Here is a 115,343-nt window from a genome sequence, read left to right on the forward strand (position 1 = left end):
TCACTCCGGTGGAGCGGGGGCCCCGCACGCCGGCGCCGCACTCGGCGTCCCAGATCGCACGGCAACGCCAACCCGATCGGCCCAGGGCACCGCAAGCCTGCGAGCCGACCATCACACGATCGAGTTAAAGCGGCGGTGAAGGCGGCCGAGCCCTCCACGTACACCCGCCCGGGATACGCCGTGTCACCGGTGAGCAGGAATCCGGTGGCGGGGCGTAGTACGTGACGGCTGCCTTGAGGACGACTGACGCGAAGACGGCTGAGCAGTCCCGGACCTCTCGCGTTCCGGTTCGCGATGGCGATGACTCATGAACAGCGGGCCCGGCCAGCCGCTTGGGGACGTCGGCAGGCGTGCGACGGCTTTGACCAGCTCGTCTTCGGCGGACCGCCGATGTGACGTACACCTCGTCTTCCGAGCGGGTCTCCTGACGTGCCGCTGTAACGATCAAACCGTTCGGACCACTACCCAACGACAGAACACACCGGGAGGGACAGGAGGTGCGGCAGTGCCCGACTCCGACGCGGATCGTTTCACCGCCATCTACGACGGCTGCCGGCAACGCGTGTGGGCCTACGTGGTCAGCCGTGCGGGACGGCAGGTCGCCGACGAGGTGGTGAGCGAGACGTTCACCGTGGCCTGGCGCAGGCTGGACGACGTGCCCGAGTCGCCGCTGCCGTGGCTGCTCGTGGTCGCACGCAACATCCTGCGGGACAGCATCCGGGCGGAGGCCAGGCGCGCGTCGTTCGACGCCGAGTCGATGTCCTGGGCGGAACCCGCCGAGGCGGACATCGCCGAGGAGGTGTCCGAGCGAAGCGCGCTGCTCAAGGCGCTGGCCACGCTGCCGGAGGACGATCGGGAACTGCTGATCCTCTCCGCGTGGCAGGGCCTGACCTCGGCGCAGGCGGCCGCGGTGGTCGGCTGCTCGCCCATCACCCTGCGGGTCCGTCTGCACCGTGCGCGCAAACGCCTCGACCAGGCCGCGTCGGCCTCCTCCCCGCCCGTGGAGGAGGCCGCAGCCGCGCGGCGCGTGTCCACCCGAGCCCGGTTCACCGTAGGAGAGGAAGCCCAGTGAAGAACGACGTTCTGCACCGCCTGACCACCGCCCGGCCCGCCCACCTCGACCCCGGCCTCCCCACGGCGTCACCGGTTCGGGAAGAGGAGCTCGCGACGGCCATGAGCCGGCCGCGCGCGACGTGCGGGGCTCGCGTCACCATCCGGCCGCGCCGGGCGGGCCGTCCTCTCGTCTCGGGTCTCGCCCTGGCCACCGCGGCGGCGGTGGCGGCTCTGGTGATCACCGATACCGCGCCGGAGAAGCCGGGATCCTCTTCCTCCGCGGCGTCGGGATCATCCGGCAGCCGGATCCTTCTCGCCGCCGCCTCCCACGTCGAGCGACAGCCGGCCGGCTCGGGCAGGTACTGGTATGTGGAGGAGCAGATGGGTTCCCTCCACAAGGTCCCCGGCAAGAACTACACCATCGACGTCCGCACCGAGCAGCGGTACTGGACGGCCGCCGCCAAGAACAAGTACTGGTCGCAGTACGTGGACTCAGGGACCCGTCCGGCCACGAAGGTCGACGAGGAGGCGTGGAAGGCGGACGGTTCCCCCACGTCGTGGAAACTGACGGACGAGACCGACGGGTTCGTCACCTACGCCGGCAAGGGCGAGATCTCGCACGACGCCCCCGGCGGCAGGGCGGACAGCATGCCGTACGGCGAAGTCCCCCTCCGCCTGCTGCCCACGCTTCCCACTGACGCCAAGGCCCTCCGCAAGCGCCTGTTCGCCCTGGTCGACAAGGACTACAACGCCCCCGAGAAGGTCCTCGACCGGATCGTCGTCAGTACCGCCATCCAACTCGCCACGTCGCTCCCGTCCACCCCGGCACTCCGCGCCGCCGCCTACCGCCTCCTCGCCGCCGAACCCGGCGTGCGCTCCCTCGGCGAGGTCAAGGACCGCACCGGGCGCACCGGCTACGCCGTCGCCCTGCCGGGCCACGACGGGTCCGCCCCGGAACTCCGCCTGATCTTCGACAAGTCCACGGGCATGCCCCTGGGCACCGAGACGGTGGCCACCCGGAGCGGTGACGGTGTGAGTGAGGGCGAGCTGCTGAGCTACGCGACGATCACGGCGATGAAGTGGACCGACGAGGTACCGCCGTTCGACACCGACACCCCTGACCCGGGCCCGGTCATCGAGTCGGATCGCTGAGGCTGCCGGATTCGCGAGCGGTGGGCCCCCGGGGAGACGCCGTGCCCGGGGGTCCACCGAAGCCGGTTGTGGGCGGCGCCATGAGCAGGGGCGCGGTAGGCCTTTTGGCCTTGGCACCCGACTGTCACGTAACATTCGTTACGCAACCTATGTTACGCAACCTATGTTACGCAAAGAGGAGGGTGGCCCTCGTGCCTCGAGAGGTGGACCATGCCCAGCGCCGTTCCGAGATCTCCGGTGCCGTATGGCAGGTGGTGAGCGAGAGCGGACTCGAGGGGCTGACACTCCGGGCGGTCGCCTCCGCCGCCGGGTGCACGACCGGCATGGTCACCCACTACTTCCGCGACAAGAAGGCGCTCCTCGCACACGCCCGGTCCGTCATGCACCGCCGTATGGCGGACCGCATCGAAGCGATGCCCGTGGGCGCCGAAGACCCACGCGCCCACCTGTCCGCCGTTGCCGAGCAGGCACTGCCGCTGGACGAGGAACGGCATCTGGAGGCCGTCGTGTGGTCGTCCTTCCTGCTCACCACCCGCACCGACCCGGAGCTCCTGCGGGAGCACTCCGTCAGCCACGCCTCCTGGGTGCGCCGGCTGACCGCACTCGTGCGCGCCGCACTCTCCGGTGAGCCGGAGCCGGGGGACCTGGAAGACCGGGTGCGCGCCCTCGTCGTATGCCTGGACGGCCTGGCGTTGAACGCCGTCACCGACCCGGACGCCTACCCGCCGGACCTCCAACGGCGCGTCCTGGACGGACAACTGGACCTGATCCTCGAAGGGAACCGCGAGGGCGCCGTCCGCTCCCTGCACCCGCAGGGCTGATCCCGGACACCTGATCGAGTGGGCGGGCGCGCTCGACGGCTCCCCGCGCCCGCAGGAACCATTCCCAGGGTGCCCTTCTTCACCAGGCGGTCGGCCTTGCCGCTCGCTCCCCTCGCGGTTGGTCCCAAAGCGATGAAGTCCGGCCCGTACGACGTCGCCTTCTCCCTTGCACCTGCGGGGTTGGCCCCAGACCCGTCTTGCGGGGCAGGCCCCGACAGCGCTGAAAGAAACAAACGCACTGGTCAGGGCCTGTCCCTCAACACTCGATGATGTTCACCGCCAGCCCGCCCCGGGCCGTCTCCTTGTACTTGACGCTCATGTCGGCGCCCGTGTCCTTCATCGTCTTGATGACCTTGTCGAGGGACACCTTGTGGGTGCCGTCGCCGCGCATGGCCATGCGGGCGGCGGTGACGGCCTTGACCGCGGCCATGCCGTTGCGTTCGATGCAGGGGATCTGGACGAGGCCGCCGACGGGGTCGCAGGTGAGGCCGAGGTTGTGTTCCATGCCGATCTCGGCGGCGTTCTCTACCTGTTCGGGGCTGCCGCCGAGGACTTCGGCGAGGGCGCCGGCGGCCATGGAGCAGGCGGAGCCGACCTCGCCCTGGCAGCCGACCTCGGCGCCGGAGATGGAGGCGTTCTCCTTGAAGAGCATGCCGATGGCGCCGGCGGCCAGCAGGAAGCGGACCACTCCGTCCTCGTCTGCGCCCGGCACGAAGTTGATGTAGTAGTGCAGGACCGCAGGGATGATGCCGGCCGCGCCGTTCGTGGGGGCGGTCACCACACGGCCGCCCGCCGCGTTCTCCTCGTTCACGGCCATCGCGTAGAGCGTGATCCACTCCATGGAGCGGGCCAACGGGTCGCCCTCCGCCCGGAGTTGACGGGCGGATAGGGCAGCGCGGCGGCGTACGCGCAGGCCGCCCGGCAGGATGCCCTCGCGGGACATGCCGCGTGAGACGCAACGCTGCATCACCCGCCAGATGTCGAGGAGCCCGGAGCGGATCTCCTCCTCCGTGCGCCAGGCGCGCTCGTTCTCCAGCATCAGCGCGGAGATCGACAGGCCCGTCTCCTTGGTCAGGCGGAGCAGCTCGTCGCCCGTGCGGAAGGGGTACTTGAGGGCCGTGTCGTCGAGTTTGATGCGGTCCGCGCCCACCGCGTCCTCGTCCACGACGAAGCCGCCGCCGACGGAGTAGTAGGTCTTCGTCAGCAGTTCCGTCCCCGTCGTGTCGTACGCCCACACGGTCATCCCGTTGGCGTGGTACGGCAGGGTCTTGCGGCGGTGGAGGACCAGATCCTTGTCGAAGTCGAAGGGGATCTCGTGGTCGTTGAGGAGGCGCAGAGATTTGGCCTCCTTGATCTGCTCCACCCGTTCGTCGGCCGACTCCACGTCCACCGTGCGCGGGGAGGCGCCCTCCAGGCCCAGGAGTACGGCCTTGGGGGTGCCGTGGCCGTGGCCGGTCGCGCCCAGGGAGCCGTACAGCTCCACGCGTACCGAGGCGACGTTCCCGAGCAGTTCCTCGTTGCGCAGCCGGCGGGCGAACAGGCGGGCGGCGCGCATGGGGCCGACCGTGTGGGAGCTGGACGGGCCGATGCCGATCGAGAACAGGTCGAAGACCGAGATGGCCACGGTGACTCCTCAGGACGGGGGAGGTTGTGCAGGGAATGGGGCACCGCGCTCACTGCCCAGTGTGCGCGGTGCCCCCGGAAAACGGCACTGCTCGCCGGTGAAGCCCGTGTTACTTCCCGAGACCGGGGTAGAGCGGGTGCTTGCCGGCCAGGGCCTTCACCCGGGTCTTGAGCGCCTCGACGTCGGCCGCCCCGAAGGGAGAGGGTGCCTTGAGTGCCTCGGCGATGACGTCCGCGACCTCGGCGAAGTCCTCGGTGGTGAAGCCGCGGGTGGCGAGGGCCGGGGTGCCGATCCGCAGGCCCGACGTCACCATCGGCGGGCGCGGGTCGTTGGGGACGGCGTTGCGGTTGACGGTGATGCCGACCTCGTGGAGACGGTCCTCGGCCTGCTGCCCGTCCAGGTCGGACTCGCGCAGGTCGACCAGGATCAGGTGCACGTCCGTACCGCCGGAGAGCACGTTCACGCCGGCCGCACGGGCATCGGCGGCCGTGAGCCGCTCGGCGAGGATGCGCGCGCCGTCGACCGTCCGCCGCTGACGCTCCTTGAACTCCTCGCTCGCCGCGACCTTGAAGGAGACCGCCTTCGCGGCGATCACATGCTCCAGCGGGCCGCCCTGGAAGCCGGGGAAGACGGAGGAGTTGAGCTTCTTCGCGAAGTCCTTCTTCGCCAGGATGATGCCGCCGCGCGGCCCGCCCAGGGTCTTGTGCGTCGTGGAGGTGACCACGTCCGCGTACTCGACGGGGTTCGGGTGCAGCCCGGCCGCGACCAGACCGGCGAAGTGGGCCATGTCCACCCACAGATACGCCCCGACCTCGTCCGCGATCCGGCGGAACTCGGCGAAGTCCAGCCGGCGCGGGTACGCCGACCAGCCCGCGATGATCACCTTCGGGCGGTGCTCCTTGGCCAGCAGCTCCAGCTCGGCCATGTCGACCAGGCCGGTGGCGGAGTCCACGTGGTAGGCGACCACGTTGAACTGCTTGCCGGAGAAGTTCAGCCGCATCCCGTGCGTCAGGTGACCGCCGTGCGCCAGGTCCAGGCCGAGGATCGTGTCGCCGGGCTGGGCGAGCGCGAAGAGGGCGGCCTGGTTGGCGGAGGCGCCGGAGTGGGGCTGGACGTTGGCGTACTCGGCGCCGAAGAGGTCCTTGAGCCGGTCGATGGCGATCTGCTCGGCGACGTCGACGTGCTCGCAGCCGCCGTAGTAGCGGCGGCCGGGGTAGCCCTCGGCGTACTTGTTGGTCAGCACCGAGCCCTGCGCCTCCATGACCGCGAGCGGAGCGAAGTTCTCCGAGGCGATCATCTCCAGGGTGGACTGCTGGCGGTGCAGCTCGGCGTCGACCGCGGCGGCGACCTCCGGGTCGAGCTCGTGGAGGGGCGTGTTCAGAACGGACGTCGACGTGTTGGGAACGGACATCAGGGGGACGACTCCTCAGCCGGCGGTGTGGGCGGCGTACTCGTCCGCGGAGAGCAGCTCGGCCGGCTCCTCCGCGACGCGTACCTTGAACAGCCAGCCGCCCTCGAACGGGGCGGTGTTCACCAGCGACGGGTCGTTGACCACGTCCTCGTTGATCTCGGTGACCTCACCGCTGACCGGCGAGTAGAGATCGCTGACCGACTTCGTCGACTCCAGCTCGCCGCAGGTCTCGCCCGCGGTCACCGTGGAGCCCACCTCGGGAAGCTGGGCGTAGACGACATCGCCGAGCGCGTTCGCCGCGAACTCCGTGATGCCGACCGTCGAGACGCCGTCCTCGGCGCCCGACAGCCACTCGTGCTCCTTGCTGTAGCGCAGCTGCTGGGGGTTGCTCATGGCCTGAATTCTCCTGTACGCGAGGGAGTGGTGATGAATGGGGTACTGCGGAAAGCGTGCGTGAGCAGCGGAAAGGGGAAATACGCGCGGCGCCACGGGCTCACGGGCCGCCGCGCCCAGTGTCTACTTCCGGCGCTTGTAGAACGGCAGCGCCACGACCTCGTACGGTTCGTGGCTGCCCCGGATGTCCACCCCGACCCCGGCCGTGCCCGGCGCGGAGTGCGCGGCGTCGACGTATGCCATGGCGATCGGCTTGCCCAGGGTCGGCGAGGGGGCGCCCGAGGTGACCTCGCCGATCACCTCGCCGCCGGCGACGACCGGGTACCCGGCGCGCGGGACCCGGCGGCCCTCGGCGACCAGTCCGACCAGGACGCGCGGAGGGTTGCCCGCGGCCCGCTCGGCGGCGTCCTCCAGCGCCGTACGCCCGACGAAGTCGCCCTCCTTCCCGAACTTCACGACCCGCCCGAGCCCGGCGTCGAACGGCGTCAGATCGGTGGACAGCTCGTGCCCGTACAGCGGCATGCCCGCCTCCAGGCGCAGCGTGTCCCGGCAGGACAGCCCGCACGGCACCAGACCGGCGCCCTCGCCCGCCTTGGTCAGCGCCTGCCACAGCTCCACGGCGTGCTCCGGCTTCACGAACAGTTCGAAGCCGTCCTCGCCGGTGTACCCGGTGCGCGCGATCAGCGCCGGGACACCGGCGACCGTGCCGGGCAGACCCGCGTAGTACTTCAGGCCGTCGAGGTCGGCGTCGGTGAGGGACGCGAGGATCCCGGGAGACTCGGGGCCCTGGACGGCGATCAGCGCGTACGCGTCCCGGTCGTCCCGCACCTCGGCGTCGTAGCCCGAGGAACGCTCGGTGAGCGCGTCCAGCACGACCTGGGCGTTGGAGGCGTTGGCGACGACCATGTATTCCGAGTTCGCCAGCCGGTAGACGATCAGGTCGTCGAGGATGCCGCCGTCCTCGCGGCAGATCATGGTGTAGCGGGCGCGGCCGACGCCGACGGAGGCGATGTCGCCGACCAGGGCGAAGTTCAGCAACTGGGCCGCCTCCGGCCCGGTCACCGTGATCTCGCCCATGTGCGACAGGTCGAAGAGCCCGGCCTTCGTCCGTACGGCGTTGTGCTCGTCGCGCTCGGAGCCGTATCGCAGGGGCATGTCCCAGCCCGCGAAGTCGGTCATCGTCGCGCCGAGTGAGCGATGCAGGGCATCCAGCGCGGTACGGCGCGGTTCAACGGGGGCGTTGCTGCTCATCGGTTCTGCTCCCATGGCATGACAGGCGAGGTCTTTCCTCCCCATCTGTCATCGGAACCTGAGAGGTTCACCACGACCGTACGTACTGGTGACCGTATGTACCGGTGGTCGTGACTTGCACCGTGGGTGGAGCCACTGTGGCAGCGGCTCGCTTTTCAGATGTGCCTCGCCCGCGCGGTATGTGGGCCTGAGAGATTCAAGGGAGGGACTTGCTCCTTCGGCGCCCCAGCGATCGAGCGATCGGCTGCTGGGAGCTCTCCCGCGCGGATTCAAGCGGCCGGTATGCAGTTGGCGCGCACATCATTGCACGCATCGGTCCGGCACGGCAGGGGGGCCTTTCACAGGCAGGCAGGGGAAACTTTCACAGGTGGGGGACAGGTAGGGGACAGTCGTCACAGCGAGACACAGCGGTCCGTAGCACTCTTGTGGCAGTACGAGGACTGAACCAGGAGAGATCGGGCATTACCTTCTCTTTACAGTCTGTGGGGATGGGTCTTCCATCCCCTGGGGAGGACGGCAACGGTGAACAGGACCACGGCGTACGCGACGACCTGGGGCGGCGCGCTGCCCAAGCAGCCCGCTGTCCCGGCCGGTGAGGCGTGCGGCCCGTTCCCGAGGGCGGTCGTCCGCGACCTCAGGGCGCGGGCCGGGCGGAGCCCGCACGAGCTGTCCTTCGGACCGGACGACCTCGTGGTGGTCACCGGGCTCCCCGGCAGCGGAAAGTCGACCCTGATGCGGCGCGCGGTGCCAGGCGTCCGCATCGACTCCCAGGACACCCGCGACCGCTTCGACGCCCGCCTCGCCCGCTTCCTGCCGTACGCGGTCTACCGGCCGTTCGTGCGCCTCGCCCACTACACCGGTCTGCGGCGCGCGCTGCGGTCCGGCGAGGGCGTCGTCGTGCACGACTGCGGGACGCAGGCGTGGGTGCGGGCATGGCTGGCCCGTGAGGCCAAGAAACGGGGCGGCACCCTGCATCTGCTGTTGCTCGACGTCACCCCTGGTCAGGCCCGGGATGGACAACGGGAGCGGGGCCGGGGTGTGTCGCGGTATGCCTTTGCGCGGCATCGGGGGGCGATGACTCGGCTGCTGCGGGCGGTGGAGGAGGGGAGGCTGCCGGAGGGGTGTGGGGCGGCGGTGCTTCTCGATCGGGATGCTGCGGATGTTTTGAAGAGGATCGAGTTCGTGGGTTGAGTCGTTGAGAGCTCGGGGCTTGTTATGCGTTGCGGGTTGCGGGTGCGTCGTGGCTTGTCGCGCCCACGCGGCGGAGCCGCATATCGATACAGCCCCGCGCCCCTTACGGGGCGCTACCCCCGGCCGGAGCATTAAAGTTCGGGGACAACAGCATCACGGAGTAAAGCGGTAGGCGGCAGATGGACTTCCCGGCGGACTTTCCGGCACAGGCGCACCCCCACGGGCATGGCGGGTGGCCCGGCAACGAGCTGGAGGAGGTGCTTTCCGCGGCTCTCGGGGTGCCGTCGGCGGGTGCCCGGATCGTGGAGGTGCTGGCTCGCAGCTTCGTCTGGGTGCCGCTGCCCGAGGGCGGCGGCCCGCACAGCGGTCAGCTCGACCTGCCGACGATGGAGCTCGACGGCCAGGTGTACGTGCCGGTCTTCAGCTCCGAGGAACAGTTCCGCCAGGTCGTCGGCAACCACATGTCGTACACGATCGCGCCGGCCGTCGAGTTCGCCCGCGGCCTGCCCCCGCAGGCCGGCCTCGCCCTCAACCCGGACGGTGTCGTGGGCATCCCGCTGCCGCCGCCCGCCGTGGCGGAACTGTGCCGGGGCGGACGGAGCCCGCTGGACGGGGTGGCCAGCGGGGCCCGGGTCCGTCTGTTCGAGCCCGACTGGCAGGACGACCCGCTGGACTTCCTCGCGGCCGCCTCCGCCGAGTTCGCCGCGACCGGTGTCGTCCGCACCGCCCGCCGCTGCCTCGCCGCCATCGAGACGGCCGCCCCGGTGATGTTCATCGGTATCGAACTGGCCTCCTGGGAAACCGACCGCACCGTCCCCCTGGACGCCTTGGGCCGCGCCCTGGCCAAGGCCCCGGCGGCATGGCCGGTGAACATGGTCTTCCTCGACGTGGCCCAGGACCCGGTAGCCGACTGGCTGAGGGAGAAGGTACGGCCCTTCTACCAACAGGGCTACTGACAGGTCTTTCAGGGGCGCGGGGAACTGCGCGATCAACCACAACGCACCCGCAGTCCGCAATGTGCAGCAAGCCCCGAGCCCTGACCGGCTCAACCCGCACACCACCTAAGCTTTAGCCATAACCAGGGTCCAACACGAAGGGCGGCCAACGTGAGCGCGAGCGCCGGCGGCATCGCGACCGGGCAGGTCGAGCACATGCTGCGCCAGGTGACGCCCGGGCGATACGACGCCTACGAGGCGTTGCTGCGTGCCCTCGTCGCCCCCTCCACCGGCCAGATCTGGATGCTCCTGTGGCACGGCCAGGCCGGCTCCCCGGACGCGCAGTACGGGAACATGGAGGTGGACGGGTTCAACTACGCCCCGTGTGTGACCTCCGCCCAGGAGCTCTCCGCCAGTGGCTGGAACCGCAGTTACGAGGTCGTCGACGGCCTCGACGTGGCCCGCACCCTGTACCCCGACCACTACGGCCTCTGGCTGAACCCGCACGCCCCCGGTGGCGGCGTGGGTATCCCCTGGCTGGATCTGCGCCGTATCGCCACAGGCCTGGAGCGGCAGCCCGCCGGTCCGCTCCGGCTGTCCGAACCGGCCATCGAGATCCCGCAGTTCTACGCGCTGCTGACGCAGAACGCCCACCGCACCCCAGCCGTACGCTCCCTGCGCCGTGCCTGGGTGCAACCCGCGCTCGGCGCCCCGTATCTCGCCATCGGGCTCGACGTGTACGACACCTCGCCGCCCGCCGTGGACTCGGTACGGGCGATGATGCAGCAGTCCATCGGCGCGGTCCCGGACGGCCTGCCCGTCTCCACCGTCGCCATGTCCGACGAGTACGACCCGGTCGCGATGTGGCTGCGCGCCGCCGCCCGCCCCTTCTACGACCGCGAGGCCCACGGCGCCCCGGCCCAGGCCCCGGCGGCGGGCGGGTACGGCTACCCGGGCGGCTACTGAGCCGCCTGCCCCGAATGACCCGCCACTCCGAAACGGCGGGAGCCCCCGGCTCCGGTCCGGCTCGTGCGAGCCCTTCCGGAACCGGGGGCTCCGTCATGCGTCCCGTGCCCCCGTGCACGTGAACGCCGTCCAGCGGCTTCGGGTCACCGTCCCCCGTTTGTTCCGCCGGTTTTACTGGTTCGGCTACGGCTTGGGCGCGCAGCTCGGCCTCTTCGACTGGCACGTCGCGAAAAACTTGGCGGCGATGATGGCGCGCACGGTGTTGGAATTGACCTTCACCACATTGCAGTTCGCCTTTTCCTTCCATTTGGTGAAGGTGAAGTTCTGGTACTGGACCTTCGGCTCGACATAGCCGTAGTGCTTTCCGGCCACCGGCATTGAGAAGGAGACGCTGCTGTCCTTCGTCGTCGACTTGCTGCCGAGTAGGTGATGCCCCCGGGGCAGGCCATCCAAAATCCCGTGCCCGGAGGAAGTGGGTCCTGCTGCCCCGGCGGGAATGAAGTCAGTCGGCTGTCGAGACGGCTCGCAATGGTGCGGGATCTTTGTTACCAAGTAAGGCTCAAGCCAACCGCAAATTCATCGGTAATGGTCGGTGAACAGGTCGACCTCATGTGTTCTTCGCCCGAATTGCCGCGCAATCGAAGGGGGCGATTACGGATGATCTGGACATGGCAAGCTTGTATTGTGGCCTGGGTCACATGTGACACGGTGTCAGTGCCGCTCACGTGAGCGCAGTGTTCGGATACCGGAACCCTGCTGGCCACATCACGGTTGCGCATACTTTCCTCGCCGGGTCTGGTGCCTGATCGCGCGACCGTTGAAGACTCCCCCAGAGCGGTGGGGGACGGGTCGAACATGCTGTTCATGCGGTGGAGTTCGAAGCCGCGGTCCTTCTCTCCCCCGAACGACGAAACAGCAGGCGACAGAAGAACAGCAGTGGCGGCGGACCGCACCGCAGACCCGGGCGGCCGCCAAGCACAGTCGGCAACCACCGGCACGGGCAAGCACGAGGGACGATGACCGCACCGATTGAGACGACCGGATCGCAGGCCGAGGCGCAGCCCGAGGCCGTGCTGGCAGGTGTCGAGGCCAAGAAGATCGAGGGCCGCTCGCTCGGCCAGATCGCCTGGACCCGCTTCAAGCGCGACAAGGTGGCGGTCGCCGGCGGTGTCATCGTCGTCCTGCTGATCCTGATCGCGGCCCTCTCCCGGCCGCTCCAGTCGCTGCTGGGCCTCGACCCCAACGCCTTCAACCAGGACCTGATCGACCCCAACACCTCCCTGCCCAAAGGCGACTTCGGCGGGATGAGCTGGGACCACCCGCTGGGTGTCGAGCCCAAGTTCGGCCGCGACATCCTCGCCCGCATCCTGGAGGGCTCCTGGGTCTCCCTGGTCGTCGCGTTCGGCGCCACCCTCCTGTCCAACGCCATCGGCGTGGTGCTCGGGCTGGTCGCCGGTTACTACGGCGGCCGGGTCGACACGATCGTCAGCCGGCTGATGGACACCTTCCTGGCGTTCCCGCTGCTGCTCTTCGCCATCGCCATCTCCGCGACGCTCCAGGGCGGGGCCTTCGGCCTCGAAGGACTGCCGCTGCACATCTCGGTTCTCATCTTCGTCATCGGTTTCTTCAACTGGCCGTACATGGGGCGCATCGTGCGCGGTCAGACCCTGGCGCTGCGCGAGCGGGAGTTCATCGACGCATCGCGGGGGATGGGGGCCAGTGGCCCGTACGTCCTCTTCAAGGAGCTGCTGCCCAACCTCGTCGCGCCGATCATCGTCTACTCGACGCTGCTCATCCCGACCAACATCATCTTCGAGGCGTCGCTCAGCTTCCTCGGCGTCGGGATCCAGCCGCCGCAGGCCTCCTGGGGCGGCATGCTCAACCAGGCGGTCGACTTCTTCGAGGTCGACCCGCAGTACATGATCGTTCCCGGCCTCGCGATCTTCATCACGGTGCTGGCCTTCAACCTTCTCGGTGACGGCCTCCGGGACGCCCTCGACCCCCGCAGCCGCTGACGTCTGCGGTCGCGGCACCCGTCGCGTCCTACTCAACTGTCCAACTACGAAGGGGAAACCGACCATCATGCGAAGGTCAGCAATGGCCGCAGTCGCGGTAGTGAGCAGCGCCGGCCTGCTTCTGTCCGCCTGCAGCAAAGCGGAAGACGGTTCGGACACCCCCAAGGGCGCCGGCGCCAACGCCGCGACCAAGGGTGTCGTCAACGAGTCCACGGCGGAGGGCGGCACGGTCACCTACGCCAGTACGGACACCCCCGAGTCCCTCGACCCGGGCAACATGTACTACGCCTACGGCTTCAACTTCAGCCGCCTCTACGCGCGTCCGCTGATGACGTTCAAGCCGGGCGCCGGTGAGGCGGGCAACGAGCTCGTCCCGGACCTCGCCGAGAGCGCGGGCACGCCCAGCGACGGCGGCAAGACCTGGACGTACAAGATCCGTCAGGGCGTCAAGTTCGAGGACGGCACCCCGGTCACCACGAAGGACGTCAAGTACGCCATCGAGCGGTCGAACTTCGCCCGTGACGTGCTCTCCCTCGGCCCGAACTACTTCCAGCAGATGCTGGACGACCCGGACAAGTACAAGGGCCCGTACGAGGACAAGAGCGACAAGGGCATCGCGTCCATCGAGACCCCGGACGACCACACCATCGTCTTCAAGCTGAACAAGGCGTTCGCCGAGTTCGACTACCTGGCGAGCATGCCGCAGACGGCTCCGGTGCCGAAGGCCAAGGACGCCGGCATCGACTACACCAAGAAGGTCGTGTCCAGCGGCTCGTACAAGTTCGAGAAGTACGAGGAGGGCAAGCAGATCGTCCTCGTGCGCAACCCGGAGTGGGACGCCAAGACGGACCCGCTGCGCAAGCAGTACCCCGAGAAGATCGTGGTCAACCTCAAGATCAACAAGGCCACCATCGACAAGGACGTCATGGCCGGCGACACCATGATCGACATCCAGGGCACCGGTGTCGACGCCCAGACCCAGGCCCAGGTCCTGAAGGACAAGGACCAGATGGCCAACACCGACAACGCGCCCGGTGGCCGTCTGGTGTACACGGCGATCAACACCAAGCTGGCGCCGTTCGACAACATCGAGTGCCGCAAGGCCGTGCAGTACGCGATCGACAAGGTCGCCGTGCAGACCGCGATGGGCGGTCCGATCCGCGGTGACATCGCCTCCACCGTCCTGCCGACCGACGTCTCGGGCTACGAGAAGGCCGACCTGTACGCCACCGAGGGCAACAAGGGTGACGTCACCAAGGCCAAGGAGCACCTGAAGGCCTGTGGCAAGGAGAACGGCTTCAAGACCTCCATCTCGGCCCGTACCGACCGTCAGGGCGAGGTCGACGCCGCCACCGCGATCGTCGGCGCGCTGAAGGAGATCGGTATCGAGGCGGACATCAAGCAGTACCCGTCCGGTAAGTACTTCTCGGACTACGCGGGCGTGCCCTCGTTCGACAAGAAGAACAACATCGGCCTGATGATGATGCAGTGGGGTGCCGACTGGCCCACCGGCTACGGCTTCCTGCAGCAGATCGCGCACGGCAAGGCCATCAGCCAGTCCGGCAACACGAACCTGTCCCAGCTGGACGACCCCGCGATCAACAAGCTGCTGGACGACGCGATCGGCAACACCGACGAGGCCGCCCGCACCGCGGCGTACACCGAGGTCGACAAGTTGGTCATGGAGCAGGCCGCGATCGTCCCGCTGACCTACTTCAAGGTTCTGCTGTACCGCTCGCCGTACGCCACCAACCTGGTGTCGTCCTCGGCCTTCAGCGGTCAGTACGACTACCTCAACATCGGTACCACGGAAAAGAAGTAGCCCCGGAAGGCAGGTGAAGGCATTGGCGCCCGCGGGTGGGGTCACCCGCGGGCGCCGGCGCCGGTCCTCGTGATCTCGTACATCATCCGCCGGACGATCGCGGCGGTGATCCTGCTGCTCGTCGTCACCGCGGTCACCTTCGGCATCTTCTTCATCCTGCCGAAGCTCGCAGGACAGACTGTCGACCAGCTGGCACAGCAGTACATCGGCAAGAACCCCTCGCCCGAGGACATCGCGGCGGTCAAGCGCAACCTCGGCCTGGACCAGCCGGTCTACGAGCAGTACTGGAACTTCCTCAAGGGGATCGTCTCCGGTGCCACCTACGACCTCGGCCCCACCACGGTCCGCTGCGACGCCCCCTGCTTCGGCTACTCCTTCAAAGACCACCTGGAGGTCTGGCCGCAGCTCACCAGCCGTCTGCCGGTGACCATCTCGCTCGCCGCCGGCGCCGCCGTGCTGTGGCTGCTGGGCGGTATCACGGCCGGTGTCATCTCGGCCCTGAAGCCGGGCTCGTTCTTCGACCGGGCCGCCATGGGTGTGGCCCTCGCGGGCGTCTCCCTGCCCATGTTCTTCACCGGTCAGCTGGCCCTGCTGCTGTTCAGCTACCAGCTGGAGATCTTCGGTAGAACGTACGTCCCCTTCACCGAGAACCCCTCGCAGTGGGCCAACACCCTGTTCCTGCCGTGGTGTTCGCTGGCGCTCCTCTACTCCGCCATTTACGCCCGGCTCACCCGCTCGGGCATGCTGGAGACGATGAACGAGGACTTCATCCGCACCGCGCGGGCCAAGGGCCTGCGTGAGCGCAAGGTGGTCGTCCGGCACGGTCTGCGGGCCGCGCTGACCCCGCTGGTGACCGTCTTCGGCATGGACGTCGGCCTGCTGCTCGGCGGTGCCCTCATCACCGAGACCGTGTTCTCCCTGCACGGCATCGGCGAGTACGCGGTCCAGTCGATCACCACCAACGACCTGCCCCCGATCCTCGGGGTGACCCTGCTCGCGGCGTTCTTCGTCGTCTTCATGAACCTTGTGGTGGACCTGCTGTACGCCACGATCGACCCGCGGGTGAGGCTCTCGTGACCGAACTGTCCAAGACCGGGGCCGCCGTCGGCGAGCCCGCACGCGCCGGGGACGCCCCCGAGGCGTTCCTCGAAGTACGCGACCTCAAGGTGCACTTCCCGACCGACGACGGCCTGGTCAAGTCCGTCGACGGTCTCTCCTTCCAGCTGGAGAAGGGCAAGACCCTCGGCATCGTGGGCGAGTCCGGCTCCGGCAAGTCGGTGACCTCGCTGGCCATCATGGGCCTGCACCGGCTCGGCGCACGCGGCAAGAACGTGCGGATGTCCGGAGAGATCTGGCTCGACGGCAAGGAGTTGGTCGGCGCCGACCTGGACGAGGTGCGCCGGCTGCGCGGCCGCGAGATGGCGATGATCTTCCAGGACCCGCTGTCCGCGATGCACCCGTACTACACGGTCGGCAGCCAGATCGTCGAGGCGTACCGCGTCCACCACGACGTCAGCAAGAAGACCGCCCGCACCCGCGCCGTCGAACTCCTTGACCGCGTCGGCATCCCGGAGCCGAACAAGCGGGTCGACATGTACCCGCACGAGTTCTCCGGCGGTATGCGCCAGCGAGCCATGATCGCCATGGCCCTGGTCAACAACCCCGAACTGCTCATCGCCGACGAGCCCACCACCGCCCTCGACGTCACCGTCCAGGCGCAGATCCTCGACCTCATCCGGGATCTGCAGAAGGAGTTCGGCTCCGCGGTCATCATCATCACGCACGACCTCGGCGTGGTGGCCGAGATCGCCGACGACATCCTCGTGATGTACGGCGGCCGCTGTGTGGAACGCGGGCCGGTCGACGACATCTTCTACCAGCCCGGGCACCCCTACACCTGGGGCCTGCTCGGCTCGATGCCGCGTATCGACCGCGAGCAGACCGACCGGCTCATCCCGGTCAAGGGCCAGCCGCCCAGCCTCATCAACGTCCCCTCGGGTTGCGCCTTCAACCCGCGCTGCCCCTACGCGGACGTCCCCAAGGACGGGATCACCCGCACCGAGCGCCCCGAGCTGCGCGAGGTCGGCGGCCGGCACTTCACCGCCTGCCACCTGTCGCAGGAGGACCGCAGCCGGATCTGGAACGAAGAGATTGCGCCGAAGCTGTGAGCGAGACTGAGACCCGGGACGGGGCGACGCCTGTGGGTAAAGCGTCGGCCGAGGACGAGAAACCGCTGCTCAAGGTCGAGGGCCTGGTCAAGCACTTCCCCATCAAGAAGGGCCTGCTCCAGCGGCAGGTCGGGGCGGTCAAGGCCGTGGACGGCATCGACTTCGAGGTCCGCCGGGGCGAGACCCTCGGCGTCGTCGGCGAGTCCGGCTGCGGCAAGTCGACCATGGGCCGTCTGATCACCCGCCTCCTGGAACCGTCCGGCGGGAAGATCGAGTTCGACGGCACGGACATCACGCACCTCAACACGGCCGGTATGCGCCCGCTGCGCCGCGATGTGCAGATGATCTTCCAGGACCCGTACGGCTCGCTGAACCCCCGGCACACCATCGGCACGATCGTCTCGGCGCCGTTCCGGCTCCAGGGCGTCGAGCCCGAGGGCGGCGTGAAGAAGGAGGTCCAGCGCCTCCTGGAGCTGGTGGGCCTGAGCCCCGAGCACTACAACCGCTACCCGCACGAGTTCTCCGGCGGCCAGCGCCAGCGCATCGGCATCGCCCGCGCGCTCGCCCTCAAGCCCCGGATGGTCGTCGCCGACGAGCCGGTCTCCGCGCTCGACGTGTCCATCCAGGCCCAGGTCGTCAACCTGATGGACGACCTCCAGGACGAGCTCGGCCTGACGTACGTGATCATCGCGCACGACCTGTCGGTGGTCCGCCATGTGTCGGACCGTATCGCGGTGATGTACCTCGGCAAGATCGTCGAACTCGCCGACCGGGACGCGCTGTACGCGGCGCCGATGCACCCGTACACCAAGGCCCTCCTCTCGGCCGTGCCGGTACCGGACCCCCGGCGGCGCGGCGCCAAGAGCGAGCGCATCCTGCTCAAGGGCGATGTGCCCTCGCCGATAGCGCCGCCGAGCGGCTGCCGCTTCCACACGCGGTGCTGGAAGGCCACGGAGATCTGCAAGACCACGGAACCGCCGCTGGCGGCACTGAAGCCGGGCCAGCGGGTGGCCTGCCACCACCCGGAGAACTTTGAAGACCAGCAGCCGCAGGACACGAAGGCCGTGAAGACCGAGGCCACCGCGGAGGCTCCTGCCAAGGAGAAGTGACGTAGAGCATGGGTGCGCCTTGCATTGCAAGGCGCACTCGTGTTTTCAGGTGAGAATGTTCGGGTGCTCCAGCAGATATTCTCCCCTTCCGTCCAGCACGCGCTCGACCTGGTCGGCATCTTCGTCTTCGCCATCTCCGGCGCGCTGATGGCCGTCCGCAAGAACTTCGACGTCTTCGGCATCGCCGTCCTCGCCGAGGTCACCGCGCTCGGTGGCGGGCTGTTCCGGGATCTGATCATCGGCGCCGTTCCGCCGGCCGCCTTCACCGATCTCGGCTACTTCCTGACCCCGCTGCTGGCCGCCCTGCTCGTCTTCTTCCTGCACCCGGAGGTCGAGCGCATCCAGACCGGCGTGAACGTCTTCGACGCCGCCGGCCTCGGCCTCTTCTGCGTCGCGGGCACGACGAAGGCGTACGAGCACGGCCTCGGCCTGACCGCCTCCGCCACCCTCGGCCTCGCCACGGCGGTCGGCGGCGGTGTGCTGCGGGACATCCTCGCCAACGAGGTGCCCTCGCTGCTGCGCTGGGACCGCGACCTGTACGCCGTCCCCGCGATGGTCGGCGCCGGCCTGGTCGTGTTGTGCCTGCGCTACGACGCCCTGACCACGGTCACCTCCGCGCTCGCCGCCGTCACGGCCTTCGTACTGCGGCTGTTGGCGATGCGGTACCACTGGCGGGCGCCGCGGGCGTGGAACCGGCGGTCGGCGGCGGTGGAGGAGGGCTGAGGAAGCTCTGAGTAGCCGGTCGTACACGGCTATAAAGCTACCGCTTAGTAATTACCTGTTGTACGGTTCACCCATGCCCGAAGCAGCTTCCGTACAGGCCACCATCGGAGACAGCGAGTTCGACCGGGACACCGCGGTCACCCTGCGGGAACCCGGCGTCTACGACATCGACCTCTCCGCCGGCTGGACGATCATCAGCGCCGTCAACGGCGGCTACCTGCTGGCCGTCCTCGGCCGCGCCCTCGCCGACGCGCTCCCGCACGACGACCCGTTCACGGTCTCCGCGCACTACCTGACCGCGTCCCGGCCGGGCCCCGCGGTCGTCCGCACGGACGTCGTCCGCACCGGCCGCACCCTGTCGACCGGCCAGGCCTCCCTCTTCCAGTACGACGAGGAGGGCCGCGAGGTCGAGCGGATCCGCGTCCTCGCCTCCTACGGCGACCTGGACTCCCTCCCGGACGACGTCCGTACGACGGCGAAGCCGCCCGTGCTCCCGCCGATCGAGCAGTGCTTCGGCCCCCAGGACGCCCCCGCCCCGGTCCCCGGCAGCTCCGCGATCGCCGACCGGCTGTTCCTCAAGCTGGACCCCTCGACCCTGGGCTGGGCGCTCGGCGCGCCCTCCGGCAAGGGCGAGATGCGGGCCTGGTTCGGACTCGCCGACGGCCGCGAAGCCGACCCCTTCTCCCTCCTCCTCGCGGTGGACGCCCTGCCGCCGACCGCCTTCGAGCTGGGCATCTCCGGCTGGGTCCCGACGGTCGAACTGACCGTCCACGTCCGCTGCCGCCCGGCGCCGGGCCCGCTCCGGGTCTCCATCGCCACCCGCAACCTCGCCGGCGGCTTCCTGGAGGAGGACGCGGAGGTCTGGGACAGCGCCGACCGCCTGGTCGCGCAGTCCCGTCAGCTGGCGCGGGTCAGGCTGTCGGACTGAGCGGCCTGCGGCCCAGCCAGGCCGCCAACCGCCCGTAGGCGTCGGCCCCTCCGGGGGCCGGCAGCGCCGGTTCGAACGGCCGCCCCTCGCGCGGCCCGTCGGGCAGCGCGACCCGGGCCGCGGCCAGGGAGAACCTGGCCAGTTCCGGGTCGAGCGCGATCGGCCGCCCGAGGCCCTCGGAGAGGTCCCAGGTGTGGGCCACGATCTCCATGACGTACGCCGACAGCGCGTCCCGCCCGGGGATGTTGCCCCAAGGGACGCGTACGGGGGTCGTCATGCGCTCGTCGCCCGCCCAGGCCTTGAGGACCCTGGTCCTGACCTTCTCGTACGCGGTCGGCCATGCGGTGTCCCCGACGCCGTCCACGAACATCCGTACGGCCAGCCCGTCGCCGCCCTCGCCGACGACCGCGATGCGCAGCGTGCCGCCGACGATGTGGCTGAGCAGGGTGCGTACGTCGTACTCGGCGCAGGGCGTCGGGCCGGTCAGCTGCTCCGGCCGTACGGTCCCGATGAGCGCGGCGGCCTGTGCGGTGGCGCGGGTGTAGAGGGGGCGGGGGTCGACGGTGTCCGGGGTGTCCAGGGTGTCCGCGGCGGTCATGGGTGGGCCTCTCGGTGAGGGTGGGGTGGCGCGTCGGTGCTGTTCGGAGACTTCCCGCGGAGCCCGGTGCCGGTGGCCGGCGTCCGCCCGGACAACCCGCATGAGGGACCCTGAGACCCTGATCCGGTGAAGGCCGACCGACTGCTCTCGATCCTCCTGCTGCTCCAGACCCGTGGCCGGGTCCCGGCCCATGAGCTGGCGGAGCGGCTGGAGGTGTCGGTGCGGACCATCTACCGGGACGTCGAGGCGCTGTCGGCGTCCGGTGTGCCGGTGTACGCCGAGCGGGGGCGGCACGGGGGGATCGAACTGCTCGCCGGGTTCCGTACGGATGTCACGGGGCTGACCGCCGACGAGTCGCGGGCCCTGTTCGTCCTGGCCGCGCAGGGGGCGCACGCCGCGCTGGGCCTGGATACGGCGCTGGATTCCGCGCTGCGCAAGGTGATGGCCGCGCTGCCCGCACCGCACCGGCCCGCCGCCGAGACCACCGGCCGCCGGATCCTCGTCGACGCCGCCCGCTGGAAGCGCGGCCCGCAGCAACCCGTGGACCCCGTTGATTTCGGCACCCTCCAGGACGCGGTGTTCACCGACCGGCGACTGCGGCTGCGCTACCGGCACAGCGGGGACACGGAGCCGCGCACGTACACCGTCGACCCGTACGGGCTCGTGTCCAAGGCGGGCGTCTGGTATCTCGTCGCCGACCGGCGGGCGAAGCCGCGGCTCTTCCGCGCCGACCGGGTACGGTCCGCGACCGTCCTGGACGACCCCGTCAGGCGCCGCACCGGTGTCGAACTCGCCGACGCCTGGGAGGAGTTGCGGCGTCAGGTCGAGGAGCGGCCGGGCGGCGTCGACGTCACCGTACGCGTGCGGCGGCCCTTTCTGGACATGTTCCTGCGGCTCCAGGCGTCCTGGCTGGCAGCGCCGCCCGAGGACGACGGCGAGAGCGAGTGGGTGACCGCGCGACTGGCGTACGGCCGCCTGGGCGAGGTGCGCCAACTGCTCGTCTTCGCCGACCGGCTGGAGGTGCTCGCACCGCCCGAAGCACGGGCCGAACTGGCCGCCGCGGCCGCTTCTGTCACGGACCTGTACCAGCGGCCGGTTGCGGGGGAGGTGTGAAAGTCCAGTTCAGGAGGGGGTTTTGGTGATCGCTTTGCCGTTCGCACAGAAGCCGCACAGCGCGAACCCAAGAGAGGCCCAAGGAGCGTTGGTTCGATTCCCGAGCTTGAACTCCCTCATCATTCTTGGAGTTGTTTCTCATGAAGCGTGCACGTCTCGTCCCCGCCGTGGCCCTCCTCGCGGTCGCACCCCTCTTCCTGGTGGCGTGCGGCTCGGGCGACTCCTCGTCGTCCACCTCGAACTCGAACAACGGCGATTCCAGTCAGCAGACCTGCCAGGCACCGTCCGGCGCCCCGTCCGGTGCTCCCTCGGGTGCCCCGTCGGCGGGCGGCGCGGCTCCGTCGGGCGCGCCCTCCGGTGCCCCGTCCGGCGCGCCGAGCGGCGCACCCGGTGGTGGTCAGGGCGGTCAGGGCGGCCCCGGCGGCGGTGGCGGCTGCGGTGGCCCCGGCGGCCAGGGCGGACAGGCCCCGAGCGGTGCGCCGAGCGCGGCGGCTACGGGCTCTTCCTCCGCATCCGAGGAGAGCTGACCCTGCTGTACGTATGTGGAGGGCGCGCCCGGTCACCGGGCGCGCCCTCCACGCATGTGAGGCGAGGCGGTCCGTCAGTCCAGCCAGTTGAGGCGGCCGATGCTGATCAGGCGCAGGCGGCGGGTGGCGAGCCGGGTCACCCGGGTCCGTTCCTCCTCGGGTTCGTCCAGTGCCTCCAGGAAGAGGGAGGCCGTCATGAGCATCTGGTCGACGTAGAGACCGGCGAGCATCAGCAGGTCGTCCTCGTTCCACCCCTCGGCCTCGGGGTGCTTGGCCAGTTCGCTGCTCACTTCCTCGGCGAACCGGACCAGTTGCTCCCGGATGGCCTTCCGCACCGGCTGGACGCCGCCGTGCCGCTCGCGGGCGATAAAGCGGACGTGAGCCGGGTACGCGTCCACGTGGCGGGCGATCAGTTCGACGGCACGCTCGATGAGTTCGTCGCTGTCGCCGACCGCCGACATCAGATCCCGTATCACCGGGTGCAGACTGCCCAGCACCTCCTCGACCAGCGCGACACCGAGGTCCGCGGTCGAGCGGAAGTGCCGGTAGAACGCGGTCGGGGCGACGCCGACGGCCCGGGTGACCTCGCGAAGACCCAGGCTGCTGAGGCTCTGCTCCTCCAGCAGGCCGAGCGCGGCGTCCATGAGCGCCTGCCGGGTCTTCTGTTTCTGGGCCTGCCGGACACCGAGCGTGTGACTCATGCCATGCAGTTAACAACTGTTCTCTGTATCTGCAAAGTGGGGGGACCGCTAGACTTGGCAGTCAGTGAACAACTGTAACTACAATCGTTCACCCAACCGTAACGAGAGGCCTTCTCGCGATGCTGTTCCTCGTCGCCGCACTTCTGCTGCTGGGTGTCGTCCTGGGCACCGTGGCCCACGTTCCGCTCCACGTCTCCCTCGTCGCCGCGGCAGCCATCGCCACCTGGCTGGCCGTCTTCGCCTACCGCGAGCGCCACACCCGCACCACCGACTGACCGCCCGCGAAAGCCCGTTGGGAGCAGACCGAACCATGCGACTCACCGCCGCCCCGCACACCGCCACCACCCCCCGCCCCCGAGGCCGGGACGCCGACGGCATGGCCGTCGCCTCCTTCATCCTCGGCCTCCTGGGCCTCCTCGTCCTCAACCTCTTCCTCGGCCCCATCGCCATCACCCTGGCCACCGTCGCCCTCAGGCGCGGCGCGACCAGGCGAGGCCGAGCCTTCCTGGGCATGGGCCTGGGCGTCGCGGATCTCGTGATCCTGGCCGTACTGATGCAGACAACGAACACGGTGTCCTGGAGCTTCTGAGGGGCGAAGAGAAACTGTTCCCCTGTGGGCAGCCGCACCGCTACCGCTGTGGGCCGCCGCACCGCTGTTACCGCTGTGGGCAATCGTTCCGCAGGGCTAGGGGGCACCGCCCGCTCGAGCGAAGCCGAGAGTGGGGGAGGGTGGGCACGGCCGACAGCGCCGGGCACCTCGCACAAGAGCCCAAGTACACCCCGGCAAGGCGCAAAACAACCGCCGGGCGCCAGTCCAGGAGACCCCCACGACAGCCGGGCCCCAGGCCAAGGACAGTCGGCCCGTAGAATCGGGCCTACCATGGCTTACCTCGACCACGCGGCGACCACCCCGATGCTCCCCGAGGCGGCAGAGGCCCTGACCGCCCACCTGAGCGTCACCGGCAACGCCTCCTCCCTCCACGCCTCCGGCCGCCGCGCGAGGCGAACTGTCGAGGAGGCCCGTGAAACCCTCGCAGAAGCGCTCGGCGCCCGCCCCAGCGAGGTCGTCTTCACCTCCGGCGGCACCGAGGCCGACAACCTCGCCGTGAAGGGCCTGTACTGGTCCCGCCGCGACGCCGACCCGGCCCGCACCCGGGTCCTCGCGAGCCCCGTCGAACACCACGCGGTCCTGGACGCCGTCCACTGGCTCGGCGAACACGAGGGCGCCACGATCGAGTACCTCCCAGTCGACACGTACGGCCGCGTCCACCCCGACGCCCTGCGCGAGGCCATAGCCCGCAACCCCGACGACGTCGCCCTGGCCACCGTGATGTGGGCCAACAACGAGATCGGCACGATCATGCCCGTCCGCGAACTCGCGGACGTGGCAGGGGAGTTCGGCGTCCCGCTGCACGCCGACGCGGTGCAGGCCTTCGGTCAGGTTTCGGTCGACTTCGACGCCTCCGGCCTCGCCGCCATGACCGTCTCCGGTCACAAGATCGGCGGCCCGTACGGCATCGGCGCGCTGCTGCTGGGCCGCGAGTACAGCCCCGTACCCGTACTGCACGGCGGTGGCCAGGAGCGCCATGTCCGCTCCGGCACGCTCGACGTCCCGGCCGTCGCCTCCTTCGCGGTCGCGGGCAGGCTCGCCGCCGAGCAGCGCGAGTGGTTCGCACGGGAGATCGGCGCCCTGCGCGACGACCTGGTCACCGCGGTCCGTACGGCCGTACCGGACGCGATCCTGGGCGGGGACCCGTCCCCGGAGGGCCGCCTCCCGGCCAACGCGCACTTCACCTTCCCCGGCTGCGAGGGCGACTCCCTGCTCCTCCTCCTCGACGCCCAGGGCATCGAGTGCTCCACGGGCTCCGCCTGCACCGCCGGCATCGCCCAGCCCAGCCACGTCCTCCTCGCCACCGGCACCGCCCCGGACCTCGCCCGCGGCACCCTCCGCTTCTCTCTCGGCCACACCTCCACGGAAGCCGACATCGAGGCGGTCGCGAAGGCGATCGGCCCGGTGGTGGAGCGGGCCCGCAGCGCGGGTCTGACCTGAGACGTCCTGACCTGAGACGCGTATCCGGAACGGGAGTTGACGACGGGGCCGCGGTCACCGAGTCCGCGGATGCGCGACCCCGCCGTCGTCTTTGTACCCCCTGGCCCGGCTAGCTCTCCATCACCATGAGCCCGGCCATCATGCCCTCGTCCTCGTGCTGGAGGAGGTGGCAGTGGAGCATGTACATGTACGTGTCGTCGGCGAAGTCGGTGAACTCCATGGCGATCTTGATGGAACCACCACCGACGACCTCGTAGGTGTCGAACCAGCCGAGATCGACCCCGGCCGGCTCCGCGCCGTTGATCTCGATCAGCTGGAACGGCACGTCGTGCAGATGGAACGAGTGCTCCAGCATCGTGGTGTTGGTGATCGTCCAGACCTCCTTGGAACCGAGGGCCGTCATGATCGTCGCCATCGAGTCCATGGTCGTGCCGACCGCCCCGTTGATCGCCATCTCCAGCCCGTCCTGGTCGAGGGTGATCTCCCGCGCGGTGAAGCTCGACGTGTCGTAGCGCTCGATCGTGTTGAGCGAGGACGGCAGGTCGTCGGGGGAGTCGGAGGCGTCCGGGGTGACGGTGAGGAAGTCGTACGTACCGCTGCCGCCACGGACCCAGCCGGTCGTGATGACGGCCTGCAGGGTGACCGCGTCGCTGAGGTCCATGACGAACTCGGCGCGCCCGCCCGCGACCAGCCGGATGCTCTCCACCTCGGTGGCCGAGGTGAGATAGCCCTGCTCGGTGGCGATCTGGGTCAGCGTGCCGCCGTCACCGCGCTGGACGGTGATGATGTCGGACGGCGAGGCGTTGAGAACCCGGAACCGGGTGCGGGTCTTGGTGGCGGTGAACGTGAGCGTGGTGTCGTCGACGTTGGTGCCGTTGCACAGCACCGGAAAGCTGAGCGTGTTCTGCAGATAGCCGGTCAGGTCGTACTTGATGTCGCCCGCGGAGTCGGTGGCCAGGCACTGCAGGACGAGCGGGATGTCGTCGACGCCGTACTCGCTGGGCAGCGCGGCGGATGCGTCCGAGTCGTCCTCCACGATGATCAGACCGGCCAGTCCGTGTACGACCTGCTCGGCCGTGGTGCCGAGCGCGTGCGGGTGGTACCAGAGGGTCTTGGCCTCGTCGAGGATCTCGAAGGTGGGGGACCAGCTCTCCCCGGCGGCGAAGGCGTTCTGCGGGCCGCCGTCCATGTCGGCGGGGATGTGGGCGCCGTGGAAGTGGACGCTGGTGTCGGCGTCGAGGTCGTTGGTGATGTTCAGCAGGACCGTGGAACCGGTCGTCCACTTCATGGTGGGGCCGAGGAACGACCCGTTGTAGCCCGCGGTGTCGCTGGTGACACCGCTGAGCACCTCGTGGGTGCCGGTCTGGGCGGTGAGCGGTGAACGTGATGGTGCCGTCGGAGGTGGTGCCCTCCAGGAGGTCCGGGATGTTCAGGGTTGCGGTGTTGGTCGCGGCGCCGGCCTTGTTGCCCTTCGCGTCGGTCAGCAACGAGAAGGTCGTACCGGCCACCGCGACCGCCGCCAGCCCGGCCCCGGCCATCCCGCCGAGGAACTTGCGTCGATGCAGGCCCTTGCCCTTGCCCCCGCGTGCGGCCTTGCGGTGTCCGTTCGCCCCGGCGGTGGGCTCCGTGTTGTTGGTCATGGGCCGGGATGTTTGACCTGAGGACTGTGTAAGGACTGGGGCGAAGTCAGGAGGAAGCCGAGCGGGCTGTGAGGCCGCCGTGCGCCTGTCCGGTTTTCAACTCCCTTGATACGACTAGGAGTTGAAGCCCAGCTTCCGTGACGTGTATCACATTTTCCGCGGGCTGTGCCGGTCCTGTCCCGGCACCTGCGCACCCCTGTGGCCCGACTGTCCGGACAGTCCCGACAGCGGATCGACGAGACCGTCGTCCTCCAACTGCTGCCGCGCCTGACCGTCGCCCGGCCAGATCGCGGGGCAGTGCGTGCCCTTCGCCGGCGTCGCCAGCGTGGTCAGGTACGCGTCGGTCGCCTCGCGCATGCAGGGGCTCCGCCAGTAGGTGATGTGCCCGACACCGTCGTACGTCAGCAGCGTCGCCTCCCGCCCGATCTGGCGCGCCGCGTTCGCGCCCCAGGAGTGCGGGGTCGCCACGTCGTAGCGGCTGTTCGTCACCAGGATCGGCGCCGCCGTGCGCACCCTGAGCCGGTGCTGGGGGTTGGCGACCTCGTCGGTCCAGCTCTGGCAACTGGTCATGTACGACCGGCCAAGCGAGGCCTGCCGGGTGAGCGGGGCGATCCGGGCCAGCTCCGCCTCCATGCGCGCGATCGCCGCGTACGAGGGCACGTCGAGGTCGTAGTCCTGGCACAGGACGAGGTCGTACGCGAACTTCACGGGGTTGGGGGCGGTGCTCGCCACGGCCGAGGCGGTGTTGGTGGCGCCGGTGGTCTCGGCGGTCGTGCCCATGTTGGTGAGGAGCTGGGTGAACTCGGGCCAGTCGGTGTCCGGGTCGTACATGTGCGAGAAGGCGATGCCCTGGAACGTCGAGAGGGCCATGGGGCGGCCGTAGTACGTCAGCCGACCCTCCTCGGCCGCCACGTACAGGGAGGCGTAGAGGGCGCGTACGTCGCGGCCGTGCAGCGCGCAGGTGGACGTACGGGCGCACCAGTCGGCGAACTCGCCGAACGCGCCCTCCAGGGTCTCGGTCCGGGTCTTCTGGATGCCCCACACGCCCAGGCTGTGGTCCATGTTGGAGTCCAGCGCCATCGCGCGGATGCGGCGGGGGAACAGTTCGGCGTACATCTGGCCGATCAGGGTGCCGTAGGAGCCGCCCCAGTAGCTGATCTGCCGCTCGCCCAGCCCGGCGCGTATCGCGTCCATGTCGCGGGCGACGCTCGCGGAGTCCATGTGCTCGGCCAGCGGTCCGGACAGCTCGCGGCAGCTTTCGGCGAAGGCGCGGTTGGCTGCGCGCAGGGCGTCGAGCCCAGCGTCGTCCGCCGGGGCGTTGGAGGCGCGCCGGGGGGCGGTCAGGTTGCCGTCGCAGTACGTCGGGGCGCTGCGGTTGGTGCCGCGCGGGTCGAAGCCGACGAAGTCGAAGCGTTCCACCAGCTCGGGGGAGAAGGAGAACGGCGAGCTGAGCGCGAGATCCACCCCGGACATGCCCGGTCCGCCCGGGTTGAGCAGCAGCGAACCGATCCGCCGGTCGGGGTCGGTGGCCCGGTGCCGGGACAGCGCCAGGTCGATCGTCTCGCCGTCCGGCCGCGCCCAGTCCACGGGGACCGCGAGGGTGGCGCACTCGAAGTCGCCCTCGCCGTAGGGCGAGTCACAGGGCTCCCAGGCGATGGATCCTTGCAGTGGGGCGGAGGTGGCGGGGGTGGCGGCGGTCGAGGTGCCGGTGAGCAGCTGGCCGAAGAGCGCGGCGGCGACCGCGGCGACGGCGAGTCTTCCGCGCTGGGGGGATGGCACGGAGCTTCCTCCTGGCTGGAGTTGAGGTGCACATGGCGATGACGATCACAGCATGTGCCGAACTCACCTTGCAGCCAAGAGAGTTGATGTATTGGATGTTCTTGTCGGCCGAATGTCAGCAGACGAAATCGGCGGATCGGCGGATCGGCCGATCGGTGGATCAGGTGGTCGCCGACGTCCCGGCGGCCGCCGCGGCGCGCACCAGCTTCATGTACCGGTCCCAGTCCCAGCCCTCACCGGGGTCGGTGTGGTCCGTGCCCGGCACTTCGACGTGGCCGATGATGTGCTCCCGGTCGAGGGGAATCTCGTACCGCACGCATATTCGGGCCGTGAGGCGGGCCGAGGCCTCGTACATCTCGTCGGTGAAGTCCTCCGGACGGTCGACGAAGCCCTCGTGCTCGATGCCCACGCTCCGCTCGTTGTAGTCGCGGTTGCCGGCGTGGTACGCCACGTCCAGCTCGCGGATCATCTGGGTGACGTGCCCGTCCTTACGGACGATGTAGTGCGCGGCCGCCCCGTGCTCGGGGTCCTGGAAGACCTGCACGGCGCTGTCGAAGCTGCCCTGGGTGACATGGATGATCACCATGTCCACGCCGTAGTCGTCCGGCCGGTCGGCCATCCGCCAGTTCGCGTCCGACGCGGCCACCCACCGGGCCCCCGTGTAGTCGACCTCGCCGTCCTTGCGCGGCTTCTCGACGCCGGGAACCCGCCACCACGCCCGCTGCAGCTCGCCCCGGGCCACGACGGCCGTGCCGACGGCGGCCACGGCCGTACCGATCAGCAGGGCCCGCCGCCCGACGCGTCGGTCCCCGTCCTTGCCCCTGCCCTGGGAAGCGCTGTCCCCGGATGCCCTTCTGGTGCCCACGAGATCGTCAACGGATATGCGCGGGCTCCGGTTCCCGGAGCCCCGTACCCTGGAAGGGTTATGACTGAGATCTCGCAGCGCCCCCGCCCCCTCCGTGTCCTCGCCGCCATGTCCGGCGGGGTCGACTCCGCCGTGGCCGCAGCCCGCGCGGCGGAAGCCGGGCACGACGTGACGGGCGTCCACCTGGCGCTGTCGGCGAACCCGCAGTCGTTCCGCACGGGCGCGCGTGGCTGCTGCACCATCGAGGACTCCCGCGACGCCCGCCGCGCCGCGGACGTCATCGGCATCCCCTTCTACGTGTGGGACCTCGCCGACCGCTTCCGCGAGGACGTCGTCGAGGACTTCATCGCCGAGTACGAGGCCGGACGCACCCCCAACCCGTGCCTGCGCTGCAACGAGAAGATCAAGTTCGCGGCCCTGCTCGACAAGGCCCTCGCCCTGGGCTTCGACGCCGTCTGCACGGGCCACTACGCCCAGGTGATCGTGAACCCGGACGGCACGCGCGAGCTGCACCGCGCCTCCGACATGGCCAAGGACCAGTCGTACGTCCTCGGCGTGCTCGATGAGAAGCAGCTCGCCCACGCCATGTTCCCGCTCGGCGACACGGTCACGACGAAGGACGAGATCCGCGCCGAGGCCGAGCGCAGGGGCCTCGCGGTCGCCAAGAAGCCCGACTCGCACGACATCTGCTTCATCGCCGACGGCGACACCCAGGGCTTCCTGGCAGGCCGCCTCGGCAGGGCGGAGGGCGACATCGTCGACGAGTCCGGCAACGTCCTGGGCACCCACGAGGGCGCGTACGGCTACACCATCGGCCAGCGCAAGGGCCTCCGCATCGGCACCCCCGCCCCCGACGGCAAGCCGCGCTACGTCCTCGACATCTCCCCGGTGAACAACACGGTCACGGTCGGCCCCGCCGCCGCCCTGGACGTCGACGCCCTGACCGCGATCAACCCCCGCTGGTGCGGCGCGGCCCCCACCGGCCCCGGCACCTACACGGCCCAGCTCCGGGCCCACGGCGGCGAAACCGCGGTCACGGCGGAGCTGGTGGATGGGGAGCTGCGGGTCTCGTTCGGGGAGCCGGTCCGCGGCGTCGCCCCCGGCCAGGCGATCGTCCTCTACGACGACACCCGCGTGGTGGGCTCGGCGACGATCGCGTCGACACGGCGGGCAACGGTTTCGCTCGCCTGAGATTGGCAGATCCGTCCCGCTCCCGGCGCGGAAGGACCTGGTCGCATGCCCCGGGCCTGGGACGAATCTGCCAATCACCGACTGCTGGTCGCACGAGCCGACGGAGCGCCCGCCTTCACGCCACGTATGAGCCCGAGCAACGTTCCCCGGCCGATCGTCAGGATCTCGACCGGGGTGTCGCTTTCCCGGAGGGCCACACCGTCTGGCGTCGCGGCGACCTCGACGCAGTTGTTGCCCCCGTCAGGGGAGAACGACGAACGTTGCCACTGGTCCTCTGCCACTCGTCCGGTCCTCTCATAGCTCGCGTGCTATGGACCGGATGAACTTCCGCGACTCGTCAGGAGGCAATGCCGCCTGTTCCATCCGGTCCAGCAGCGAACGATAGTTCGCCAGCGGAGTCGGGGCATCCACGAACTGCGCACCCAGCGGGGCATCCAAGTGAACCGTGTCCAATTGGGGAACCGGCCCCTCGGCGTACAGGATTGACTGCCCTGCTCCGTAGAAGGCCCCCGCGCGGAAGGGAATCACGAGCAGCGTCACGTTGTCGCGGTCGGCGGCGTCCGCGACGCGCTCGCCGACCGGTGGGGCGGGGAAGCCCTCGGGGAGTACCCGAACGGGCCGGGCGGCAAGACCCTCTGGTTCGAACTCGCCCTCCCGGACCCGCCGCCCGACGGCGGCCCGGCGTCCGCTCTCGCCGCCTGACGGAGATGCGCCCTACCGGAACCGTGCACAGGGTGGCATCCTGCGCTTTCGGTGACGGGAAGGAGCAGGGGTGGCGAAGAAGAACGGTCCTGGGAAGGACTTCGCTCGCTATGTGACCAATGCGGCCACCAAGGCCGGGTATGCCATCAACTCCTCATCAGGAGACGGCAAGGCCAAACTCGCCGAAACGGCGGAGATGCCGGGGCCGACATAGCCAAGATCCTCGCGGGGGAGTACGAGGTACCGGTCCGTCTGCTCCAGTCCTTGGCGACAGCCCTGGGCGTGTCGCAGAAGGAACTGCTCAGGGCGGCCGGGGTGTTGGAGGGAAGGCCAGAACAACAGAACCCCCGGCTGACCGCGAAGATCGCCGCGCAGCGGTTGGGTATCAAGTCCCCACGGAACGTGAGTGCCTTCGAAGTCCTCGTCGCGGCCCTGGTGGACGCTGAGAAGTGAGGCCGTTGACCTGGCGCGTGCACGGAGTGCTGCTGCCGTTGGCCGTCCATGGCCGGCAGGCTCGTGATGCCAGCCGGCCGGACCGTGAACGTTGAGGATGTCCTCCTCGATACCTTCGGCGCGCGGGAGAAGTCGCGCGCCGGGGGGCGTGAAACACGGTGCCAAACTGCAGACGGCCATGAAAACTTTGAGGCAAAGTTTTCATGGCCGTCTGCAGTTCTCTACTCCCCGGCGGCCTCCTCCCGCAGTTCCTGCAGGCGGCGACCGCTGGGTACGTGGGTGTACTGGCCCCAGCCGTTGATCTCGTTCCCGGTCTGCGCCCTGAGTGCGGGGGAGGGCTGGGGAAACGCCTGCCCGTCCGGGAGTTCGAGCCACCCGTCCGCCGTGATGGTGGCCTCGTGGGTGCGCTTGAGTCGGCTCTGGTGATGTCTGACCTTGTCCCCGGCCGCCACCAGGCCGGCCTCGATGAGGGGCAGCAGACTTCCGGTGCGCCGGGTTCCGGACGCTTGGCCGGTAGAGGAGTGACCCGCACCGTTCTTCAGGAGTACGCGCCGCAGGACGTCGTTGGGGGTGTCGACAAGGGGTTCGCTGAGACGCTGCAGACAGGCGAACACCTCGTCGTCGATCTCGATGGTCCGCATGGACTTCGGCATACCGCACCTCCACGTCGAACTTTAACACTTTCAAGACTGGCAGAGTTAAAGTTCAACGTCAAGTGGTGATCGGTTGTCGCGTGAGTGTCAGTCGCCGACGACTTCGGTGTCGTAGAAGCACAGATGCCCCTTGATCTCGGCGACCTCGGCCTTCGGGTCGGGGTATGCCCAGACGAGGTCGGGGGCGTCCGGGAGGGACCAGTAGGACGCGGTGCCCTTGAATGGGCAGTAGGTGTGGTTCTCGGAGAGTGTCAGCAGGTCCATACGGACATCCCCTTCGGGGATGTAGTACCGCGCGGGACAGCCCGTCTCGCGCAGGATCAGGGGGCGGCTGCTCTCCGCGAGCACCTCGTCGTCGTGGATCACGCGGACATGTTCGGTGCTCTGTTCGATGGTGATGCGATGTCCATTGGTCACGATCGCCCCTCCTCGGGTAGCCGTCTCGTCGAGTACAGCGCAGGCTGCTGGTGAGTTCTTCCCTTGAGGTCGCAGGTGGCAGGAGGTCGTCATGGCAGCCGCAGATCCGGCTGGGAGCCCGTCGGGGAACCCGGCCGGAAACCCATCCGGAGGATCGTCCAAGAACCGTCGGAGTATCGCCCACCGGGTCCGTTACGCCGTGCGCTACCCGGAGCGCGTTCCGGCGCACGCGCGGCGGGTGGCGCGGGACGCCTGGCTGCGGCTGAAGCACCGGGACCACATCTCGTACTACCGCGCTGTCATGGCCGCCGACACCGCCCGCAGCCCCGAAGCCGCCGTCGGGCACAACCCCTCCGTCGAGAAGTGGGAGCGCATCGGGCGGATGCAGTTCGACTACCTCGTACGGCACGGTCTGGAGCCCCGGCACCGGATGCTGGAGATCGGCTGCGGGAACCTGCGCGCCGGGCGGCTGTTCATCGACCACCTGGACGCCGGGCACTACTACGGGATCGACATCTCGCCGGCCATCCTCCTGGAGGCCCAGCGCACCCTCGTACGAGAGGGTCTGCAATCCAAAGTGCCCTACCTGGCGCTCGTCGCCGACCTCTCCTTCGAATTCCTGCCCGAGGGGTACTTCGACGTCGTCCACGCGCACAGCGTGTTCTCGCACTCGCCGGCGCACGTCATAGAGCAGTGCTTCGCCCATGTCGGCCGCGTCCTCGCCCCCGGCGGCTTTTTCGACTTCACGTTCGGCCGCACCGAGGGCAAGGAACACCAGGTGCTGCACGAGGACTTCTATTACAGGACCGAGACCCTGGTCGAGCTCGCTCGGAAGTACGGTTTGTCGGCGCGCTTCATGGACGACTGGGAGGAGTTGCCGCACCGGCAGTCGAAGATCCGGGTGAGCGTGTTGAAGGAGGCGGATGGGCGACCGGGCCCCGATGTCAGTGCCGCCCCTTAACGTGGGCGCATGAATATCTGCGTCTTCCTCTCCGCCGCCGACCTCGACGACCGTTACACGCGCCCCGCGCGGGAGTTCGCCAAGCTGATCGGCAAGGGCGGGCACACGCTCGTGTGGGGCGGCTCGGACGTCGGGCTGATGAAGGTGGTCGCCGACGGGGTGCAGGAGGCGGGCGGCAGACTGCTGGGCGTGTCGGTCGCGTTCCTCGCGGCCAAGGCGCGGCCCGGCACCGACGAGATGGTGATCGCGCGGGACCTCGCCGAGCGCAAGAAGCTGCTCCTGGAGAAGGCCGACGCGGTCGTGATCATGGTCGGTGGTACCGGCACGCTCGACGAGGCGACCGAGATCCTGGAGCTGAAGAAGCATGGTCACACCGACAAGCCGGTGGTACTCCTCAACACGGCGGGCTTCTACGACGGTCTGAAGGAGCAGTTCCGGCGCATGGAGGACGAGGGATTCCTGCCGCGCCCGCTCTCCGACCTGGTGTTCTTCGCGGAGGAGCCGGTGGGGGCGATGGCGTATCTGGAGGAGAGCCGGGGAGTGGCGTGACGCGGTCACCACTGATGCGAGCATGGCGGGCATGGCTACTCATGTGATCACCGGGGCCGGGTCAGGCATCGGCGCGGCCGTCGCCCGTCGTCTGCACGCGCGTGGGGACGAGCTCGTACTCCACGTGCGCGACGCGGGCCGGGCGAAGGAGCTGGCGGCCGAGTTCCCCGGGGCGAAGACCCTGGTCGGCGACCTCGCCGACCCCGACAAGCTGTCCTGGGCCTTCTCCCACCAGACCCTGCCCGACCGGGTGGACTCGTTGCTGCACATCGCGGGTGTGGTCGACCTCGGGCCGGTCGGTGAGCTGACGCCCAAGTCCTGGCGCCACCAGCTCAACGTCAACCTCATCGCGCCCGCCGAGCTGACCCGGCACTTCCTGCCCCAACTCCGTGCCGCCCGTGGCCACGTGGTCTTCGTCAACTCCGGCGCCGGTCTCAACGCCCACGCCGGCTGGTCCGCCTACGCCGCCTCCAAGCATGGGCTGAAGGCTCTCGCGGATTCGCTCCGCTGGGAGGAACACGGCAACGGGGTCCGTGTCACGACCGTCTATCCCGGCCGCACGGCCAGCCCCATGCAGGCGAAGGTCCATCAGCAGGAGGGGAAGGAGTACGACCCGTCCCGGTGGATCGATCCGGAGTCCGTCGCCACGACGATCCTGATGGCGCTGGATCTGCCGAGGGACGCGGAGGTCAACGACCTTACGGTGCGGCCGGGTCGGTAACGGCGACTTCTTTCGCCCCCGCCGCCCCTACCCATTCCCATCCCCACAGGGGCTGCGCCCCTTCAACCCCCCTGCGGGAGAGCTCGGGGGGTGCGGTTTGTTCGGCGGGTGCGGGTGGTTCGTGGCTGATCGCGCAGATCCCCGCCCCCCCCTGAAAGACAAGGCCGCACCCCATGCTTTTAGGGGGCGCGGGGAACTGCGCGAACAACCCCCACTCACCCGCACCCGCCCCACAAACCGCACCCCCGAGCTCTGAGGCGCCCAGGCTCCCAAGACCTACGTAGGCTTCGGCACGTGAACGAGAACTTCAGTTTCGGCCCGGCCACTGGCATCGGCTCCATGCCCGGCGGCGATGCCAGGGAGGCCGCCAAGACCGTCACGGGGACGTTCGAGTGGCCGGACGGCGGGATGCCGTATCTGCCCGAGCTGCCCGCCAGGGGCCCCGGCGCCGACATGATCGGCAGAACAGCCGGCATGCTCGTCGAGCTGTACGCGCGCGTGGAGCCCAGTGGCTGGCGGATCGGGGACCGGCCGGGCCGGGACACCAAGCGGGCGAGGTCGTGGCTGGGCGAGGATCTGGACGCGCTGGAGGAGTTCACGCAGGGGTACGAGGGCCCGCTCAAGGTGCAGGCCGTCGGACCGTGGACGCTCGCCGCCGCGCTGGAGCTGAAGAACGGTGAGGTGGCCCTCTCCGACCCCGGCGCCTGCCGGGACCTCGCCGGCTCGCTGGCGGAAGGACTGCGGCTGCACCTCGCCGAGGTACGGCGGCGCGTGCCCGGCGCCACCGTCGTGCTTCAGCTCGACGAGCCCTCCCTCATCGCCGTACTGCGCGGGCAGGTCAAGACCGCCAGCGGCTACCGCACGCACCGCGCCGTGGACCGCCAGGTCATCGAGGCCACGCTTCGGGACATCATCGGAGTCCACAGCCCGGAAGGGGCGGTCGTCGTCCACTCCTGCGCCCCCGACGTCCCCTTCGCGCTGCTCCGCCGAGCCGGTGCCGCCGCGATCTCCTTCGACTTCTCGCTGCTCACCGAGCGTGACGACGACGCGATCGGGGAAGCCGTGGAGGGAGGCACGAAGCTGTTGGCCGGTGTCGTGCCGACCGCGGAGGGCCCGTTGTCAGACCCTGCCGGTAGCGTCATGGGTGTCAGGACGCTGTGGCGCAGGCTGGGGCTGCATCCGGGACTTCTCGCGGACGCGGTGACGGTCACTCCGTCGTGCGGACTCGTGGGGGTCTCCCCGGCGTACGCGCGGCAGGCGCTCGCCCACTGCGTCAAGGCGGCGAGATCTCTCGCGGACAACCCAGAGTAACGGGAGGACAACACGGTGGCCGGCGACAAGGACGCACAGCCCACATCGGTACCCGCCGAGACCTCGGTGCCCGCCGAGGCACGCGAGAAGCACGCGCGGCTCGCTGAGCAGGTCGAGGAGCACCGCTTCCGGTACTACGTGAAGGACGCCCCCGTCATCGACGATGCGGAGTTCGACCGCCTCCTGCGTACGCTCGAAGAGCTGGAGGAGGAGTATCCGGAGCTGCGCACGCCCGACTCGCCGACCCAGAAGGTCGCGGGGGCGTACGAGACGGAGTTCACCGCCGTCCAGCACCGCCAGCGCATGCTCTCCCTCGACAACGCCTTCACGGACGAGGAGTTGGCGGCCTGGGCCGACCGCGTCGCCAAGGACGTCGGCACGCCCGACTACCACCTGCTGTGCGAGCTCAAGGTCGACGGCCTCGCCGTCAACCTCACCTACGAGCACGGCCGCCTCACCCGCGCCGCGACCCGTGGCGACGGCCGCACCGGCGAGGACATCACGCCGAACGTCCGGACGATCGCCGAGATCCCGGACCGACTCAAGGGCGACAAGGTCCCCGACCTCGTGGAGATCCGCGGCGAGGTCTACTTCCCGATGGACAAGTTCGCCGAGCTCAACGAGCGACTGCTCGCGGCCGGCGACAAGCCCTTCGCCAACCCGCGCAACGCGGCGGCCGGTTCACTGCGCCAGAAGGACCCGCGCGTCACCGCCACCCGCCCGCTCCACATGGTGGTGCACGGCATCGGCGCCCTGGAGGGCTTCAAGGACGGTCTCACCCGCCTCTCCCAGGGCTACGACCTGCTCAAAGCCTGGGGCCTGCCCACAGCCCGGCACAACAGGGTGGTCGACGACCTCGACGGCGTACGGGAGTTCATCACCCACTTCGGAGAGAACCGCCACTCCGTGGAGCACGAGATCGACGGCGCGGTCGTCAAGCTCGACGAGATCCCCCTCCAGGGCCGCCTCGGCTCCACCTCACGCGCCCCGCGCTGGGCCATCGCGTACAAGTACGCGCCGGAGGAGGTCAACACCAAGCTCGTCAACATCCGTGTGGGTGTGGGACGTACGGGCCGGGTGACGCCGTACGCCCAGGTCGAGCCCGTGACGGTCGCGGGCTCGGAGGTCGAGTTCGCCACCCTGCACAACCAGGACGTGGTCAAGGCCAAGGGCGTCCTCATCGGCGACACGGTGGTGCTGCGCAAGGCCGGTGACGTCATCCCGGAGATCCTCGGACCCGTGGTCGACCTGCGCGACGGCAGCGAGCGCGAGTTCGTGATGCCCGCCGAGTGCCCGGAGTGCGGTACGCCACTCGCGCCGGCCAAGGAGGGCGACATCGACGTGCGCTGCCCCAACTCCCGCAGCTGCCCGGCCCAGTTGCGCGAACGGCTCTTCTATCTCGCGGGCCGCAAGTGCCTGGACATCGAGCACTTCGGCTACGTCGCCGCCGCCGCGCTCACCAAGCCGCTGGAGCCGTCCGACCCGCCGCTCCTCGACGAGGGCGACCTGTTCGACCTCACCATCGAGCAGTTGCTGCCCATCAAGGCGTACGTCCGCGACCAGGACAGCGGACTGCCCAAGCGCGACCCGAAGACCGGCGAGGAGAAGGTCGCCACGGTCTTCGCCAACCAGGAGGGCGCGCCGAGGAAGAACGCGGTCGCGATGCTGGAGAACATCGAGGCGGCCAAGGAGCGGCCGCTCGCGCGCATCCTGACCGGCCTGTCGATCCGGCACGTGGGACCGGTGGCCGCCGAGGCGCTCGCGCGCGAGTTCCGTTCGATCGAGCGGATCGAGCAGGCGACCCAGGAGGAGTTGGCGACCACCGACGGCGTCGGGCCGATCATCGCGGCCTCGCTCAAGGAGTGGTTCGCGGTGGACTGGCATCAGGAGATCCTCCGCAAGTGGCGGGCCGCCGGGGTCCGTATGGAGGAAGAGGGCTCCGGCGAGGACCAGGGTCCCCGGCCGCTCGAAGGGTTGACAGTCGTCGTGACCGGCACGCTCGAACACCACACGCGCGACGGAGCCAAGGAGGCGCTGCAGAGCCGGGGCGCGAAGGTGACCGGGTCGGTTTCGAAGAAGACCTCATTCGTCGTGGTCGGTGAGAATCCGGGCTCGAAGTTCGACAAGGCGATGCAACTCAAGGTACCGGTTCTGAACGAGGACGGCTTCGCCGTTCTGCTCGAACAAGGACCGGAAGCAGCTGCGGAAGTCGCGCTTCCGACCGAGGAGTAGGGGTTGAACGCCACCCGTTCGGCGCATACCAGATGCATATGGGTGGCCGGTCGCATTCGGGCAACCGTCGTCGACCGCTGCCCGAGAAAGCCTTGTGCGGCCTACTGTTGAGATGTGCGCCTGCCGTGCCCGGACGCGTGGTGGGTTTTCGGACGCGGTGCCGTTGAGGGTTGTCGGGAGCAACGGGCCGCGTGGCGTGGGCACCGCCGGCTGTGAGAGGGACGGGAATGGAACCGACCGAGAGCGTCGCCCCGGACTCGCGGCTGCGCCTGCGCCGGGTGTCCGGGGCCTGGCGATGGGGGCGTTCCCTGCTCATGAGGGGACGCCCGTTCGAGGGAACTCGAGAACCTCGAGAACCTCGAGAACGTCGAGAACGGAGCGGCGCACAGGAGACCGGCGCGGACCCCCGGGTCGGCGCCGGATGGCCACCGGGCCGTGCGGGCGGGAGCGCACCCGGCGCCCTCGTACCGGCCCCCGTACAGCTCACTGCCGGCCCCGCAGTCGGCACCGGCGGGGCCGCACCCGGCACGGCCACGCTCGGTGACGGCCGAGGGCACGGGCTGCCCGGCCACGACACAGAGCGGCACATGGCCTGGCCCGCACTGCCCGCCGCGATCGTCGGCCTCGCCGGCGCCATCCTGGGCGCCGGCTTCTACCGGGCCTTCGCCGGGCAGCACGCGCTCTTCCCGTCCGGCGCGGTCGGCTGGTCCCTCGCCCTGCTCACCGGCATCATCGTCGGCCACCTCGTCGCCATGGGCCGCGCCCGCTGGTGGGGCGGCACCGGCTCCGGCGCCGCCCTCACCCTCTCCGTACTGCTGCTGTACGGCTGGGTGCCGGCAGGGATGGTCAGCCTCACCGTCGTGGTCCTCGTCGGCGTCGCCCGCCGAGGCCGCTGGCGGCAGGGCGTACTGCACGGCGCGGTCGACATCCTCGGCATCGGCGTCGGCGCGCTCGTCCTGAGGGCCTTCGGCCGCATCCCCTCCGTGGAGCGGCCCTGGGACCCCGAGAACTGGACCCTCTACTCGGCGCCCCAGGTGGCGCTCGTCGCCGTCGCCTACCTCGTGGTCACCCGCGCCCTGCTCTGGTACCTGGCCTCACCGCGCGGCGGTGTCCCCACCGTCGCCCGTACGGCCATGGTGAGACAGGGCCTCGTCGCCGTCGCGCTGCTCGGCATCGCGCCGCTGGTCTGCGTCGTCGCCACCGCCCAGCCCCTCTTGCTGCCCCTGTTCGCCATCCCGCTCATCGCGCTCGACTCCACCCTGTGGATCGCGCGTGCCCGGGCGGAGGAACAACTGCGCGACCCGCTCACCGGACTGCCGAACCGCCAGTGGCTGCTCGAACGGACCTGGACCGCCCTGGACGACGCCGAACGTATCGGGGCGAGGGCGGCACTGATGCTGATCGACCTTGATCGTTTCAGGTCCGTCAATGACACGCTCGGGCATCTCGCGGGCGACCGGCTGCTGCTGCAGATAGCTGATCGGCTGCGAGTGGCGCTGCCGCGCGGAGCGGAGGCCGCGCGGCTCGGCGGCGACGAGTTCGCCGTACTGCTGCCCATCGCCGACTCCACGACGTCCGCGTCGCGTGTCGCCCGCAACCTTGTCGCCGCGCTCGGCTCACCGCTCGACCTCGACGGGCTCACCCTTGTCCTGGAGGCCAGCGCCGGGCTCGCCGTCTTCCCCGACCACGCGCTCGACGCGGAGGGGCTGCTGCGGCGGGCGGACGTGGCGATGTACCAGGCGAAGCGGGACCGCACCGGCGTCGAGGTCTACGAGTCCAAGCGGGACTCCAACACCCCCGACCGGCTCGGACTCCTCGGCGACCTCCGGCGCGCGCTGGACGCGCACGAGGTCGAGCTGCACTACCAGCCGAAGGTCCGCTTCGACGGGCAGGTCGCCGGTCTTGAGGCGCTCGTGCGGTGGGTGCATCCCGAGCGGGGGAAGGTGCCGCCGGACGAGTTCATAGCGATCGCCGAGTCGTCCGGGCTGATGCCGCACCTCACCGAGTACGTCCTGGAGACGGCCCTCGGGCAGGTGGCGCGGTGGCGGGCGCAGGGCCTGCATGTGCCGGTCGCCGTGAACGTGTCCCCGCGCGACGTCCACACCCCCGGATTCGCCGGGGCCGTGGCCGCGCGGCTCGCCCGTCACGGGGTCCCTGCCGGGGCGTTGCAGCTGGAGATAACCGAGCACGTGCTTCTGGAGGATCCGCAGCGGGCCGCGGACACCCTGGCCGGGCTGACCGGGCACGGGGTGAAGATGTCGCTCGACGACTTCGGGACCGGGTACTCGTCGTTGGTCCATCTGCGGCGGCTGCCCGTGAGCGAGCTGAAGATCGACCGGTCGTTCGTGGCGCGGCTGGCGGTCGACAACGAGGACGCGGAGATCGTGCGCTGCACCGTGGATCTCGCGCATTCGCTGGGGCTGCTCGTCGTCGCTGAGGGCGTCGAGGACGACGAGACGTGGGAGCGGTTGCGGGATCTGGGGTGCGATGCGGTGCAGGGGTGGCTCGTGGCCGCGGCCATGCCCCCGGACGAGACGACGGCATGGCTGCGGGCCCGTGGCTCGCGGGGCTGGCAGCGGCCGGCGGCGGCGCTGCCAGCGGCGACGGCCGACGAGTAGTTTTCTCGCCCCCGCCGCCCCTACCCATTCCCTCCTCCACTCTCGGCTCCGCTCGAGCGGGGGGACCCCCATCAGGGGCGGCTGCCCCTTCGACCCCGCTGCGCCTGAGAGCTCGGTCCGGTCGGTGGGTTGGCGGGTGCGGGTAGGTGGGGGCTTGTCGCGCAGTTCCCCGCGCCCCTTAAAAGCAGGGGGTGCCCCCGGGTAACCAGGGGCGCGGGGAACTGCGCGAGCAACCACACCAAACCCGCAGACGCCCCACATCCGCAACCTCCCGAGCTCTTCTGCGGGGGTCGAAGGGGCAGTCGCCCCTGATGGGGGTCCCCCCAGCTAGAGCGAAGCCGAGAGTGGGGGAGGGACGGGTAGGGGCGGCGGGGGCGAATAACCCGGGCGCGGGGAGTCGCGCGCGCCCCATAGGATTGGCGCCAAACCACACACACTCACCCCAGAGGATCGCTGCATGCCTGGCATCACGCGCGAGGAGGTCGCCCACCTCGCCCGGCTGGCGCGTCTGGAGCTGAAGCCCGAAGAGCTTGAACACTTCGCGGGCCAGCTGGACGACATCATCGGCGCGGTCGCCCGCGTCAGCGAGGTCGCCGACCAAGACGTCCCGCCGACCTCGCACCCGCTGCCGCTGACGAACGTCATGCGCGCGGACGAGGTCCGTCCGTCGCTCACCCCCGAGCAGGCGCTGTCCGGCGCCCCGGCCCAGGAGCAGCAGCGTTTCAAGGTGCCGCAGATCCTGGGGGAGGACTGATCACGTCATGACCGACAGCATCATCAAGCTCACCGCGGCCGAGATCGCCGCGAAGATCGCGTCCGGCGAGCTCACGGCCGTACAGGTCACCGAGGCCCACCTGGCCCGTATCGAGGCCGTCGACGAGAAGGTGCACGCCTTCCTGCACGTCGACCGCGAGGGCGCCCTCGCCCAGGCTCGCGCCGTCGACGAGAAGCGCGAGCGAGGGGAGAAGCTGGGCCCGCTCGCCGGTGTGCCGCTCGCCCTCAAGGACATCTTCACCACCGTGGGCGTGCCCACCACCGTCGGGTCGAAGATCCTCGAAGGGTGGATCCCGCCCTACGACGCCACCCTCACCAAGAGGCTGAAGGACGCGGACGTCGTCATTCTCGGCAAGACCAACATGGACGAGTTCGCCATGGGGTCCAGCACCGAGAACAGCGCGTACGGGCCCACCGGCAACCCGTGGGACCTCACCCGCATCCCCGGCGGCTCCGGCGGAGGTTCCTCCGCCTCCCTCGCCTCCTTCCAGGCGCCCCTCGCCATCGGCACCGACACCGGCGGATCGATCCGCCAGCCGGCCGCCGTCACCGGCACGGTGGGCGTCAAGCCGACGTACGGGGCGGTCTCCCGCTACGGCATGGTGGCGTTCTCGTCCTCCCTCGACCAGGGCGGGCCCTGCGCCCGTACGGTCCTGGACGCGGCCCTTCTCCACGAGGTCATCGCCGGACACGACCCGCTCGACTCCACCTCCATCGACGCCCCGGTCCCGCCGGTCGTCGAGGCCGCCCGCAACGGCTCGGTCGCGGGGATGCGCGTCGGTGTCGTCAAGCAGTTCCGCGGCGAGGGCTACCAGGCCGGTGTCGTACAGCGCTTCGACGAGGCCGTCGAGGTCCTGAAGGAGCTGGGTGCCGAGGTCGTCGAGCTGGACTGCCCGTCCTTCGACCTGGCGCTGGCCGCGTACTACCTGATCGCGCCGAGCGAGTGTTCGAGCAATCTCGCCCGCTTCGACGGCCTGCGCTACGGCCTGCGTACCGGCGACGACGGCACGAACTCCGCCGAGGCGGTCACCTCCCTCACCCGTGAGGCGGGCTTCGGCCCGGAGGTCAAGCGCCGCATCATGCTCGGCACGTACGCCCTGTCGAGCGGCTACTACGACGCGTACTACGGCTCCGCCCAGAAGGTCCGTACGCTCATCACCCGCGACTTCGAGAAGTCGTTCGAGAAGGTGGATGTGATCGTCTCCCCGACGACGCCGACCACCGCCTTCCCGATCGGTGAGCGTGCCGACGACCCGATGGCGATGTACCTCGCGGACCTGTGCACCATCCCGACCAACCTCGCGGGCAACGCCGCGATGTCTCTGCCCTGCGGTCTCGCGCCGGAGGACGGACTGCCGGTCGGCCTGCAGATCATCGCCCCGGCCATGCAGGACGACCGCCTTTACAAGGTCGGCGCCGCTGTGGAGGCCGCCTTCGTGGAAAAGTGGGGGCACCCGCTCCTCGAGGAGGCTCCGTCGCTGTGAGTGCACTGTCCAAGGCCAAGGGCTTCAAGAAGTCCAAGTCCGGCACGTACCTGTCCATGGCCACGACCGCGCTCGGCGCGATCAGTGTCGTCAAGCAGGCCAAGAAGGCCCGCCTCGAGAGCGACACGCTGCGCCTCGTCGACGCCGCCGTGTCCGCCGCCGCCATCGTCACCGGCCTCGCCATCCTCTACCGCGAGTTGAAGCGGCTGGGCGACGACGACGTCCTGATGGGCTGAGAGGGAAGTTTCACCGTGACCACCACGACCGACCTGGTGTCGTACGAGGACGCGCTGGCGTCGTACGACCCCGTCATGGGCCTTGAGGTCCATGTCGAACTCGGCACCAAGACCAAGATGTTCTGCGGCTGTTCGACCGAACTCGGTCAGGACGCCAACACGCAGACCTGCCCCGTCTGCCTCGGCCTGCCCGGCGCGCTCCCGGTCGTCAACGCGACCGGCGTCGAGTCCGCGATCAAGATCGGTCTCGCGCTGAACTGCGAGATCGCCGAGTGGTGCCGCTTCGCCCGGAAGAACTACTTCTATCCGGACATGCCGAAGAACTTCCAGACCTCCCAGTACGACGAGCCGATCGCCTGCAACGGCTACCTCGACGTCCAGCTGGAGGACGGCGAGACCTTCCGCGTGGAGATCGAGCGCGCCCACATGGAGGAGGACACCGGCAAGTCCACCCACGTGGGCGGCGCGACGGGCCGCATCCACGGCGCCTCGCACTCGCTGCTCGACTACAACCGTGCCGGCATCCCGCTCATCGAGATCGTCACCAAGCCGATCGTCGGGGCCGGGGAGCGCGCGCCGGAGGTCGCCAAGGCGTACGTCCGTGAGCTGCGCGAGCTCATCAAGGCGCTCGGCGTCTCGGAAGCCCGGATGGAGATGGGCCAGATGCGCTGCGACGTGAACCTGTCGCTGCGCCCGAACGGCACAGAGAAGTTCGGCACGCGTTCCGAGACGAAGAACGTGAACTCGCTGCGTTCCGTGGAGCGTGCCGCTCGCTTCGAGATCCAGCGGCACGCGGCCGTGCTCAACGGTGGCGGGACGATCATCCAGGAGACCCGGCACTTCCACGAGGACACGGGGTCGACGACCTCGGGCCGGGTGAAGGAGGAGGCCGAGGACTACCGGTACTTCCCCGAGCCGGACCTGGTGCCGGTGGCCCCCTCGCGCGAGTGGGTCGAGAAGATCCGCGCCGCGCTGCCCGAGCTGCCGCTGGTCCGCCGCAACCGGCTCCGCGAGGAGTGGGGCATCAGCGGCACCGACATGCAGGCGATCCTCAACGCCGGTGCGCTGGAACCGATCGTCGCCACCATCGAGGCCGGGGCCGACGCCGCCTCCGCCCGCAAGTGGTGGATGGGTGAGCTGGCCCGTAGCGCCAACGAGGCGGGCACGTCGCTCGACGAGCTGGCGATCACGCCGGCGCAGGTCGCCCGGGTCACCGAGCTGGTCTCGAAGGGCGACCTGAACGACAAGCTGGCGCGCCAGGTCATCGAAGGCGTCCTCGCGGGCGAAGGCACCCCGGACGAGGTCGTCGAGAAGCGCGGTCTGAAGGTCGTCTCCGACGAGGGCGCCCTGACGACGGCCGTCGAGGAGGCCATCGCCGGCAACCCGGCCATCGCGGACAAGATCCGCGGCGGCAAGGTGGCCGCGGCCGGCGCCCTGGTCGGCGCGGTCATGAAGGCCACGCGCGGTCAGGCGGACGCGGCCCGCGTCAAGGAGCTGATCCTGGAGAAGCTGGGCGTCAGCGAGGGCTGAACGAACAGGTTGAACGAATAGACGTTCCACTCCGTACATCCGGGGGCGGTACATCACTGCGATGTACCGCCCCCGGGTGCGTCCACGGCTGTTGCACAGGGCGACAGAGTGCAGTCATCCGTCCTGTGAGCTGGCTCCCATCTCCTGTGACGAGGCCCTCAAACCCGCCTGACGATCACATTTGGATGCAACAGTGACTAGGCATTGCTCACGTGTTCTTTGCGTGCTGTTCAGTTCCAATTGCGGCTGTACACGGTCAAAGATCAATGAACCCCCCAGGAGCACGATCCGTGGCAGCCCTTGCGCGCTGGTGCGTCCGGCACCGTCTCGTCACCGTCATTCTGTGGCTGGTCGCGTTCGCGGGCACGGCCGCCGGCGCCGCCGCCGCGGGAGCCGCGTACTCGAACGACTACAAGACCCCCGGCACGGAATCCAGCCGCGCCGCGGATCTCCTGAGCGAGGGCTTCCCGCAGATCAGCGGTGACAGCGCCACCGTCGTCTGGCACACGGACGACGGAACCGTACGGGCCGCCGCCGTCGAACAGACGATGACCCGGGCCCTCGACGAGATCGCCGAGCTGCCGGGTGTGGCCGCCGTGACCGACCCGTACGACGGCGCCGACGGCGGCCGGATCAGCGGGGACGACCGTACGGCGTACGCCACCCTCACCTTCGACAAGCCGGCCGAGGACATCGACAAGGCGCAGGCCCAGGCCGTCGTCGACGCGGCGAGGGCCGCCGAGGGCGACGGGCTCCAGGTCGAGCTGGGCGGCAATGCCATCGCGCTCACCGAGACCTCCGGTGGACACCTCGCCGAGATCGTGGGCGTGCTCGTCGCCGCCGTGGTGCTCTTCCTCGCCTTCGGCTCGCTCGCGGCCTCGCTGCTGCCGATCGCGACCGCCCTGGTCAGTGTGGGCACCGCGTACGCGGGGATCACCCTGCTCGGGCACGCCATGACGGTGGCCGACTTCGCGCCCATGCTGGGCACGCTGATCGGGCTCGGCGTCGGCATCGACTACGCGCTGTTCATCGTCACCCGGCACCGGCGCGGGCTGAAGCGGGGCCTGCCGGTCGAGGAGGCCGCGCGGAGCGCGGTCGCCACCACCGGGAGGGCCGTCGTCTTCGCGGGCGCCACCGTCTGCATTGCCCTGCTCGGCATGCTGATCCTGCGGCTCGGCTTCCTCAACGGCGTCGCGATCGCCGCCTCGCTGACCGTGGTCCTCACCGTCGCCGCCTCCGTCACGTTGCTGCCGGCCCTGCTGTCGTTCATTGGCATGCGGGCGCTGAGCCGCCGCGAGCGCCGCCGGCTCACCGAGCACGGCCCCGAACCAGAGCTGCCCACAGGCTTCGCCGCCCGCTGGTCCGCCTTCGTCGAACGGCACCCCAAGAAGCTCGGCGCGATCTCCCTCGTCGTCATGACCCTGCTCGCCCTGCCCACGCTCGGACTGCGCCTCGGCACCTCCGACCAGGGCAACGACCCGCAGACGACGACCACTCGCCAGGCGTACGACCTCCTCGCGGAGGGCTTCGGCCCAGGCGTCAACGGCCCGCTCACCCTGGTCACCGAGGTCGACGGCGCCGCCGACAAGCTCGCGCTCGACAACCTGGACACCACACTCAGGGCCACCGAGGGCGTCTCGGCGGTCACCCCGGTGACGTACAGCAGCAGTGGCGACACCGCGTACCTCACCGTCGTACCGGACTCCTCCCCGCAGTCCGAGAAGACCAGCGATCTGGTCGAACGGCTGCGCGACGAGGTGCTGCCGCGCGCCGAGACCGACACCTCGCTCGATCTGCACGTCGGCGGGATGACCGCCGGTTACGACGACTTCGCGGATGTGATCGTCGGCAAGCTGCCGCTGTTCGTCGGGGTCGTGATCGGACTCGGCTGTCTGCTGCTCCTGCTCGCCTTCCGGTCGATCGGGATACCGCTCAAGGCCGCCGCGATGAACGTGGCCGCCGTCGCCGCCGCGTTCGGCGTGGTCGTCGCGATCTTCCAATGGGGCTGGGGCAGCGAGCTGCTGGGCCTCGGCAGCGCCGGGCCGATCGAACCCTTCCTGCCCGTGATCATGGTGTCGGTCCTCTTCGGGCTCTCCATGGACTACCAGGTCTTCCTGGTCAGCCGGATGTACGAGGAGTGGCTGGAGACCGGCGACAACCGGCGCGCGGTCCGGGTCGGTCTCGCCGAGACCAGCCGGGTGATCAACTCCGCGGCGGTCATCATGATCTCCGTCTTCCTCGCCTTCGTCCTCAGCGGCGACCGCGTGATCGCCATGTTCGGCATCGCCCTCGCCGCCGCGATCGCCCTCGACGCCTTCGTCCTGCGTACGCTCCTCGTTCCCGCCCTCATGCACATGCTCGGCGGCGCCAACTGGTGGCTGCCCCGCTGGCTCGACAAGCGCATGCCCCGCATCAGCATCGAACCGCCCGAGTCCCGTGCCGCCCATGAGAGGCTCACAGACGTCGCAGTCGACGATCTGGAGAAGGAGCGGCCGCAGGATGTACGCGATATCCCTGGGTGACGACGGAGCCGAACTCCGGCCTCTGGAGCCGTGGTACGCCGAGGAGTTCCTCGCCCACCTGGAACGGGGGCGGGAATTCATCAACCAGTACGTGCCCTTCGGCTCGACGGCCACGGACGTCGCGTCCGCCCGGGAAGTCCTCCAGCGGTACGCCGACATGCGCGCCGCCGACACCGGCTCCCTGCACGGCCTGTGGCTCGACGGGAAGCTCGTCGGTGGCGTCCTCTTTCTCAACTTCGACGCGGAGAACGCCAACTGCGAGGTCGGCTGCTGGCTGGAACCCGCCGGTACGGGGCGGGGGCTGGTCACACGCGCGATGCGGATCCTCATCGACTGGGCGGTCGATGTCCGCGGCATCCACCGGGTCGAGTGGATCGCGGCCTCCGGGAACCGGCCGAGCCTGAACGTGGCCCGGCGGCTGGGCATGTCCCGGGACGGTGTGCAGCGGGAGAGGTATCCCCACCGAGGGGTCAGGCACGATCTGGAGATATGGTCCGTCCTGGCGCCCGAATGGCGTGCGGCACGCGCGCGTGGCGCGCACAGCGATCATTAAGAGACCTCTCAGACAACATTCGTACGGTGCGAGGTATGGGAACCAAGACAGTGGACGAGACAGGGGCCGGTACGGGCACCGAGGCGAAGAACGACGAGGACAAGGTGGATGTGACCAAGGCCGAGGCCGACACGGAGTCGTCCGAGGCTGCCGCGGCTGGCGTGACCGACCTGGAGCCGACCGACGCCGAGCAGGCCGAGGACGGCGACGAGCTGCTTGAGGCCCAGGTGAAGGAGCCCTCGGGCGCGGGCCAGGGAGCCGGCGCCATCGTCTCCGCCGCGCTCGCGGTCATCTCGCTGAGCGGCAGCTGGGTCGGCACGGTGGCCGCCGAGCGCGAGCAGATCAGCGGCAACCTGGAGATGCAGGCCGCGACCAACGCGACCGTCGCCACACAGCTCGAGGCGGTCTACGGCGACGCCTGGCAGGCCACCGCGATGTGGGGCGGCGTCTTCGCGCTGATCGCGCTGATCGTCGGTGTCGCGGTCCTCGCCCGGCCGGCGTTCGGCGTCCCGGGCAAGCCGCAGCCGGTCTGGATCAAGTCGGTCTCCTGGGCGGGTGTTTCGCTCGGCGTCATCGGACTGATCCTCGCGGTCCTCAAGTACACGGACGTCTGGCTCGGACTGCCGTCCGTCTGAATCACCCAGAGCTGAATCACCCCGAATCACCGGGGGTCCTGAGGGGCCTTAGGTCGACCGTAGGTATGTCGCGGTCGATCTAAGGCCCCTCAGCCGTTCAAGATGCGGAACTCTCCCGATGCGGCGGACCCGCCTTGGAGACGAAGGTCGAGGCATCGGCATCGCAGGAAGCGAGCCGAAGCCGATCCTTCACGGGGGTACGAGATGTTCGAGTACGAACTCCAGCAGATCCGTTCCGCAGAGCTGATCCGCGAGGCGGAGCACTACCGCCAGGCACGGGAGGCGCGCCGCGCCCAGCGCGCCCATCGCGAGGAGAACGACGCGGAGGGGGTGCAGGTGCGTCGCCGACGCGTCCGCCGCTTCCGGTTCCCTCGCGCCGCATGAGCGGCCCGCGGATAATCGGTGCCGGACTGTCGGACCCGCGTGCGATGCTCGGCGTTGTGGAGACCATGTCCGTCAGTCCGGTGTTCGTCGGCCGCGCCGACGAACTGGAGGTGTTGCACGACGCGCTCGCCCGCGCCGCGGGAGCCCCGGGGGAGCCACAGGCGTTGCTCCTCGGCGGTGAGGCCGGGGTCGGGAAGACGCGCCTCGTCGAGGAGTTCGCCGACGTGGCCGTGCGCGCGGGCGCGGTCGTCGCGCTCGGCGGCTGCGTCGAGATCGGCGCCGACGGGCTGCCGTTCGCGCCCTTCTCAACCGCCCTGCGCGCCCTGTACCGCGGGTTCCCCGTCGAGCTGATCGCCGCGGCCGCCGGCCAGGAGGAGGAACTGGCGCGGCTGCTGCCCGAGTTGGGCGAGACCCCACGGGCCCGGCACGACGAGGAGGGCACGGCCCGCCTGTTCGAACTCACCGCCCGCCTCCTGGAGCGCCTCGCCGCCGAGCGCACGATCGTCCTCGTCCTGGAGGACCTGCACTGGGCCGACGCCTCCACCCGCCATCTCCTCGCCTATCTGCTGCGCACCCTGCGCACCGGCCGCCTCGTCGTCCTCGCCACCTACCGCTCCGACGACATCCACCGCCGCCACCCGCTGCGCCCGCTCCTCGCCGAGCTCGACCGCCTCCGCAGGGTCCGCCGTATCGAACTGCGCCGCTTCAACCGCGCCGAGGTCGGCCATCAGCTGGCGGGCATCCTCGCCGCCGAACCCGATCCGAAACAGGCCGACGACATCTTCGAACGTTCCGACGGCAACGCCTTCTTCGTCGAGGAACTCGCCGTCGCCGCCCACGACGGGGGCTGCGCCGCCCTCACCGACTCCCTGCGGGACCTCCTCCTCGTCCGCGTCGAACGGCTCCCCGAGGACGCCCAGCGGGTCGCCCGCATCGTCGCCGAGGGCGGCTCCACCGTGGAGTACGCCCTGCTCGCTGCCGTGGCCCAGCTCCCCGAGGACGACCTCATCGAGGCGCTACGGGCTGCCGTCGGCGCCAACATCCTCCTGGCCGCACCCGGCGGCGACGGTTACCGCTTCCGGCACTCCCTGGTCCGCGAGGCCGTCAGCGACGACCTGCTGCCCGGCGAACGCTCGCGCCTCAACCGCCGCTATGCCGAAGCCCTGGAGGCCGACCCGACGCTCGTCCCGGCCGACGGCCGCGCCACCCGCCTGGCCAGCTACTGGTACCACGCCCACGACGCCGCCAAGGCCCTGCCCGCCGTCCTCGACGCCTCCGTCGAGGCCCGCTCCCGGCACGCCCACGCCGAGCAACTACGGCTCCTGGAACGGGCGATGGAGCTCTGGGAGGCCGCCCCCGACCCCGTACGCGCCGCCCTGCGCCCCATCGACTACACCGAGGTCTACCCACCCTGCGGCTGCGACCCGGCCACCACGCCGCTGCGCTATCTCGACCTGATGGCGGAGGCGGCCGTCGCGGGCCGACTGAGCGGGGAGCGGGAGCGGGCCCTCAGGATCACCCGGCGGGCGCTGGACCTGCTGACAGAGGAGAAGGACCCCCTCCGGGCCGCCTGGTTCTGGGTCCAGCGAGGCGTGTTGGTCCAAGGACTGGCCCGGGGCAATGGCTGGAAGGAACTCAACACCGCTCAGGAACTCGTATGTGGCCTGCCGCCGTCGGAGGTGCACGCCGAGGTCCTCACGATGGCCGCCGCGTGGTCCATGCTGCACGAGCCCGGTCCCGAGGCCCTGTCCGCCGCCCAGCGTGCCGTTGATTACGCGTGCATGGTCGGTGCCGACGAGATCGAGTTGAGCGCGCGGCTCACGCTGGGCGGGCTGATGGTCGACGCGGGGGACGCCGATGGAGGGCTGGCCGAGATGTACGAGGTCAGGGACCGGGTGGTGCAGAAGCCGAGCGCTTTCGCCACAGTCCTGGGCAACGCCCTGGTCAACCTGCCCTCGATCCTGGAAAGCATCGGCCGCTCCCAGGAGGCGGTGGCACGCCTCAAGGAGGGTCTGGAACTCGTCCGGCGGCTGGGACTGCGCGACACCGAGTCCTGGCTGTGGGCGAACCTCGCCGAATGCATGGAGTCCCTCGGGCGCTGGGACGAAGGAGCCGAGGCCTTGCTGAACGCCCAGAGCATCGGTCACAACGCGAAGCCGCGCGGTGTCGGAGCCACCTACGGCGCCCGCATGGCGCTCGCCCGGGGCGAGGTCGCCGAAGCGCATCGCCAACTGGACACCGCTCGCGCCCACTTCGGCACGCACGACCCCATGCCCCAGTACAACCTCCCCCTGTCCTCCCTCACCATCGGCATCGCCGCCGCAGAAGGCCGCCTCCCAGATGCCCGCGCCGAACTGGCTCGCGTCCTCGACACCGGCTTGCCCGTCGGCACCCAGCGCTACGCCTGGCCCCTGCTGCTCACCGCCGCCATCGCAGAGGCCGACCTGCGAGGGCTGCCGGCCGCCGGGCAGGGCCGTGCCGAGGTCCTCGACCGGATCTTCGCCGTGGTCAAGAAGCTCACCACCGGCGCACCGATCTGGCTCGCCCACGAACTCTGGGTACGCGCCGAACTCCAGCGAGCCGAGGGCGTCGTGTCCCCCGACTCCTGGTCCGAGGTCGTCACCGCCTTCGAGCCCCTGGAACGGCCGTACGACCTCGCCCGCGTCCGGCACCGCCTCGCCGAGGCGCTGCTGGCAGACGGCAGCGACGACGAGGCCCGCGACCGCGCGACGGAGCTGCTACGACTGTCCGCCGCCGTTGCCGACCACCTCGGCGCCCGCCCGCTCGCCGAGGACGTCGCCCTCCTCGCCCGCCGCGCCCGCCTCACCCTCGGCCGTGCCCCCGAGGCCGCCCTCACCCCCGCCGACCCCGTCGCGGCGCTCGGCCTCACCGGCCGTGAACACGACGTCCTCCGCCTGGTCGCCGCCGGCCGCACCAACCGCCAGATAGCCGAGGAACTCTTCATCTCCCCGAAGACGGCCAGCGTCCACGTCTCCAACATCCTGGCCAAGCTCGGCGTCTCCGGGCGGGGAGAGGCGGCGGCGGTCGCACATCGGCTGGGGTTGTTCCCTACGGGGGTCGGGGAGCGACTGGCAGCGGGATGACGCAGCCGGGCACGAATCACACGAGAGACGCGTTGTACCAGATCGAGTTCGGGGCTCCACCGATCGCTGATCGACGACTCACAGCCGCCCGCCCCGACGCGGGCCCAAGGGGGGAGCACTGTGTTCAACGCTTTCGAGGAACTGTTCGCGCCGGGCCGTAAGCACACCCGTGATGAGCAGAACCGGCTGGAGCTGACCAGGGAGGACGTGGGGGACAACGATCCCGGGCGTGGACCGATAGATCTCGCGTCCGGGAAAGTCGTCGTGCGGCCGCCCAATGCGGGGGAGGGGGCAGAGGAGACAGAGGCCGAGGGCTCCGAGGAGTGAGGCGCCGGCCCTTTTACGTCACCTCCAGTTCCAGGATCTTGTCGTCGCCGTTCTCGGGGGAGCCCCGGCCGTCCGTTTCGCTCGTGACCAGCCAGAGCTTGTTGCCACCGGCGGAGACGACCGTGCGGAGGCGGCCGTAATCGCCTTCGAGGAAGGCCTGGGGGTCGGCGGAGGCCTTGGTGCCGTCGAGGGGGATGCGCCAGAGGCGTTCACCCTTGAGGCCCGCCATCCAGACGGAACCCTCCGCCATGGCGATACCGCTGGGGGAGGCTTCGTCCGTCCCCCATACGGCCACCGGGTCGATGAAGCCGGACTCGCCGCCCTTGCCCTCCACCTCCGGCCAGCCGTAGTTGCCGCCGGGCTGGATCTGGTTCAGCTCGTCCCAGGTGTTCTGGCCGAACTCCGAGGCCCACAGGCGCTGCTTGCCGTCCCAGGCCAGGCCCTGGACGTTGCGGTGGCCGTAGGAGTACACGGGGGAGTTGTCGAAGGGGTTGCCCGGGGCGGGCTCGCCGTCCGGGGTTATGCGCAGGATCTTGCCGCCGAGGGACTTCTTGTCCTGGGCCAGCGGGCCCTCGTACCGCTCGCCGGTGCTCGCGTACAACATCTGGTCGGGGCCGAAGGCGATACGGCCGCCGTTGTGATTCGTGCCCTTGGGGATGCCGCGGAGGATCGTGTCCGGGGCGCCCAGTTGCTCGCCCTCGGGCTTCTCGGGGTCGTAGAGCATCCGCACGATGCGGTTGTCGGACTCCGAGGTGAAGTAGGCGTAGAGCATGTGGTCGGAGGCGTAGTCCGGGGAGACGGCGAGGCCCATGAGGCCGCCCTCGCCGGCCGGGGCGACGCCGGGGACCTCGCCGAGCTCCGTCTTCTCGCCGGTCTCCGGGGCGATTCTGCTGATCGTGGCCTCGTCGCGGGAGGAGACGAGGAGGCCGCCCTCGGGGAGGGGGGCGAGGCCCCAGGGGGTGTTCAGGTCCTCGGTGACGGTGCGGACCACCTTCACCGAGCCCTTTGCCGGGGGTACCTCGGCCGCCGCCTGCTCCGAGGGGGACGCCGGTGTGCTGCTGCTCGGCGGTGAGCTTCCGGGTGTGTCCGGTTGCTTTCCGCCGTCGTCGGAACAGCCGGTCGTCACCATGAGCACGGCTGCGGCCAACACGGCCGTCACCACTCGACGTTGCACCATCACGATCCCTTCGACGCGGGGCTTCTACTGTTCATACACCGCGAGTGCCCCACAGGTTCCATTGTTCTCGCCCCCGCCGTTCCTACCCGTCCCTCCCTCACTCTCGGCTCCGCTCGAGCGGGGGGACCCCCATCCAGGGGCGGCTGCCCCTTCGACCCCTTCGACCCCGCTTCGCCTGAGAGCTCGGAGGGTGCGTGTTTTATGGCGGGTGTGGGTGGTGGGGGCTTGTCGCGCAGTTCCCCGCACCCCTTCAGGGGCGCGGGGAACTGCGCGAGCAACCGACGACGACCCGCACGGACAAACGCACCTCAGGCACCCCCTCACCCCCCGGCGGGGGCCTGGGGGCGGCAGCCCCCCCCAGGAGCGCGGTCGAAGGGGCGCAGCCCCTGGGGATGGAAATGAGTAGGGGCGGCGGGGGCGCTTCCCGTCCTCAGTCCCAGGAACCCCGGGCCGGAGGCAGCGCCCCCACCTCCGCCAAGTCCTCGGCGGTCAGGCGCAGCGCGGCGCCACCGGCGTTCTCCGCCGCCCAGCGCTCGTGCTTCGTACCGGGGACCGGGACCACATGGGGACCCTGGGAGAGGAGCCAGGCGAGGGCGATCTGGGCCGGGGTCACAGCCTCCCCGTGCCGGGCCGCGACGCGGCGGAGGCCGGCGACGATGGGCTGGTTGGCGGCCATCATCTCGGCGGTGAAGCGGGGGTGGCGGGCGCGGATGTCGTCCGGTTCGAAGCCCTCGCCGGGGGTGAGGGTGCCGGTGAGGAACCCGTTGCCGAGGGGCATGGCGGCGAGGAAGCCGATGCCGCGGGCCGCGCACCAGGGGAGGAGCGAGGCGAGGGCCTCGCGCGACCAGACCGACAGCTCCGCCTGTACCGCGCTCACGGGGAACACCTGCTGAACCCGCCGGAGACAGCGGAGCGTCGCGTCGTACATGCCCGCCCCCGGCCTGCGGCCCGCCCGCGCCCCCACCGCGCACAGGCCCAACGACCGTACCTTTCCGGCCTGTACGAGCTCCGCCATCGCGCCCCACGTCTCCTCGACGGGGACCTCGGGGTCCACGCGGTGCAGCTGGTAGAGGTCGATGACGTCGGTCTGCAGACGCCGCAGCGAGGCGTCGCACGCGCGCTTCACATAGCCGGGGCGGCCATTGGCCACGATGTGCTGCTCGCCCACCAGGAGGCCCACCTTCGTGGAGACGAAGGCCTCCCGGCGACGCTCCTTCAGCACCCGGCCCACCAGCAGTTCGTTGGTGAAGGGGCCGTACATGTCGGCCGTGTCCAGCAGCGTGGTGCCGAGGTCGAGCGCCCGGTGCACCGCCCGCACCGACTCGTCGCCCCGCTGCCGTGACCCGGTGTACGCCCAGTTCATCGGCATGCATCCGAGTCCGACGGCCCCCACTTCGAGCGTCGCCGCGCCGATCGTCCTGCGCTCCACCTGGTCGTGACCCTCCCTCTCCTGGCCCCCAACCTAACCTCTGCCGTCCCGGCCACCTGACATAGCCTCCGCACATGACTGCTGACGTGACCGCCGATGTGTGGCTCCCCATCCCGCCGGACGAGATCGACGGGCTCCCCGAAGGGCCCAACTACCTGTTCTGGGACGGGGGTGAGGAGGGAGACCAGGCGTATCCGGGCGATCCGGCGGACTGCGTCATGTACGTCGTGCCGTACATGAAGCGCCTGGCGGTGCGGGTCGGACCGCTGGAGCACATGCGGAACCTGAGGGTCGTTCAGACGCTGACGGCGGGCGTCGACGACGTCATGGGCCGGCTGTCGGCGGTCGGCCCCGGCGTCCAGTTGTGCAACGCACGCGGAGTGCACGAAGCGAGCACGGCCGAACTCGCGCTGACCCTCACCCTCGCCTCCCTGCGCGGCATCCCCGGTTTCGTACGGGCGCAGCAACAGGGGCACTGGGAGGGCGAGTTCCGCCCCGCGCTCGCCGACAGGACGGTCCTGATCGTCGGCTACGGCGCGATCGGCGCCGCCATCGAGGACCGGCTCATTCCCTTCGAGGTGGCGCGGGTGGCGCGCGTCGCGCGCTCCGAGCGCACCACGGCGCGCGGCCCGGTGCACCCGCTCACCGACCTGCCCTCCCTGCTGCCGGAGGCAGACGTCGTGATCCTCTCCACTCCCCTCACCAAACAGACGAAAGGCCTGGTCAACGCCGATTTCCTGGCCCGGATGAAGGACGGCGCCCTGCTGGTGAACGTTGCCCGCGGAGCCGTCGTCGACACCAAGGCGCTGCTCGCGGAGCTGGAGAACGGGCGCATCACGGCGGCCCTCGACGTCACCGACCCCGAGCCGTTGCCGCCGGGGCACCCGCTGTGGCACGCCCCCGGGGTGCTGATCAGCCCTCACGTCGGCGGCCCCAGTTCGGCCTTCCTGCCGCGCGCCAAAAGGCTGTTGGCGGACCAGTTGGGTCGTTTCGTGAACCACGAGCCGCTGCGCAACGTGGTCTTTACGACGGAAGCGTCGGCACACCTGTAATCCACTTCGGGCACCCTCCGCATTCCGACGGAAGCGGTACGTGCTCGTATTGCCGCAGATGGTCACGGAGCGTAGAGGGGCTATGTCCCTGAGTGACGAGACTGGTGTATCGTCCCCGACAGGGGCTGCGCCGTGCACCGTTCGGCGGCCGGGGACGGACTTGAGACTGCGAGGGGGGCGACGGGCGATGCACGGCCTATGGACGAACGATCCGACGCGGCGGAGCCGACGGCTGCGGCCCTGGCGAACTGTGACGCGCAGAGACCCGCACGGGAGTCACGGCGTCCACAGTGGTCACGGTGGTCACGGTCATCACCGCAGGCACAGCAGCCGCCGGAAACACATCCATCCGACGCACCGGGACCAGCGGGGCACGGGAACGGCGCTCACCTGGGAGTCCCGGTGAGCCCCCGCCCGTCCGCCCCCACGCTGAGCCCCGCGCCCAGGGTGACCGAGCCGCTGCCGGGCGCGTCGCTGCCCGGCGGGCCGCCGTCCGACCGCGGTGGAGCGGGCCTGCGGATGCAGCTCGTGCTGGCCCTGGTGTGCGCGGCCTACGCCTTCGGTGCCGCGCTCGGCTGGGGCAATGAGCAAGTCGCCCTTGTTATGGGCGACTTCGGGCTCGCCGCCGCCGCGGCCGCAGCCGCCGTCTCCTGCTTCTGCTACGCGCGCAGCCGCCGCAGCCGCTTTCGACCCGCCTGGCTGCTGTTCGCGCTGTCATCCCTGATGGCGGCGCTCGGCAACGGCGTCTGGGGCTGGTACGAGGTCGTCCTGCAGCGCGACGTACCCGATCCGAGCTACGCCGACCTGTTCTTCCTCTGCTTCGCGCCCCCCGCCATCGTCGGGCTGCTGGTGCTGGCCAAGAGGCCCGTCACCAAGGCCGGCTGGGTCTGCCTGGCGCTGGACTCGTGGCTCATCGGTGGCTCCCTGGTCACCCTCTCCTGGAGCCTCGCGCTGGCCCAGACCGCCCGGCTCGACGGCTCGAACACCGCGCACACCGCGCTCTCACTGGCCTACCCGCTGCTTGACATCGCTCTGGTCAGCATGGTGTTGGCGCTGCACTTCCGCCGTACGTCGATGCACCGCTCCGCGGTGAACACCGTGATCGGCGCCCTCGCGCTCACCGTGATGTGCGACGCCCTGTTCACCTCGCCCCTGCTGCACAACAGCTACCGATCCGGCCAGCTCCTCGACGCAGGCTGGTTCGCGGGCTCCCTGCTCCTCGCCTACGCCCCCTGGGCCGGCCGGCGGCACGGCAGCCGGCCCGAGGACGACACCCACGCGCGCGTGGTGCACGAGCACAACCCGGGGCAGCGCCCCGACGGCTCACAGGGAGGGCACGTCCATGTGCTCCTCCAGGGAGGAGGTCACAGTCGGTATCCGGCCACCCGCCCCATCGCCGGTTCCCTGGCCGCACTCACTCCGTACCTGGCCGCCGCCGTCTGCACCCTGGGCATCCTCTACAACGTCCTCAGCGGCCGCAGCATCGACCGCGTGGTGCTCATCACCGCCTGCACGGTCGTGCTCGCCCTCGTCGCGCGCCAGGGCATCATCCTCCTCGACAACATCACCCTCACCCAGGAACTGGCCCAGAAGGAGAACCACTTCCGCTCCCTGGTGCAGGGCTCCAGCGACGTCATCATGATCGCCGCGCCCAACGGCATCCTCCGCTACGTCAGCCCGGCCGCCGCCGGGGTCTACGGACGCCCGGCGGAGGAGCTCATGGGCAAGGAGCTGGCCTCGATCATCCACCCCGAGGACCTCGGCTGCGTGGTGCACGAGGTGCGCCGCTTCCTCGCCGCCAGCCCCGCCGAGGAGCCCACCACCCGCATCGAGTGCCGCTTCAAGTCCGGCGACGGCGGCTGGCTGAACGTGGAGTCCACGGTCAACAGGCACCACGGCGGCCTCATCTTCAACAGCCGGGACGTGACCGAAAGGGTGCGCCTGCAGGCCCAGCTCCAGCACAACGCCGAGCACGACCCGCTCACCGACCTGCCCAACCGCGCCCTGTTCACCAAGCGCGTCCAACAGGCGCTCTCCGGCCGCCGCGCCTCCGACCGCGGCATCGCCCTGCGCAACACGGCGGTCCTCTTCATCGACCTCGACGGCTTCAAGGCCGTCAACGACACCATCGGGCACCAGGCCGGGGACGAACTGCTCGTCCAGGCCGCCCGCAGACTCCACGAAGCCGTCCGGCAGGGGGACACCGCCGCCCGCCTCGGCGGCGACGAGTTCGCGGCCCTCATCGTCGGCGACGGCTCCCGCGACCGGGCAGCCCGCGAACAGCACATCTTCGAGCTCGCCGACCGCCTCCGGATCACCCTCTCGCAGCCCTACAACATCGACGGAAACGACGTCCGGGTGGCCGCCTCCATCGGCGTCGCCTTCGCCGAGCCGGGCCTCGGCGCGGGCGAGCTGCTGCGCAACGCCGATCTCGCCATGTACCGCGCCAAGGCGTCCGGCAAGGGCCGCGTCGAGCTGTACAAGCCACAGATGCAGCAGGATGTCGTACGCAAGGCCGAGCTGGCCACCCGGCTGCGGGCCGCGCTGCACGACGGTGAGTTCCTGCTGCTGAACCAGCCCGTGGTCGAGCTGGAGACCGGCCGGATCTCGTCGGTCGCGACCGCGGCCCGCTGGCGCTCCTCCCAGGGGGTGCTGTTCACGCCCGCCGAGTTCCTGCGGGTCTCCGAGGACAGCGACAAGACCGCCGAGCTGGGCCGCTGGATGCTGGAGCAGGCCGTCGAGCAGGCCGCAGACCGCCTCACGGTCGGCCTGGGCGTACCGGTGTCCGTCCGGATGAGCGCCCGGCGCCTGCTGGACCGCTCACTGCCCCCGGGTTCCCTGGAGGCCCTCCTGACGCGCCACGGGCTGCCCTCCGGCTCCCTCGTCATCGAACTGTCCGACACCGAGCTGAAGGGCTCCCTGGACGATCTGGAGCGCCGGCTGAACCACCTCCGGCGCCTCGGCGTCCGGGTTGCCCTGGACGGCTTCGGCAGCGGCCACGCGGCGATCACGGCGCTGCGCCGCCTCCCCGTCGACGTACTCAAACTGGACCGGGGTCTCGTCGAAGGGGTCGTGGAGTCCACGCGGCTGCACAAGATCACCAGTGGGCTGCTGCGCATCGCCAACGACCTCGGTCTGGAGTCCGTCGCCGACGGCGTGGATCTGCCCGAGCAGGTCATCGCCCTGCGCGCGATGGGCTGCACCCACGGCCAGGGCGCGGCCTTCTCCGGACCGCAGGACGAGTACCGGCTGCGCCGGGCCCTGTCCGCGGGGTACTACCCGGTGCCCGTCGCGCCGGCGGAACCCGCGTTCGCGGGCGGCGGGAGAGAACCGGAGGGGCACCGACTATTGCTTCCGGGAGGTGAGCGAGCAATCGGGGGCGCAGGGGTGTACACAAGTGGTGTAACCGCTGTCTACGGAGGCGGAAGTGCCCTTCGCTCACATAATGAGACTCCTGTCCCACCCACTTGACATGCGGTGCGCGCCGGGGGGAGGGTCAGTGCCATGCGCACCCGAATTCTCGTACTTGGAAAGCGCGTCGGCTGAAGCTGGGACCCACCGGACGATGTTCCGTCAATCCCCAGCGACCGTACCCGGCGCGCTCCCCTCGCTTGCCTCGTGGCAAGGAGGGGTTTTTTGTTGCACGGGCACCAGTCAGACGCGAGCCGCACGCCGCCTGAACGCCGTAGAAACCCTCGCAAAACACCCTCAGCATCGAGAAGAGAATGCCGATGACCGAGCAGGCCACCGGGGCCCACCATCCGCAGCCGCGGCCCCGATCCGGAGGACAGTCCACCCCCGTCGAGCACGTCACGGGTGCGCAGTCCCTCATCCGCTCGCTTGAGGAGGTCGGGGCCGAGACGGTATTCGGCATCCCCGGCGGTACGATCCTCCCGGCCTACGACCCGATGATGGACTCCACCAAGGTGCGCCACGTCCTGGTCCGGCACGAGCAGGGCGCCGGCCACGCGGCCACCGGCTATGCGCAGGCCACCGGCAGGGTCGGCGTCTGCATGGCGACCTCGGGACCCGGCGCCACCAACCTGGTCACACCGATCGCGGACGCGCACATGGACTCTGTGCCGCTGGTCGCGATCACCGGCCAGGTGGTGTCCAAGGCCATCGGCACGGACGCCTTCCAGGAGGCGGACATCGTCGGCATCACGATGCCGATCACCAAGCACAGCTTCCTCGTCACCAAGCCCGAGGACATCCCGCGCGCCATCGCCCAGGCGTTCCACATCGCCTCCACCGGTCGCCCCGGCCCGGTCCTGGTCGACATCCCCAAGGACATCCTGCAGGCACAGACGACCTTCAGCTGGCCGCCCGTCATGGACCTGCCCGGCTACCGCCCGGTGACCAAGCCGCACGCCAAGCAGATCCGCGAGGCCGCCAAGCTGATCAGCGCCGCCAAGCGGCCCATCCTGTACGTCGGCGGCGGCGTCCTGAAGGCCAAGGCCACCGCCGAGCTGAAGGTGCTCGCCGAGCTGACCGGGGCGCCCGTCACCACCACCCTGATGGCGCTCGGCGCGTTCCCCGACAGCCACCCGCAGCACCTGGGCATGCCCGGTATGCACGGCTCCGTGGCCGCCGTCACCGGACTGCAGAAGGCCGACCTGATCGTCGCCCTCGGCGCCCGCTTCGACGACCGCGTCACCGGCAAGCTGGACAGCTTCGCCCCGCACGCCAAAATCGTCCACGCGGACATCGACCCGGCGGAGATCGGCAAGAACCGCGCCGCCGACGTGCCGATCGTCGGTGACGCCCGCGAGGTCATCGCCGACCTGATCCAGGCCGTGCAGAAGGAGCACAGCGAGGGCAACCCGGGCGACTGCACCGCCTGGTGGAAGGACCTCGACCGCTGGCGCGAGACGTACCCGCTCGGCTACGACCAGCCCGCCGACGGCTCGCTCTCCCCGCAAGCCGTCATCGAGCGCATCGGACAGCTCGCCCCCGAGGGCACGATCTTCACCGCGGGCGTCGGCCAGCACCAGATGTGGGCCGCCCACTTCATCCAGTACGACAGGCCCGCCACCTGGCTGAACTCCGGCGGAGCCGGAACGATGGGATACGCGGTCCCGGCCGCGATGGGCGCCAAGGCCGGCGCCCCGGACAAGACCGTCTGGGCGATCGACGGCGACGGCTGTTTCCAGATGACCAACCAGGAGCTCACCACCTGCGCCCTGAACAACATCCCGATCAAGGTCGCCGTCATCAACAACGGCGCCCTCGGGATGGTCCGCCAGTGGCAGACCCTGTTCTACAACCAGCGCTACTCCAACACGGTGCTGCACTCCGGACCCGACGACGTCAACCCGGAGGCCAGGGGCACCCGCGTCCCCGACTTCGTGAAGCTGTCGGAGGCCATGGGCTGCTACGCGATCCGCTGTGAGCGCCCGGAGGACCTCGACAAGGCCATCGAAGAGGCGAACTCGATCAACGACCGCCCGGTCGTCATCGACTTCATCGTCCACGAGGACGCGATGGTGTGGCCGATGGTCGCCGCCGGCACCTCCAACGACGAGATCATGGCCGCTCGGGACGTCCGCCCCGACTTCGGCGACAACGAAGACGACTGAGAGCACCAGGAAGAGGTACGACCCCCATGTCCAAGCACACGCTCTCGGTGCTCGTCGAGAACACGCCCGGCATCCTCGCCCGGATCGCCGCCCTGTTCTCCCGCCGCGGCTTCAACATCGACTCGCTCGCGGTCGGCGTCACCGAGCACCCCGAGATCTCCCGCATCACCATCGTGGTCAACGTGATCGAGGAGCTCCCCCTGGAGCAGGTGACGAAGCAGCTCAACAAGCTCGTCAACGTCCTGAAGATCGTCGAACTGGAGCCGTCCTCCGCCGTCCAGCGCGAACTCGTTCTGGTGAAGGTGCGCGCCGACAACGAGACGCGCTCCCAGATCGTCGAGATCGTCCAGCTGTTCCGCGCCAAGACGGTCGACGTCTCCCCGGAGGCCGTCACCGTCGAGGCCACCGGATCCAGTGACAAGCTGTCCGCCATGCTGAAGATGCTGGAGCCGTTCGGCATCAAGGAACTGGTCCAGTCCGGCACGATCGCGATCGGCCGCGGCTCCCGTTCGATCACGGACCGGTCGCTGCGCGCCCTGGACCGGTCGGCGTAAGGGCACATTCGGGCGGCCGGGGGAATTTCCGGCCGCCCGTGACCCGCCCGTATCGCCCGTGACCCGCCCGTATACCGAGACCGCGAGACTTCCTTTCCCCCCACCGTCATACGGTGGGACGCAACACCTGCACTCAAGGAGAGAACCCAAAGTGGCCGAGCTGTTCTACGACGCTGACGCCGACCTGTCCATCATCCAGGGCCGCAAGGTCGCGGTCATCGGCTACGGCAGCCAGGGCCACGCCCACGCCCTGTCGCTGCGCGACTCGGGCGCCGATGTCCGCGTCGGTCTGCACGAGGGCTCCAAGTCCAAGGCCAAGGCCGAGGAGCAGGGCCTGCGCGTGGTGACCCCGGCGGAGGCCGCCGCCGAGGCCGACGTCATCATGATCCTCGTCCCGGACCCGATCCAGGCCCAGGTCTACGAGGAGCACATCGCCCCGAACCTGAAGGACGGCGACGCGCTGTTCTTCGGCCACGGCCTGAACATCCGCTACGGCTTCATCAAGCCCCCGGCCGGCGTCGACGTCTGCATGGTCGCCCCCAAGGGCCCTGGCCACCTGGTCCGCCGCCAGTACGAGGAGGGCCGCGGCGTTCCCTGCATCGCCGCCGTCGAGCAGGACGCCACGGGCAACGCGTTCGCGCTGGCCCTGTCGTACGCCAAGGGCATCGGCGGCACCCGCGCCGGCGTCATCAAGACGACGTTCACCGAGGAGACCGAGACCGACCTGTTCGGTGAGCAGGCGGTTCTCTGCGGTGGTACGGCCGCGCTGGTCAAGGCGGGCTTCGAGACGCTGACCGAGGCCGGCTACCAGCCGGAGATCGCGTACTTCGAGTGCCTGCACGAGCTGAAGCTGATCGTCGACCTCATGTACGAGGGTGGCCTGGAGAAGATGCGCTGGTCGATCTCCGAGACCGCCGAGTGGGGCGACTACGTCACCGGCCCGCGGATCATCACGGACGCCACCAAGGCCGAGATGAAGAAGGTCCTCGCCGAGATCCAGGACGGCACCTTCGCCCAGCAGTGGATGGACGAGTACCACAGCGGCCTGAAGAAGTACAACGAGTACAAGACCCAGGACTCCGAGCACCTGCTGGAGACCACGGGCAAGGAGCTGCGCAAGCTCATGAGCTGGGTCAACGACGAAGAGGCGTGATCTGAGAGGCCGGCCATGGCGGGGTTCACCCGGAGCCATGGCCGGCCTTGTTTTCCCCTTCGGGTGATCCTTCCGTAGCGGCGTGAGGCGACGCCCTCGGCGCCACTACACTGCCGTACTACATACGCGTCAGGCCCACAGCGTCGTGCGTCTTCCACGCGGCCCAGCGACACCGAAGATTTGCGGGTACGCCCCCGCGCCGCCCGGCACGCACTCTCGCCACACCGGCCAAAGGCCCAAGTAGCTCCGCTACGAGAGCCTTCGTCCGGCACACCGAGAGCACGCACCGGCTGAGACATCAGCCGCTGCCGCGGCGGGCGCGGGAACGCACCCGCAAATCTCCGGCGCCGCTCCCCCTCCACCGCCTGCGGCCGTCGGGACGGCCGTCCGCAGCATTGGACTTGTGAGGACTCACGTGAGCTCGAAACCAGTCGTACTGATCGCTGAAGAGCTGTCGCCCGCCACCGTGGACGCGCTCGGGCCGGACTTCGAGATCCGGCAGTGCAACGGAGCGGACCGAGCCGAACTGCTCCCGGCCATCGCCGACGTCGACGCGATCCTGATCCGCTCGGCCACCAAGGTCGACGCCGAGGCGGTCGCCGCCGCGAAGAAGCTGAAGGTCGTCGCACGTGCCGGCGTCGGCCTGGACAACGTGGACGTCTCCGCCGCCACCAAGGCCGGCGTGATGGTCGTCAACGCCCCCACCTCGAACATCGTGACCGCCGCCGAGCTGGCCTGCGGTCTCATCCTCGCCACCGCGCGCCACATCCCGCAGGCGAACACCGCGCTGAAGAACGGCGAGTGGAAGCGCAGCAAGTACACGGGCGTGGAGCTGGCCGAGAAGACCCTCGGCGTCGTGGGCCTCGGCCGCATCGGTGCCCTGGTGGCCCAGCGCATGTCCGCCTTCGGGATGAAGGTCGTCGCCTACGACCCCTACGTGCAGCCCGCGCGGGCCGCCCAGATGGGCGTCAAGGTGCTGTCGCTGGACGAGCTGCTCGAGGTCTCCGACTTCATCACCGTCCACCTGCCGAAGACCCCCGAGACCGTCGGCCTCATCGGCGCCGAGGCGCTGCACAAGGTCAAGCCGTCGGTGCGCATCGTCAACGCCGCGCGGGGTGGCATCGTCGACGAGGCCGCGCTGTACTCGGCGCTCAAGGAGGGCCGCGTCGCGGGCGCGGGCCTCGACGTGTACGCCAAGGAGCCGTGCACCGACTCGCCGCTGTTCGAGCTGGACCAGGTGGTGTGCACGCCGCACCTCGGCGCGTCCACCGACGAGGCCCAGGAGAAGGCCGGTATCGCGGTGGCGCGGTCCGTGCGTCTCGCCCTCGCCGGTGAGCTGGTGCCGGACGCGGTGAACGTCCAGGGCGGTGTCATCGCCGAGGACGTCAAGCCGGGTCTGCCGCTCGCCGAGCGTCTCGGCCGGATCTTCACCGCGCTGGCCGGTGAGGTCGCGGTGCGGCTCGATGTCGAGGTGTACGGCGAGATCACCCAGCACGATGTGAAGGTGCTGGAGCTGTCCGCGCTCAAGGGTGTCTTCGAGGACGTCGTCGACGAGACGGTCTCGTACGTCAACGCTCCGCTGTTCGCGCAGGAGCGGGGCGTCGAGGTTCGTCTGACCACGTCGTCCGAGTCGCCCGACCACCGCAATGTCGTCACCGTGCGGGGCACGCTCGGCAGTGGTGAGGAGGTGTCGGTGTCCGGCACGCTGGCCGGGCCCAAGCACCACCAGAAGATCGTCGCGGTCGGGGACTACGACGTCGACCTCGCGCTCGCCGATCACATGGTTGTGTTCCGGTACGTGGACCGGCCGGGTGTCGTCGGTACGGTGGGGCGGATCTTCGGTGAGGCCGGGATCAACATCGCCGGGATGCAGGTCGCTCGGTCTGCGGCGGGGGGTGAGGCGCTTGCCGTGCTCACCGTGGACGACACGGTTTCGCAGGGGGTGCTCTCGGAGGTGGCTGCGGAGATCGGGGCTACTTCGGCGCGGTCGGTGAACCTGGTCTGAGGGTTCGGCCGTACGGCTGTGGGGTCCGACTGCCCTGTGGGTGGTCGGGCCCTTTTGCGCCCCCGCCGCCCCTACCCGTCCCTCCCCCACTCTCGGCTTCGCTCGAGCGGTGGGACCCCCATCCAGGGGCTGCGCCCCTTCGACCCCCGCCGGAGAGCTCGGGAGGTTGCGGATGTCGGGCGTCTGCGGGTTTGGTGTGGTTGCTCGCGCAGTTCCCCGCGCCCCTAAAGACAACGGCCCTGCGGGCCGTTGAAAAAGCCGGGCGCAGCCCACTTTTTCAGGGGCGCGGGGAACTGCGCGAACAACCACACCCACCCGCACCCGCCAAACAACCCCACCCCCGAGCTCGAAGGCGGGTCCAGGGGCGCAGCCCCCGGGGGTTTACGCCGTCACTAGTCTTCCCGCGCGCATCTCGATCGCGCGGTCCGCGAAGTGGCGTACAACTGCTCGGTCGTGACAGATGAACAGGTACGCCAGGCCGAGTTCGTCCTGGAGGTCGGTCAGTAGGTTCAGGACGCCGGCGCGGATGGACGGGTCCAGCGCGGAGACCGGTTCGTCGAGGACCAGGAGGCGGGGCTCGGAGGCCAGCGCGCGGGCGATACCGGCGCGTTGGCACTGGCCGCCGGACAGTTCGTGCGGGAAGCGGTCGCCGTAGGCGGGGTCCAGGCCGACCCGGTCGAGGAGTTCGGCGACCCGGGCCGGGCCGTCCGCGGGGTTCCAGCGGCCCTGGACCTTCAGCGGTTCCGCCACCGCGTCCCGGATGCGGTGGCGAGGACTGAGCGAGCCGTAGGGGTCCTGGAAGACCGGCTGCATCCGGGGGCGCAGGGGGCGCAGTTCGCGCTCGGCGAGGGTCGTCAACTCCCGGCCCTCGAAACGGACTTCGCCTCCTTCCGGGCGGCGCAGCTGGAGCACCGCGGCGACCGTGGAGGACTTGCCGCAGCCGGAGGGGCCGTTCAGGGCGAGGGTCTCGCCCGCGTCCACGGTGAAGGAGACATGGTCTACGGCTGTCACCGTGCCGTATCGGACCACCAGGTCACGCACGTCGAGCAGGGCGTCACTCATACGGGCTGCTCCAGGAACAACTCGGTCGCCGGGTACGGCACTTCGTCCCAGCGGTGGCAGGAGACGTCGTGGCCGGCGTCGGCCGTCCACGAACCCGGTTCCTCCTGGTGGCAGTGGTCCTCGGCCAGGGGGCAGCGGGGTGCGAAGGCGCAGCCCGGCGGGAGGGCGTCGGGCGTGGGCGGGGAGCCGGGGATGGACGGCAGTCGACGGCGGCGAGCACCTGGCTCGCTCTCGGGGGCGTCCGGCGGCAGGGACGCCAGCAGGCCCGCGGTGTATGGCGCCCGGGGGCGGGCCAGGACCCGTTCCGTCGGGCCCTGTTCGACCTGGCGGCCGGCGTACATGACCAGGACGCGGTCGGCGTGTTCCCGGACCACCCCGAGGTCGTGGGTGACCAGGACGAGCGCGGCGCCGACCGCCTCGCGCTGCTCGCCGAGGACCCGCAGGACCTGTTCCTGGAGTTCCGCGTCGAGGGCGGTCGTGGGTTCGTCGGCGACGACCACGTCGGGTTCGTTGATCGTGGCCATGGCGATCACGGCCCGCTGGCGCATACCGCCGGAGTACTCGTGCGGATACGCCCGCGCCTTGCGTACGGCGTCGGGGATACCCACCCGGTCGAGCGCGGAGACCGCCCGGGCGCGTGCCTCCTTGCGGGAGACGCCCGCCACCGACCGTACGGCCGCGGCGAGTTGATCGCCGACGGGGTGTACGGGGGAGAGGGCGGACAGGGCGTCCTGGGGGACGAGGGCGATACGGCGGCCTCGCTGGGCGGCGATGTCCGTCTCGCCCCGCAGCCGTACCGTTCCGCTCGTCGTGGCACCCTTGGGCAGCATCCCGAGCAGGGCCCGTGTCGTGAGGGACTTGCCCGCGCCGGACTCGCCGACGACGGCCAGTACTTCGCGCTCGCGGACGTCGAACGACAGACCGCGTACGGCCGCCACCCCGTCGAACGCGATCCGCAGGTCGCGCACCGACAGCAGCACGTCAGACGTCACGTCAGATGTCACGTCAGGCGTCACGTCAGACGTCGGCTCGGACTGCGACTTCAACGGAAGCCTCCTCCTTCGTGATACGTGCTCGGCCGGCCTCTCCCGTACGGCGACCACCCGTGCGGCCCTGCGCGTACGCCGCGCCCGACACCGCCAGTCCCGCCAGCAGCGCCAGGGCGACCGCCGGGGCCAGGGCCGCCCACGGGGCGCGCTCGACGTAGGCGCGGGACTCGTCGAGGAGCAGGCCCCACTCGGGGGCGGGGGGTTGCGCGCCCAGGCCGAGGAAGCCGAGCGCGGCCAGCGCCAGGGCGATGCCCGGGAGGCGGAGGATCGCGTGGCGGGTGACCGGGGCGGCGACGGAGGGCAGGACGTGGCGGGTGAGGATCCACAACGGGCTCGCGCCGATGGCCCGTTGGGCGGTCAAGAACATGGACGCGCGGACCTCCTGGACCAGGGCGGCCGCGTGCGCGGACAGGGCCGGCCAGGAGATCAGCGCCACGGCGAGGGCCGCGCCGCCGGTGCCGGGGCCGGCCGCCGCGGCGACGAGGATGCCGACGATCACCGGGGGCAGCGCGTTGGCGATGTCCGCCGCGCCCGCGGCCACGCCCGGCAGGAAGCCGAGGGCCAGGGAGAGAAGGAGGCTGAAGGCGCAGACCGCCGCCGCCGTGCCCACCGTGGAGGCCGCGCCGTGGCCGAGGCGGGCCAGTACGTCACGGCCGAGTCCGTCCGTGCCGAGCGGGTGCGCCCAGGAGGGCGGGAGAAGGCGGGCGGTCGTGTCCACCGTGTACGGGTCGCGCAGCAGGCCCCAGCCGATGGTGACCATGAGGACGACCGCCAGGATCAGCGGTACCGCCGGGTGGGCGCGGACCGGGTGGGCCGCCGGGAGAGTCAGGCCCGCGTCGCGCAGGGCCGGGCCGAGGAGCCGGCGCCGGCCGAGTGCGGCGAGGGCGCCCGCGACCAGGCCGAGGGCGAGGAGGGCGAGGACCGAGCCCTGGAGGAGGGGGAGGTCCTGGGACTTGGCCGCGCCCAGTGCCGTACGTCCGATGCCGGGGACCGCGAACACCGTCTCCACGGCGACCGCGCCGCCGGTCAGGCCCACGGCGGCCATGCCGAACTGGGGGACCAGCGGCGGCAGTACGCGACGCAAGGCGGCCGCCGAGACGCGTGCCCGGCTCACTCCGGCGCCGCGCCACAGCTCCACCCAGCGTTCGTCCAGCACGGCGGGCAGCGCGTCCGCGACCAGACGGCCGAGGAGACCGCCGGCCGGGACGCCGAGCGCGATCGCGGGCAGGACCATGTACTCCGGGCCCGCCCAGCCGGACGTCGGCAGCCAGCCCAGCCAGACCCCGCACACCAGCAACGCCACCGTGGCCAGCAGGAACTCGGGCACGGCGGCCAGCATCGCGGCGAACGCGCCGGTCGACCCCCGGCCCCGTACGAGAACCGGGGCGACCAGCGCGCAGGCCAGCAGCACGGCCACGGCGAAGGCGGCGCCCATCAGGCCGAGGGAGACCTGGACGCCGGAGACCACGGAGGGGAGGACGTCCGTGCCCGAGACCCAGGACGTGCCCAGGTCGCCCCGGAGGAGCCCGGAGGCCCAATCCCCCAGCAGGGAAAGGGGACCGGCGTCCAGGCCCAGGTCCTCGCGGATCGCGGCGAGCGCCTCGGGCGTCGCCTCCTGCTCGGCGGAGCGGGCGCGCAGCACGGTCAGCGCGGGGTCGCGGCCGGAGAGCCAGGGGAGGAGGCCGACGGTGGCGAGGACGGCGATCAGACAGACGAAGCGGGTCAGCCCGGCCTGGCTGACCGACTTCCTTACGACAGGCTTCACTTGACGTACGTGTCGGCCGTGACCAGCTCGCGCTCGCGCGGGTCGTGGGCCGCGTCCACGACCCCGGCCGCGTCGCCCTGGATGACGCGCTCGTGCAGCATCGGCACGGCCGCGTCGGTGCCGAGCACGGCGGCCTCGGCCTCGATGACGGCCTTGCGGCGGGCGTCACCGGTGGTGGTGTCGGAGGCCTTCGTCAGGGCCGCGTCGACCGTCTTGTCGGCGAGCTGGGAGATGTTGAAGGAGCCGTCGGAGCCGAAGTCGCTGTAGAGGTACGCGGCCGGGTCGCCGGAGTCGAGGACGGTCGCCCGGGAGAGGATGAACGCGTCGAACTCGCCCGCCAGCGCGTCGGATTCGATGTTGGCGTACTCGCGCACGTCGAGCTTCACCTTGAACCCGGCCTTCTGCAGCTGCTGCTGGAGCGTGGCCGCGACTTCGGGCAGCTCGGCACGGTCGGTGAAGGTGCCGATGGTGATGGTCTGGCCGGAAGGCTTGCCCGCCTCGGCGTGCTTCACAGAGGAGCGCAGCTCGGCGGCCCAGGGGAGTGCCGGGCCGAGCAGACCCTCGGCCACATCCGCGCGTCCCTCGTACACGCCCTCGACGATCGACTTCGCGTCGAGGGCCTCGCGGGCGGCGGCGCGCAGCGAGGCGTCCTTGAAGACGCCCTTCTCGGTGTTCAGGTAGAGGGTGTTGGTGCGCGGCATCGGGACCTCGGTGATCAGGTCCTGGTCGAGCACGGCGGCCTGCGACACCGGGATCGCCTCGACGATGTCGGCCTCGCCGCTGCGCAGGGCGGCCGCGCGGGCGGTGCCGTCCGGCACGAACTTCACGTCGATGCCGGGGGCCTTGGCCTTGCCGCCCCAGTAGTCGTCGTAGCGGTCGAGGGAGGCGGAGGAGGTGCCGTTGACCTTGGTCAGTTCGAAGGGGCCGGTGCCCGCGCCGAGGGGGTTGACCGTCTTCCCCTTGTACGCCTTCGCCGCGAGGATCGACAGCTGCGGCGAGCTGAGGCGCTGCGGGACCAGCGGGTCCTCGGTGCCGGTCGTGACGGTGACGGTGTTGCCGTCGGCCTTCGCGGTCAGCTCCACGCCGTCGAGGATGCGGGGCTTGGGCGAGGCGGTGGCGGCCACGGTGAGGGAGTTGACGACGGCCTCACCGGTGAGCTTCGTGCCGTCGTGGAAGGTGACGCCGTCCCGGATCGTGAACGTCCAGCTCTTGCCGGACTGCTCCCACTCGGTGGCCAGCGCGGGCTGCGCGTCGCCCTCCGCGTTCAGCTTCACCAGGGTTTCGGCGGTCGACCAGCGGGACAGCTTGAACGCGTCGTCGGTCAGCGGCGACAGCCCTGAGCGGGGCGGCTGCATGTGCGCGACACGGATGCGCTTGCCCTCGCTGCCTGCCCCCTCGGTTCCCGCCGACGAGAAACAGCCCGTGAGCAGGGCGGAGGCCGCGGTGGCCGCGGTCAGGGGGACAAGACGGGCGGGGACGCGCACGGGACACTCCGGGTAAAGGCGTGGTCAAAGGTTGAACGCGCACCGACCGTAGCATGATGACAATCGTTTTCAGAAGTGCGGATTTGCGCCACGGCGTCCAAACGTGGAACTTCTCACTCCCGCCCGGCGTCGGGAAGATCGTGATGGAGATCGACGGCACGCCACTCGACGAACTCGCCTGCTCCTGGGGCGAGATGCAGGACTGTTACCTGTATCCGTCCAGCGACGAGTACAACGGGCCGGTCCTCGACTGCGCCGCCCGCCTCGTCGCCGACCCCGGAGGTGAGACCGCGTATGTGTGGACGCTCGGGCTGGTGATCACGGCCCCCTACCTCGCGGGGCTGCCGAGCGGAGAGGCGACGGAGGTGTTCGAGGGCGGGGAGGTCCGGCAGACGGCCGAAGCCGCGCTGAGGGCCGCCGATGGCCATCTGCGCGAGCGGCCGTGCGACCACGACACGCACCCGTACCGCACCCATGAAGAGGGGAGCGACGAGGACCTTCCCGGGCTGCTGCCCATGCTCGCCGACGAGAGCGCCGAGTGGTACGAGGACCGTCCCCGGGAGGAGTGGCTCTGCCCGCGCAATGTCGCCGGGTTCGCACGGATCGCCCTGGACATCATCGAGCCGGGCCAAGTCGCGGACGTCCCGCCCCGGTTGCCGATGGAGGACCGCGAGGACATCGACACGCTGGAAGCGCTGCTGGAGCTCTACCCCAAGGCGGGGACGGACGCCGAGAGCACGATCGCCTCGCAGGGCTGGAACCTCTCCCTCGCGGAGCCCGCCGACCGTCCCGGACGCCTCCAGGCCGTACGGGGGGTGAGCTGGCACGCGGTCTCCGGCCTGATCCGGGACAAGTCCGTCCTCGACGACCTGATCGACAGCGTCGAGAAGGTCCTGCCCGACTTCGCCGACGCGACCTGCGACCACGACGCGCACCCGCGCCTGTCCGGCAGCGGCACGTCCGCCACCCTGCTCGGCATCACCCTGAGCAGCCCCGGCGGACGGGCCGTCTACGCACGGGACCGCCACTCCTATTTCTACGGAGACGTCCCGCTGGACCAGGTGGTGTGTCCGGTGTTCATGGCGGAGGTGGGGCGGGAGACGCTGGCCGAGTTGCGCGAGGGGCGCGACCGGCTCTTCGGGCCCCGCGAAACCTCGCATCTCGACGCCGAGTACCTGCGGGTGGATGGACGGCTGGAGATCGAGAAGATCGTGGGGCGGCCCGACGGCGGGGAGCGGTGATGGCGCGCAAGGAGTTCCCGCCCGCCGGAGACGTCCGCAGCGTGGAGTCGTGGACTTGCCCTCGGTTCGCCGCGGAGATCGCCGAGAAGAGCGTCGAACGGCTGGAGGGTCTGTACGAGGAGGACGCCGAGGGTGAGTGGTAACGGCCGTACCGGGGCAGGTTGTCACCGGGTGTGGCAGCTCCCGTACAGTCCGTGGTGGCGGTGCCCCGTAACGGACCAGCCCAGCGGTCGACCAGGAGAAGAAGCATGGACACCCAAGCCGGCAGCCACGGCTCCCTTCCGCACGTTCCCGGCACCGGGCGGCCGGTTCCCGAAGCCGAGCCCGGGCTCGTGAAGGGGTGGCATGCCGAGGGAGGCGAGCTGATCGACCTGCTGTCCCTGGTGCGCGAACAGTGCGGCGGTGTCGCCGCGTTCCGCCTCGGACCGGCTCCCACTGTGCTGGTCACCGACCCGGACGCGGTCCAGCACGTACTCGCCCGGCAGCCGGACCGGTACGTCAAACGCTCGCACCGGGCCCGGTTGCTGGTCGGCGACGGCGTCCTCTCCGCCACCGGCGCGGCGTGGAAGCGGCAACGCCGCCTGCTGCAGGCCCAGTTCACCGGTACCGGCATGCGCCGCTACGAACAGCGGGTCGTCGAGGCCGCCCGGACCACCGCCCGGCGCTGGGACGCGTACGCCCGTACCGGTCAGACCTTCGACGTCGGGCGGGAGATGCACCGCTTCGCCCTGGACGCCATCTGGCGCTCCCTCACCGGACACCCCCTCGATGACGACACCGAGCGCGAACTGGGCGCCGTGCAAACCGTGGGGGCGGCCCTGCCGGCCCTGCCCGCCGATGTCACCGAGGCCCGGGGCGCCGTCGCCGCCGATCTCGCCCGGATCGACGCGGTCGCCCGGCACGCCATCGAGGCCGCCCGCGCCGGGGAGATCGGCCCCGACGGCCCCGGGCTGCTGCACGTTCTGACCGACGCCGCCGCCGAACGCCCCGAGTACACCGGCCAGTTGATCCGCGACGAACTGGTCACGCTGCTCGCCGCCGGACACGAGACCACCGCCACCACCCTGACCTGGCTCTACCTGCTCCTCGACCGCTACCCTGCCGCCCGCGAACAGGCCCTCGCCGCCGGGGAAGAAGGCTCGGCGGAACGCCGCCAGGCAGTCCAGGCCCTGGTCCACGAGACGCTCCGGCTCCACCCGACGGTGTGGGTCCTGCCCCGCCACGCCGCCGAGGACGACACCCTCGCCGGTTACGCCGTCGAAGCGGGCACCGACCTCCTGGTCTGCCCGTACCTCACGCACCGCGATCCCGAACTGTGGCCGGAACCGGAGCACTTCGACCCCCGGCGCTTCCTCACCCCGGGCGGCTGCCCCGCCCACCTGGGCGCCTACTTCCCCTTCGGCATCGGCCCCCGCGCCTGCCTGGGCCTGCAATTCGCACTCCGCGAATCGACCATCCTGCTCGAACACCTGCTCCCGGCCCACACCCTGGCCTTCCACTCCCTCCCAACAAAAGCGGAGTACGGCATCACGGTCCGCCCTGCCGGTCCCACCCCCGCGACCTGCAGCCGGCCCGCACAGCCCGCACCGATGTAGGTTCTTGAAGTCGCGCGGAACGCTGATGTGCCGGGTGCTGCCGCCAACGCTTCCCTCTGCGCGGGTGCGGATTGTCCTGGATGGCAATGCTGAGGGAAACCTGTGCAGAGGGATTTTCCGGTCAAGTTCTGTTTTTTGCGGGGCAGTTGAGACAAGTGAGCTCTTGCCCGATGCTGTGAGTAACCCTATGGTCCCCTCGGTCAAGCTGAGCGATCTTGGGGATGGGACGGGGCTTGTGAACCGGGGTGGGGCGGGGCGTGCGCTGAGCGCGTTGCTCATGTCAACCGCATTGATGTGCGGTGGGGTTCAGGTGGGAGGCACGGCCTTCGCGGCCGGTACGGACCTCCTGGACGGCGGGTCGGTCGAGGCGGCGCGGTCGTTGGCGTCGGCGGAGAAGCCGGAGCCGATGTCGAAGGCCGAGGCCTCGGCGAACGACGGGAGCTCGGAGTCCACGAAGGCGGCGCAGGACGCGCTCGCGGCGGCCGCGGCGACGGGTGCTCAGGTGGAAGTGCCCGAGCTGCGCACCGAGTACGCGACGACGTATGCGAACCCGGACGGGGTGTCCTTCACGCTGGAGGACTCCGCGGTTCCGGTGCGGGTGAAGGGCGCGGGCGGTTGGGCCACTCCCGACGCCACGCTTGAGGTGCGTTCGGACGGGTCGGTCGGGCCGAAGGCCGCGGCCGTCGACCTGTCCTTCTCCGGCGGCGGGGACGGCTCCGACCTGCTGAAGATCGCGCGCGACGGGCGTTCGCTGTCCCTGGGGTGGCCCGGTGAGTTGCCCGAGCCCGTGCTGGACGGGGATTCCGCGCTGTACAGCGAGGTCCTGCCGGGTGTGGACCTGAAGCTGACGGCGTCGGTCGAGGGCTTCCGTGAGGTGCTGATCGTCAAGTCGGCTCAGGCGGCGGCGAGCGAGGAGCTGGCCGAGGTGTCGTTCGCGCTGGACACGGCAGGCCTGGACGTCAAGGAGACCGCCGCCGGTGGGATGGAGGCGGTGGACGGCGACGGCGTGTCCGTGTTCCGGTCGCCGCAGGCGCAGATGTGGGACTCGGCGGGCAGCGCTGCACAGTCCTCGCTCAGCACGCAGTTGACGACCGCGGCGAGCGACGAGAGCGAGGAGCCCGCGGATGGCGCCTCGACGACGGACGGCTCCGACGGCCCCTCCGACGGCTCCGCCCTCGCGCTGCTCCCGATCGACGTCACCGATGACGAGCTGGCCCTCACCCCCGACCCGCAGCTGCTCCAGGACGCGGTGTTCCCCCTGTACATCGACCCCACCGTCACCTGGTCCGAGGCCGAACGCACGCTGCTGCGCAGCGACGGCTACGCCGACTACGCATGGACCAACGGTGACGACGACGAGGGCAAGGGCATGGGGTACTGCGGTACCTATGTCACCGGCGGCTACGCCTACTACTGCGGCTCGGGTTACAAACAGCGGCTGTACTTCGAGTTCTCGCCCAGCTCGCTGAAGGGCAAGCACGTGCTGGACGCGACCTTCCGGGTGACCGAGACGTGGTCGATGTCGTGCACGGCGTCATGGGTGAACCTGACGCGTACGAACGGGATCTCGTCGTCCTCCGACTGGCCGGGGCCGTCCTCGCTGGACCTCATGGTCGACCGATACGTCGCCGCCGGCCGGGGCAGCGCCTGCGACCCCTCGCAGCCGAGCGCGGAGATCGAGTTCAACGACAACGCGGAGGAGACGAACGAGAACCTCACCTCCACGGTGAAGAACTTCGCCGCCGGCAAGTTCTCCCGTCTGCCGCTGATGCTGCGCGCGACGGACGAGTCGGACCCGAACTCCTGGAAGCGGTTCAAGAACAACGCCGTGCTGTCGGTGAAGTTCGTCGGACTGCCCGCGACGCCGACCGGGATCGGCATCGTCACGGGTGACGGCACGGCCTGCGAGAAGGACTCCGGTGACCCGGCGATCGTCTCGGACCCGACGCCTTCGCTGGCGGCGACCGCGCAGACCAAGTCCGGCGGCGAGAACGACGCGAGCCTGAAAATCTACTTCGACATCGACAAGAAGGCCGGTGACGGGACGTGGTCGGACGCCGCGGCAGGCAACGGCAATCTGCGTCCGGCCGACGGGGACGGCTATGTCGGTGACGGGAAGAAGGTCACGATCGCCTGGTCCACGCTGAGCGAGGACGTGCTGTACCGGTACCGGGCATGGACCCGCTCGTACTACAACGACGGCGACAGCTGGTTGTCCGGGTCGTCGAACGCCTCCACCACCGGCTGGTGCTACTTCCAGGTGGACCCGACCCGCCCGCTGAAGCCGACGATCGCGATCACCTCTCCGTACTCGGAGTGCACCGCCAACGCGTGCGCGTCGGCGGGTGGTCCGGGCATCGCGGCGTCGTTCACGTTCACCGCGGCGGACGGGGACACGAACGTGGCCTACCAGTACAAGCTGTCCACGGACACGGCGTGGTCCTCGGAGATCAGCGGCAACAAGGTGACCGCGTCGGTGACCCCGGACACGGAAGGCACGTACCGGCTGTATGCGCGGGCCAAGGACAGCCTCGGCCGTTGGGGTGCGCAGAACCTGATCGACTTCAAGGTCTCCGACGGTGAGGCGCCGCAGGCCGAGTGGCACTTCGACGAGGCGTCCGGCTCCGCGGTGGACTCCGGTACCGGGGTGGACGCGGACGAGGACACGCTGGTGCTGTCGGCCTCCGGAGCCGCGCGGGACGGTCGCGGGCGCCGGGGCACGGATGTGGACACCGGCGTGGAGGACACCAGCCTTCTGCTGGACGGCAGTTCGGGATATGCGGCCACGGACGGGGCGGTGCTCGACACCAGCGGCACCTACACCGTGTCGGCGTGGGTGCGCCTCGACGACATCACCAAGCCGCAGGTGCTTCTCTCGCAGAGCGGTTCGCTCCACAGCCCGTTCTATGTGCTCTACAACCCCGTCTCCGGCAGGTGGGGCATGGCCACCACCAGTTCGGACACCAGCTCCGCCACCGCCTCCTATTCCTATATGGCCGCGCCCACGGCCGCGAACAGGTGGACGCATCTGGCATTCGTCCACAATGCCACCACCCAGACGATGCGGCTGATCGTCAACGGCGAGTGGTACATCGAGAAGGCGGCCGCGGGCGGCTGGAGTTCCTCGGGGAATCTGCAGGTCGGGCGTGGGCTGTTGGACGGGGTGTTCCAGTATCCCCTGGACGGCAGCGTGGATGAGGTCAAGGCGTGGCAACGAGGGCTGAGCTTCTCCGAGATCGCCCGGGAGGCCCGTGCGCTGAACCCCACCACGGGTGACCAGTACGCCGAACTGACCGCGCACTGGGACGCCGCCACGGCCGAGTCGGGTGCGACCACGCTGACGGACGCCTCCGGGTACGGGCGGGCCCTGACCGTCTCCGGCGGTGCCGGCACCGACGGTGAGGCGATCGTGCTGGACGGTACGGACGACGCGGCCTCCTCGGACGGAGTCGTGGACGACACCGGTTCGTTCACTGTGACGACTGTGGTCAGTCCCGATCTGGAGGCACTCGCCGCGAAGGGCACGGGCTACGTCGCCCAGGTCGTCGGCAAGCGGGACAAGGACGGCACGTCCAACTGGGGCGTCTTCTTCGAGGTGACCGGATCATCGACGGTCGCCGTCGAGACCAGCGACGGCGACATCGTCGAGAAGACAGTGGCGACGGGCTTCTGGCACTTCGGCCGCTACAACGACGACGGCACCTTCACCTCGCAGGTCAGCGAGGAAGCCACCACCGACAGCGGCGAGGTCCGGATCACCGGCGTCTACAACGCACAGGACGGCATCGCGGCCCTGTATCTCAACGACAACCTCCAGTACACGGCCTTGTCCTATGCGACGGACTTCAGCGCGGAGGCCCTAGCCGTGGGCAACGGTTACACCTCCGGCGCCTGGGGACACCATCTGCCGGGTGCGGTGAGCGAGGTTCGGTTGTGGGCCGGGGCGGCGTCGGACACCGACCAGATCACCTCCATGCTCGGCGAATAGGCAGACAGCCCACCAGCTGACAGCTGTCGGGCGGCGGTGATTTACCCCGCCGCCCGGCAGCCCCGCACGACTACGGCACACCCTTGATCTCTTTCACGCGACACGACGGGGCGACCACGTGAGATATGGCATGAGCACATCACTCAGATGGCGAGGTGGACTGGTTGTCGTCACCGGCGCGTTGGTGGCCTCGCTGCTGACACCGGTGGCCTTCGCCGCCGACGCGGATCCGCTGGGCCGGCTCGCGACCCAGAAGGAGCGGGTCAGCAAGGTCCGTGAGGTCACCGGCCTCGGCGCGAAGAAAGCCCGGGCGAAGGTCGCTGACAGCAAGGCCGACAACCAGGCGCAGGCCAAGCGGGCCCGTGCCGAGCAGAACGCGTCCTGGCCGAAGGCGGGCGAGGCGTCGCTGGACCTGGCCGACGGCCGGGCCAAGGCCGCGCCGGGCGGACTCCCCGTCGTACTCACCCCGGCCAAGGACACGGCTCCCTCGGCCACCGTCGAGGTGCTGTCCCGCAAGGCGGCCGAAGCGGCCGGAGTCTCCGGCGTCCTCCTGACCGTGTCCGGCAACGGCAAGGCCAAACTCTCCCTGGACTACGGTGAGTTCGCCTCCGCTTACGGTGGCGGCTGGGCGGGCCGACTCCGCCTGGTGGAGCTGCCCGCGTGTGCGCTGACCACACCGGAGAAGGCGAAGTGCCGTGAGCAGCAGCCGCTGAAGTCATCGAACGACATCACCGCCCAGGAGCTGTCGGCGACCGTCGAACTCGACGGTGGTACGGGTGTGTCCACACAGCTGATGCGCGAGGCGAGCACGGCGGAGGCGACCGTCCTCGCCGCCACCGCCACGTCGGGTCAGTCCGCGTCCGGCTCCGGCGACTACACGGCGTCCCCGCTGACGTCCTCGGCGACTTGGTCGGCGGGCAGTTCCTCGGGCTCCTTCACCTGGTCGTACGACATCGAGGTGCCGCCTGCCGCCGCCGGACCCGCACCGTCGCTGTCCCTCTCCTACGACTCGGGAAGCGTGGACGGTAAGACGGCGTCGACGAACAACCAGGCCACCCAGGTCGGCGAGGGCTTCAGCCTGACCTCGTCGTACGTCGAGCGCAGTTACGGCAGCTGTGACGAGGACGGGCACGAGGAGAAGTACGACCGCTGCTGGAAGTACGAGAACGCGTCGCTGGTGCTGAACGGCAAGTCGTCGGAGCTGGTCAAGGACGACACGTCGGGTGAGTGGCGGCTGAAGGACGACGACGCCGCCACGGTCACGCACTCCACCGACGGCGACAACGCCGACAACAACGGCGAGTACTGGACGGTCGTCACCGGTGACGGCACGAAGTACGTGTTCGGTCTGAACAAGTTGTCCGGTGCGGGGGACGAGCGCACCAACTCGGTGTGGACGGTACCGGTGTTCGGCGACGACGAGGGCGAGCCGTGTTACGACGCGACGTTCGCGTCGGCGTCCTGCACGCAGGCATGGCGCTGGAACCTGGACTATGTCGAGGACACGCACGGCAACGCGATGTCGTACTGGTACACCAAGGAGTCCAACTCCTACGCGAAGAACGGCGCTTCGACCGCCACCGCGACCTACACGCGCGGCGGCTACCTGACGAAGATCCTCTACGGCCAGCGGGCCGGCACGCTGTTCACCGCGGACGCCTCCGGCAAGGTCACGTTCGACTACAGCGAGCGCTGCACCGCCGACGACTGCTCGGAGCTGACCGACGGCACCTCCGACAACTGGCCGGATGTGCCCTTCGACGCGATCTGCGCGGCGGACGCCGACTGCGAGGAGAACCAGTCGCCGGCGTTCTTCACACGCAAGCGGCTGACCGGAATCAACACCTACTCGTGGTCGGCGTCGAGCAGCGCCTACACCGAGGTCGACTCCTGGAAGCTGACCCAGCAGTTCCTGGACGGTGGTGACATCGGCGACACCTCCGACCAGACCCTGACGCTGAAATCCCTGACCCGTACGGGCAAGAACGGCGACGACATCGCCCTCGACCCCATCACCTTCACGTACCAGATGCGGGAGAACCGGGTCGACGCCACCGACGACATCCTGCCGCTGACCCGTCCCCGGATCGAGACGGTCACCTCGGAGACCGGTGCGATCACGACGGTGACGGTCTCGGAGCCGGAGTGTGTGCGCGGCTCCCACATGCCGGCCGCGGAGGACGACAACAGCCTCTCCTGCTATCCGCAGTACTGGAACATCAACGGCGCCGCGGAGGCGTCGGTCGACTGGTTCCACAAGTACCGGGTCACCGCGGTGTCGACGGCGGACCCGACGGGCCAGAACGAGGCGGTCTACAACTCGTACACGTACTCCGGCCCCGGCTGGCACTACAACGACGACCCGCTCACCCCCTCCGACGAGCGGACCTGGTCGCAGTGGCGCGGATACCGCAAGGTGACGGCATACACGGGCAGTTCGGACCTGACTCAGTCCAAGACCGTGTCCCTCTACCTCCAGGGCATGGACGGCGACAAGACCTCCTCGGGGACCCGCTCGGTGACCGAGGAAGGCCTGGAGCTCACCGGACTCACGGTCGCCGACATCACCGACTCCGACCCGTACTCCGGCTTCCTGCGGGAGCAGATCACCTATGACGGCTCGACGCCTGTCTCGGTGACGGTGAACACCCCGTGGAAATCCAAGACCGCGACTCAGCACAAAAGTTACGCGGACACCGAGGCGTACTACGTCCGCACGGAGAAGACCTCCACGCACACCTATCTGACGGGCACGTCGAGTTGGCGTACGTCCTCCACGGAGACGGTGTACGACGACTACGGCATGGCGGTCACCGTCCAGGACAACGGCGACGAGGCCGTCGACGACGACCAGACCTGCGCCCGCACCTGGTATGCGCGCAATGACACGCTCGGCATCAACTCCCTTGTCTCCCGCAGCCGTACGGTCGGCCGGGTCTGCTCGGCGGCGGAGACGGACCTGTCCCTGCCCACGAACAGCGAGACCCGCGGGGACGTGCTGTCCGACGCGGCGACGGTCTACGACAACACCTCCGCCACGGCCTGGACCGCATCCCAGTCGCCGACCAAGGGTGAGGTGACCTGGACGGGACGGCCCACGGCCTACCCTGCGTCGGCCACCAACGGCGAACGACAACCCACGAGTTGGCAGACCACGGCGAAGTCGACGTACGACACCCTCGGCCGGGTGCTGACGGGCACCGACTCGGCGGGCAACACGGCGAGCACCACCTACACCCCCACCGCGGCAGGCCCGTTGACCCGCACCAAGGTCACCAACGCGGCCGGCCAGTCGATGTACACCTACGCCGACCCGGCCACCGGCAACCCGGTCAAGATCTACGACGTCAACCTGAAGAAGACCGATCTCACCTACGACGCGCTGGGCCGTCTGACCGGGGTGTGGCTGCCCAACCGCTCCAAGGACGCGGGCCAGAGCGCCAACACCACGTTCGCGTACTCGGTCACCAACGACGCCGCGTCCTGGACGTCGACCTCCACCCTGAAGGCGGACGGCAGCTCGTACGACACGACGTACACGATCTACGACGCACTGCTGCGCCGGCTCCAGGTCCAGTCCCCGGCGGCGACCGACGGTCGCCTGCTCACCGACACCCGCTACGACACCCGCGGCCTGGTGTACGAGACGCACGCGGACATCTACGACACCACCAGCGAGCCCAACTCCACCTACACACGGGCCGAGTACGGCGAGTCGCCCAGCCAGACCGAGACGGTCTACGACGGCGCCGGACGGGCGACCAAGTCCACGTTCCTGATCGGCGGCGTGGCGCAGTGGTCCAGTACGATGTCCTACACCGGTGACTCGACGGCCACCTCCGCAGTGGAGGGCGGCTCGGCGACCCGGGTCTTGACCGACGCCCAGGGCAGGACTACCGAGCGCCGCGAGTACGCGGGCACCTCGCCGTCGGGCAGCACGTACACGTCCACGGGCTACACCTACACGCGCGACGGACTGAAGAAGACGGTCACCGGTCCGGACGGCGAGCAATGGTCGTACGGCTATGACCTGTTCGGCCGCCAGACCTCCGCGACCGACCCCGACACCGGCACCACCGCCACCGCGTACACGGCACTCGACAAGGCCGAAACCGTCACCGACGCGCGCGGCAAGAAGCTGCTGTACGGGTACGACGCCATCGGCCGTACCACCGGCGTGTGGGAGACGTCGAAGACGGACGCCAACAAGCTGATCGCATACGCCTACGACGGCCTGGCCAAGGGCCAGTTGGACTCCACCACCCGCTACGTGGGCGGCACGGGTGGTGACGCCTACACCGACGCGGTCGTCTCCTACGACAGCCTGTACCAGGTCACGGAGTCGTCGTTCACCCTGCCGTCCGACGACCCGCTGGTCGTCTCCGGCGCGGTCCCGTCCGCCACGCTGACCTTCAAGACGGACTACAACGTCGACGGCACGGTCGCCTCCTCGTACGAGCCGGCCGCGGGCGGTCTGGACGACGAGTGGGTCTCCACCACCTACGGCGACGCCGGCCTGCCGGAGACGGTCTCCGGTGCTTCGGGCTACCTGCTCGGGGCGTCGTACTCGGCGCGCGGCGAGGTCGAGCAGCTCACGCTCGGCGCGTCCGCGGCGGCGGGCACCCCGAAGGCATACGTCAACAACACCTGGGAGGAGGGCACCAACCGCCTCACCGAGTCGCACGTCACGACCACCACGCACCCCTACATGCTGCAGGACCTGAAGTACGGCTACGACGACGCCGGCAACGTCCTGTCCATCGCCGACCCGACCACCCTGGGCGGCACGAGCGAGACCGACAACCAGTGCTTCGCCTACGACGGTTACCGCCGTCTGACCGAGGCATGGACCCCGGCCACCGCCGACTGCTCCACCTCGGGCCGCACCACGGCCAACCTCGACGGGGCGTCCCCGTACTGGACGTCGTACACCTACAACGACGCGGGCTTGCGCACCACCGAGACCGACCGCACGACGAGCGGCACGACCACCCGGACGTACTGTTACGACGCCAACCGTCTCCACGCCCTGAAGGCGACCACGACGAGCGGCAACTGCCTCACCGCGGCGGAGCAGTACACCTACAACGACATCGGCGCCACCGAAACCCGCCCCGACGGAACCGCCACCCAATCCCTGACCTGGAACAGCGAGGGCAAGCCGGCCACGCTCACCGAGACCGGCACGGACGCCGCCGACGGCACCACGGAGTACGTGTACGACGCCGACGGCACCCTGCTGATCCGCCGCAACACCCAGGGCGAGAGCGTCCTGTACCTCGGCGCCACGGAGGTTCACCACAACGCGGCGACCGGCGACATCTGGGGACAGCGCTCCTACACGGCGAGCGGCTCACCGATCGCCGTCCGCAGCAACGAGTCGGGCACCGAGACCCTGTCGTTCCTGGCCGGTGATGCCCACGGAACGTCCACCTTGGCGGTCTCCTCCACCGATCTGGCCGTCACCAAGCGGTACTTCACGCCCTTCGGCGAGACCCGCGACGGCGGCACGGGAACGTGGCCGGACGACAAGGCCTTCCTCGGCATGACCGCCGACGAGAGCACCGGTCTCACCCACGTCGGCGCCCGCGAGTACGACCCCTCCCTCGGCCGCTTCATCAGCGTCGACCCACTCCTCGAACTCGAGAAGCACCAGTCACTCAACGGCTACGGTTATAGCGAGAACAACCCCGTCACGCTGGCCGACCCGTCCGGGCTCGGCACCCCCGAGTGCATGAGCGGGGTCATCACCGGCTGCACCAACGGCGTTCCCGACAGCGACTCGGTGTACCACCCCGAGCGGGAGCGCACGGGCACGGTCTCGCTGAACGACGCGTCGACGGCCGCCTACTACAACACCGTCGCCGCGGTCGAGGAAGGGCTCCCGTACGTCCGGAACCCCGCCACGGTCAGCAAGGACGAGTTCCACAAGGCGATGGTGAAGTACCAGGGGAGCTACGACGGGGCCGTCCACGACTCGATGTGGATGATGTGGCTCTACGGCTACGACGAGGAGGTCATCGACAACTTCGGTCCCTGCCTGATCCTCGACTGCTCCGGGGCGGTCACCACGGAGGACGTCCGGAACCTCCCGCTGAACCGGGAGAGCTTCCTGGAGATGTTCGGCCGGGCGTACGCCGAGGGACTCGGCTCCCGCATGGGGGTCGGGCAGGGCTCGAAGGGTGGCAAGGGAGCCAAGGGCGGCTGCAAGTGCTTCCTGGCCGGAACCGATGTCCTGCTCGCCGACGGCACCACCAAGGACATCGAGGACGTCGAACTCGGCGACGAGGTCCAGGCGTTGGACCCGGAGACCGGAGAGGCCGGCCCGCGTGAGGTCGTCCGCCTGATCGTCACCGAGGACGACAAGTTCTTCAACGAACTCTCCATCGCCACGGAAGACGGCATCGAGCAGCTCACCGCCACGCACGAGCACCCCTTCTGGTCGCCCTCCGCGGGCGCCTGGATCGACGCGGGCCGCCTTGCCACCGGTATGACCCTGCTCACCGACGACGGCGACACCGTCGTCGTCACCGGCAACCAGGCCTTCACCCGGCACGCGACCACCTACAACCTCACGGTCGACGACCTGCACACCTACTATGTGCTGGCCGGGGAGACCCCCGTTCTCGTCCACAACTCGAGCTGCGTCCCGCTCCCGGACTTCAACTCCAGCTTTTCCGCCGTGCGGCACTACTCGAAGCATGTGCTGGGCGTGAAGGGCGGAAAGAAGGGCAAGCTCAGCGCCGTCCCCGGAGGCGGGAACATGCCCGAGTTCAGAGGACCCGGCGGGTATGCGCGATACCGGGAGGCTGCCCGGAGCTTCATGTCCGGTGCCGGTCCGAAGGGATCGATCTCCCTCCCCAGCACGAGTGGTGGAATGTTCCGGGTCGACCCGAAGACCGGATACTTCGGATACATGAACTCGTCCGGCACGATCTCCACCTTCTACCGCCCCAAGGGCGATCCGGTCGACTACTTCTGGAGCCAGTTCTAGTGAGCACCACCCGCCGGTTCGTGGAACGGATCCAGCAGATCGCCCTGGCCCGTGGATGGCGTGACCCGGTTCTTCCCGGAAGCCTCCTCAGTGCCTGGGAACTCATGGTCGACGAGTGCGCGACCGGGTACGAGTCCGATCTCTCCGAGTACCTGAACGACCTGTCGGTGCGCGGGCTTCTCCAGCACGTCCTCGACGACCCGGACATCCAGGCGTGCGACGAGTACGCCTGGTTCGCGGCGGAGGTCCAGCGCATCGACGGCGGATTCCGGGACGTCCTTCACGACGGCCCGGTAGTCCGGCCCGGCGACTCGTACTGGTGGAGCAGAAAGGTGCCGTCGTTCGGACAGCGGGAATTCGTGGACGACGTCCGTGAGCGGTACTCGGTCGAACTCAGGGAGGTCGAGTAGGGGCATGGGGACCCGGGGCCCCGGGCCGTTCGACACAAGTTCTGTCTTGGCCCTCGACTAGAGCCGTGCCCCCTTCAACGCCATGTGCAGCAGCAGCCGGTCCTCCCCGTCGTCCAGGTCGAGCCCGGTGAGCTTCTCGACGCGGGAGAGGCGGTAGTAGAGGGTCTGGCGGTGGATGCCCAACTCGGCCGCCGTGCGCCCGGCCTGGCCCGCGCAGTCGAGGAACACCTCGGCGGTGTGGGCGAGTTCGCGGTGAGCGGGGGAGAGCAGGGTACGTACGGCAGGGTCCTGGGGAGCCTCCGGCGGCAGGGCGGTCAGCAGGCGGTAGGGGCCGATGGAGCGCCACTCGGCGACCGGGCCGAGGCGCGGCTCCGCCAGTACGGCACGGGCCGCCGCCGACGCCTCCCGCCAGGCGGTGCCAAGGTCGGAGAGGCCGGTGCGAGGGCCCGCGACGCCGGCCGCCGCGTGCGCGCCCGCCCGCTCCAGCAGCCGGGCGGCGGCCGCGAGCGCCGGGGCCGGTACGTCCGCCGAGCGCAGCCGTACCAGCAGGGCGAGGGTCTGCCCGGCCGCGCTCCACGGCACCGTGCACAGCGCCGTCGCCCCCGGCACCGTACGGAACGAGGGCGCGTCTTCAGGGTGGGTGGACGGCCACGGGGCCACGCACACCACCGTGTGGACGCCGTCCCCGCGTGGGCCGAGGGCCGTGCGCAGCTCCGCCACCGCCATGTCCCGCTCCCAGCCGCGCTCGGCGGTGAGGACCGCGCGCAGCTCCCGGGTGAGGTCGGCGCCCGCCTGTGCCTCGTCCGCGAGGAGGGCACCGATGCGGGAGGCGACCGTCATGGCGGCGGACAGCTGCGCGTCGGTGGGGCCGGGATCGCCGTCCAGGAGCCAGACGTAACCGAGGGCGACCCCCCGATGACGTACGGGGAGGCAGATGCGGCCGCGCAGCACCCCGGCCGCCGGAGTCGGCGGAATGCGGACCGGGCCGGTCGCCCGCGTGATGCCGAACCCCTCGAACCACTCCCGCACCGCCGTCGTCGAGCGGCGGGTCAGGATCGAACGGGCGCGGACCGGGTCGAGGGCCGACGGATCGAGGGCGCCCTCACTGTCGTACGCGCCGAAGACGATCAGCTCGAAGTCGCGGTTCTCCAGGGTCGCCGGGGCTCCGAGCAGACCGGAGATCTCGTCGACGAGCTCCTGGTAGTCACCCGTGCTCTTGAAAGGGCCGGCTTCGGACGTCACCCGGGCATTCTCCCTCAATTCCCCAACTCTTCATACACCTGTCTGAGATCTGCGGCACGGATGCGTGACAGCTGTCGATGGCCGACGATCGGAGGGATCCTTAGGTTTCACGGTGGTTCTATCTGCTGGTTTGTGGAGGTGCCCCGTGCTGGGTCCCGTGATTCTCGCCGCGTCGCGCAGCGACCGGATGCGACGCCTGATCTCGGCGGCGCCCGTGACCAAGCAGGTCGTCGACCGCTTCATCCCCGGCGAGACCGTCGACGACATCGTTCCCGTCGTCAGGGACCTCACCGACCGGGGCCTGGAAGTCACGCTGGACGTCGTCGGCGAGGACATCACCCGCCCCGACCAGGCCGGCGCCGCCCGCGACGCCTACCTGGAACTCATCGACCGCCTGAAGGAGCTGGAGCTCGGCGAGCGCGCCGAGGTGTCGGTGAAACTGTCCCTCTTCGGGCAGGCGCTGCCGGGCGGCCACGAGCTGGCCTTCGCCAATGTCCGCCCGGTCGTCGAGGCCGCCGCCGCGATCGGTACGACGGTCACCCTCGACGCGGAGGACCACACCACGCTCGACTCGATGTTCGCCATCCACGACGAACTGCGCCGCGACTTCCCGCAGACCGGCTGCGTCATCCAGGCCTACCTCTTCCGCACCGAGGCCGACGCCCGCCGCCTCGCCGCGAACGGCAGCCGCGTACGGCTGGTCAAGGGCGCCTACAAGGAGCCCGCCTCCGTCGCCTTCCAGCAGAAGACCGAGATCGACAGGGCGTACGTACGCGTCCTGAGGATCCTCATGGAGGGCGAGGGGTACCCGATGATCGGGTCCCACGACCCGCGCCTCATCTCCATCGCGCAGGAACTCGCCCGCCGCGCCCAGCGCAAGCTCGACGAGTACGAGTTCCAGATGCTGTACGGCATCCGCGGCGAGGAGCATCTGCGCCTCGCCGCCGAGGGACACCGCATGCGGGTCTACACGGCGTACGGCACGGACTGGTACGGCTATTTCATGCGGCGCTTGGCGGAGAAACCGGCCAATCTCCGCTTCTTCGTCCGCTCGATGGTCAGCAAGGGGTGATGCGCTGGATGAGCGGCGGCTGAGCCGGACCCGGTTCCGTGGAAAGGAGTTACGGAACCCGTGACTCCGCCCCGAGGGGCTTCTCACGAGCCCGCCTCGGCGAGTTCGTGACGGTTAAGCCCTGACCGCTGCTCACCATACGCAACGGCTTCGGCTCCCTCCGGCTGAAGCCCGGGAATCACTCGGAAGAGGTAACCCATGGACGCTGTGACCCAGGTCCCCACCCCCGTCAACGAGCCGGTGCTCGGCTACGCCCCTGGCTCGCCCGAGCGGGCTCGGCTGGAGGCCAAGCTGAAGGAGCTGGCCGAGAACCCGGTCGACCTGCCGATGACGATCGGCGGCGAGAAGCGGATGGGCGGCGGCGAGCGGTTCGACGTCGTACAGCCGCACAACCACAAGGCCCGCCTCGGCACCTACGCCAACGCCACCCAGCAGGACGCCCGGGACGCCATCGACGCGGCCCTCGCCGCCGCGCCCGCCTGGCGCGCGATGTCCTTCGACGACCGCGCCGCGATCATCCTGCGCGCCGCCGAACTGCTCTCCGGCCCCTGGCGCGAGACGCTGGCGGCCTCGACGATGCTCGGCCAGTCCAAGACCATCCAGCAGGCCGAGATCGACACCCCCTGCGAGCTGATCGACTTCTGGCGCTTCAACGTCAAGTACGCCCGTGACCTGCTCGCCGAGCAGCCCCCGGCCAACTCCCCGGGCGTCTGGAACCGCCTCGACCACCGCCCGCTGGAGGGCTTCGTCTACGCGATCACCCCCTTCAACTTCTCGGCGATCGCGGGCAACCTGCCCACCGCCCCCGCGCTCATGGGCAACGTGGTGGTCTGGAAGCCGTCCCCGACCCAGACCCACGCCGCCGTCCTGCTCATGCGGCTGCTGGAGGAGGCGGGCCTGCCCAAGGGCGTCATCAACCTCGTCACCGGGGACGGCATCGAGGTCTCCAAGGTGGCTCTCGAACACCGCGACCTCGCCGGCATCCACTTCACCGGCTCGACCAGGACCTTCCAGTACCTGTGGAAGACGGTCGGCGCGAACATCGAGAAGTACCGCTCGTACCCGCGCCTCGTCGGCGAGACCGGCGGCAAGGACTTCGTGGTCGCCCACCCGTCCGCCGACCGCGCCATCCTGAAGACGGCCCTGACCCGGGGCGCCTTCGAGTACCAGGGGCAGAAGTGCAGCGCGACCTCGCGTGCCTACATCCCCACCTCGATCTGGAACTCCGGCTTCAAGGAGGAGTTCGCGGCCGAGGTCGACGGCATCACCATGGGCGACGTCACCGACCTGTCGAACTTCGTCGGCGCGGTCATCGACGAGCGCGCCTTCGCCAAGAACAAGGCCGCCATCGACCACGCCAAGTCCGACCCGGCCTGCACGATCGTCGCGGGCGGCACCTACGACGACTCGGTCGGCTACTTCGTCCGCCCGACGGTCGTCGAGTGCACGGACCCGGAGAACGAGGTCTTCACCACGGAGTACTTCGGCCCGTTCCTCGCGGTGCACGTCTACGAGGACGAGGCGTACGACGAGATGCTGACCCAGATGGAGTCGGTGTCGGACTACGCCCTGACGGGCGCCGTCATCGCGGGCGACCGCGCGGCCGCCGCCCACACGATGAACAAGCTCCGCTACGCGGCCGGCAACTTCTACATCAACGACAAGTCGACGGGTGCCGTGGTCGGCCAGCAGCCGTTCGGCGGCGGCCGCTCCTCCGGCACGAACGACAAGGCGGGAGCCCCGCAGAACCTGATGCGCTGGACCCTGACCCGCGCGATCAAGGAAACCCTGGTGGCGCCGACGGACTACACGTACCCGCACATGGGCTGAACCGCCCGGCGACCGACGCCGCGCCCGGCACCTCCACCACGGAGGGGCCGGGCGCGACCGCGTTCCCGAGGATGAAAAGCGCAGGTCAGCGGCGTGTGACCCAATCCACCGTCTCAGATAGTAGGAAGTCCGACTAATTGTGGAGACAGATGCTCCGGACTCGCTTAGCTTTGTAGGAGCCGAACGTCTCGCTCGACCAAGCGAATGGCGGTCGTGAGCCGGAGCCCGAGGCAGGCAACCCCTGCGGCCCCGCTCCCCGCCCCATCCGGCGTCTCGCAACCCCCCGTTTCCGTACTCCGGATTGCCTCGAAGGAGTCGATTCCCCATGGCCGAGACGACCGTCCGCCGCCGAGTCCGTCACGCTTCCCCGACGAGCGAGTCCGACCGCAGGAACGCCGCCGCCGCCCTCCAGCGCGCCCTCGACCGCAGGGACAACGGAGGCTCCACCGGGCACTGAGTGCCCCCACCAGCCGGGAGCCGCACCCTCCCCCACTCTCGACTTCGCTCGAGCGGGGGGACCCCCATGGGGTGCGGTGCGGCCGTGAGTACGCTGAGGACTTACGCGCCGCGCCGCACCTCGAAATGGTCGATGCGCTCGCCGTTGTGCGCCAGCGCCGACACCAACAGGGCGGGCCTGGAGCCGCTCTCCGCCTCCACTTTGAGGAAGGAGAAGCCGCGGTAGCGCACGCGCGACCACTCCACGGTCTCCCCGTCGGAGGCGCGCTGCTTGGTCCACTGAAAGGTGTCGACGGTGTCGTGGCGCGTGACGTGCCCCTCGTAGCTCTCGTCGACGCCCGACGGGAAGCCGTACAGATCCTTGCCACCGCCGCCCGCCGTGACGTACACGATGCCGTCCCGCGCCGGGTCGGTCGACGCGCCGATCGGCACCGCCCTGCCGACCTCGCCGTCCTTGATGGCGTCCGTGCGCTCGTACACGTGGTTGTGGCCGTTGATCACCAGGTCCACCTGGTGTCGGGCGAACACCGGCACCCACTCGGCCCGCACACCGCCGTCGGAGGCGTGCGCCGACGTCGAGTACGCGCAGTGGTGGAAGTAGACGACGACGAAGTCGACGTCCTTCGACCTGCGCAGCTCCGCCAGCTTCTCGTCCAGCCACTTCGTCTGCAGGCCGCCGGTGTAGCCGTAGTTGGCGGGGATCTCGTACGACACGTCGTTCGCGTCCAGCGCGACGATGGCGACGTTTCCGTACGTGAACGAGTACACGCCCGGAGCCGAGCGCGGGTCGAAGCCGTTGTCCGGGAGGGACCAGCGGGCGAGCTGGCCGCCGTAGCCGTCCGGTGAGTACCAGGCCTCCATGTCGTGGTTGCCGGTCGTCACCATCCAGGGCACGGACTTGGTGACCGTCTCGTTCTGCTTGAGGAACAGGTCCCAGAAAGCGGGGTCGTAGCCGTCCTGCTCCACGCCCTTGCCGTTCACGTTCGCGTAGCAGATGTCGCCCGCGTGGAGGTGGAAGGCGGGCTTCTGAAGGAGGATGACGTTGTCGTTGGCGGCCGCGGCCTTGCCGACACCCTGGTCGCCGAACGCCGTGAACACGAACTTCTCCGGGCTCGCCGGCGCCGTACGGAACGACTCGATCGTCGACCTGCGCCCCGGCGAGGCCGGGTCGAAACCCTCGTGGCCGACGCCGTAGTAGTACGTCGTACCGGGGAGCAGGCCGTCCAGGGCCGCGTGCAGGTAGTACTGGTCCAGTGCGAGGCGCACGCCCTGGACACCCGGCGTGTGCAGGTCGCGTATCTCGGCCTCGATCTTCCGGCTCAGGTCGTCGGGCTTCAGGCCGATCCGGACGTACGGCTTCTTCACCGCGACCGGCACCTGCCAGGAGATCCGCATCCGCGTCTTCGGGTCGGTGCCGAAGGCGAGATGGCGGCCGAAGGGGGTGACGAGCGCGCCCGGCGCCTTGGAGGTGGCGGGCGACGGGGCCGAGGTCGTGGCGCTCGGCGAGCCCGACGATCGGGAGCCGCCGCAGCCGGTCAGCAGTCCGCCCGCCGCCACCGCGCCCGCCGTCACCAGCGTGCGACGCCGCGTCAGCTTCGTACGCAGGTACTCGTGCTGCTCGGCCATGCTCATCCGGCGCGCGAGCTGCGGCGGAATGCCGAAGTCGGGAATGTCCATGGGAGGCAACTTCCCAGCGAATGCCAACGCCCGCTACACATACGGGTGAACGCGGGGCGACTTGTGGAAGTTGTCACTCGCCCGGGTGTCCGTATCCCGGACGCCGTGTGTCATCCCGTGGGACCAGGAGTACGGTGCCGTCATGTCTCGCAGCCTCAATCTCGCAGTGATCCCCGGTGACGGCATCGGTCAGGAAGTCGTGGCCCAGGGACTCAAGGTCCTCTCCGCCGTCCTTCCGCAGGATGTGAAGCTGGAGACCAAGGAGTACGACTTCGGCGCCAAGCGCTACCACGCCACCGGTGAGACCCTCACCGAGGCGGACCTGGAGTCGCTCAGGCAGCACGACGCGATCCTGCTCGGCGCGATCGGCGACCCGAGCGTGCCGTCCGGCGTCCTGGAGCGCGGCTTCCTGCTGAAGCTCCGCTTCGCCTTCGACCACCACGTCAACCTGCGTCCGTCGAAGCTGCTCCCGGGTGTCGAGACTCCCCTGAAGGGCCAGCCGGCCATCGACTTCGTCGTGGTCCGCGAGGGCACCGAGGGCCCGTACACCGGCAACGGCGGCACGATCCGCAAGGGCACCGAGCACGAGGTCGCCACCGAGGTCTCCGTGAACACGGCCTTCGGTGTCGAGCGCGTGGTCCGCGACGCGTTCGCCCGCGCCCAGGCCCGCCCCCGCAAGAAGCTCGCGCTGATCCACAAGAACAACGTGCTGACCTTCGCGGGCCACCTGTGGACCAACATCTTCAACAAGGTGGCCGCGGAGTTCCCCGAGGTCACCACCGAGTACATGCACGTGGACGCGGCGACCATCTACCTGGTCACGCAGCCCGAGCGCTTCGACGTGATCGTCACCGACAACCTCTTCGGCGACATCATCACCGACCTCGCCGCGGCCGTCTCCGGCGGCATCGGCGTCGCCGCGAGCGGGAACATCAACCCGTCCGGCGAGTTCCCCTCGATGTTCGAGCCTGTGCATGGCTCGGCGCCCGACATCGCCGGCCAGGGCAAGGCCGACCCCTCCGCCACGGTCCTGTCCGTCGCCCTCCTCCTGCGCCACCTCGGCTACGAGGCCGAGGCCACGCGCATCGAGGACGCCGTCTCCGCCGACCTCGCGGAGCGCGTCGGCAAGCCCGGCCGCAGCACGGACGAGATCGGCGACGCGCTCGCCGTACGAGTAGCCGGCTGATCCCGCCGCGCCACTCGAAACCTTCGAAGCCGTCGGGTCCCTCTGGCACCCGGCGGCTTCCCCATGCCCCCGCCGGGTGTCACCATCAATCCTCCGGGTCGCATTCACGCCGTTTTCTTCCAGCAGCCCCGCTTGCGATAATCGAACGCGGAGCCGCCGAATGAGGGAATGCTCGGACGTCCTAGCACCGGCCACTGGCCGTACGGATGTGAGCGCGGCCCGTCACACACAACCGGTGAAGGACAACCACTCATGACGACGCCCACGATCGAGCTCAAGCCCTCGGCCTCGCCACTCTCCGACGCGGAGCGCACGGCGATCCTGGCCGATCCAGGATTCGGCCGCCACTTCACCGACCACATGGTCGTCATCAAGTGGACCGAGGGCCGTGGCTGGCACGACGGCCAGCTCGTTCCGTACGCGCCGATCTCCCTGGACCCGGCCACGATGGTCCTGCACTACGCGCAGGAGATCTTCGAGGGGCTGAAGGCCTACCGCCAGCCCGACGGGTCCGTCGCCACCTTCCGTCCGGAGAAGAACGCGGCGCGCTTCCAGGCCTCCGCGCGCCGGCTCGGTATGCCGGAGCTGCCGGTCGAGACGTTCATCGAGGCGTGTGACGTGCTGGTGAAGCAGGACCAGGCCTGGGTCCCGGCGCACGGCGGCGAGGAGTCCCTCTACCTGCGCCCCTTCATGATCGCCACCGAGGTCGGCCTCGGCGTCAAGCCGGCCAACGAGTACCTCTTCATGGTCATCGCCTCCCCGGCCGGCGCCTACTTCCCCGGCGGCGTCAAGCCCGTCTCCATCTGGGTCTCCGAGGACCACGTCCGCGCCGTCCCCGGCGGCATGGGCGACGCCAAGACCGGCGGCAACTACGCCGCGTCCCTCCTCGCCCAGGCCGAGGCCGCCGCCGAGGGCTGCGCCCAGGTCTGCTACCTCGACGCGGTCGAGCGCACCTGGGTCGAGGAACTCGGCGGCATGAACCTGTACTTCGTGTACGGCGACCGCATCGTCACCCCCTCCCTCACAGGCTCGATCCTGGAGGGCGTGACGCGCGACTCGCTGCTCACGGTCGCCCGCGACCTCGGCTACACCGCCGAGGAGGGCCGTATCTCCATCGACCAGTGGCAGACCGACTCCGAGAACGGCACCCTCACCGAGGTCTTCGCCTGCGGCACGGCCGCCGTCATCACCCCCGTCGGCACGGTCAAGCGCACCGGCGCCCAGTGGCACCAGTCCGGCGGCGAACCCGGCCCCGTCACCCTCGAACTCCGCGACGCCCTCCTGAACATCCAGCGCGGCACGGCCGAGGACACCCACGGCTGGATGCACGAACTGGGCTGACCACGTCGCCGTTGCCTGGTCCCTGATTCCCTGGAGCCCGCCCCGGACGATTCCATCCGGGGCGGGCTTCGGCAGTTCCCGGACGAGTCCCTGGGGTGAACGCGGCGCGCGGACACGTGATCAGCCGCCCGGGTTGTACGTTATCGAACGCATTGACCCGGGGTGGTTGATGCGCTTGTATCCCGGTGTGCCCTCGGCGAAGGGCTGGGGGGAAGACGAGGTTTCGGGGGGAACCATGTCCCATGCGCCACGATTAGTCGCACACCGCCGTACCGCCTGGGGCGCGGCCCTGGCCGCCGCGCTCACCCTGACCGCCGCCCTGCCCACCGCGTCCGCGCACGCCCCCGGCGTGCAGCGGATCAGCACGGCCACCGGCGGCGGCCAGCTCCCGAGCGCCTCGACCGGCGCCCGGATCACCCCGGGCGGCCGGTACGCGGTCTTCGTCACGGCCGACCCCGCCGGCGGAGACGAGCGCCGTATCCACATCAAGGACCTGCGCACCGGCACCCTGACCCCCGTACCCGAGGACATGCGGTACACCGGCGGCGCGGTGATCAGCGCCGACGGGCGCCGGATCGCGTACCACAACGGCAACCGCTTCCCGCACCCGTACGTCTACGACCGCACGACCGGCGAGACACAGGAACTGTGGCCCGCGCAGGAGCCGGACGACACCTCCTACGAACTGGGCACCGTGGGCGCGATCAGCGCCGACGGCCGGTACGTGGCCTACGTGATCGGCAACCGCCACGGCAACCAGGGCTCCCGCGTGCTGTACGTCCGCGACCTGGCCACCGGCACCGACGATCAGATCACCTCGCTGCCGCCCGAGGGCATGATCGGCCAGGTCCGGCTGAGCGCCGACGGCCGCACGGTCGCGTACGACGTGACCGTGCTCACCGGCTCGGCCTCCGGCGCCCTCGGCCGCGTCTACGTCAAGGACCGGCGGACGGGCACCACCCACCGCGTGGACCCCGGCCCCGAGGCCCGGTCCGTCCTCGCCGCCCTCTCCGCCGACGGCCGCCGGGTCATCCTCACGACGACGGCCCCGTCGAACGGCCCGACCCAGCCATACGTCCACGACCTGCGCACCGGCCGCACCGAACCGGCCGGCCCCGAGGGCAGCACGGCAGTCGCCGCCGACCCTCGCGGCCGCCACGTCCTCCTCGCCCGGGACGGCGCACTGACCCTCCTCGATCTGCGCACCGGCGCGAACCGGCCCGTGACCACGGCCGGCACCGCGCTCCCGGGCGCGGTCACCCGTCACGGCCGCGCCGTGGTCTTCACCTCCACGGCTGACGACCTGGTCGCGGACGACACCAACGGGGTGGCGGACGTGTTCATCCACCGCGGTCACTGACCACCGACGTCTTCGTACGCCACCTGCTTACATCCGCCTATAGGAACGCGAACCGTTCGCATCCTGAGACGGACGGTGAGCACGGGGGCCAGGTGTGCCAGACTGCCTCCGTGCTCTCGTTCGCCATGATTATTGGCAGCAGGCGCGCCGGTCCGCAGTGACCGCCACGTACGACCAGGTACGGGCGGACACCGTCGTCCTCGACCCGCGCGCAGACCTCTCGCACCCGCGAGAGGTTTTTCGCATTTCTGGCCCAACCTCAGCCAGGAGCGCAGTGCGAGGGATCATTGGAGGACGGTGGAGCCGGTCATTCCGGTAGACCGAGATCCAACACAGGAGCCTTGACACCATGACGGTAACCAGCGAGCTCGACGACTCGTTCCACGTCTTCGACACCACCCTGCGCGACGGCGCCCAGCGCGAGGGCATCAACCTCACGGTCGCGGACAAGCTGGCCATCGCTCGGCACCTGGACGACTTCGGCGTGGGCTTCATCGAGGGCGGCTGGCCGGGCGCCAACCCGAGGGACACGGAGTTCTTCGCCCGGGCGAAGAAAGAGATCGACTTCAAACACGCCCAGCTCGTCGCCTTCGGCGCCACTCGCCGCGCGGGCGGCAAGGCGAGTGAGGACCCGCAGGTCAGGGCCCTCCTGGACTCGGGCGCCGAGGTGATCACCCTGGTCGCCAAGTCCCACGACCGGCATGTCGAGCTCGCCCTGCGCACCACCCTCGACGAGAACCTGGAGATGGTCCGCGACACGGTGTCCTTCCTCCGGTCGCAGGGCCGCCGCGTCTTCGTCGACTGCGAGCACTTCTTCGACGGCTACCGCGCCAACCCCGAGTACGCGAAGTCCGTCGTACGGGCCGCTGCCGAGGCCGGCGCCGACGTGGTCATCCTCTGCGACACCAACGGCGGCATGCTCCCGGCGCAGGTACAGGCGGTGGTCTCGACGGTCCTCGCCGACACCGGCGCCCGGCTCGGCATCCACGCCCAGGACGACACAGGCTGTGCCGTGGCGAACTCGCTGGCCGCCGTCGACGCGGGCGCGACCCACGTCCAGTGCACCGCCAACGGCTACGGCGAGCGTGTCGGCAACGCCAACCTGTTCCCGGTGGTCGCCGCCCTGGAGCTGAAGTACGGCAAGAAGGTCCTCCCGGACGGCCACCTCCGCGAGATGACGCGCATCTCCCACGCCATCGCCGAGGTCGTCAACCTCACCCCGTCCACGCACCAGCCGTACGTCGGTGTCTCCGCCTTCGCGCACAAGGCCGGCCTGCACGCCTCCGCGATCAAGGTCGACCCGGACCTGTACCAGCACATCGACCCCGAGCAGGTCGGCAACACCATGCGCATGTTGGTCTCCGACATGGCCGGCCGTGCCTCCATCGAGCTCAAGGGCAAGGAACTGGGCGTCGATCTCGGCGGCGACCGCGAGCTGGTCGGCCGGGTCGTCGAGCGGGTCAAGGAGCGCGAGCTGCGGGGCTACACCTACGAGGCCGCCGACGCGAGCTTCGAGATCCTGCTGCGCGACGAGGTCGCGGGCAAGCCCCAGCGCTACTTCCGCACCGAGTCCTGGCGGGCCATCGTCGAGGACCGCCCCGACGGCAGCCACGCCAACGAAGCCACGGTCAAGCTGTGGGCCAAGAGCGAGCGCATCGTCGCCACGGCCGAGGGCAACGGCCCGGTCAACGCGCTGGACAGGGCGCTGCGGGTGGCCCTGGAGAAGATCTACCCCCAGCTCGCCAAGCTGGAGCTCGTCGACTACAAGGTCCGCATCCTGGAGGGCAAGCACGGCACCAACTCCACGACCCGCGTCCTGATCTCCACCTCGGACGGCTCCGGCGAGTGGTCCACAGTCGGCGTAGCCGACAACGTGATCGCCGCGTCTTGGCAGGCCTTGGAGGACGCATACACGTACGGCTTGCTCCGGGCCGGCGTGGACCCGGCGGAGTAGTAAGGCCCAAGAGCTCGGGGGGTGCGGGGTGTGTTGGCGGCTGCGGGCTGTGGTGGGTTGCTCGCGCAGTTCCCCGCGCCCCTTAAAAGCCAGGGGGTGCCCCCAGTTCTTTCAGGGGCGCGGGGAACTGCGCGATCAGCCCCCACTCACCCGCACCCGCCAACGCACCCCTGCCATCCGAGCTCTGAGGCGTGGCGGGGCCGAGAGTGGGGGAGGGACGGGTAGGGGCGGCGGGGGCGAGACGTGACCCGCACCCCTTCCGCGCGGTTGTACAGGACTCTTGACGCCTTTCCGAGCCGACAGTTGACTCCCTTCAAGTCACAAGAGCGAAACGGGAGTTGAGCGCGTCGACTGGTCCTGGAGTTTCAGCGGAGGGAAGCCTGATGCAGTCCTCGACGAACGACCGAAGCACCCGACGCACCCCACGCCCCCGAAGAACGCCGCTCCTGGCCTCGGCCGCCCTGCTGTCCGGCCTGCTCCCACTGCCCTTCGCTGCCACGGCGACGGCCGCCGACCCCCCGACCGTGCGCACAGACGCCACCGTCCACCCCGTCACCGAGGGCGACACGGCCCACATCCCCGTCACCGTCACCGGCAAGGTCACCAAGCCGGTCACCGTCACGTACAAGACGACCGCCGACGGCGACCACACCCCGGCCGCCGGCACCCTCACCTTCCCACCGGGCACCCCCTCCGGCACCACCCGCACCATCGCCGTACGCACCCTCCCCGACAACTCCCCGGAGACGGCGGAAACGATCCCCGTCAAACTCACCGTCACCGGCGCCGAGGCCCCCGCCACCACCCCGAAGGCCGTCATCGGCGCCCACGGCCTGCCCTATCTCAACCCGAAGCTGCCGGTACGCAAGCGCGTCGCGGACCTCCTCGCCCGAATGACCCTGGAGGAGAAGGCCGGCCAGATGACCCAGGCCGAGCGCGGCGCGCTCGCCACCCCCGACGACATCACGGCGTACGGACTCGGCTCGGTCCTCTCCGGCGGCGGCTCCACCCCGGCGCGGAACACCCCCGAGGCCTGGGCCGAGATGATCGACGGCTTCCAACTCCGCGCCCTGTCCACACGGTTACGGATCCCGCTGATCTACGGCGTGGACTCGGTCCACGGCCACAACAACCTGGCCGGTGCCACGATCACCCCGCACAACATCGGCCTGGGCGCCACCCGAGACCCCGAAATCGCCTACCGCATGGGCGAGTTGACGGCCGCCGAGACCCGGGCCACCGGCATCCCGTGGGCCTTCGCCCCCTGCCTGTGTGTGACGCGCGACGACCGCTGGGGCCGGGCCTACGAGTCCTTCGGTGAGGACCCGGCGCTCGTGGAGTCGATGGAGACGGTCATCCAGGGCCTCCAGGGCGCCCGCGACGGACGCGACCTGGACCGGTCCGACAAGGCCCTCGCCACCGCCAAGCACTTCGTCGGCGACGGCGGCACCGAGTACGGCTCGTCCACGACCGGCACGTACACGATCGACCAGGGCATCACCAAGGTCACCCGCCAAGAACTGGAGGCGGTGCACCTCGCGCCGTACCAGGAGGCCGTGGACCGCGGCGTCGGCTCGGTCATGCCGTCCTTCTCGTCCCTCGACATCCTCGGCGACGGCGAGGGGGCGGTGAAGATGCACGCCCGCGCCGACATGATCAACGGCGTCCTCAAGGACCGCATGGGCTTCGACGGCTTCGTCATCAGCGACTGGCAGGCCATCGACCAGATCCCCGGCGACTACGCCTCCGACATCCGTACGTCCGTCAACGCCGGCCTCGACATGATCATGGTCCCGTACGCGTACGGCGACTTCCACCGCACCCTGGTCGCCGAGGTCAGGGCGGGCCGCGTCAGTGAGCGGCGCGTCGACGACGCGGTCTCCCGCATCCTCACCCAGAAGTTCAAGCTGGGCCTCTTCGAACAGCCGTACGCCGACACCAGCGGCATCGACGACATCGGCTCGCCCGCACACCGCGCGGCGGCCCGCGAGGCCGTGGCCAAGTCACAGGTCCTGCTGAAGAACAAGGGCGGTGTCCTGCCCCTGAAGAAGTCCCAGAAGGTGTACGTGGCCGGCTCGAACGCCGACGACATCGGCAACCAGAGCGGCGGCTGGACGATCACCTGGCAGGGCTCGTCCGGCGACATCACCGAGGGCACGACCATCCTGGAGGGCATGCGGAAGGCCGGCGGCGCGAACCGGGTGACGTACTCGAAGGACGCGTCCGCCCCGACCGCCGGGCACGACGTGGGCGTGGTCGTCGTCGGCGAGGCCCCGTACGCCGAGGGCTTCGGCGACGTCGGCAACGGCCACGACCTGGAGCTGAGCGACGCCGACAAGGCCGCCGTGGACAAGGTCTGCGGCGCCATGAAGTGCGCGGTGCTCGTCGTCTCCGGCCGCCCCCAGCTCATCGGTGACCGGCTCGGCGACATGGACGCGCTCGTCGCCTCCTGGCTGCCGGGTTCGGAGGGCGACGGCGTCGCGGACGTCCTGTACGGCAAGCGGCCCTTCACCGGCCGGCTCCCCGTCACCTGGCCAAGGTCGGAGGCCCAGCTGCCGATCAACGTGGGCGACACGTCGTACGACCCGCAGTTCCCGTACGGCTGGGGGCTGACGACGAAGGCGGCGAAGGGCGTGCCCCCTGTGGTGCTCAAGGCGCGGCAGCTCGTGCAGGGCAAGGTGGGCGCGGACGTCCGCATGACCGAATCCGTCGCGAAGCCCTTCGCGGAGGCCGACCACCTACTGCTCACCGGCCGCTACACGGAGGCACTGGCGAAGCTGGGCGAGGCGTACAGGGCGGCGTGACGGCCTCCGGATTGTCCGCTTTCGCGGCGATAGGGGTAGCTTCGAAGGTATGAAGGGCGCATTTGGTCGACGTCTGTTCCTCCGCTTGCTGATCGCGCCGTTCGTGGCGGCGGCCCTGGCGGTGTTGTCGGTCGGTGCGCCCAGCGCCCACGCGGCCACCGACCTGTCCACGGTGGCCGAGTCCCTGCGCGAGAGCCCCGTCTACGTCGATCCGGCCGCCTCCGACCTGCTCTCCTCGTCGGATGCCGAGGCGCTCGCAGACAAGATCGAGGACGCGGACGAGCCGGTCTTCGTGGCCGTCCTCCCGGCCGACCACCCCACCGAGGACCTCTTCCGGAACCTCCGCACCGAGACCGGCCTGACAGGCCTGTACGCCATCCGCCTCGGTGACCGCTTCGACGCCCGGGCCGACAGCAGCGTCCTGAGCCAGGATGCGGTGGCGAACCTGGTCACGGCCGTGCGGGGGGCCGGCGACCCGAAGGCTCAGCTGAACGACTTCGTGGACGACGCCCTGCGCAGCAACCTCGGCGGCTCGGCCCCGTCGAGCTGGAGCGACGGCGGCGACACGGGCGTGGACGCGGCCGCCCTGGCCGCGGCGGGCGCGGTGGTGGTCGCGGGCGGCGTGGGCGCGTACGCGCTGGTCCGCCGCAACCGTCTCAGGAAGGAAGCGGAACGCCGCGAGGCCCTGAGGAAGCTCCAGGTGGTGGTCGACGAGGACATCACGGCCTTCGGTGAGGAACTGGACCGCCTCGATTTCCACCCCGCCGAGGCGGGCGCGGACGACGCGATGCGCGCCGACTACGAACGGGCGCTGGACGCGTACGAGGAGGCGAAGTCGCTGATGGCGGCGGCGACCCGCCCCGAGGAGGTACGCGCGGTCACCCAGGCCCTGGAGGACGGCCGCTTCTCTCTCGCCCAACTGACCGCCCGTAGGGAGGGCCGCCCGCTCCCCGAGCGCCGCGCCCCCTGCTTCTTCGACCCCCGCCACGGCCCGTCGGTCGCCGACGTCCCCTGGACCCCGGGCGTGGGCGCCGAACGCGAGGTCCCGGTCTGCGCCGCCGACCAGGCCCGCCTCGCCGACGGCCGCGACCCGATGATCCGCGAGGTGGAGACGGTGCCCGGCGCCCGCCGCCCCTACTGGGACGCCGGCCCCGCCTACGGCCCCTGGGCGGGCGGCTACTTCGGCGGCGGCATCCTCCCCGGCCTCCTCGTCGGCACGATGCTCGGCAGCATGATGGCCACCCCCTCGTACGCGGCCATGTACGGCACGGGTTACGGCGACTTCGGCGCCGCCGCCGGCTACGAGGGCGGCGATGTCTCGGGCGCCGACTTCGACACGGACGACTTCAGCGGCGGCTTCGGCGGCGGCGACTACGGCGGCGGAGGCGACTTCGGGGGCGGCGGAGACTTCGGCGGCTTCTGAGACAGAAGGCACGGGCCCGGCGCGGGAAGCGCCGGGCCCATGGATGTCGTACGGGTGCTGCCGGGACCTCCCTCAGAGGGTGGCCGCGGCCGAGGCGATCTGGGACGCGAAGGTCGAGACCTCGGTGTAGACACCGGGGGCGTCGGGACGGGCGCAGCCCTCGCCCCAGCTGACTATGCCGACCTGGATCCAGGCGCCCGCGTTGTCCTTGCGGAACATCGGGCCACCGGAGTCGCCCTGGCAGGTGTCGACGCCGCCCTGATCGAAGCCTGCGCAGATCTCCTCGTCGGCGACGAGGCCGCTGTAGTAGCCGCCGTAGGCCCTGCAGGTCGCGTCGTTGACGAACGGCACCGTGGCCTTGAGCAGATAACGCTGCTGGGCGCCGCCCTCGCGGGCCGCTCCCCAGCCGGCGACGGTGAAGTCACCGGTGTTGTACTGCGTGGTGGTGGCGATCTTCAGCGTCGGCAGGTTGATCGGCTGGGCGAGCTTGATGAGCGCCCAGTCCTTGCCGGTGCCGTTGTAGCCGGGCGCCTGGAGGACCCTGGTGGAGCGCACCTGGACCCGGCCGCTCGTGGACTGCAGGTCCACGACCCCGGCGGTGGCCGTGATGCTCGTGTTGTTCCCGGACCCGCTCACACAGTGCGCGGCGGTGAGCACGATCTGCTGGGTGTACAGCGCGCCGCCACAGCCCATCGACAACCGGACCATGAACGGGAACTCACCCTGCGCGGCCCGCGTCCCGCCGACGACGGGCGACGGAGCGGCCTGCGCGGCCGAGACGGGCTGAAGGCTGGCGATCGCGAGCGCGGCGGCGCCGACAACGGCGCATCTCTTGAGGGCGGTGATGAGTCTCTTCAACGTGATGCCTTCCGTGGGGGGTTGACATGCGGGGACTCGCAAAACCGCAGAAATGACAAGGTCATGTCAATGTGTCGGCCGAGAAAGAACCCTCGCCCGATGGCATGCCCAGCTCGATTTCTGTGCAGGATTATGAGAACGCCGAAAGCCCTCACACAAGGGGTGTGAACCAGCCATCACCCCTGCACCCCGGGGCCGTTGGAAAACCACTTGGTCGGTGCCGCATGCGTACGCACACTGATCCGGTGCCTGACATCACCGTCGAACTCGTACGCACCCTGATCGCCGACCAGTTCCCCGACTGGGCCGGCCTCCCGGTCAGACCCGTCGACCGGCAGGGGTGGGACAACCGCACCTTCCGGCTCGGCGACGAGCTGACCGTTCGGCTGCCGAGCGCGGAGGGCTACGTGGCCGCCGTGGCGAAGGAGGACCGCTGTCTGCCCGGTCTGGCCGGGCATCTGTCGTTGCCGGTGCCGGAACCGGTCGCTGTCGGGCGGCCGGCGGCGGGTTATCCGTTCCCGTGGTCGGTGCGGAGGTGGCTTCCGGGGGAGACGGTCGAGGCCTCGGTCGGCATCGATCGCGTCCGGCTCGCCCGCGATCTCGGCGACTTCCTGACCGAGCTGCGCCAGGCCCCCGTAGGGCGGGGCCCGGCCGCCGGGCTGCACTCGTACTACCGCGGCTGCCACCCCAGCGTGTACGGCGACCTGGTCGAGGAGGCCCTGGAGAGGCTCGACGGTGTCGTCGACGCGGCCGCCTGCCGGGCCGTGTGGGCGGACGCGTTGACGTCGGCCTGGCCGTCGGCGCCGACCTGGTTCCACGGTGACGTCGCCGTCGGCAATCTGCTCGCCACCGATGGGGCACTCTCCGCCGTCATCGACTTCGGCACGTGCGGCGTCGGCGACCCCGCCTGCGATCTCGTCATCGCCTGGAACTACTTCGCCCGCGAGGAACGGAAGGTCTTCCGGGAGGCCGTCGGGCTGCCTGACGACGCCTGGCGGCGAGGGCGCGGCTGGGCGTTGTGGAAGGCGCTGGTGTGCATGGCGGGGCTGTCCAGCCCGGATCCGGAGGGCGTTCAGGCCCGGGTGCTCGTCCAGGTGCTGGAGGATGCCGTCGTATAGGGCTCCTATGGGACGGGCAGGCCTCATATAGGACGGGAACCGGCCTATATCGCGTCTACCGTGCCCTGTATGACCACACCCGAGGACACGGAGACCCGAGCATTCCCGGACGTCGACCACCTCGACGCCTGGCTCTCCGCCCATCCCGCCCCGCACCCCGGTCTCTGGGTGAAGGTCGCCAAGAAGGGGACCGGTATCCGTTCCGTCAGCGCGGGGGACGTCAACGACGTCGCCCTCTGCCACGGCTGGATCACCGGTCACCGGCGGCGGCTCGACGAGGTGTACTACCTGCAACGGATCACACCGCGCAGGCCGCGCAGCGACTGGTCGATGGTGAATGTGCGGAGGGTCGAGGAGCTCACCGCCTCCGGGCGGATGCGGCCCGGCGGGCTCGCGGAGGTGGACGCGGCCAAGACGGACGGGCGGTGGGCGGCGGCGTACGAGTCGCAGAAGGAGGCCGGCGTGCCGGAGGATCTGGCGGCGGCACTCGAACGCAACCCGCCCGCCCGGTCGGCCTTCGAGCGGCTCGGGAAGACGGATCGGTATCTCGTCGTGCTGGGGCTGTTGAAAGCCCGGACGCCGGCGACGCGTGCCGCTCGCCTCCGGGCCGCGCTGGCCAAGCTCGAAGCCGCTCGGCAGGATCCGCAGGAACAGCCGGGGCCTGTCAGCTCCCCGCCGCGTAACACCTGATCGTCACCGGGCTCTGGTCCTCGCCCCACCGCTGCTCGACCGTGGCCAGCAACCGCCAGCCCAGCCGTTCGTACAGCGCGGCCGCTGCCGTGTCCGTCGCCACCAGGTCGAGCACCGGGTGCAGGCCCCGATCCCGCGCTTCGCCCACCGCCCGGCCCATCAGCAGCGCACCGATCCCGTGCCCCCGCGCCCACGGGGCGACGAACAGCCGGCTGACCACGGCGGTCGCGTCGACGGCCGTACCCGTACGCGCACTCCACAGCCCGGGCGCCGCATCTCCCGCCTCGCTCGCGCACAGCCCGACATGGCCCGCGACCCGACCGTCAGACTCCGCCACCCAGGCGGCGATGAGCGACGGCGGTGACAGCCAATCGCCGGGGGAGGGCGGCCAGATCACCGGGTAGCCGTCGCGCTCGTGGACCTCGGCGAGCGCTCGGACGCACTCGTCGAGGTCGCGATCACTTCGCTGCCGGACACTCGGAGCCGGGCTCTCACCGGTCACACTCTCGCTCTTCACCGCGGAATGGAAACACGGGCCTGGTCCGGCGACCAGCGGATTTCGGGCAGCCCGCCGGGGAAGATCAACCCGCGTTCCGAATCGCCGAGATGTCGAAGTTCAGCTTGATCTTGTCGGACACCAGCACCCCGCCCGTCTCCAGCGCCGCGTTCCACGTCAGGCCCCACTCGGAGCGCAGGATCTCCGCCTTGCCCTCGAAGCCGACGCGCTCGTTGCCGAAGGGGTCCTTGGCGGCGCCGTTGAACTCCAGGTCGATGGTGAGCGGCTTGGTGGTGCCGAGGATGGAGAGATCGCCGGTGATGCGGTAGTCGTCGTCGCCCAGGGCCTCCGCCTTGGTCGAACGGAAGGTCATCGTCGGGAACTCGTCGGTCTTGAAGAAGTCCGCGCTCTTCAGATGCCCGTCACGGTCGGCGTTGCCCGTGTCGATGCTGTCCATCTTGACGTCGATGGAGGCGGTGGACCGGGACGGGTCCGTGCCGTCGAGGTGCAGGCTGCCGGAGAAGTCGAGGAAGCCGCCCTTGACGTTGGTGACCATGGCGTGGCGGACCACGAAGCCGATGGTCGTGTGGGAGGGGTCGATCGTGTAGTCACCGGTCAGCGCGGCCAGCTCGGGGGTGCCCATGACTTGCTCCTTATTGATAGGCGGGGTTCGTTCAATCTTCAACGAAGCGAACACGCTCCACCGTAGGTCTATTCCGTCCGAGTTTCAACCTTGTAGCTTCTGCGATCGTCGAGTCACGCAATGTTGATCTTCAGGGTGTGCTGGTACGCCGTCTGGGCCGTACCGCTACCCTCTGCCTGGGCGAATCGCCGCGCACGGGCGGACCGACCGACATTGTGCGACCCCTACAAGCCCCACACCCCTTGAGCAGTCGGTTCGCCTGCATGCCGGGACGGTTCTGTTCGGTCGTACCAGGAAAACGCGCCGGAGACTGTACGGAGTCGACGGCCCGGTTTGCTCGCTCGGCTTCGTAAGGTCGCTACATGACCGTTTTGGATGAGGCGCCGGGTGAGCCGACGGACGCGCGCGGGCGAGTGGCAGAACTGCACGAGATTCGTGCGCAGGCGATCGCCGGCCCCAGCGAGAAGGCGACCGAGGCGCAGCACGCCAAGGGCAAGCTGACCTCCCGGGAGCGCATCGAGCTGCTGCTGGACCCAGGCTCCTTCAACGAGGTCGAGCAGCTGCGCCGGCACCGGGCCACCGGGTTCGGTCTGGAGGCCAAGAAGCCGTACACCGACGGTGTCGTCACCGGCTGGGGCACGGTGGAGGGCCGTACGGTCTTCGTCTACGCCCATGACTTCCGTATCTTCGGCGGCGCTCTCGGCGAGGCTCACGCCACGAAGATCCACAAGATCATGGACATGGCCATCGTGGCCGGGGCCCCGCTGGTGTCGCTGAACGACGGTGCGGGCGCCCGTATCCAGGAGGGTGTCTCGGCCCTCGCCGGGTACGGCGGCATCTTCCAGCGCAACACCAGGGCGTCCGGCGTCATCCCGCAGATCAGCGTGATGCTCGGCCCGTGCGCGGGCGGCGCGGCCTACAGCCCCGCCCTCACGGACTTCGTCTTCATGGTCCGCGAGACCTCGCAGATGTTCATCACCGGCCCGGACGTCGTCAAGGCGGTCACCGGTGAGGAGATCACCCAGAACGGCCTCGGCGGCGCCGATGTGCACGCTGAGACCAGCGGTGTGGCCCACTTCGCGTACGACGACGAGGAGACGTGCATCGCCGAGGTGCGCTACCTCCTGTCGATGCTCCCGCAGAACAACCGGGAGAACCCGCCGCGCGTGGAGGCCTCCGACGCGGTGGACCGCCGCAGCGAGGTCCTCCTGGACCTCGTCCCGGCGGACGGCAACCGGCCGTACGACATGGCCAAGGTCATCGAGGAGATCGTCGACGACGGCGACTACCTGGAGGTCCACGAGCGCTGGGCCCGCAACATCATCTGCGCCCTCGGCCGTCTCGACGGCCAGGTGGTCGGCATCGTCGCCAACCAGCCGCAGACGCTGGCCGGTGTTCTGGACATCGAGGCCAGCGAAAAGGCCGCCCGCTTCGTGCAGATGTGCGACGCGTTCAACATCCCGATCGTCACTCTTCTGGACGTACCCGGCTTCCTGCCCGGCGTCGACCAGGAGCACGGTGGAATCATCCGCCACGGCGCGAAGCTGCTGTACGCCTACTGCAACGCGACCGTGCCCCGGATCTCCCTGATCCTGCGGAAGGCGTACGGAGGTGCTTACATCGTCATGGACAGCCAGTCCATCGGTGCGGACCTCACATACGCGTGGCCGACCAACGAGATCGCCGTGATGGGCGCCGAGGGTGCCGCCAACGTCATCTTCCGGCGGCAGATCGCCGACGCCGAGGACCCCGAGGCGATGCGGGTCCGGATGGTCAAGGAGTACAAGGCCGAGCTGATGCACCCGTACTACGCGGCCGAACGCGGCCTCGTGGACGACGTGATCGACCCCGCGGACACCCGCGCGGTCCTCATCCGCTCCCTCGCGATGCTCCACACCAAGCACGCCGACCTGCCCTCCCGCAAGCACGGCAACCCGCCCCAGTAACCCAGCGGATCCCTCTCGGTACCCCTGCGGAAACCTCGTCCCTGGAGACTGACACCCATGAACCTGCCTGACATTCGCGTCGAGAAGGGCCACGCCGAGCCGGAAGAGGTCGCCGCCATCACGGCCCTCCTCCTCGCCCGCGCCGCCGCCCAGACCTCCGAGGCCACCCCGGCCCACCGCGGCCGCGCCCGCGCGGGCTGGCGCCGCCTGGAGCGCGAGCCGGGCTTCCGGGCGCCGCACAGCTGGCGCTGAGGGGCTCAGGGGTAACCCGAGTGTCCAGGTCGAAGGTCTCGAACTGCTTCGGTCCGATTCGGCACCGCCCATATCGTCACCGTACGGCCATGGGGCTCAAACAACGCCGCTCCGGTCAACGCCAGTAGCGTGGTGGGTTCTGGCGGGGGTCCATCGATTCGAAGCGTTGGCTCGGTACCGGGCTCAGGCCTCGAATGTGGACGAGTCGTTGGCCGTCAGCGGCATCAAGTTCTCGCATCACGAAAGGCATGGCGGCGATGATCGCCCCTACGGCCAGCGCCAGCCCGCCGACGCCGCTTTCCTTCTGCGAGTACCGGATGTGATGGATGCCGGCCTTCTTGATCGAGTCCGTCTCGTCAGGGTCTTCGAGCTGGCGTCCGTCCTTCGTCAACAGGACGTCGTATCCCTTGTGGGCTGCGTCCAAGAGGAGCTGAACATCCTTCTTGCCCGACCACTTCACTTCAGTCACGTGGTCGACCTGGTGCTGGGGCAGGACGTATCGAAGAGGGACCAGGAGCCGCACCGCTGTGTTCTCGTCGACGAGAAGGCGCATCAGGAGGCGCGGCTTCCGCTCGGGAGGTAGCTGTCGACGTAGCGGGCGAACCCGGCTGCGTCACGGGCAGCGTCCACCGTCACCGCCGGGTAGTAGTCCGGGATTCGTTCCAGCGGGACACCGTCTTCGAGGAGCTCCGCCACTGCTTCGTACGGCACGCGCGTACCTGTGATCACCGGATGGCCCCCCTGGTTGGCCGGATCCACGGCAACGTGCGTCGTCGGGTGCAGCAGGTGTGGCACCACTACGCCAGGCCGGGGAGCGAAGGGTTCAAGGATGTCGGTCAGGGTTGCCACCACGCGCTGCCCCGGACGGTCCAGGAGGTCGGTGGGGTGTTCGTCGTCATACAGGACGATGCTGGAGCCATCCGTGACCAGTTGGTACGACGCCAGGTGGGCCGTCTCTCCCAGGCCGCGGAGCGTACCGATCGCCGTGCGGATCTTCTGGAGGGAGAAGTCCTGCCGCAGTCGTACGCAGGTACGCAGAGCCAGTACGTCACGGAAGGAGTACGCGGCGCGGGGGCGAGTGCCCAGTTCGGGCATCAGGAACTGGCCCTTGGCGCCGCGGTTGATCCGCCACGATCTGAGCTGGTTCACGGTGGCGCCGGAGAGCGCCGCGGCCATATGCGTGGAGTACGCCATCGTGATCACCTCTTCCCCGTCACATTCGTGATGCTTGTCCGGACCATACCGGCCTACGCCTCAGTGCAACCACACGGACCGAGAAAGCGCGGGCGAGGTCAGCTGAGTGCCGTTGCCGGAAGGCGGTCGGTTTTGACGGCCGTCAGCAGCGCGGAGAGTCCTTCTCGGTTCACGGTCAGTATTCGGCCAGGGTCGTCACTCTCGCGCAGGCGGAGGGTGTCGTCGGGGGCGGCGGCGAGGTTGAGGCAGTTCGCGCCCTCGGTGCTGTACGAGGACTTCTGCCAGATGTAGGCGTGCACAGGTATCCCTCACAAGTCCTTGGCAAGGCGGCGGATGAAGTCGCGGCTCTTCTGGGGCGTGAGCGCGCACTCCTCCATGCGGTCGAGTACGGAGCGGTACCGATGCAACTGGGCTTCAGCGTCAAGGAATTCGCAGCCGTGGTCGGAGTCGAGGAGGACTGTGTCCAGCTGCGGGACAGGTCCTGACGCATAACTGATGGGCTGCCCCGAGGCCGGAAAATGGACCTGCTCGAAGGGGACGACGAGGATACGGATGTTGTCGCGCTCGCCCATCTCGTTCAGGTACAGAAGCTGCTCGCGCATCACGTCAGGGGAGCCCGCCCGGATTCGCAGGGCGGCCTCATGGACGATCGTGGTGTAGGGGAGCGGCCGCGCCGCGAACAGGATCGCTTGACGCTTGATGCGGAACGAGACGCGGTGCTCGATCTCGTGGGGTGGCAGCGCGGGAACGCTCTGCTGGAAAGCCGCGCGCGCATGGTCGAGGGTCTGAACCAGGCCTGGCATGGTGACGACCACGCCCACCCGCATCTCGATGGCATCGGCCTCGAACTCTGCAACCTCGACGAGTGAGGGCGGGAGTAGTTCTCGGTACTCGTCCCACCAGCCCCGGCCGCGACGCCCGGTCATCGTGGCCAGCGCCTCGACCAGGTCGTTGTCGTCGCAGGAGTAGGCGAGGGCCAGCGTGCGTACGCGATCGTCGCTGACGCCGTGCCGCCCGGCCTCCATCATGCTCATCCGCGCCTGCTGCACGCCGATGTGCGCGGCACCCGCCGTAGAACTCAGGCCGGCCCGCTCGCGGAGCTTGCGCAGTTCGGTTCCCAGGCGTCGCTGCCTCAGCGTGGGTGGGCCACTCGCTGCCACTGCCCTCTCCTCTCCCCGCGTGTGCGGGAGTGGTGCACGTCCCCCACACGGGTGAACCGTGTAGACCCTATAGAATCTAACGCATAGAACTATGGGATAACTTCCATAGCTCTACTAAAGCAACTCCCTTGACGGGCAGGAGAATTGCCATGACCACCGTATCCCCGGGCCTCCCGACACCCGACCGTCCCGACGCCTTCACCGCCGAGATCCACGACCTCGTCAACGCCACCGCTCCCCGCCTCTTCGCCGTGGTCGAGGAGTACCTCACCGAGGACGGCGACCGTGATGCCCACGTCGCCGCCTGGGGCCTCGCCCACGACGATGGAAGCGCCCAAGTAACCGCCCTTGACGGCGGATTCCGCATGTCGCTGCGCAACCCCGAGCGGGCCGCCCAGCTCATCTCCATGCGCCCCGGCAGTGTGGGCAGCCTCGTGTGGCCGCAGGCCGAGCCGGGCACGGGCGGTCTCCTCGCGTGAAGCGCCGGGCAGGCTGGGGTGATCTGAGCGCACGATTCAAGCCACGAAGAGTGATCGATATCAACCCACGGTGATGCCCGGCTTGACCAGGCCACCGCGGCGTTGGCACGATGCGGAGCAGCACACAAAATATCGCGCATATGGCTGCGCAGACCCTGTGGCCGTCCCTTCGGGGGCGGCCACAGACGTGTCCGGGGAGGTTCGGTTCGGTGCTTCTCTGCTAGATCGACGAGGCGGGGAATGGGCAGACGCTCGATCCTGCCCGGCCCGACGCGCCACCCGTACTCGTCGTCGGCGGGTTCACTGTTCCCCGCACCAGGTGAAGGACCTCACCTGGGACTTTCTTGAAGTGAAGAAGCACTACCGGCCGCAGTTACGCAAGGCCGAGCAGCTGTCCGATGTGATTCAGCACGAGATCAAGGGCTCGGACGTACGGAAGAATCTCCGGGCCGGGAACCATCAATGGTGGCGCGCGGCAATGGAGTTGCTGGCCTCCGTGCTCGACATACTGGAACAGCATGACGCCAAGGTGCTCGCCCGTGTGTGGGTGAAGGAGGAAGGCCTGGCCTTTGACGAGTCCGGGGTCTATCCGGCCTCTGTCGGGTCGCTCACCGAGACCTTTCAGGCACAGCTCGCCCATGAGCACTCACGCGGCATGATGGTGCTCGACAGCCGTACGAAGGTGAAGAACGCCCCCAACGTGCACTGCGTGACCACGCGCAAGTACCGCGCGGGTGGCGACAGTCTGCGCGGCGTCATCGAGTCGCCCGTCTTCGGGCACAGCGACACGCACACGCTTCTCCAGCTCGCGGATCTGCTCGTTTCGTCGCTGCTCTTCCCGATCGCCTGCCATACGTACATGAACGACGTGACATGGAATGTGCACTGCGATGACGCCTACCAGCCGCTGCGGGAGCAGTTCGGGGCCCGGCTGAAGAAGCTCCAGTTCCGGTACCAGGACGTGGACCGCAAATGGCGGGGCGGGATCGTGGTCTCCGACCGGCGGACGCGGCAGCCCTCCAGCCTCATGTTCGGACCGGGCAAGGCAACTGCTGTGCCTCTGCCGCTCATTCCGGGGCAGTCGGGCGCTGCAGCGGACGGTGCGCCACTTCTGCCCTGATGCGGACGCAGATGGGGGCGGCAGCCGGTGAATGGCTGCCGCCCCCATCTGGTGCCCGGGAGAAGCCGACTACCGCAGGCGGGCCATCAGCGCGTGCTCGACCAGCGTGATCAGGGCCGACTTCGCGTCCGCACGATGCCGCGCGTCCGTCGTGATGATCGGGGTGTCGGGGCCGATCTGGAGGGCCTCCCGGACTTCGTCCGGGTTGTACGGCTGCTGGCCGTCGAAGCCGTTCAGGGCGATCACGAACGGCAGGCCGCTGTTCTCGAAGTAGTCGACGGCCGGGAAGCAGTCGGCGAGACGACGCGTGTCGACGAGAACGATCGCGCCGATGGCGCCGCGCACCAGGTCGTCCCACATGAACCAGAAGCGGTCCTGACCGGGGGTGCCGAACAGGTACAGGATCAGGTCCTGGTCCAGGGTGATACGGCCGAAGTCCATGGCGACGGTGGTGGTCGTCTTGTCTCCGGTGTGGGTGAGGTCGTCGATGCCCGCGGACGCGGACGTCATGACGGCCTCGGTACGCAGCGGGTTGATCTCCGAGACGGCGCCGACGAACGTGGTCTTGCCCACGCCGAAGCCGCCCGCCACCACGATCTTCGCGGACGTGGTGGAGCGGGAAGGCCCTCCGCTAGAGCTTGCGAAGTCCACTGAGCACCCTTTCGAGCAAAGTCACGTCTGGCTGACCGCCGGCGCTCTCGTCGCCGCCGGGCTGATGGATGGCGACCAGGCCCGCCTCCGCCAAGTCGGCGACGAGGATCCTGGCCACACCGAGGGGGATGGTCAGGAGCGCCGAGATTTCGGCGACCGACTTGATCTCTCGGCAGAGGTTGCAGATCCGCTGATGCTCGGGCAGCTGGCCCTGCATCTGGTGCGGCTGCGCGGTGGTGTGCACCAGCGCCTCGATGGCGAGCTGGTAGCGCGGCCTGGTGCGGCCGCCCGTCATGGCGTACGGGCGCACCAGGGGGTTGTGCGACGCCCCGGCGGGCGACGGCTCAGGGGCGCGGCGCTGCGGCTGCACGGGCTGGATGCGCGGCGCCGGCGGCTGGTCGTACGGCGAAGGGCCGGGGCCCTGCGGTGCGTACGGCTGCTGGCGGCTCGGTGCGGAGGGGAAGTTGTACCGGTTCTGGTCACTCTGGCCCGGCCCCTGGCCAGGGTAGGACCAGTTGCCCGACGATGAACCGCCTGGGGGTGTTGCCACGTTCTCTCCTCCTCCGACTGTGCTGGCATCCATGGCTCATTGGAAGCCGCGTCCCGAAACCTTACGGCCCCGGGACGCCAAAACGCACCGTCTGTCTGTTAGTTGAGCAGGCTGCCCTGGAGTTCCGCACGCAGATCGGGCGTCAGGACCGTACCGGCACGGTCCACCAGAAGTGCCATCTCGTACCCAACGAGGCCAATGTCGGCCTCCGGATGTGCGAGAACGGCGAGCGAGGAACCGTCGGAGATGGACATGATGAAGAGGAATCCCCGCTCCATCTCCACAACCGTCTGATTGACGCTGCCACCCTCGAAAATGCGGGAGGCACCCGCGGTCAGAGAAGTAAGACCCGACGCTACGGCCGCCAGCTGGTCGGCGCGGTCGCGCGGGAACCCTTCGGACATCGCCAGAAGGAGTCCGTCGGCGGAGACCACCACCGTGTGCGACACCCCGGGGGTGTTGTCCACGAAGTTGGTGATCAACCAGTTCAGGTTCTGCGCCGCCTGGCTCATCGGGCTCACACTAACGCTCCTGGTTGTAGGTGCTATCAGGGCTGAAGCCCTGGCCGTTCGTTTCACTGCCCGCGCTGCGTCCCCGCTGGACACCCCGGCGCAGGTTGCTCAGCCTGCCCCGGACGTCCTCGGGAGCGCGGGAGATCGCTGGACCTCCCTGCGGGGTCGTCTTCGCGGCGCCCTCGACCAGGTTGGCCTTGGGCACCCGCCGCGGCAGGCCGGAAGAGGTGACCCCGCCCGCCTTCGGCTTCTTGAGCTGGGAGGCCTGCTGCCAGCGCTCGTCGTTGGTCGAGCGCCAGTCGCCGTTCGGTCCCCCGGCCGTCGTCGGCTGGTCCTGGGCCACATCCTGCCGTCCGTTCACGGCGGCCGCGCTCGGGCCGCCCGCGCCCGCGGTGGAACCGCGACGGGGCAGGCCTGCGTCGGTCAGCGCGTGGCCGGCGGAGGGGGTGGATCCTGGACGGTCGAAGCCTACGCGGTCCGGCTCCGTCACGTCAGCGGCCTGCGTGGATTCCGGTTCCGGAGCGTACTCGGAGCCGTAGGAGCTCTGGTACTCCTGCTGCTGCGGCCAGTCGTCCTGATAGGACGGCTCTTCGAAGCCCGAGTACGCCTCCGGAGCGGTCGGCGCCTGCTCCTCCTGGAGGGACTCCGCATACGCGGGCTCGGGGTAACCGCCGGTAGCACCGAAGGCGTCGTTCCCGCCCGGGAGCCGGCCGTTGCCGTTCGGCGTGGTGCCGCCCTGGGGGAAGTACGTCTCGTCGTACGACTGCTGCTGCGGCTCCTCGTACGCCGTCTGCTGGTCGAACGACCGCTGCGGGTCCACGAAGGCCGTGGCGCCGTTGTCGTAGGACGGCTCGGGCGCCTGGAAGTCGTCGCCGTAGCGCGGGGCCTCGCCACCTGCGGACAGCTGCGGATTCTGGCCCTGCGTCTGGGACTCCAGAGCCGCGCGGCGCTCCTCGCGTATCAGGGAGCGGCCCACGGGGTCCAGCTCGCGGATGTCGTCCGGGACCTCGTAACGGCTGTCGTCGAAGCCGAGTTCGGCGGCGGTCCGCATCGGGGGTATGCCCTGCTGCTGGAACGCGTGCTGCTGCTCCGGGATGATCTGCGAGACCGTGAACTGGTCGGCCTGCGGCGGCTGCTGCTGCTCGCCACCGCCACCGTGGGTGATGACGTCCGGGAGCATGACCAGCGAGGTCGTACCGGCCTGCTCGCCCGAGGGGCGCAGCTGGACGCGGATGCCGTGCCGGTCGGACAGCCGGCCGACCACGAACAGACCCATGCGCTGCGAGATCGCGGCGTCCACGGTCGGCGGGTTGGCCAGCTTGTGGTTGATGTCCGCGAAGTCCTCGGCGGTGAGGCCGATGCCCTTGTCGTGGATCTCGATCATCACGCGGCCGTCGGGGAGACGGGTCGCGGTGACGCGGACCTTGGTCTGGGGGGAGGAGAACGTGGTGGCGTTCTCCAGGAGCTCGGCGAGCAGGTGCACGAGGTCGGTCACGGCGCGGCCGTGGATCTCGGCCTCCGGGACACCGGAGAGCTCGATGCGCTCGTACTGCTCCACCTCGGAGGAGGCGGCGCGCAGCACGTCGACCAGCGGGACCGGCTGGTCCCAGCGGCGGCCGGGCTCCTCGCCCGCGAGGACCAGGAGGTTCTCGCCGTTGCGGCGCATACGGGTCGCCAGGTGGTCCAGCTTGAAGAGGTTCTCCAGCTGGTCCGGGTCGGCCTCGTTGTTCTCCAGGTCGGTGATCAGGGTCAGCTGGCCCTCGATCAGCGACTGGTTGCGGCGCGAGAGGTTGGTGAAGATCGCGTTGATGTTGCCCCGCAGCAGGGCCTGTTCGGCGGCGAGCCGGACGGCCTCGCGGTGGACCTGGTCGAAGGCGCGGGCGACTTCGCCGATCTCGTCGGTGGTGTTGATCGGGATCGGGGCGACCCGGGTGTCGACGCGGCCGGGGTCGGTGCGCGAGAGCTGGTCGACCAGCATCGGCAGCCGCTGCTCGGCGATACCGAAGGCGGCGTTGCGCAGCTGGCGCATCGAGCGGCTCATCTGGCGGGCCATGATCCCGGCGATGATGAACGCGGCGAGCAGGGCGACGATGACGATGGCGCCGTTGATGTAGGCGTCGCGCTGGGCATCGGAGGCGATCTGGCTGGCCTCGTCCGCGGCACGGTTGATCAGCTCGGTCTCGACCTCGCTGTAGCCCTCGAACTTCAGGGTGGAGGCCGCCATCCAGTTCTGCGGGGTGACACCCTGCTGCGCGAGATCGGCCGGCGAGGCGCCGCTGCCGATCAGCTGGATCATCTTCTCCATGCTGTCCGGCGGCGGGACGTAGTCGGAGCTCTGGGCGGCGGCGGCCGCTGCCTGCTTCTTGCCCTCTTCGGTCTTCGCCGCCATCACCGACTCGAGGCGGGCGCCGTCGGCCTCCGAGCCGCCGGAGATGTATTCCTGGACGGCGACGTTCTCCAGGTAGGCGTACGAGGTGAAGGCGATGACCTGCTTGCGGAAGACGGCCTGGTCCTCGCTGGGCCGGACCAGCAGGTGCATGCCGATGGAGCGCTGCAGGGAGGCGCCGGCCTTGGCGAGGGCGATCGCGTAGATCGTACGG

General features: G+C 69.7%; 97 protein-coding genes and 2 riboswitches (1 of these 99 running past the window's edge). Of the genes, 65 read left to right on the plus strand and 32 right to left on the minus strand.

Annotated features, from left to right (window positions below; genetic code table 11):
- Positions 1-505: 505 nt before the first annotated feature.
- From F3T56_RS12800 to F3T56_RS12810, 3 genes are all read left to right on the plus strand, one after another.
- A complete protein-coding gene (locus F3T56_RS12800; protein ID WP_149825197.1) occupies positions 506-1,072 on the plus strand; it encodes an RNA polymerase sigma factor in 567 nt (188 codons plus the stop codon).
- Positions 1,069-2,205: a CU044_5270 family protein gene (locus F3T56_RS12805; RefSeq protein ID WP_149825198.1), complete on the plus strand. Its 1,137-nt coding sequence runs from the start codon at positions 1,069-1,071 to the stop codon at positions 2,203-2,205. The genes F3T56_RS12800 and F3T56_RS12805 overlap by 4 nt, the downstream gene beginning before the upstream one ends.
- 191 nt (positions 2,206-2,396) lie before the next feature.
- Positions 2,397-3,026: a TetR/AcrR family transcriptional regulator gene (locus F3T56_RS12810; protein WP_149825201.1), complete on the plus strand. Its 630-nt coding sequence runs from the start codon at positions 2,397-2,399 to the stop codon at positions 3,024-3,026.
- A gap of 256 nt (positions 3,027-3,282) precedes the next feature.
- On the opposite strand, the gene F3T56_RS12815 is transcribed toward F3T56_RS12810, so the two are convergent.
- From F3T56_RS12815 to gcvT, 4 genes are all read right to left on the minus strand, one after another.
- Positions 3,283-4,650 (minus strand): L-serine ammonia-lyase, encoded by a 1,368-nt coding sequence (locus tag F3T56_RS12815; RefSeq protein ID WP_149825203.1) that lies wholly within the window; start codon positions 4,648-4,650, stop codon positions 3,283-3,285.
- 109 nt (positions 4,651-4,759) lie between these two features.
- Positions 4,760-6,061 (minus strand): serine hydroxymethyltransferase, encoded by a 1,302-nt coding sequence (gene glyA / locus F3T56_RS12820; protein ID WP_149825205.1) that lies wholly within the window; start codon positions 6,059-6,061, stop codon positions 4,760-4,762.
- Positions 6,062-6,076: 15 nt separating this feature from the next.
- On the minus strand, positions 6,077-6,454 hold the full coding sequence (gene gcvH, locus F3T56_RS12825) for a glycine cleavage system protein GcvH (protein ID WP_149825207.1): 378 nt from the start codon (positions 6,452-6,454) through the stop codon (positions 6,077-6,079).
- A 123-nt stretch (positions 6,455-6,577) separates the two neighbouring features.
- A complete protein-coding gene (gcvT, locus tag F3T56_RS12830; protein ID WP_149825208.1) occupies positions 6,578-7,705 on the minus strand; it encodes a glycine cleavage system aminomethyltransferase GcvT in 1,128 nt (375 codons plus the stop codon).
- A gap of 35 nt (positions 7,706-7,740) precedes the next feature.
- Positions 7,741-7,870, minus strand: a riboswitch (glycine riboswitch).
- Positions 7,871-7,977, minus strand: a riboswitch (glycine riboswitch).
- 250 nt (positions 7,978-8,227) lie between these two features.
- Here gcvT and F3T56_RS12835 point away from each other — a divergent pair.
- The 11 genes from F3T56_RS12835 to F3T56_RS12885 all read left to right on the plus strand — a co-directional run bounded on the left by F3T56_RS12835 (position 8,228) and on the right by F3T56_RS12885 (position 19,562).
- On the plus strand, positions 8,228-8,896 hold the full coding sequence (locus F3T56_RS12835; protein ID WP_149825210.1) for an AAA family ATPase: 669 nt from the start codon (positions 8,228-8,230) through the stop codon (positions 8,894-8,896).
- Positions 8,897-9,075: 179 nt separating this feature from the next.
- A complete protein-coding gene (locus F3T56_RS12840) occupies positions 9,076-9,852 on the plus strand; it encodes an enhanced serine sensitivity protein SseB (RefSeq protein ID WP_149825212.1) in 777 nt (258 codons plus the stop codon).
- Positions 9,853-10,047: 195 nt separating this feature from the next.
- Complete coding sequence (locus F3T56_RS12845; RefSeq protein WP_172638926.1) at positions 10,048-10,797, plus strand: enhanced serine sensitivity protein SseB C-terminal domain-containing protein; 750 nt, start codon at positions 10,048-10,050, stop codon at positions 10,795-10,797.
- A 112-nt stretch (positions 10,798-10,909) separates the two neighbouring features.
- Positions 10,910-11,149, plus strand: a complete 240-nt coding sequence (locus F3T56_RS12850; RefSeq protein ID WP_149825216.1) for a hypothetical protein — start codon at positions 10,910-10,912, stop codon at positions 11,147-11,149.
- A 664-nt stretch (positions 11,150-11,813) separates the two neighbouring features.
- A complete protein-coding gene (locus tag F3T56_RS12855; protein ID WP_149825218.1) occupies positions 11,814-12,812 on the plus strand; it encodes an ABC transporter permease in 999 nt (332 codons plus the stop codon).
- A gap of 67 nt (positions 12,813-12,879) precedes the next feature.
- A complete protein-coding gene (locus F3T56_RS12860; protein ID WP_172638918.1) occupies positions 12,880-14,634 on the plus strand; it encodes an ABC transporter substrate-binding protein in 1,755 nt (584 codons plus the stop codon).
- Between the two features lie 69 nt (positions 14,635-14,703).
- Positions 14,704-15,711, plus strand: coding sequence for an ABC transporter permease (locus F3T56_RS12865; RefSeq protein WP_149825222.1), 1,008 nt, complete (start codon positions 14,704-14,706; stop codon positions 15,709-15,711).
- The gene (locus tag F3T56_RS12870) at positions 15,708-16,802 is read left to right on the plus strand and encodes an ABC transporter ATP-binding protein (protein WP_149825224.1); all 1,095 of its coding nucleotides are present in this window, start codon (positions 15,708-15,710) and stop codon (positions 16,800-16,802) included. The genes F3T56_RS12865 and F3T56_RS12870 overlap by 4 nt, the downstream gene beginning before the upstream one ends.
- Positions 16,799-17,911 carry an ABC transporter ATP-binding protein gene (locus tag F3T56_RS12875; protein WP_149825226.1) on the plus strand — a complete coding sequence of 371 codons (1,113 nt, stop codon included), beginning with the start codon at positions 16,799-16,801 and terminating at the stop codon, positions 17,909-17,911. The genes F3T56_RS12870 and F3T56_RS12875 overlap by 4 nt, the downstream gene beginning before the upstream one ends.
- 63 nt (positions 17,912-17,974) lie before the next feature.
- Entirely contained in the window at positions 17,975-18,634 is a 660-nt protein-coding gene (locus tag F3T56_RS12880) for a trimeric intracellular cation channel family protein (protein WP_149825227.1), read from the plus strand.
- A 73-nt stretch (positions 18,635-18,707) separates the two neighbouring features.
- Positions 18,708-19,562, plus strand: coding sequence for a thioesterase family protein (locus tag F3T56_RS12885; protein WP_149825229.1), 855 nt, complete (start codon positions 18,708-18,710; stop codon positions 19,560-19,562).
- On the opposite strand, the gene F3T56_RS12890 is transcribed toward F3T56_RS12885, so the two are convergent.
- Positions 19,546-20,160: a TIGR03086 family metal-binding protein gene (locus tag F3T56_RS12890; protein WP_149825230.1), complete on the minus strand. Its 615-nt coding sequence runs from the start codon at positions 20,158-20,160 to the stop codon at positions 19,546-19,548. The genes F3T56_RS12885 and F3T56_RS12890 overlap by 17 nt on opposite strands.
- Before the next feature lie 126 nt (positions 20,161-20,286).
- Between F3T56_RS12890 and F3T56_RS12895 the strand changes: the two genes are divergently transcribed.
- Positions 20,287-21,273, plus strand: a complete 987-nt coding sequence (locus F3T56_RS12895; RefSeq protein ID WP_149825232.1) for a helix-turn-helix transcriptional regulator — start codon at positions 20,287-20,289, stop codon at positions 21,271-21,273.
- A 140-nt stretch (positions 21,274-21,413) separates the two neighbouring features.
- The gene (locus F3T56_RS12900; protein WP_149825233.1) at positions 21,414-21,800 is read left to right on the plus strand and encodes a hypothetical protein; all 387 of its coding nucleotides are present in this window, start codon (positions 21,414-21,416) and stop codon (positions 21,798-21,800) included.
- 74 nt (positions 21,801-21,874) lie between these two features.
- Here the strand turns inward: F3T56_RS12900 and F3T56_RS12905 are convergent, their stop codons facing one another.
- Positions 21,875-22,501 (minus strand): TetR family transcriptional regulator, encoded by a 627-nt coding sequence (locus F3T56_RS12905; RefSeq protein WP_149825235.1) that lies wholly within the window; start codon positions 22,499-22,501, stop codon positions 21,875-21,877.
- Between the two features lie 119 nt (positions 22,502-22,620).
- Between F3T56_RS12905 and F3T56_RS46130 the strand changes: the two genes are divergently transcribed.
- The 3 genes from F3T56_RS46130 (at position 22,621) to F3T56_RS12915 (ending at position 24,551) form a co-directional block, all read left to right on the plus strand.
- A complete protein-coding gene (locus F3T56_RS46130) occupies positions 22,621-22,776 on the plus strand; it encodes a hypothetical protein (RefSeq protein ID WP_172638919.1) in 156 nt (51 codons plus the stop codon).
- A 35-nt stretch (positions 22,777-22,811) separates the two neighbouring features.
- Positions 22,812-23,090, plus strand: coding sequence for a DUF4190 domain-containing protein (locus F3T56_RS12910; RefSeq protein WP_149825236.1), 279 nt, complete (start codon positions 22,812-22,814; stop codon positions 23,088-23,090).
- Positions 23,091-23,381: 291 nt separating this feature from the next.
- The gene (locus F3T56_RS12915) at positions 23,382-24,551 is read left to right on the plus strand and encodes a cysteine desulfurase family protein (protein WP_149825238.1); all 1,170 of its coding nucleotides are present in this window, start codon (positions 23,382-23,384) and stop codon (positions 24,549-24,551) included.
- Between the two features lie 109 nt (positions 24,552-24,660).
- On the opposite strand, the gene F3T56_RS12920 is transcribed toward F3T56_RS12915, so the two are convergent.
- From F3T56_RS12920 to F3T56_RS12930, 3 genes are all read right to left on the minus strand, one after another.
- The gene (locus F3T56_RS12920) at positions 24,661-25,899 is read right to left on the minus strand and encodes a multicopper oxidase family protein (protein ID WP_342786921.1); all 1,239 of its coding nucleotides are present in this window, start codon (positions 25,897-25,899) and stop codon (positions 24,661-24,663) included.
- Positions 25,900-26,338: 439 nt separating this feature from the next.
- A complete protein-coding gene (locus F3T56_RS12925; RefSeq protein ID WP_149825239.1) occupies positions 26,339-27,970 on the minus strand; it encodes an alpha/beta hydrolase in 1,632 nt (543 codons plus the stop codon).
- 160 nt (positions 27,971-28,130) lie between these two features.
- Complete coding sequence (locus tag F3T56_RS12930) at positions 28,131-28,835, minus strand: N-acetylmuramoyl-L-alanine amidase (RefSeq protein ID WP_149825241.1); 705 nt, start codon at positions 28,833-28,835, stop codon at positions 28,131-28,133.
- Positions 28,836-28,895: 60 nt separating this feature from the next.
- Here F3T56_RS12930 and mnmA point away from each other — a divergent pair, with 60 nt between their 5' ends.
- A complete protein-coding gene (mnmA, locus tag F3T56_RS12935) occupies positions 28,896-30,026 on the plus strand; it encodes a tRNA 2-thiouridine(34) synthase MnmA (RefSeq protein WP_149825242.1) in 1,131 nt (376 codons plus the stop codon).
- 74 nt (positions 30,027-30,100) lie between these two features.
- On the opposite strand, the gene F3T56_RS12940 is transcribed toward mnmA, so the two are convergent.
- Entirely contained in the window at positions 30,101-30,307 is a 207-nt protein-coding gene (locus F3T56_RS12940; protein ID WP_149825244.1) for a DUF397 domain-containing protein, read from the minus strand.
- Positions 30,308-30,320: 13 nt separating this feature from the next.
- Entirely contained in the window at positions 30,321-30,566 is a 246-nt protein-coding gene (locus F3T56_RS12945; protein WP_216372958.1) for a Scr1 family TA system antitoxin-like transcriptional regulator, read from the minus strand.
- A gap of 232 nt (positions 30,567-30,798) precedes the next feature.
- On the opposite strand from F3T56_RS12945, the gene F3T56_RS46135 reads away from it, so the two are divergent.
- Entirely contained in the window at positions 30,799-30,942 is a 144-nt protein-coding gene (locus tag F3T56_RS46135; protein WP_172638920.1) for a hypothetical protein, read from the plus strand.
- Between the two features lie 50 nt (positions 30,943-30,992).
- Entirely contained in the window at positions 30,993-31,181 is a 189-nt protein-coding gene (locus F3T56_RS12955; protein ID WP_149825245.1) for a hypothetical protein, read from the plus strand.
- Positions 31,182-31,402: 221 nt separating this feature from the next.
- Here F3T56_RS12955 and F3T56_RS12960 read toward each other — a convergent pair whose 3' ends face one another.
- A complete protein-coding gene (locus F3T56_RS12960) occupies positions 31,403-31,834 on the minus strand; it encodes a restriction system modified-DNA reader domain-containing protein (protein ID WP_149825247.1) in 432 nt (143 codons plus the stop codon).
- Positions 31,835-31,921: 87 nt separating this feature from the next.
- The gene (locus F3T56_RS12965; RefSeq protein ID WP_149825248.1) at positions 31,922-32,251 is read right to left on the minus strand and encodes a DUF427 domain-containing protein; all 330 of its coding nucleotides are present in this window, start codon (positions 32,249-32,251) and stop codon (positions 31,922-31,924) included.
- 91 nt (positions 32,252-32,342) lie between these two features.
- On the opposite strand from F3T56_RS12965, the gene F3T56_RS12970 reads away from it, so the two are divergent.
- The 16 genes from F3T56_RS12970 (at position 32,343) to F3T56_RS13050 (ending at position 52,192) form a co-directional block, all read left to right on the plus strand.
- Complete coding sequence (locus F3T56_RS12970) at positions 32,343-33,212, plus strand: class I SAM-dependent methyltransferase (RefSeq protein ID WP_149825250.1); 870 nt, start codon at positions 32,343-32,345, stop codon at positions 33,210-33,212.
- Between the two features lie 9 nt (positions 33,213-33,221).
- The gene (locus F3T56_RS12975; RefSeq protein WP_149825251.1) at positions 33,222-33,761 is read left to right on the plus strand and encodes an LOG family protein; all 540 of its coding nucleotides are present in this window, start codon (positions 33,222-33,224) and stop codon (positions 33,759-33,761) included.
- A gap of 22 nt (positions 33,762-33,783) precedes the next feature.
- On the plus strand, positions 33,784-34,482 hold the full coding sequence (locus F3T56_RS12980; protein ID WP_149825252.1) for an SDR family oxidoreductase: 699 nt from the start codon (positions 33,784-33,786) through the stop codon (positions 34,480-34,482).
- 294 nt (positions 34,483-34,776) lie between these two features.
- Positions 34,777-35,793: a methionine synthase gene (locus tag F3T56_RS12985; RefSeq protein ID WP_149825254.1), complete on the plus strand. Its 1,017-nt coding sequence runs from the start codon at positions 34,777-34,779 to the stop codon at positions 35,791-35,793.
- Positions 35,794-35,808: 15 nt separating this feature from the next.
- The gene (gene ligA, locus F3T56_RS12990) at positions 35,809-38,025 is read left to right on the plus strand and encodes an NAD-dependent DNA ligase LigA (protein ID WP_149825256.1); all 2,217 of its coding nucleotides are present in this window, start codon (positions 35,809-35,811) and stop codon (positions 38,023-38,025) included.
- Positions 38,026-38,252: 227 nt separating this feature from the next.
- The gene (locus F3T56_RS12995) at positions 38,253-40,643 is read left to right on the plus strand and encodes a putative bifunctional diguanylate cyclase/phosphodiesterase (protein ID WP_149825258.1); all 2,391 of its coding nucleotides are present in this window, start codon (positions 38,253-38,255) and stop codon (positions 40,641-40,643) included.
- A gap of 457 nt (positions 40,644-41,100) precedes the next feature.
- A complete protein-coding gene (gene gatC / locus F3T56_RS13005) occupies positions 41,101-41,397 on the plus strand; it encodes an Asp-tRNA(Asn)/Glu-tRNA(Gln) amidotransferase subunit GatC (protein ID WP_007384860.1) in 297 nt (98 codons plus the stop codon).
- A 7-nt stretch (positions 41,398-41,404) separates the two neighbouring features.
- Positions 41,405-42,901: an Asp-tRNA(Asn)/Glu-tRNA(Gln) amidotransferase subunit GatA gene (gatA, locus tag F3T56_RS13010; RefSeq protein ID WP_149825262.1), complete on the plus strand. Its 1,497-nt coding sequence runs from the start codon at positions 41,405-41,407 to the stop codon at positions 42,899-42,901.
- Entirely contained in the window at positions 42,898-43,137 is a 240-nt protein-coding gene (locus F3T56_RS13015) for a hypothetical protein (RefSeq protein WP_149825264.1), read from the plus strand. The genes gatA and F3T56_RS13015 overlap by 4 nt, the downstream gene beginning before the upstream one ends.
- Before the next feature lie 15 nt (positions 43,138-43,152).
- Positions 43,153-44,667: an Asp-tRNA(Asn)/Glu-tRNA(Gln) amidotransferase subunit GatB gene (gatB, locus tag F3T56_RS13020; RefSeq protein ID WP_149825266.1), complete on the plus strand. Its 1,515-nt coding sequence runs from the start codon at positions 43,153-43,155 to the stop codon at positions 44,665-44,667.
- Positions 44,668-44,957: 290 nt separating this feature from the next.
- Positions 44,958-47,189 carry an MMPL family transporter gene (locus F3T56_RS13025; protein WP_149825268.1) on the plus strand — a complete coding sequence of 744 codons (2,232 nt, stop codon included), beginning with the start codon at positions 44,958-44,960 and terminating at the stop codon, positions 47,187-47,189.
- Positions 47,167-47,742 carry a GNAT family N-acetyltransferase gene (locus tag F3T56_RS13030; RefSeq protein ID WP_149825269.1) on the plus strand — a complete coding sequence of 192 codons (576 nt, stop codon included), beginning with the start codon at positions 47,167-47,169 and terminating at the stop codon, positions 47,740-47,742. The genes F3T56_RS13025 and F3T56_RS13030 overlap by 23 nt, the downstream gene beginning before the upstream one ends.
- Positions 47,743-47,777: 35 nt before the next feature.
- Positions 47,778-48,377, plus strand: a complete 600-nt coding sequence (locus F3T56_RS13035) for a hypothetical protein (protein WP_149825272.1) — start codon at positions 47,778-47,780, stop codon at positions 48,375-48,377.
- A gap of 204 nt (positions 48,378-48,581) precedes the next feature.
- Complete coding sequence (locus tag F3T56_RS13040) at positions 48,582-48,761, plus strand: hypothetical protein (protein ID WP_149825274.1); 180 nt, start codon at positions 48,582-48,584, stop codon at positions 48,759-48,761.
- Entirely contained in the window at positions 48,758-51,865 is a 3,108-nt protein-coding gene (locus F3T56_RS13045; protein ID WP_246203595.1) for a helix-turn-helix transcriptional regulator, read from the plus strand. The genes F3T56_RS13040 and F3T56_RS13045 overlap by 4 nt, the downstream gene beginning before the upstream one ends.
- Positions 51,866-51,985: 120 nt before the next feature.
- Complete coding sequence (locus tag F3T56_RS13050; RefSeq protein ID WP_149825276.1) at positions 51,986-52,192, plus strand: DUF6191 domain-containing protein; 207 nt, start codon at positions 51,986-51,988, stop codon at positions 52,190-52,192.
- 13 nt (positions 52,193-52,205) lie between these two features.
- Here the strand turns inward: F3T56_RS13050 and F3T56_RS13055 are convergent, their stop codons facing one another.
- Both F3T56_RS13055 and F3T56_RS13060 read right to left on the minus strand, forming a co-directional pair.
- A complete protein-coding gene (locus F3T56_RS13055; protein ID WP_149825277.1) occupies positions 52,206-53,369 on the minus strand; it encodes a PQQ-dependent sugar dehydrogenase in 1,164 nt (387 codons plus the stop codon).
- Between the two features lie 430 nt (positions 53,370-53,799).
- Positions 53,800-54,798, minus strand: coding sequence for an aldo/keto reductase (locus F3T56_RS13060; RefSeq protein WP_149825279.1), 999 nt, complete (start codon positions 54,796-54,798; stop codon positions 53,800-53,802).
- A 74-nt stretch (positions 54,799-54,872) separates the two neighbouring features.
- Here F3T56_RS13060 and F3T56_RS13065 point away from each other — a divergent pair, with 74 nt between their 5' ends.
- The 6 genes from F3T56_RS13065 to serA all read left to right on the plus strand — a co-directional run bounded on the left by F3T56_RS13065 (position 54,873) and on the right by serA (position 65,141).
- Complete coding sequence (locus tag F3T56_RS13065) at positions 54,873-55,850, plus strand: 2-hydroxyacid dehydrogenase (protein WP_246203596.1); 978 nt, start codon at positions 54,873-54,875, stop codon at positions 55,848-55,850.
- 402 nt (positions 55,851-56,252) lie between these two features.
- Positions 56,253-59,321 carry a putative bifunctional diguanylate cyclase/phosphodiesterase gene (locus F3T56_RS13070; protein ID WP_172638921.1) on the plus strand — a complete coding sequence of 1,023 codons (3,069 nt, stop codon included), beginning with the start codon at positions 56,253-56,255 and terminating at the stop codon, positions 59,319-59,321.
- 260 nt (positions 59,322-59,581) lie between these two features.
- Positions 59,582-61,429: an acetolactate synthase large subunit gene (locus F3T56_RS13075; protein WP_172638922.1), complete on the plus strand. Its 1,848-nt coding sequence runs from the start codon at positions 59,582-59,584 to the stop codon at positions 61,427-61,429.
- A 26-nt stretch (positions 61,430-61,455) separates the two neighbouring features.
- The gene (ilvN, locus tag F3T56_RS13080) at positions 61,456-61,983 is read left to right on the plus strand and encodes an acetolactate synthase small subunit (protein ID WP_149825285.1); all 528 of its coding nucleotides are present in this window, start codon (positions 61,456-61,458) and stop codon (positions 61,981-61,983) included.
- A gap of 151 nt (positions 61,984-62,134) precedes the next feature.
- A complete protein-coding gene (gene ilvC / locus F3T56_RS13085) occupies positions 62,135-63,136 on the plus strand; it encodes a ketol-acid reductoisomerase (RefSeq protein ID WP_149825287.1) in 1,002 nt (333 codons plus the stop codon).
- 415 nt (positions 63,137-63,551) lie between these two features.
- Positions 63,552-65,141 (plus strand): phosphoglycerate dehydrogenase, encoded by a 1,590-nt coding sequence (gene serA, locus F3T56_RS13090; RefSeq protein WP_149825289.1) that lies wholly within the window; start codon positions 63,552-63,554, stop codon positions 65,139-65,141.
- Positions 65,142-65,522: 381 nt separating this feature from the next.
- Here the strand turns inward: serA and F3T56_RS13095 are convergent, their stop codons facing one another.
- Genes F3T56_RS13095 through F3T56_RS13110 form a run of 4 tightly spaced genes read right to left on the minus strand, consistent with a single transcriptional unit; the run spans position 65,523 to position 70,501 of the window.
- Positions 65,523-66,203, minus strand: a complete 681-nt coding sequence (locus tag F3T56_RS13095) for an ATP-binding cassette domain-containing protein (RefSeq protein ID WP_149825291.1) — start codon at positions 66,201-66,203, stop codon at positions 65,523-65,525.
- Positions 66,200-67,195 carry an ABC transporter ATP-binding protein gene (locus tag F3T56_RS13100; protein WP_149825293.1) on the minus strand — a complete coding sequence of 332 codons (996 nt, stop codon included), beginning with the start codon at positions 67,193-67,195 and terminating at the stop codon, positions 66,200-66,202. Before F3T56_RS13100 ends, F3T56_RS13095 begins: the two co-directional genes overlap by 4 nt.
- Before the next feature lie 25 nt (positions 67,196-67,220).
- Complete coding sequence (locus F3T56_RS13105; RefSeq protein ID WP_149825295.1) at positions 67,221-69,017, minus strand: ABC transporter permease subunit; 1,797 nt, start codon at positions 69,015-69,017, stop codon at positions 67,221-67,223.
- Entirely contained in the window at positions 69,014-70,501 is a 1,488-nt protein-coding gene (locus F3T56_RS13110) for an ABC transporter substrate-binding protein (protein ID WP_149825297.1), read from the minus strand. Before F3T56_RS13110 ends, F3T56_RS13105 begins: the two co-directional genes overlap by 4 nt.
- Positions 70,502-70,644: 143 nt before the next feature.
- Here F3T56_RS13110 and F3T56_RS13115 point away from each other — a divergent pair, with 143 nt between their 5' ends.
- The 6 genes from F3T56_RS13115 to F3T56_RS13135 all read left to right on the plus strand — a co-directional run bounded on the left by F3T56_RS13115 (position 70,645) and on the right by F3T56_RS13135 (position 84,729).
- Complete coding sequence (locus tag F3T56_RS13115; RefSeq protein WP_246203597.1) at positions 70,645-71,742, plus strand: hypothetical protein; 1,098 nt, start codon at positions 70,645-70,647, stop codon at positions 71,740-71,742.
- On the plus strand, positions 71,742-71,885 hold the full coding sequence (locus tag F3T56_RS47730) for a hypothetical protein (protein ID WP_246203598.1): 144 nt from the start codon (positions 71,742-71,744) through the stop codon (positions 71,883-71,885). The genes F3T56_RS13115 and F3T56_RS47730 overlap by 1 nt, the downstream gene beginning before the upstream one ends.
- A gap of 105 nt (positions 71,886-71,990) precedes the next feature.
- Complete coding sequence (locus F3T56_RS13120; RefSeq protein WP_149825299.1) at positions 71,991-73,337, plus strand: cytochrome P450; 1,347 nt, start codon at positions 71,991-71,993, stop codon at positions 73,335-73,337.
- Positions 73,338-73,647: 310 nt separating this feature from the next.
- Complete coding sequence (locus tag F3T56_RS13125) at positions 73,648-77,325, plus strand: LamG-like jellyroll fold domain-containing protein (protein ID WP_246203599.1); 3,678 nt, start codon at positions 73,648-73,650, stop codon at positions 77,323-77,325.
- A 130-nt stretch (positions 77,326-77,455) separates the two neighbouring features.
- A complete protein-coding gene (locus F3T56_RS13130) occupies positions 77,456-84,319 on the plus strand; it encodes a polymorphic toxin-type HINT domain-containing protein (protein WP_149825301.1) in 6,864 nt (2,287 codons plus the stop codon).
- On the plus strand, positions 84,319-84,729 hold the full coding sequence (locus F3T56_RS13135; protein WP_149825303.1) for a hypothetical protein: 411 nt from the start codon (positions 84,319-84,321) through the stop codon (positions 84,727-84,729). Before F3T56_RS13130 ends, F3T56_RS13135 begins: the two co-directional genes overlap by 1 nt.
- A gap of 57 nt (positions 84,730-84,786) precedes the next feature.
- Here the strand turns inward: F3T56_RS13135 and F3T56_RS13140 are convergent, their stop codons facing one another.
- Positions 84,787-85,971 (minus strand): PucR family transcriptional regulator, encoded by a 1,185-nt coding sequence (locus tag F3T56_RS13140; protein ID WP_246203600.1) that lies wholly within the window; start codon positions 85,969-85,971, stop codon positions 84,787-84,789.
- 145 nt (positions 85,972-86,116) lie between these two features.
- On the opposite strand from F3T56_RS13140, the gene F3T56_RS13145 reads away from it, so the two are divergent.
- The 3 genes from F3T56_RS13145 (at position 86,117) to F3T56_RS49265 (ending at position 89,330) form a co-directional block, all read left to right on the plus strand.
- Entirely contained in the window at positions 86,117-87,043 is a 927-nt protein-coding gene (locus F3T56_RS13145; RefSeq protein WP_149825306.1) for a proline dehydrogenase family protein, read from the plus strand.
- A gap of 198 nt (positions 87,044-87,241) precedes the next feature.
- Positions 87,242-88,873 (plus strand): L-glutamate gamma-semialdehyde dehydrogenase, encoded by a 1,632-nt coding sequence (gene pruA / locus F3T56_RS13150; protein WP_149825308.1) that lies wholly within the window; start codon positions 87,242-87,244, stop codon positions 88,871-88,873.
- Positions 88,874-89,198: 325 nt separating this feature from the next.
- A complete protein-coding gene (locus F3T56_RS49265) occupies positions 89,199-89,330 on the plus strand; it encodes a hypothetical protein (protein ID WP_149825310.1) in 132 nt (43 codons plus the stop codon).
- 101 nt (positions 89,331-89,431) lie between these two features.
- On the opposite strand, the gene F3T56_RS13160 is transcribed toward F3T56_RS49265, so the two are convergent.
- Complete coding sequence (locus F3T56_RS13160; protein ID WP_149825311.1) at positions 89,432-91,006, minus strand: purple acid phosphatase family protein; 1,575 nt, start codon at positions 91,004-91,006, stop codon at positions 89,432-89,434.
- 142 nt (positions 91,007-91,148) lie between these two features.
- Here F3T56_RS13160 and F3T56_RS13165 point away from each other — a divergent pair, with 142 nt between their 5' ends.
- The 6 genes from F3T56_RS13165 to F3T56_RS13190 all read left to right on the plus strand — a co-directional run bounded on the left by F3T56_RS13165 (position 91,149) and on the right by F3T56_RS13190 (position 101,074).
- Positions 91,149-92,192: a 3-isopropylmalate dehydrogenase gene (locus F3T56_RS13165; protein WP_149825313.1), complete on the plus strand. Its 1,044-nt coding sequence runs from the start codon at positions 91,149-91,151 to the stop codon at positions 92,190-92,192.
- A gap of 252 nt (positions 92,193-92,444) precedes the next feature.
- The gene (locus tag F3T56_RS13170) at positions 92,445-93,533 is read left to right on the plus strand and encodes a branched-chain amino acid aminotransferase (RefSeq protein WP_149825315.1); all 1,089 of its coding nucleotides are present in this window, start codon (positions 92,445-92,447) and stop codon (positions 93,531-93,533) included.
- A 235-nt stretch (positions 93,534-93,768) separates the two neighbouring features.
- The gene (locus F3T56_RS13175) at positions 93,769-94,893 is read left to right on the plus strand and encodes a hypothetical protein (RefSeq protein ID WP_149825317.1); all 1,125 of its coding nucleotides are present in this window, start codon (positions 93,769-93,771) and stop codon (positions 94,891-94,893) included.
- A gap of 349 nt (positions 94,894-95,242) precedes the next feature.
- Entirely contained in the window at positions 95,243-96,847 is a 1,605-nt protein-coding gene (cimA, locus tag F3T56_RS13180) for a citramalate synthase (protein ID WP_149825319.1), read from the plus strand.
- Positions 96,848-97,230: 383 nt separating this feature from the next.
- Positions 97,231-99,651, plus strand: a complete 2,421-nt coding sequence (locus F3T56_RS13185) for a glycoside hydrolase family 3 N-terminal domain-containing protein (RefSeq protein WP_149825321.1) — start codon at positions 97,231-97,233, stop codon at positions 99,649-99,651.
- A 49-nt stretch (positions 99,652-99,700) separates the two neighbouring features.
- Positions 99,701-101,074: a hypothetical protein gene (locus F3T56_RS13190; RefSeq protein WP_149825323.1), complete on the plus strand. Its 1,374-nt coding sequence runs from the start codon at positions 99,701-99,703 to the stop codon at positions 101,072-101,074.
- A 72-nt stretch (positions 101,075-101,146) separates the two neighbouring features.
- Here the strand turns inward: F3T56_RS13190 and F3T56_RS13195 are convergent, their stop codons facing one another.
- Complete coding sequence (locus F3T56_RS13195) at positions 101,147-101,932, minus strand: S1 family peptidase (RefSeq protein ID WP_149825325.1); 786 nt, start codon at positions 101,930-101,932, stop codon at positions 101,147-101,149.
- 245 nt (positions 101,933-102,177) lie between these two features.
- On the opposite strand from F3T56_RS13195, the gene F3T56_RS13200 reads away from it, so the two are divergent.
- Together F3T56_RS13200 and F3T56_RS13205 are read left to right on the plus strand one after the other, a co-directional pair.
- Positions 102,178-103,050, plus strand: coding sequence for an aminoglycoside phosphotransferase family protein (locus F3T56_RS13200; protein ID WP_149825327.1), 873 nt, complete (start codon positions 102,178-102,180; stop codon positions 103,048-103,050).
- Positions 103,051-103,119: 69 nt separating this feature from the next.
- On the plus strand, positions 103,120-103,740 hold the full coding sequence (locus tag F3T56_RS13205; protein ID WP_149825329.1) for a YdeI/OmpD-associated family protein: 621 nt from the start codon (positions 103,120-103,122) through the stop codon (positions 103,738-103,740).
- On the opposite strand, the gene F3T56_RS13210 is transcribed toward F3T56_RS13205, so the two are convergent.
- The gene (locus F3T56_RS13210; protein ID WP_149825331.1) at positions 103,715-104,257 is read right to left on the minus strand and encodes a GNAT family N-acetyltransferase; all 543 of its coding nucleotides are present in this window, start codon (positions 104,255-104,257) and stop codon (positions 103,715-103,717) included. The two genes, F3T56_RS13205 and F3T56_RS13210, sit on opposite strands and share 26 nt — an antisense overlap.
- Before the next feature lie 64 nt (positions 104,258-104,321).
- The gene (locus F3T56_RS13215) at positions 104,322-104,879 is read right to left on the minus strand and encodes a YceI family protein (RefSeq protein ID WP_149825333.1); all 558 of its coding nucleotides are present in this window, start codon (positions 104,877-104,879) and stop codon (positions 104,322-104,324) included.
- 362 nt (positions 104,880-105,241) lie between these two features.
- On the opposite strand from F3T56_RS13215, the gene F3T56_RS13225 reads away from it, so the two are divergent.
- A complete protein-coding gene (locus F3T56_RS13225) occupies positions 105,242-106,825 on the plus strand; it encodes an acyl-CoA carboxylase subunit beta (protein WP_149825337.1) in 1,584 nt (527 codons plus the stop codon).
- A gap of 57 nt (positions 106,826-106,882) precedes the next feature.
- Complete coding sequence (locus F3T56_RS13230) at positions 106,883-107,077, plus strand: acyl-CoA carboxylase epsilon subunit (RefSeq protein WP_149825339.1); 195 nt, start codon at positions 106,883-106,885, stop codon at positions 107,075-107,077.
- A gap of 115 nt (positions 107,078-107,192) precedes the next feature.
- Here the strand turns inward: F3T56_RS13230 and F3T56_RS13235 are convergent, their stop codons facing one another.
- The 4 genes from F3T56_RS13235 to F3T56_RS13250 form a co-directional block, all read right to left on the minus strand.
- On the minus strand, positions 107,193-107,630 hold the full coding sequence (locus F3T56_RS13235; protein WP_149825341.1) for a PIN-like domain-containing protein: 438 nt from the start codon (positions 107,628-107,630) through the stop codon (positions 107,193-107,195).
- Complete coding sequence (locus F3T56_RS13240) at positions 107,630-108,271, minus strand: DUF433 domain-containing protein (protein WP_172638923.1); 642 nt, start codon at positions 108,269-108,271, stop codon at positions 107,630-107,632. Before F3T56_RS13240 ends, F3T56_RS13235 begins: the two co-directional genes overlap by 1 nt.
- 98 nt (positions 108,272-108,369) lie before the next feature.
- Entirely contained in the window at positions 108,370-108,570 is a 201-nt protein-coding gene (locus F3T56_RS13245) for a DUF397 domain-containing protein (RefSeq protein WP_149825342.1), read from the minus strand.
- Positions 108,571-108,579: 9 nt separating this feature from the next.
- On the minus strand, positions 108,580-109,431 hold the full coding sequence (locus tag F3T56_RS13250) for a helix-turn-helix domain-containing protein (protein ID WP_149825344.1): 852 nt from the start codon (positions 109,429-109,431) through the stop codon (positions 108,580-108,582).
- Positions 109,432-109,580: 149 nt separating this feature from the next.
- Between F3T56_RS13250 and F3T56_RS13255 the strand changes: the two genes are divergently transcribed.
- The gene (locus F3T56_RS13255) at positions 109,581-109,910 is read left to right on the plus strand and encodes a hypothetical protein (protein ID WP_149825346.1); all 330 of its coding nucleotides are present in this window, start codon (positions 109,581-109,583) and stop codon (positions 109,908-109,910) included.
- A 319-nt stretch (positions 109,911-110,229) separates the two neighbouring features.
- Positions 110,230-111,030 carry a DUF3800 domain-containing protein gene (locus F3T56_RS13260; RefSeq protein WP_246203601.1) on the plus strand — a complete coding sequence of 267 codons (801 nt, stop codon included), beginning with the start codon at positions 110,230-110,232 and terminating at the stop codon, positions 111,028-111,030.
- A gap of 69 nt (positions 111,031-111,099) precedes the next feature.
- On the opposite strand, the gene F3T56_RS13265 is transcribed toward F3T56_RS13260, so the two are convergent.
- The 4 genes from F3T56_RS13265 to F3T56_RS13280 form a co-directional block, all read right to left on the minus strand.
- A complete protein-coding gene (locus F3T56_RS13265) occupies positions 111,100-111,681 on the minus strand; it encodes a GTP-binding protein (RefSeq protein ID WP_009314218.1) in 582 nt (193 codons plus the stop codon).
- Positions 111,662-112,231 (minus strand): DUF742 domain-containing protein, encoded by a 570-nt coding sequence (locus F3T56_RS13270; RefSeq protein WP_149825348.1) that lies wholly within the window; start codon positions 112,229-112,231, stop codon positions 111,662-111,664. Before F3T56_RS13270 ends, F3T56_RS13265 begins: the two co-directional genes overlap by 20 nt.
- 98 nt (positions 112,232-112,329) lie before the next feature.
- Entirely contained in the window at positions 112,330-112,743 is a 414-nt protein-coding gene (locus F3T56_RS13275; RefSeq protein ID WP_033321188.1) for a roadblock/LC7 domain-containing protein, read from the minus strand.
- Positions 112,744-112,753: 10 nt separating this feature from the next.
- Positions 112,754-115,343: the 3' portion of a sensor histidine kinase gene (locus F3T56_RS13280; protein WP_172638924.1), read on the minus strand. Its footprint extends 635 nt past the window's final position; only the last 2,590 of its 3,225 coding nucleotides appear in the window; the start codon falls outside the window, past its right edge; the stop codon is at positions 112,754-112,756.

It is taken from the genome of Streptomyces tailanensis, assembly GCF_008386495.1.
In the GTDB taxonomy this organism is placed as follows: domain Bacteria; phylum Actinomycetota; class Actinomycetes; order Streptomycetales; family Streptomycetaceae; genus Streptomyces; species Streptomyces tailanensis.

Bases quoted from the DNA above. Each gene is read 5' to 3' on its own strand.
- glyA (WP_149825205.1), bottom strand. From the start codon at position 6,061: ATGTCCGTTCCCAACACGTCGACGTCCGTTCTGAACACGCCCCTCCAC.
- gcvH (WP_149825207.1), bottom strand. From the start codon at position 6,454: ATGAGCAACCCCCAGCAGCTGCGCTACAGCAAGGAGCACGAGTGGCTG.
- gcvT (WP_149825208.1), bottom strand. From the start codon at position 7,705: ATGAGCAGCAACGCCCCCGTTGAACCGCGCCGTACCGCGCTGGATGCC.
- F3T56_RS12840 (WP_149825212.1), top strand. From the start codon at position 9,076: ATGGACTTCCCGGCGGACTTTCCGGCACAGGCGCACCCCCACGGGCAT.
- F3T56_RS12845 (WP_172638926.1), top strand. From the start codon at position 10,048: ATGCTGCGCCAGGTGACGCCCGGGCGATACGACGCCTACGAGGCGTTG.
- F3T56_RS12855 (WP_149825218.1), top strand. From the start codon at position 11,814: ATGACCGCACCGATTGAGACGACCGGATCGCAGGCCGAGGCGCAGCCC.
- F3T56_RS12860 (WP_172638918.1), top strand. From the start codon at position 12,880: ATGCGAAGGTCAGCAATGGCCGCAGTCGCGGTAGTGAGCAGCGCCGGC.
- F3T56_RS12885 (WP_149825229.1), top strand. From the start codon at position 18,708: ATGCCCGAAGCAGCTTCCGTACAGGCCACCATCGGAGACAGCGAGTTC.
- F3T56_RS12890 (WP_149825230.1), bottom strand. From the start codon at position 20,160: ATGACCGCCGCGGACACCCTGGACACCCCGGACACCGTCGACCCCCGC.
- F3T56_RS12900 (WP_149825233.1), top strand. From the start codon at position 21,414: ATGAAGCGTGCACGTCTCGTCCCCGCCGTGGCCCTCCTCGCGGTCGCA.
- F3T56_RS12905 (WP_149825235.1), bottom strand. From the start codon at position 22,501: ATGAGTCACACGCTCGGTGTCCGGCAGGCCCAGAAACAGAAGACCCGG.
- F3T56_RS46130 (WP_172638919.1), top strand. From the start codon at position 22,621: ATGCTGTTCCTCGTCGCCGCACTTCTGCTGCTGGGTGTCGTCCTGGGC.
- F3T56_RS12910 (WP_149825236.1), top strand. From the start codon at position 22,812: ATGCGACTCACCGCCGCCCCGCACACCGCCACCACCCCCCGCCCCCGA.
- F3T56_RS12915 (WP_149825238.1), top strand. From the start codon at position 23,382: ATGGCTTACCTCGACCACGCGGCGACCACCCCGATGCTCCCCGAGGCG.
- mnmA (WP_149825242.1), top strand. From the start codon at position 28,896: ATGACTGAGATCTCGCAGCGCCCCCGCCCCCTCCGTGTCCTCGCCGCC.
- F3T56_RS12960 (WP_149825247.1), bottom strand. From the start codon at position 31,834: ATGCCGAAGTCCATGCGGACCATCGAGATCGACGACGAGGTGTTCGCC.
- F3T56_RS12970 (WP_149825250.1), top strand. From the start codon at position 32,343: ATGGCAGCCGCAGATCCGGCTGGGAGCCCGTCGGGGAACCCGGCCGGA.
- F3T56_RS12975 (WP_149825251.1), top strand. From the start codon at position 33,222: ATGAATATCTGCGTCTTCCTCTCCGCCGCCGACCTCGACGACCGTTAC.
- F3T56_RS12980 (WP_149825252.1), top strand. From the start codon at position 33,784: ATGGCGGGCATGGCTACTCATGTGATCACCGGGGCCGGGTCAGGCATC.
- F3T56_RS12995 (WP_149825258.1), top strand. From the start codon at position 38,253: ATGGAACCGACCGAGAGCGTCGCCCCGGACTCGCGGCTGCGCCTGCGC.
- gatC (WP_007384860.1), top strand. From the start codon at position 41,101: ATGCCTGGCATCACGCGCGAGGAGGTCGCCCACCTCGCCCGGCTGGCG.
- gatA (WP_149825262.1), top strand. From the start codon at position 41,405: ATGACCGACAGCATCATCAAGCTCACCGCGGCCGAGATCGCCGCGAAG.
- F3T56_RS13030 (WP_149825269.1), top strand. From the start codon at position 47,167: ATGTACGCGATATCCCTGGGTGACGACGGAGCCGAACTCCGGCCTCTG.
- F3T56_RS13035 (WP_149825272.1), top strand. From the start codon at position 47,778: ATGGGAACCAAGACAGTGGACGAGACAGGGGCCGGTACGGGCACCGAG.
- F3T56_RS13040 (WP_149825274.1), top strand. From the start codon at position 48,582: ATGTTCGAGTACGAACTCCAGCAGATCCGTTCCGCAGAGCTGATCCGC.
- F3T56_RS13045 (WP_246203595.1), top strand. From the start codon at position 48,758: ATGAGCGGCCCGCGGATAATCGGTGCCGGACTGTCGGACCCGCGTGCG.
- F3T56_RS13055 (WP_149825277.1), bottom strand. From the start codon at position 53,369: ATGGTGCAACGTCGAGTGGTGACGGCCGTGTTGGCCGCAGCCGTGCTC.
- F3T56_RS13065 (WP_246203596.1), top strand. From the start codon at position 54,873: ATGACTGCTGACGTGACCGCCGATGTGTGGCTCCCCATCCCGCCGGAC.
- F3T56_RS13075 (WP_172638922.1), top strand. From the start codon at position 59,582: ATGACCGAGCAGGCCACCGGGGCCCACCATCCGCAGCCGCGGCCCCGA.
- ilvN (WP_149825285.1), top strand. From the start codon at position 61,456: ATGTCCAAGCACACGCTCTCGGTGCTCGTCGAGAACACGCCCGGCATC.
- F3T56_RS13095 (WP_149825291.1), bottom strand. From the start codon at position 66,203: ATGAGTGACGCCCTGCTCGACGTGCGTGACCTGGTGGTCCGATACGGC.
- F3T56_RS13115 (WP_246203597.1), top strand. From the start codon at position 70,645: ATGGAGATCGACGGCACGCCACTCGACGAACTCGCCTGCTCCTGGGGC.
- F3T56_RS47730 (WP_246203598.1), top strand. From the start codon at position 71,742: ATGGCGCGCAAGGAGTTCCCGCCCGCCGGAGACGTCCGCAGCGTGGAG.
- F3T56_RS13120 (WP_149825299.1), top strand. From the start codon at position 71,991: ATGGACACCCAAGCCGGCAGCCACGGCTCCCTTCCGCACGTTCCCGGC.
- F3T56_RS13130 (WP_149825301.1), top strand. From the start codon at position 77,456: ATGAGCACATCACTCAGATGGCGAGGTGGACTGGTTGTCGTCACCGGC.
- pruA (WP_149825308.1), top strand. From the start codon at position 87,242: ATGGACGCTGTGACCCAGGTCCCCACCCCCGTCAACGAGCCGGTGCTC.
- F3T56_RS49265 (WP_149825310.1), top strand. From the start codon at position 89,199: ATGGCCGAGACGACCGTCCGCCGCCGAGTCCGTCACGCTTCCCCGACG.
- F3T56_RS13160 (WP_149825311.1), bottom strand. From the start codon at position 91,006: ATGGACATTCCCGACTTCGGCATTCCGCCGCAGCTCGCGCGCCGGATG.
- F3T56_RS13165 (WP_149825313.1), top strand. From the start codon at position 91,149: ATGTCTCGCAGCCTCAATCTCGCAGTGATCCCCGGTGACGGCATCGGT.
- F3T56_RS13170 (WP_149825315.1), top strand. From the start codon at position 92,445: ATGACGACGCCCACGATCGAGCTCAAGCCCTCGGCCTCGCCACTCTCC.
- F3T56_RS13175 (WP_149825317.1), top strand. From the start codon at position 93,769: ATGTCCCATGCGCCACGATTAGTCGCACACCGCCGTACCGCCTGGGGC.
- cimA (WP_149825319.1), top strand. From the start codon at position 95,243: ATGACGGTAACCAGCGAGCTCGACGACTCGTTCCACGTCTTCGACACC.
- F3T56_RS13185 (WP_149825321.1), top strand. From the start codon at position 97,231: ATGCAGTCCTCGACGAACGACCGAAGCACCCGACGCACCCCACGCCCC.
- F3T56_RS13190 (WP_149825323.1), top strand. From the start codon at position 99,701: ATGAAGGGCGCATTTGGTCGACGTCTGTTCCTCCGCTTGCTGATCGCG.
- F3T56_RS13205 (WP_149825329.1), top strand. From the start codon at position 103,120: ATGACCACACCCGAGGACACGGAGACCCGAGCATTCCCGGACGTCGAC.
- F3T56_RS13215 (WP_149825333.1), bottom strand. From the start codon at position 104,879: ATGGGCACCCCCGAGCTGGCCGCGCTGACCGGTGACTACACGATCGAC.
- F3T56_RS13225 (WP_149825337.1), top strand. From the start codon at position 105,242: ATGACCGTTTTGGATGAGGCGCCGGGTGAGCCGACGGACGCGCGCGGG.
- F3T56_RS13230 (WP_149825339.1), top strand. From the start codon at position 106,883: ATGAACCTGCCTGACATTCGCGTCGAGAAGGGCCACGCCGAGCCGGAA.
- F3T56_RS13235 (WP_149825341.1), bottom strand. From the start codon at position 107,630: ATGCGCCTTCTCGTCGACGAGAACACAGCGGTGCGGCTCCTGGTCCCT.
- F3T56_RS13240 (WP_172638923.1), bottom strand. From the start codon at position 108,271: ATGGCGTACTCCACGCATATGGCCGCGGCGCTCTCCGGCGCCACCGTG.
- F3T56_RS13255 (WP_149825346.1), top strand. From the start codon at position 109,581: ATGACCACCGTATCCCCGGGCCTCCCGACACCCGACCGTCCCGACGCC.
- F3T56_RS13275 (WP_033321188.1), bottom strand. From the start codon at position 112,743: ATGAGCCAGGCGGCGCAGAACCTGAACTGGTTGATCACCAACTTCGTG.